This is a genomic window from Moorella thermoacetica (assembly GCF_001267405.1).
GTDB lineage: Bacteria > Bacillota > DSM-521 > Neomoorellales > Neomoorellaceae > Neomoorella > Neomoorella thermoacetica.
Genome location: NZ_CP012369.1, coordinates 1,521,021 through 1,636,363, shown reverse-complemented (window position 1 = coordinate 1,636,363; position 115,343 = coordinate 1,521,021). Strand labels below are relative to the sequence as shown.

Genomic DNA, 115,343 nt, shown 5'->3' with positions numbered 1-115,343 from the left:
GGTGGCCATAACGTTAAATTCATTTTACCATAAAATAAGGGTATAGTTAACATAAAATTGGCAGGCAGAATTTGCTATAACCCATGCTTTAAATAAGCCCGGGCGGTAAATGTTGCTTAAATAAGGCCCTGTATGTTAGAATTTCAATGTTGAGTATATAAGAAAGGGGGTAAGAGAGATGTCCGGACATTCCAAGTGGGCCAATATTAAAAATCGCAAGGCCAAGGTTGATGAAAAACGGGGCCGCCTCTTTACCAAAATCGGGCGGGAAATTATCATCGCCGCCCGGATGGGAGGCGGTGATCCCGAGGGCAATATGCGCTTAAAGGCTGCTATAGCCAAGGCCAAAGCAGCCAATATGCCCAACGAGAACATCCAGCGGGCCATTATGCGCGGTACCGGCGAACTAGAAGGGGCCGCATATGAGGAAATGACCTATGAAGGTTACGGTCCCGGTGGCGTAGCCATGCTTCTGAATATAGCCACCGATAACCGGAACCGTACAGCTTCAGAAATCAGATATATCTTTTCCCGGGGCGGTGGCAACCTGGGCGAAAGCGGTTGCGTAGCCTGGATGTTTAACCCCAAAGGGGTAATTACGGTGGAGGTCCCCGCCGGGGATAAACGGGAAGAAGTAATCCTCCAGGCTATCGAGGCCGGGGCGGAGGATGTCGATGACGAGGACGACGAGGTATTGGAAATCAAGACGGCGCCCGGGGACCTGGAGGCCGTCCGGGAAGCCCTGGAGGCCAGCGGTGTTACCATAACACACGCTGAGGTTGAGATGGTACCGCAAACGACTGTTACCATCGACGACCCGGAGACAGCAGGCAAGGTTATGCGTCTCATTGAACGCCTCGAAGATCATGACGACGTCCAGGCAGTATATACAAACGCTGATATTCCTGCAGCAATTATGGACCAATTAGATATATAGCGAGGTATAAAACTACAGGCCGCCGGCAATGCTAGTTAGTGGCAATTTCTGTTTGGCAGGAGGGGCCACAGTGACAGCAGTCCGGCGCTTGCTTGTTATCGGTATAGTGATCTTTTTCCTTGGGGGACTGGTGGCCTACCAGGAGGCCAGGGTAAATTCCGGCCGGCAGCCGGTTTTTTTAAGGGTGCCAGGTATCATGGAACCCCGGGTCCAGCTTGAACCGCGACTGGAAAAATATTACCGCGGTTGCGGCCATACCTACCCCCTGCCCCTGCCGCCGGGGATCAAGTGGCAGGGATCCGGTAAAGAGGAGATGACCTCCCTTTTTCCGCCGGCCGAAGGGTGGCACCTGAGGCAAGAAGCCGGACGCCTGGTAGCCACCCAGGAAGTTGACGGCCTGTGCCCGGTTTGCGCTCCCAAGCGGCACCTGGCAGTAAAGGACGGCCTGGTGGCCGTTTATCAGGGACCTGCCGGAACCCTGGGGCCGCTGCTTAAGGTTACGGGCCTCAAAATCTCTGCCATCCCGGCCAACTGGCAGTCCAGGATTCAGGCCGGCGAGGCGGAATTTAACTCCGAACAAGAACTCCTGGAAGCCCTGGACAGCCTGGACGAATACCGCTAGTTCCCCGGATATTTTCCGGCCGGGTCAGCGACCCGGTTTTTCTTTTGGTTTGGAAAAAAAGGAACTGCTCTCTTCAACGTCGAATAATTGCCAGGCAGAGGTTTTTTTGAACCGGTACTCCTAAAGAAGATGGAGCATACCCAAACCAATAATAACCATTTTTGATAGAACCATATTTTCGGGGGAATAATTATGCTGATCCTGGGAATAGACCCGGGGACGGCGATTGTCGGTTACGGCCTGGTGGAGGCCCGGGCTGGACAAACCCGCGCCCTGGTATACGATTGTATCCGGACACCGGCGGGGGAGGATCCCTGCCGGCGGCTGGCAACCATTTACGCCGGCATAAGGGAGCTAATCGAGCGCTTGCAGCCAGAAACCATGGCCGTGGAAGAACTCTTCTTTAACAAAAACAGCAAGACAGCCCTAGCCGTTGGCCAGGCCAGGGGCGTGATCCTTCTGGCCGCGGCCCATACCGGTCTGCCGGTGGCCGAGTATACCCCCCTGGAGGTCAAGCAGGCAGTGGCCGGTTTCGGCCGGGCGCCCAAGGAACAGGTCCAGCGTATGGTCCAGGCTTTGCTGGGCCTAGAAGAAAAACCCCGGCCAGATGATGTGGCCGATGCCCTGGCGGTAGCCGTATGTCATGCCAGCTTCGCGCCCTGGCGGCAAAGGGAAAAGGAGGTGGCTGGCCGTTGATCGGGTACCTGCGGGGTAGGTTACATCTGGTAACACCGGAGGGTATCCTCCTGGAGACCGGAGGGATCGGCTGGCTGGTACGTACAGTGACCAATCGTTCCTGGCCGGCCCCCGGTACGGAGATAGCTGTCTACACCCAGCTGGTGGTCAGGGAAGACGCCATGGAATTATATGGTTTTACCCGGCCGGAGGAACTGCACCTTTTCACCCTCCTTAGAGGCGTAAATGGCATCGGGCCCCGGGGCGCCCTCCAGATTTTGGGGGCTGCCAAGCCGGAACAGCTGTCCCGGGCCATTGCCGCCGGCGATAGTGCCTTTCTGACCGCCCTGCCGGGAATCGGGGCCAAGAAGGCCCAGCGGTTACTCCTGGAATTGAAGGACGCGGTTTTAAAATCCGGCCTGGTAGACGGTACGGAGACTGAGGCCATACCGGCAGGAGGCGGGGATAATGATGAAGCCCTGGCCGCCCTGTTGGCGCTGGGCTATAGCCGGGAAGAGATTGGCCCGATCCTGGCCAGGGTACGGCAGGAACTGGGGAATGCTACCCCTACGACAGCCGTCCTCCAGGCGGTACTAAAAACCTTTGGCCGGGGGGGAGGGGATTAATTGGCAACGGAGAGGTTAGTAGCCGGAAACCTGCATAATGAAGACCAGGAACTTGAATTGAGCCTGCGACCGCGCTGCCTGGCAGAGTACATCGGCCAGGAACATGTCAAGGAGACCCTGGGCATCTTTATCCAGGCGGCCCGTGAACGGGGTGAAGCCTTGGACCACGTCCTTCTCTACGGGCCCCCGGGGCTTGGTAAGACCACCCTGGCCGGGATTATCGCCAATGAGCTAGGGGTCCAGCTGCGGGTCACCTCGGGACCGGCCCTGGAACGGGCCGGGGACCTGGCAGCCATCTTGACCAACCTGCAGCCCCGGGACGTCCTCTTTATCGATGAAATCCACCGCCTGCCCCGCCAGGTGGAGGAGATCCTTTACCCGGCCATGGAAGACTTCGTCTTAGATATTATCCTGGGTAAGGGTCCCGGCGCCCGTTCCATTCGCCTGGACCTGCCCCCCTTTACCCTGGTGGGAGCGACTACCAGGGCGGGGTTGCTATCTTCCCCTTTAAGGGATCGCTTCGGCATCAATTCCCGCCTGGAGTTTTACCAGGTGGCCGAGCTGGAAGAGATTATCAGGCGGGCGGCCACCATCCTCCAGGTTGCCATCGAGCCGGAAGGAGCCAGGGAGATCGCCCGGCGCGCCCGGGGGACGCCCAGGGTAGCCAACCGCTTGTTGAAGCGGGTCAGGGATTACGCCGAGATCCGGGCCGGAGGAGTCATTACCAGGGAGGTGGCCCGGGAGGCCCTGGAACTCCTGCAGGTTGATGCCGCCGGCCTGGATAGTTCAGACCGGCGCCTTCTGCTCACCCTTATCCGCAAGTTTAACGGGGGACCCGTCGGTCTCGAGACCCTGGCCGCAGCCATCAGCGAGGAACCGGACACCATTGAGGACGTCTACGAACCCTTTTTACTCCAGATGGGCTACCTCCAGCGTACTCCCAGGGGCCGGGTGGCTACCCCCGGAGCCTATGCACACCTGGGTATTAAGCCGGAAGACCGGTTGTTTTGATAGAACCCTTCATTGGGAACTAACGCCCTGTACAAGCCCGGAAAGTGAACTGTATAGAGGGTAGACCTCTATTTTTTGGAGGGGGAAAGTTTCGTGGGCGACTGGAGTTTTTTCGGCAAAATGCTCTTAGGGATGGGCCTTTTCCTGGCCCTCATGGGCCTGTTGCTCCTGGGTCTGGGAAAACTATTCAGCATCGGCCGCCTGCCGGGTGACATCTATATCCAAAGGGGTAACTTTACCTTTTATTTCCCTCTGGTCACCTCTTTGTTACTCAGCCTGATTCTGACGGTAATATTAAACCTGCTCTTCCGGCGTTAATTCCTGCTGGCCAAAAATCGCTATCCAGGTGCGAAAAAGTATAGTGAGGTGAAGCTCAAATTGCAGCCCGGAGCCGACCCGAACCACCTCCTGGCTCTGGCCAGGAGCGGGGATGCCGTGGCCAGGGAGGAACTGATCCGGCGCTATACCCCCTTTATCCTATCGGTAGTTTCCAGGACGACAGGTCATTTTATCCGCCTGGGCGAAGACGACGAAGCCAGTATCGGGTTAATGGCCTTTAACGAGGCGATAGATAACTACCGCCTGGAAGGCGGTGCCACCTTTTTAACTCTGGCGGAAACAGTTATCCGGCGGCGTTTAATTGACTACTTTCGCCGGGAGGGGCGCCACCGCCAGGTCCTGTCCCTCCAGGCCATGGAGGGAGAAACGGCGGCCGCAGTCGACCCTGTGGCCAGGGACGAGATAAACATGGTGGACGAACTGGCGGACAGGCGGGAAGAGATCGAGCGTTACCAGAAAGAACTCGCCTCTTATGGTATCACCTTGAAGGATCTGGTAAAATGCAGCCCCCAGCACCGGGATGCCCGCGACCGGGCCCTGGCGGCCGCCCGGGTAGTAGTCGCCAACCCCCTTCTCAGAAAGTATCTCCTGGAAAGGAAGGCCCTGCCCTTAAAAGCCCTGGAAAAAGAAGTCGAGACCAGCCGCAAAACCCTTGAACGCCATCGCAAATACATCATTGCCGCAGTAGTTATGCTTATGGGCAATTACGAATACCTGGCAGGTTACATTGGCCAGGACCGGAGGGGTGGTCAGGATGGACGGCGCTGAACGCGGTATAGTCATGTCCAGGGAGGGGCAGAGGGTCATCGTTTTAACGCCCCGGGGCGACTGGCGGGCTTTAAAATTGGCCGGACCCCTGCCGGAAGTGGGGGAAGAAATTATGCTGCCGCCGGTGGTCAAGAGGCCGGCGTGGCCCCTCTTTACTGCCGCCGCAGTAGTTCTTTTACTGGTCCTGACCGGGGCTGTAGTGCGCCGGATAGAAACCCCGGCGCCGGCGGCTGCCCCTATGGTAGCCTATTATGTTAATATAGATATTAACCCCAGCGTAGAGCTGGCCGTGGATGAAAAGGATACCGTCCTCGAGGCCCGCGGCCTGAACAACGACGGGGAAAAATTACTCGCCGGCATTGCCCTGAAGGGGGAAAAGGTTACCGGGGCTATGAAGATTCTGGCCCTGGAGGCCCTGCGCCAGGGTTATTACCTTCCCGAGGGGGAAGGCGCCATGATGGTAACAGTAATCCCTGCCGGGTCCGGCCAGGAGAAACTGGCGGCCGGGGATGAACTGGGCCAGAGGCTCACCCGCGAAGCGCAGGATGTCTTTCAGCAGGCCGGGGTACATGCTGCCGTAGAGGCAGCTACCGTCCAGCCGGAGATCCGCCAGCATGCCGAGGCCGCCGGCCTCTCGGCCGGTAAGTACAGCATTATGCTGGAGGCCCTGGCAGCCGGGGCCCAGGTAAAGGCTGTCGATTTGCAGCGGGAGAGTATTACTAAAGTCCTGCAGGAACTCAATTTTAACTGGGAAGATGTGCTTGCCCGGCTAAAAAGGGATCCTGACCTGTTAAAGAGGGAAGAGCAACTGGGACCGGTCCTGAAGGCGGCCCTGGGTCAGGGCCCACTCCCCGCGGAAAACGGAAATAGCCAGGGTAATGCTCCCGCCAGGGGTCCGGCAGCAGCACCGGCTAATAAGCCCGACCAGGGGGATAATCAGGAAACCCGGCAAGGCAAACAGGAAACCACCGGCCAGGGGAGGGAGATGAACTCGAACCGTGGCCAGTCCTCCAGCCGGGATGGTATGGCAGTAGCCTGGCAGCTACGAGCCCGGCTCAAGGCCGGACTGCAAAACCAGCCGGGGGGACCGGTCCTCAAAGAACTGCCGGTACTAGAACATGTCCCCGGGAAAAACCTGCGGGACGTGCTGGCAAAAATAAAATTGGAAGACGTGGTTTTAAAGAAAATAGAGGAAAAACGGCAGGATATGGCGAAAAGATAGATTGTTAAGGATTTCCCGTGAGCGCCAAGTTTGCCAGTTTAAGCACCCGAAGCCCGGAGTCTGTACTCCAGCGCCGCATGAAGCTGTGCCAGAAGCCTATTTTCGGAGGAGAGGAGAAACTTGAGGAAAACTTACCGCCGGGGGATGGCTGCCCTGCTCCTGGCCTTAATACTAATCCCTGCTGCCTCCGGGGAGGCGGCTTCCCGGCCCATCCGCGTCCTGCTGGACAGTAGCCCCGGCGAGGTGGAATTCCAGGTGGAGCAGGGCGGTTACCAGCTGGTTGACGATCACAGCGGCCAGGAGATCGCCACGGCCACTTCCGGGGTTAAGTGGACGGTCAGGCAGGACGGCAGCACCCTGCAGCTTTTAAAAGATGGTGCCCCTGTAGGCAGCTTCAATGGCCCCATTCAGCTAAAACCTGCCAGGGCAGGTCTCAACCTCTTCAGTTACCGGGGCAACCGCTACCGGGGGAGCCTGAGTATCCTGCGGGGCGAGGGCGGTTTGCTGGTTATCAACATCGTCGACCTGGAACAATACCTTTACGGCGTCGTTGGTAAAGAAATGCCGGCCAGCGCGGCCCTGGAAGCCCTTAAGGCCCAGGCTGTAATCGCCCGTACCTATGCTATCACCAGGATGCAACCGTCCCAGCTCTACGACGTCACCGACGATACCTCGACCCAGGTATACGGCGGTTATGAGGCCGAGGTCAATTACGGCGCCGCCAGGGATAAAGTTCTGCAGGCGGTAGACAGCACCCGGGGAGAGGTGATCTATTATGACGGCAAGGTCATCCAGGCCTACTTCCACGCCAACGCCGGCGGCTACACCGAGGATAGTGAGAACGTCTGGAGCAATCCCCTGCCCTACCTGCGGGGCGTGCCCTCGCCCGATGACGACTGGGCCGTCAAGTATCCCTACCAGACTCCTGGCGGTTACCCGGCCAATACATATAACTGGACGGTGACCCTGACCAGGCAGCAGGTCCAGGACCAGGTTAATAGCTGGCTTGCCGGTCAGGGTAAAGGCGCGGTCGGGGAGGTGGTCGACCTGGTCCTTTCGCGGCTGGGGCGTGACGGCCAAAAGGAGACGGTATCCGGCCGGGTAACCAGGATGGATATCCGCACCACCACCGGAACGGCCCAGGCTTTCCGGGACGGCATTCGCGCCGTCTTTGGCCTGAAAAGTACCCTCTTCACGGTGCAGATGGACTCCACGGTGAATGTCCTGGACGGTTCCGGGCAGCAACGGGCGGTGAATTACGGCGCCGAACTGGTAGCCCTGGGAGCCGGCGGCGTCCTCAACGCCCCTAACGGTGCCGCCGGAGATTATACGGTAGCCGGGCGCGACGGCACACGCCAGGTACCCAAGCTCTTCACCCGGGTAATCTTCCAGGGGAAGGGATACGGCCACGGCCTGGGCCTCAGCCAGTGGGGGGCCATGGGCATGGCCGAAAAAGGGTATACTTACCAGCAAATTATCGAACACTACTACAACCAGGATCATTATGACGGCCACCTGAAGATTGCGACCTATTGATTTTAATAACAGACAGGTGAAGGGTTAAGTTGCGGATAGAAGAATTTGACTACGAGTTGCCGCCAGGACAAATCGCCCAGCAACCGGTGGAGCCGCGGGATGCCTCGCGGCTCCTCGTCCTGCACCGGGAAGGTGGTTTCCTGGAGCACCGTCACTTCTACGACCTGCCACGCTACCTCCACCCCGGCGACGTGCTGGTGGTGAATGAGACGAAGGTAATTCCCGCCCGCCTGTGGGGCTACCGTGCCGGGACGGGCGCTAAAATCGAAGTCCTCTTATTGACCCGGCAGGAAGGTGACACCTGGGAAACCCTGGTGCGGCCGGGACGACGGGTACCGGTGGGCGCGGAGCTAATCTTCGGCCGGGGTGAATTGCAGGCCCGGGTAAAGGGGGTAACCCCGGCCGGAGGACGGATAATGGAGTTCTCTTATCAGGAGGGCCCCTGGGAGGCCTTGCTGGAACGCCTGGGGGAAATGCCCCTGCCCCCTTATATCAAAGAAAAGCCGGCTGATCCCGGCCGTTACCAGACGGTTTACGCCCGGGAGGAGGGCTCGGCTGCCGCCCCTACCGCAGGCCTGCACTTTACCCCCCGCCTCCTTAAGGAACTCCGGGAGCAGGGGATAGAAATAGCCAGCATCCTGCTCCACGTAGGCCTGGGGACCTTCCGGCCGGTAAAGGTGGAGAACATCCAGGAACACGTGATGCACGCCGAATACTACGCCGTGACCCCGGCGGCGGCGGCGACCATCAATGCCGCCCGGGCCCGGGGCCACCGGGTGGTTGCTGTAGGCACAACCGTCGTCCGCACCCTGGAGACGGTAGCTACAGCCGATGGCGTCATCCATGCCGGCAGCGGCTGGACGGACATCTTTATCTATCCCGGTTACCGGTTCAAGGCCATCGACAGCCTGATCACCAACTTTCACCTGCCCCGCTCGACCCTGTTGATGCTGGTCAGTGCCTTTGCCGGCAGGGAGAAGATCCTGGACGCCTACCGGGTCGCCGTCCGGGAAGGCTACCGCTTTTACAGTTTCGGCGACGCTATGTTGATCCTGTAAAGAATTTATATGGTAAGAAAGCTAATTGGAGGAAGACATGCCTGCAGTAACCTTTACCGTACTTAAACGCGACCGGTCTACCGGGGCGCGGCTGGGGCGTCTCACAACCCCCCACGGCACCATCGAGACGCCGGTTTTCATGCCCGTGGGCACCCAGGCCACCGTCAAGACCATGACCCCGGAAGAGGTGGCCGGCCTGGGAGCGGAGATCATCCTGGCCAACACCTATCATCTCTACCTGCGGCCCGGGGCCGACATTATCCGGGAAGCCGGGGGGCTTCATCGTTTCATGCACTGGGAGAGGCCGATTCTTACAGACAGCGGCGGTTTCCAGGTCTTTAGCCTGGCCGACCTGCGCGAGATCAGCGACGAAGGGGTTACTTTTCGCTCCCACCTGGACGGTTCAATCCATTTCCTGGGGCCGGCGGAGTCCATGGCTGTCCAGGAAGCCCTGGGCTCGGACATCGCCATGGCCTTCGACGAGTGTGTCGCCTACCCGGCCAGCCCGGAGGAAGTCGCCGCCGGGGTGGAACGAACCAGCCGCTGGGCCGAGGCCTGCCTCCGGGCCCACCGGCGGGAGGACCAGGCGGTCTTTGGTATAATTCAGGGAGGGACCATACCCGAACTGCGCCGCCGCAGTGCCCGGGAGATTACCGCCCTGGATTTCCCCGGCTACGGCATCGGGGGTTTAAGCGTAGGCGAGCCCAAGGAGTTGATGTACAGCATCCTGGAAGAACTCCAGGGCTATCTGCCGGAGAATAAGCCCCGGTATCTCATGGGGGTCGGTTCCCCTGATTGCCTTATTGAAGGGGTCAAACGAGGGGTGGATATGTTTGACTGCGTCTTACCCACCCGCATTGCCCGCAACGGTACGGTGATGACTACCTACGGCAAGCTGGTTGTTCGCAATGCCGCCTATGCCCGGGACTTCCGGCCTCTGGACCCGGAGTGCGACTGCTATACCTGCCGTAACTACACCCGCGCCTATATTCGCCACCTGCTAAAGGCTGAGGAGATTTTGGGCCTCAGGCTGACGACCATCCATAACCTGCACTTTCTCATTAAACTGATGCAGCGCCTGCGCCAGGCCATCGCCGAAGGCCGGCTGGAAGAAGTGGCCGCCGACTTTTATGAACGCTATAATTCGGGAAAAATTTAAAAGCAGCAGGTATTCCCGCCGGTACCGTCGAATAGTTAACGGGCTGACCAAAATTTAGAAGGAGTGGTGGTTGGTTTCATGCAACAGTGGGCTGGCACTATTTTTTACCTCCTCATCTTTATGGGCATCCTTTACTTTCTGATGATCCGGCCTCAGCAAAAACAGCAGAAGCAGCGCCAGGCGATGCTGGCAGGGCTCAAGGTGGACGACCGGGTGGTCCTGGCCGGCGGCCTTCACGGCCGGATTACCAAGATCAAAGACAATACCCTGATGGTCCGGATAGCCGATAAAGTGGAGGTCGAGGTCGATAAAGCCGGGGTGGCCTATGTCCCGGGGCAGGAGGGTTAACAGCTGTTGTCCCTGGTAACCCTGGAGGAAGTAAAGAAAGACCCGGAGGTGGAGGCCCTGATAACCCGGGGCAATGAGCACCTGGGGGCCATGGGCTTTACCGAACACAGCCACCGCCATCTAAACCTGGTGGCCAGCATCAGCCGCAATGTCCTGGAACGCCTGGGTTATGATAAGCGGACGGCTGAACTGGCGGCGGTGGCCGGATATTTGCATGATATCGGTAATGTGGTCAGCCGGCAGGATCACGGCCAGTCCGGGGCCCTGCTGGCTTACAATATTTTAAGGCGCCTGGGGATGCCGGCAGACGAAGCAGCCACCATCATGGGAGCCATCGGCAACCACGAGGAAGAATACGGGCAGGCCGTCAACCCGGTTGGCGCGGCCCTGATCCTGGCGGACAAATCGGATGTCCACCATTCCCGGGTGCGGAACAACGATATCAGCACCTTCGACATTCACGACCGGGTGAATTATGCCGTCCAGCACTCTTTCTTACGGGTAGACGCCGGGAAGCGGGCCATTACCCTGGAGCTCACCATCGACCTGGCCATCAGCACGCCCATGGAGTATTTCGAGATCTTTTTGACCCGGATGATGATGTGTCGCCGGGCCGCCCGCTTTTTGCACTGTCATTTCGGCCTGGTAGTCAACAATGCCCGCCTCCTGTGAGGTGTCAGAATGTGGCGAAGGTGGCACTCACAGCAATTGACGGTAAACTCAGGCCGGGGTTATAATAGGATGTCCGCTAGTTTTAATTTGTCAAGGGAGGAAAGAGTTTTGGCAGGGGGAAAAGGAGCAGGCGGCTTTTTAAAGCTCGCCGTTGTTTTTCTCGCCATCCTGGCGATTGGTATCGGGGTCTTTAAACCCCTGATTAATGCCCAGCGCCTGGGCCTGGACCTCAAAGGCGGGGTTCACGTCCTCATACAGGCCCAGAGCACACCGGACCACGCGGTCACCCCCGACGATATGGCCGCCCTGGAGCGGGTCATGCGCGACCGGGTGGACCAGCTGGGGATAGCCGAACCGGTAATCCAGCGGGAGGGTAGTGACCGCCTGATTATCGAACTGGCCGGGGTCAGTAACCCGGAGGAAGCCATTAAGATGATCGGCAAGACGGCCCAGCTGGAGTTTAAGACCAGCGACGGCCAGGTGGTAGTCTCGGGAAAGGACTTGAAGGACGCCAAGGCCATCATTGACCAGCAGACCCGCGAACCCCAGATTACCCTGCAGTTCAATGCCGAAGGCACGAAGAAGTTTGCCGATGTCACAAAGAAACTGGCCAGCAGTTACCCCTACGGGGATCCCAAGAGAGCGATCGGTATTTATTTAGACCAGCAGCTGCTCACCAACCCCCAGGTGAAGGAAGCCATACCCAACGGCCAGGCGATCATCAGCGGCGGTTTTGCCAATTTTGAGGAGGCCGCCAACCTGGCGGCCCTCCTGCGGGGCGGTGCCCTGCCGGTACCGGTCCAGATCATCGAGCGCCGGACTGTAGGCCCGACCCTGGGGGCGGATTCTCTGGCCAAGAGCAAGACGGCTATTATTGTGGGCCTGATCGCTATCACCCTTTTCATGCTGCTTATATACCGTTTGCCGGGCGTAGTGGCCGACTTTTCCCTGATTGTGTACGGTTTGATCGTCATGGCTGTCCTCTGGGGGTTGAAGGCCACCCTGACACTACCGGGAATAGCCGGGCTATTACTGTCGGTAGGTATGGCTGTGGACGCCAACATTATTATCTACGAACACATCAAAGAAGAGTTGCGTAACGGTAAGACCCTGAGGGCGGCCATAGACGCCGGCTTTAAGCGGGCCTTTACCACCATCTTTGACTCCAACGCCACTACGGTGCTGGCGGCCATCGTTCTCTACTTCCTGGGGAGCGGTACGGTGCGCGGTTTTGCCATTACCCTGTCCCTGGGCATTGCGGCCAGTATGTTTACCGCCATTACCCTGACCAGGTTCCTGCTGCACCTGGTGGTAGGGGTGCCGGCCTTCCACAACCTCTGGCTCTTTGGCGTTAAAGAAGAGCAAATCCCGGCAGCGGCAAGGGGTGAGATTTAATGAACTTCAACTTCGATTTTGTCAACCGGCGCAAATGGTGGTATGCCCTGTCGCTGCTGGTCATTATCCCGGGGCTCATTGCCATGGCCCTGCACCGGCCTGTCTTGAACTTCGGTATTGATTTTACCGGCGGCAATATTATCCAGGTCCAGTTCCACCAGCCGGTAACCTCCGGCCAGGTGCGGGATGTCCTGGACGGATTAAATCTCGGTAAGAGTTCCATCCAGGAATCGGGCAGCAACCAGTTTTTGATCCGGACGACGGAGTTAAACGAAGAACAGACCAACCAGGTTATCAGCACTTTACAGAGTAAACTGGGGCAGCTGGATCTCAAGCGGAACGAAAAGGTGGGCGGTACCATCGGTCGCGAGCTGACCATCCGGGGCGTAGAGGCCATGGTTATCGCCTGGATCCTGATGATCATCTATATCACCATCCGCTTTGAGTTCCTTTCCGGTCTCGCGGCCATCCTGGCCCTGGTCCACGACGTCCTGGTGACCATCGGCTTTTTCGCCCTCTTCCGCTGGGAAGTCGACAGTACCTTTATCGCGGCCATACTAACCATTATCGGTTATTCCATCAACGATACCATTGTTATCTTTGACCGCATCCGGGAGAACCTGCGGCTACGCAAGAAAGAAACTATCGAAGAAGTGGTCAACCGCAGTATTAACCAGACCCTGACCCGGTCGATTAATACTGTTCTGATGGTTATTTTCGCCCTCCTGGCCCTGATACTCCTGGGAGGCGAGACTACCAGGACCTTTGCCCTGGCCATGCTCATCGGTACCATCAGCGGTTGCTACTCTTCCATCTTTACGGCCAGCCCCCTGTGGATTGATTTCCGGCATCTGAGCCGGGAGCGCCACCGGCAGGCGGCAGTGGCCAAGGCCGATACCAAAGCCAAGACGCGCAAGGCTACTTCCCATTAGAGTTAGGTTATAAGAGGGCGAATCAGGAGATAGCCTGCCCGATAAATGCGGCAGGCTATCTTTTATGCGCGCCCGTCATGGGCACTGAATCGTATGTTACGATGGGCCTGTTCAAAAGCCACCTTATTCTTTCATGAAGAATTAGGCGGCTTTTTTACGTTTTCCAACCAAGTGAAGAAATAATTTACTTTTCCTCACATTATGATAGCGGCTTCAGAACTGTTTTTGTAACTAAAAATGGCGGAGTGGTACAGGTTGACAAGTGACAATCTAAGTTATAATATAGAGTTGGCGGTAAGGAGAGACTAAAAATGGACTATGTAAGCAGCGAAGAACTGGCCCGTTATGAACAAATTGCGCTAATGATTGCCGGTGAGATTCTCCGAGGAACTTACAACGAAGGTGAAAGAGTATCGGGGCGGACTATTTTAGCCGGGCAGTATGGAGTTTCGCCAGAAACAGTAAGAAAGGCCCTGGCGCTTCTGCAGGCGCGACAGGTGGTTGAAGTAGTTCCAGGGAGTGGGGTAATTATCCTCTCCCGTCAGGCCGCCCGGGACTTTATCGAGGATTTTCACGAACATAACTCCCTTGAGGTCTTGGAGCGCCGGCTGGATACCCTTATCAAACAGCGTAACAAGTTAAATGCGGAAATCGATAAACTGGTTAAAGAAATTGTGCACTTTAAAACAGGCATGCTAAAAAACATGCAGAATGCTGAAGAGATCATGGTTTCACCGGGTTCACCCCTTGTGGGAAAGAGCGTGCAGGAGGCCCAATTGAGGACAGTTACGGGAGTTATCGTTACCGCTGTACGGCGCCGGGGTCGCTGGTATGCCTCTCCGGGGACAGAGCTTCGATTAAGCGCAGGGGATTTGCTCCTGGTGGTGGGAAACCAGAAGGCGGTGGACCGGTTGCGCCGGCTGGCTGAAGGTAAACAAGAGCTTAATGACGGTTAATACCAGGCGTTCTTTAGCCTGAAACAACCCTGTTTAAAGGAGGACTCTATGCTTACCTTCGAACACGTCTCGAAAGTATATGACGGCAATCGAATAGCCGTAGCCGATTTCAACCTGGAAGTCGAGGCCGGAGAATTTATTGTGTTAATTGGCCCCAGCGGTTGTGGCAAGACCACCACTTTAAAAATGGTTAACCGTCTTATCGAACCCACCTCCGGGGCCATCTACCTTAACGGCAAGGATATCCGGGAACAAAATCCCGTGGCGTTACGGCGACACATTGGCTACGTTATCCAGCAGATAGCTCTTTTTCCCAACATGACTATTGCTCAAAACGTGGATGTGGTACCCCGCCTGCTGGGATGGCCGGCAGAACGCCGCCGCCAGCGCGTTTGCGAATTATTGGAACTGGTGGGTATGGACCCTGATGACTACGCTGACCGTTACCCTTCAGAGCTAAGCGGGGGGCAGCAACAGCGTATCGGGGTGTTGCGTGCCCTGGCGGCAGAACCACCGCTTATCCTTATGGATGAGCCTTTTGGTGCCCTTGACCCAATTACGCGGGAAAACCTGCAGGAAGAATTGAAGGCCTTGCAGGCCAAGCTGCATAAGACCATTCTCTTTGTTACCCACGATATGGACGAGGCACTGAAAATTGCTGATCGGATTGTGGTAATGAAAGACGGCTACATCGTCCAAGTCGCTGCGCCTGAAGAACTGTTGCGGCACCCCGCCAACGAGTTCGTGGCCTCGTTCATCGGCAAAGAACGGTTGGCTCCTGGACTGGAATTGCGCACCGTAGAACAGGTTATGATTGGTGAACCGGTGACGGTACGGCCCCATACGGGTGTTGCCGAAGGAGTTGCCACCATGCGTCGTAAAAAGGTGGATACGCTGCTGGTTACCGATGAATCTGGCCGGCTGTTAGGCGCCGTTTCTATCGAGGAATTGAATCGCAACTACCAGCGGGCTCACCAGGTGCAAGATTTGATGGCTCGTGACGTTCCTGTAGTGTTCGAGGGAACCCCGGCCCGGGAGGCCTTTGACCTGATCACCCGGGAGCGGCTGGAGTACCTGCCGGTAATCGATAAGGAGGGCCGCTTGAAGGGACTGGTCACCAGGACCAGCATGGTCAATGCCCTGGCATCCGTGGTGTGGGGAGATGAGGCTAGTGCTTAGCTGGACGGAGTTTTTGGCTGCCAAAGGCTCGAGTATCCTATCTGCTACCGGGAAACACCTGCTACTTTCGCTAGGCTCAGTACTGCTGGGAACCATCATCGCCGTGCCCCTAGGTATCCTTCTTGCCCGCCATCAGCGAGTGGCAGCGGTGATGCTCGGTATTTCCAGTACTATTCAAACCATTCCCAGCCTGGCGTTTTTTGGATTTGTTCTGCCTTTTCTTGGCATTGGTATAGTACCGGCCATGACTGTATTGTTCCTCTACTCGATACTCCCAATTCTACGCAACACCTATACCGGCATTCGCGAAGTAAATCCGGCCTACCTGGAAGCCGGTATAGGTATGGGGATGAACCGGAGACAGCTTTTAACCTGGATACAGTTCCCCTTAGCCTTCCCGGTTATCATGTCCGGCATCCGTGTGTCTACTGTTTATATTATCAGCTGGGCCACCCTTTCGGCCTTAATCGGCGCCGGTGGATTGGGCGATCCAATTCTTGCCGGCATCCACACCTATGACGCTAAGCTCATTATGGCCGGTGCATTGCCCGCTGCCCTGCTGGCCCTACTGGCCAGCTGGTCACTAGGTTTTGTAGAGCGTGCGGTAACCCCGCGGGGGCTGCGACAGCGATAACCCACCAGTTCAAAACCAATGAGAGGAGGCGAAAGATGGATAAAGTGCTGGCTCTGAGTTGGCAACATATCAGCTTGTCGATAATGGGAGTTGCGCTGGCCGCTGCGGGCGGCATTCCGTTGGGAATATTGTTGACCAGGTACCGGTGGTTGGCCAAGCTTGTAATGGCAGCCACCGAGGTGATTCAAACTATTCCCAGCCTGGCCATGTTAGCTCTGTTGATGATGCTGTTCGGGCTGGGGGATACTACCCTTGTTGTATCGTTGTTCCTTTATGCCCTGCTGCCCATCGTCCGCAATACCTATACCGGGCTATTAGGGGTAGACCCCGGCCTGCTGGAGGCAGGTAAAGGCATGGGGATGACCAGGAGCCAATTAATATGGCGAGTGCAAGTACCAATTGCGCTACCGGTAATCCTGGCCGGTATGCGTGTGGCTCTTGTCACGGCCATTGGCATTGCGACCATCGGCGTGCTCATTGGGGCAGGCGGCTTGGGGACGCTAATCTGGCGCGGTATTCAAACGAGGAACAACACTATGGTACTTATGGGGGCCGTACCTGCGGCGCTGCTGGCTATTTTGACCGACGCCGGACTGGCCCTGCTGGAACAAGTATTGGTTCCGCGGGGGCTCAAAAAAAAGGCTATCTCAGCATTATAAATTAATTATAAATTAAAGAAAGGATGGGATATCTTGCGCCAGAAATCCAAACGAGTGGGGAAGCTGATCGCGCTATTTACAGGCATCGCTATGTTGCTATTTGTAGCTGCCGGCTGCAGTGGAACCAGGGCTAAAGGCACAGTGGTTGTAGGGTCCAAGGACTTTACCGAAAACATTCTCCTTGGCGAGATAATGGCCCAGCTCATAGAAGCCCATACGGACCTGAAGGTGGAACGCAAATTGAACTTGAGCGGTACATTGGTTAACTTTAACGCCCTTAAAAAAGGCGACCTTGATCTCTACGCTGACTACACCGGTACCGGCCTAGTGGCAATCTTAAAAAGGGATGTTATCAATGACCCCCAGGAGGCTTACGATGCAGTTCAAAAGGCATACAACGAGCAGTTTAAGCTAAAGTGGCTGAAACCCTTTGGCTTTAATAACACCTACGCCCTTGCGGTACCGGAGGAGGTTGCTCGACAGCGTAACTTACAAAAAATATCCGACCTGAAAAGCGTAGCCGGTGAGATGGTACTCGGGGCCGAGCAGGAATTTTTTAACCGCCCGGACGGCTATGACGGCTTAATTGTCACTTACGGGCTAAATTTCAAAAGCACCAAGCAGATGGAAACCGGCTTAAAATACGAAGCCATTCATAACAAGATGGTAGATGTGATCGACGCCTTCGCCACCGACGGCCAGTTGATTACCTATAAGCTAAAGATCCTGGAAGATGATAAACAATTCTTCCCGCCCTACTTTGCTGCACCGTTGGTACGTATGGACACCCTCGAGAAGTATCCCCAGCTGGAAGAAGTCCTGAACAAGCTGGCGGGCCAGCTCAATGATGATGAGATGCGTCAGCTGAATTATCAGGTCGACGAGGAAAAAAAGGAAGTGGCCCAGGTGGCAAGAGATTTCCTGCTGAAAAAAGGCCTGATCAAGTAACATGAGGGTATAAAGCTTACGAAGAGTTTATCTGCACCAATAAAGGGATACTATTGTCGAACTAATATGAATCCGCCAGTACACGGAGTCCGCCGGTTTCCTACCGGTGAGCAAATTATTTTCTCTCGGTATTGACAACTGTGCGACCAGGGAACTGGCGACCATGACTGCTCTCAATCCGAGAGAAGGAGCGGCTGGGCCTTACGCCGGGCAGTATACCTAACCTCAGCCGGGGTATGCTAAACGTAAAAAAACAAACCTGCAGGTAGCTTAACAATGGATATCTATTTAGCCATTTCCTTCCTTGGCGGTTTAACCTTTACCCTGGCCATGGCAGCAGGAGTAGTCCGGCCCGAGCGGGGGCTATTGCTCCTCTGGGCTGCAGGGGTAATTTTGGGCGCCACCGGCCTGGTCCCGGGGTTGTCGGCCCCTTATGTTGCCCTGGCTACGGTCGGGGGAACCGTTGCTCTCATGGCAGCCGAAGGAGTTGCCCGGCGCTGGTACCGGAGGCATAAAGAATCAGTCCTGGCAGGAAAACAGTTGCTAACAGGGAGTCTAGCGGCTCTGGTCATGGCCGGGATTTTTCTCGGCCCCCTGTGGGGATTGTTCCTGGCAGGGAGCACCGGCAGCCTGGGAGCGGCTTATTTCTCGCGCCGGCATTCATTATCTGAATTAGCCGTGGGATTATTTTTACCATGCTTACGAGTGGGCGCTTTATTTTTAACGGCCGTGCTACTGGGCGGGCGCCTGCTTGGACTTTTTTAGGGCGGGCAGCTTGCGGAAGACAAACTAACGTTGTAAAATGAGTAAAAGGCTTGGTGCCAGGGACTTCATCGCTCCCGGATGAAGTCCAATTTTTTACTTATAAGGATGCAGGAGGCCTTAAAAATGGATGTGCGGACCAGAGCTGCCAGGGTATCTATCTTTTCCAACATAATCCTGGTGCTGGGTAAACTGGGGATCGGTTACTGGATGCACTCGGTCAGTGTCATGTCGGAAGCCATCCACTCCGGCCTGGACCTGGTGGCGGCGGCGATAGCCTATTTTTCCGTCCGGGAAGCCAGCAAGCCGGCTGATGCCGAGCACCGCTACGGCCATGGTAAAATTGAAAATATTTCGGGTACCATTGAAGCCCTGCTGATTTTCCTGGCAGCCCTCTGGATTATCTATGAAGCAATCAAAAGGTTTATCAGCGGCAGCCATGCCATTAGCGAACCCCTGACCGGCGTGGCTGTTATGGGCGGGGCCGGCGTAGTCAACTACCTGGTTTCCCGTTATCTCTTCCGGGTTGCGAAAGATACGGACTCCATCGCCCTGGAGGCCGACGCCTGGCACCTGCGTACCGATGTTTATACTTCCGCCGGGGTAATGCTGGGCCTGGCAGCCCTTTATTTTACCGGTTTCCAATGGCTGGATCCCCTGGTGGCCCTGGTGGTAGCCGCCATGATCATCAAGGCGGCCTACCATTTAACCCGGGAGGCCATGCTGCCCCTGATGGATGTCAGCCTGCCGGCTGAAGAAGAAGAGGTAATTAAAGAAATTATCGCCCGCCATGCCCATGAGTATGTTGAATTCCATAAATTACGCACCCGCAAGGCCGGCCGGGACCGCCAGGTAGACCTGCACCTGGTGGTACCGCGTTACAAGCATATCGATTATGTCCATAACCTCTGTGAGCATATTGGCGATGAGATAAGAGCAGCTCTACCTTACACCGATGTTTTAATCCATGCCGAACCCTGCTCTTCAGCGGTGGATTGCCAGGTGTGTACCACCTGCCCGGAGAAGGAAAATCGTTCCTCGAAGGCGAATTGATAGATGCGAACATCGTCTATTTTTCGGGGGTGGCCGTGATGCAGATTTTTTCCCTCCTGGCCATTTTTTTTGCCCTGCTGGTGGCTATCTTTGCCGTCCAGAATGCAGGCCCGGTAGAAATTAATTTTTTAGCCTGGCAATTTAGTAATATTTCCCTGGTCCTGGTTATTCTGGGGTCAGCAGCCTTCGGTGCTCTGGTGGTATTTTTGCTGGGCGCCGTCAGGCAGGTACGCCAGGCCAGGGAAATAAGAGAATTAAAAAGCCAGCATAAAAGACTGCAGGAAACCATAGCCCGCCTCGAACTAGTGGCAGCGGGAAAAGGAGCAGGCCAGCAAGAAAGGAAGCAGGAAGCTTGACAGGAACCCAGTGGGCCATGCCTCCAGTAAACCTGCCGGAGAGGCTGGCCCTGGCCCGGGAGTTACATATCTCACCTATAACAGCGCAAATTCTCATTAACCGGGGCATAACTACAGCGGCAGCGGCCAGGGCTTTTTTCCAGCCGGACCCGGCCAATCTTATCCCGCCGGAGAAAATTCCCGGCCTGCCGGCGGCCCGGGAGCGCCTGGTCCAGGCCATAGAAAAGCGGGAAAAAATTATGGTCCATGGTGACTATGATGTCGACGGTCTGGCGGCCACGGCCATTATGCTGGAAACCCTAGCGCGCCTGGGGGTTGAGGCTGAAGTTTACCTGCCCGACCGTCTAACGGAGGGTTATGGTTTAAAAAAGAAGAGCCTCATTAAAGCCCTGGAGTTAAATTGTCAGCTGGTCATAACGGTAGACTGTGGCATTACTTCCCTGGAGGAGGCCATCTTCGCCCGGGAACAAGGTCTGGACCTGATTATTACCGACCACCACCGACCCGGGACAAGCCTGCCCCAGGCGAGTGCCGTAGTTAATCCCCTGCTGGCACCGGGCCTGCCTCCCCTATGCGGCGCCGGGGTGGCCTTCAAACTAGCCCAGTCCCTGGCGACCCACTTTGGTCTGGCACCCCAGGGAGGTGTGGCCGCCGGCTGGGCCCTGGACCTGGTAGCCCTGGCGACTATCGCTGACGCCGTACCCCTCCTGGGAGAAAACCGCCTCCTGGTCCAGCTGGGTTTAAAGGCCCTGTCCGGTAGCATGCGGCCTGGCTTGAAAGCCCTGGCAGAGGTGGCAGGTCTACCGGCCAGGGAGTGGACGGCCCGGGAAGTGGCCTTTGGCCTTGTTCCCCGTTTGAATGCCTGCGGCCGCCTGGGAAATGCCATGCCGGCCCTGGAAATTTTGCTAACTTCTTCTCCCCAGCGGGCCCTGGAACTGGCCCAGCGCCTGCAGGAGGAAAACCAGGCCCGGAGACACCTGGAGGAGAGCATTGCCGCCGAGGCTGAAGCCATGGCCGTGACGGCTTTAGCTGCAGGAGCAAAAGGCCTGGTCCTGGCGGCCGAGGGCTGGCACCCGGGAGTAACTGGCATTATCGCCGCCCGCTTGGTGGAAAAATATAACTGTCCGGTTGTTTTAATAGCCGTGGTAGGCGATAGGGGCCGGGGTTCGGGACGTAGCCTCCCGGGTATCAATCTCCATGAAATCTTCGCCAGGTGCCGTTCCTACCTCCTGTCCTTTGGCGGTCATGCCCGGGCAGGGGGACTGGAAATCGCCGCCAAAGAAATACCGGCTTTCCAGGCCGCCTTTAATGAAATAGTAAAGTCACTCATGGCTGAGGTTCAAACGCCTCCCGAAGTAGCGCCTGAGGCGGAGGTCCTTGTCAGCCAGCTGGACTGGCAGCTCCTGGAGGAATTAGAGCAGCTGGCCCCCTTTGGCGAAGGGAATCCCCGGCCCGTCCTGGTTACCCGCCGCGCCCTGATTAAGGCCGCCCGCCAGGTGGGCAGGGACGGCGCCCACCTGAAGCTGACTGCCGGCGGGGAAGGTAGGGAAATTGGGGCCATTGGCTTTAACCTCTCCCTGCCGCCGGGGTTGTCTCCCGGGCATCATGTTGACCTGGCCTTTTACCTGGAACGCAACACCTACCGGGACCGGGAGGAACTGCAGCTAAGGCTCGTGGCCCTGAAAGCGGCGGAAACAGGAGCAACACTACCGGAACGGGCGGAAGGAATGGTGGCGGCCACCGGTGAAGACGGCCCGGCACCGACCTGGGGCCGGCAGCTCCAGGAATTGCTTGCTACCTATGGCCCACGGGTACGAGTATGCCTGGCGACGACGGCGGCTGTACGCCAGGCCTATAACGGCTGCAGGCGTTTTTTCCAGGTGCCGGAAACCCTGCAACCCCTGGGCCCCTGGCTGGGCCGGGCCGGGGTGGAACGGGTTTTGAGCCGGGCCCGGGGGTTAATTACCTGCAGCCCCTTCTGGCCGGTAACACCCGCCGGGAAAGAGGCGCTCCTGGCCTCGCCCCTGGCGGCCGCTGATCTGCCGCCGGAGCAATTACTGCGGCCTGCCGGCGACCCGGCGGCCCTGGAGGTATGGCCGGAGCTATTACCCCTATTGACTGCCGGCCTGGAAAGGGGCGAGCGCATCCTCCTCTATGCCGCTACCGGCAGAATTCCCTGGCTGGTAAGCTGGCTTGCCGGCGCCCTGCCCGGCGTACCCCTGGCGGTGGATACTTATAGTGACTACCGGCAGTTTGCCCTGGCCCGGGAAGGAGCCCTGGCCGGCCGGCTCCCCCTGCTGGTGGCCCGGCGGGAGGTTCCGGCGTGGTTTTACCCGGCCGACCTGGTGGTCTTTACCTATCTTCCCGACAGCCTGGAGGAGGTGGAGCTGGCCCTCCCTCCGGGTGAAAAAGTGCCCCGGGTGGCTATTCTCCTGGCGGCTGGGGACAGGCCGGTCCCGGATTTGCGTCAGGAGCTGGCGGTATTTTACCGCCGGTTACAGAAGCTGCTGGGCAACGGCCGCGGTCTTTACATAGTTAATAATAAGGGATATCATCAATTATGTTACCTAGCTATCTTTGAAGAACTCGGGCTGATCCAGGTCACCAGCCGGGATCAGGGTTTATTTATCCAGCCATTGGAAGTAGAAACCAAACGCGACCTGATGGCTTCCAGACGCTACCGGCAGCTCCGGGCCGAAAGGGAACTGGCCCGGCAATTCAGGCGACAACTGCCGGGAGGGGAGGTGCGGTAACCTGGTGGACCTGCAAGAACTGGAACAACAGATTAGAAATTACCAGCCGGATGCCGATTTGAAGCTGGTCCGGGACGCCTATACCCTCGCGGCTACGGCCCATCGAGGCCAGAAACGGCGCTCCGGGGAGGATTACATTACCCATCCCCTGCAGGTGGCTGCTATCCTGGCGGAACTCCAGCTCGACGTAGTCACCATCGCCGCCGCCCTCCTTCATGATGTGGTGGAAGATACTCCTGTCAGCCTGGACACCATCAAAGAACTCTTTGGCGAGGAAGTGGCCCTGCTGGTGGACGGGGTCACCAAGTTGAGCCGCCTGGAGTACAAGACCAAGGAAGAGCAGCAGGCGGAAACCCTGCGTAAGATGTTCCTGGCCATGGCCCAAGACATCCGGGTCATCCTTATCAAGCTGGCCGACCGCCTGCACAACATGCGGACTTTAAAATACCATCCACCGGAAAAGCAGCAGGAGATTGCCCGGGAAACCCTGGAGATCTTTGCTCCCCTGGTCCATCGACTGGGTATCTTCCGCCTGAAGTGGGAACTGGAAGACCAGTCCCTGCGCTACCTGGAACCGGAGCGCTACTACGAACTGGTCAACAGTATCAACATGAAGCGGCGGGAACGGGAAGAGTATATCCGGCAGGTAGTCGACATCCTGCGGCAGAAGCTGGATGAAGCCGGCATCAAAGCCGATATCCAGGGAAGGCCCAAACACTTTTATAGCATCTACAACAAGATGGTAAAGCAGGGCAAGGAACTGAGCGAGATCTACGACCTCATCGCCGTGCGGGTGATTGTCGATACTGTCAAGGAATGTTACGCCGTCCTGGGGGTAGTCCACGCCATCTGGAAGCCCATCCCCGGGCGTTTCAAGGACTACGTGGCCATGCCCAAGCCCAATATGTACCAGTCCCTGCATACCACCGTCATTGGGCCCAACGGGGATCCCTTTGAGATCCAGATCCGCACCTGGGAGATGCACCGTACGGCCGAATACGGTATCGCCGCCCACTGGCGCTATAAAGAAGGGGGCGGTACTTCCGACCGGGAGTTCGAGCAGAAATTGACATGGTTGCGCCAGCTCCTGGACTGGCAGCGGGAGATGCGGGACCCCCGGGAGTTCATGGAATCCCTGCGTATCGACCTCTTTTCCGACCGGGTCTATGTCTTTACCCCTAAAGGGGATGTCGTCGAATTGCCGGCGGGTTCGGTACCCATTGATTTTGCCTACCGGGTGCATACGGACGTCGGGCATCGCTGTACCGGCGCCCGGGTGAACGGCCGCATCGTTCCCCTGGACTACCAGTTAAAGACCGGCGATATAGTAGAGGTACTGACGACCAAGGGTAGCCGGCCCAGCCGGGACTGGCTGCATATCGTCAAGACTTCCCAGGCCAAAAACCGCATTCGCCAGTGGTTTAAGAAAGAGGAACGGGAGAAGAACCTGGCCCGGGGACGGGAACTTCTGGAAAAGGAATGCCAGAAACAGGGGTTCGACCCGGAAGAGGTCCTCAAGCCGTCCTTCCTCCAGGAAGCAGCCCGGAAATTCAACCTGGCCACCGTAGAGGACCTCTACGCAACGGTTGGAGACGGCGTTATCACCCCCTTCCAGGTCCTTGGCCGCCTCAAAGGGGAAGAAGAACCGCCGCCTGAGGAAGTGGTCAAGAACACCCTCAAGCCCTGGAGCGGTTATGGCAAGCCTTCCCACGGCGTACGGGTCAAAGGAGTCGACAACCTGGAGATCCGCCTGGCCCACTGCTGTAATCCCCTGCCCGGCGATGCCATTATCGGCTATATCACCAGGGGCCGGGGAGTAACTGTCCACCGGGCCGATTGTCCCAATATTCTCCATCACCAGGAGACGGAGAAGGAGCGGATTATCGAAGTAGCCTGGGACGACGGAGCCGAAGCAACCTACCAGGTGCAGATTGAAGCCCTGGCCCTGGACAGGCCCAACCTGGCCCTGGACATCATGACCGCGGTGGCGGATACCAAGACTATTATCAACTCCATCCATGCCCGGGCCACCCGCAATGACCAGGCCCTGGTGGATCTGAAAATTGAGATCAGAAGCCTGGAGCACCTGGAGTACATCATGGACAAGGTGCGCCGCATCCGGGATGTGACCGAGGTCAAAAGGGTAGTTCCCGGGTAAAGGAGTTACTATTATCGTGAGATGCTAATAACTATAGAAGTCGGGGTGTATTTGTGTTAAACTGCAGGAGAGGTGGCTACCCATGAGGGCGGTAGTCCAGCGGGTCAAAAAGGCCAGGGTTACGGTAGCCGGGGAAGAGATTGCGACAATCGGTCCCGGTTTGCTCGTCTTCCTGGGGGTGGGGCAGCAGGACGGCCCGGCCGACGTGGAGTACCTGGCCGATAAAATCGCCGGCCTGCGGATCTTTGCCGACGAGGATGGTAAAATGAACCTGTCCGTCAGGGACACCGGCGGGGAAGTCCTGGCAGTTTCCCAGTTTACCCTCTACGGCGACTGTCGCAAGGGCCGGCGGCCCAGTTTCACCGCCGCGGCCCCGCCGGAGCAGGCCCTTAACCTTTACCGCCAGTTCGTTGCCGCCCTGGCCGCCCGGGGCTTGAAGGTGGCCACCGGCCGATTCCAGGCCGACATGCTGGTGGCCCTGGAAAACGATGGCCCGGTAACCATGCTCCTGGACAGCCAGCGGCTTTTTTAAAAGTGTACGGCGGAGCCCCTCATTGGAGCTGACGCCTGTGCAAAGAGATAAAGCCAAGCCACCCCCGCCGCTTGAGCAACTTAAGCGCCAAGTTCGCTAGCTTGAGCACCCGGAGCCCGGCGCCTGTACCTCCAGCTCTAGGGAAGCGGACCAATAATGGCCTAATTTGGTAGAATCATATTACTGGAGGAGGTCGACTTATGTTCCTCAAGACCCTGGTGGTGGGTCCCCTGGGAGCCAATTGCTACCTCATCGGCTGCCCGGAAACGGGCGAAGGGGCCGTCATCGACCCCGGCGCCGAAGGCGAGCGTATCCTGGCGGCGGCCCGGGAGGCCGGCCTGAACATCAAGCAGATCATCAATACCCACGGCCACGGCGATCATATCGGCGCCAATGGGGCCATCAAGGCGGCCACCGGCGCCGCCATCCTGATCCACCGGGCGGATGCCCACTACCTCACCGACCCTGGCCGTAACCTGTCAGTCCTTCTCGGCTCCCGGGAAGCCAGTCCCCCGGCCGACCGCCTCCTGGAGGAAGACGATACCATAGCCATCGGTAAAACCGTTACCCTCAGGGTTATCCATACCCCCGGCCATACCCCGGGCGGGATTTGTCTCCACGGGGAGGGGCTAGTTTTTACCGGTGACACCCTTTTTGCCGGGTCTATCGGCCGGACCGATTTCCCCGGTGGCTCCTACAGCCAGCTCATTAGCTCCATCAAGGAAAAACTTTTCACCCTGGACGACGCCCTGGAGGTTTACCCGGGTCACGGTCCAGCCTCAACTATCGGCGCCGAACGGGTGGATAACCCCTTCTTCACTTAATCCATTATTTTGGGAGGACGGTCATGTTAACCAGTCGCCCGCGGGGCACGGAAGATATCCTGCCGGAAGAGGTCGGCCGCTGGTATCTCCTGGAGAACACGGCCCGGGAGGTCAGCCGCCTCTACGGCTACCGGGAGATCCGGACGCCCATCTTTGAACATACCGAGCTTTTTAACCGCGGCGTGGGGGATACCAGCGATATCGTCGAAAAGGAGATGTACACCTTCATTGATCGCGGTGACCGCAGCCTGACCCTGAGGCCGGAAGGCACGGCCCCGGTGGTACGGGCCTTTGTGGAACACAGCCTGGAGGCCCGCGGCCTGCCGGTAAAGCTGTTCTACCTGGGGCCCATGTTCCGCTACGGCCGGCCCCAGGCCGGACGGCTGCGCCAGTTTCATCAATTCGGCGTCGAGGCCTTTGGTTCCCGGGACCCGGCCCTGGACGCCGAGGTCATCGCCCTGGCCATGGATTTTTATACCCGCCTGGGGCTAAAGGACCTGGAGCTGCATCTAAACAGTGTCGGATGCCCGGCCTGCCGCCCGGCCCACCGGGAGAAACTCAAGGCCTACCTGCGTCCCCGCCTGGAAGAGCTCTGTCCTACCTGTCAGGGCCGCTTCGAGCGCAACCCCCTGCGGATCTTTGACTGCAAGAGCCCGGCTTGCCAGGAGATTGTCAGGGAGGCGCCCACGGTGACCGCTTCCCTGTGCCCCGATTGCGCCGGGCACTTTCACCGGGTCCAGGAGTATTTGAAAGCCCTGGGTATCGAATTTATTCTGGACGAGCATTTGGTCCGGGGGCTGGACTACTATACCAAGACGGCCTTTGAAATTATGGTGAAGGGTATCGGCGCCCAGAGCTCCATTGGCGGCGGCGGCCGCTACGACGGCCTGGTGGCGGCCCTGGGTGGCAAGCAGGTACCGGGGATTGGTTTTGGCTTAGGCCTGGAGCGGGTCCTGCTGGCCCTGGAGATCCAAGGCCAGGAACCGCCGCCGGAGGGGGGAGTGGACGTCCTGGTGGTGACTGCCGGCACCGGCGTGGACCTGGCGGCCTTCCGTTTACTGGCCGGCCTTAGAGCCGCCGGCATCCGGGCCGATAAGGATTACCTGGAACGCAGCCTCAAGGGCCAGATGAAGTATGCCAATCGCTACCCGGCCAGGATGGCGGTAATCCTGGGCGAGGAAGAGCTGGCCCGGGGCCGGGTTTCAGTACGCCGCCTGGACGCCGGCAGCCAGGAAGAGGTCCCCCTGGCAGCGGTAGTAGATTATTGCAGGAAAATGAAGGAGAGTGGATGGTAGTGGTTGAGGGTTTGGCCGGACTCCACCGCAGCCACGGCTGCGGGGAGTTGACGGCGGCTGATGCCGGCAAGGAAGTCACCCTGATGGGCTGGGTCCACCGGCGCCGGGATCACGGCGGCCTGATTTTTATTGACCTCCGGGATCGCTCCGGCCTGGTGCAGGTAGTTTGCGACCCGAAGTCCGGGCCGGCCTTTCAAAAGGCAGAAGAAGTACGCAACGAGTATGTGGTGGCCGTCAGGGGCCTGGTGCGCCGTCGGCCCGAGGGGACTGTCAACCCCAAACTGCCTACCGGCGAAATCGAAGTGGTGGCCGAGGAATTTCGCCTGCTAAACCGGGCCAAGACGCCGCCCTTTTATATCGACGACGGCATTGATGTGGATGAAGCCTTACGCCTGCGTTACCGGTACCTGGACCTGCGCCGGCCGGAGATGCAGCGGCTCCTTTACCTGCGTTACCGGACTACCAGGGCCATCCGCGACTTCCTGGACGCCCGCGGTTTCTGGGAGATTGAAACCCCCATGCTGACCCGCAGCACACCGGAAGGGGCCCGGGACTTCCTGGTGCCCAGCCGGCTGCGACCCGGGGAGTTCTTCGCCCTGCCCCAATCCCCCCAGCTTTTCAAACAGATCCTCATGGTGGCCGGGGTAGAGCGGTACTTTCAGATCGTCCGCTGCTTCCGGGATGAGGACCTGCGGGCCGACCGCCAGCCGGAGTTTACCCAGCTGGATATGGAGATGTCCTTTGTCCAGCGGGAGGATATCCTCAAACTAGTCGAGGAACTCATGGCCTATGTTTTCCGGGAGACCCTGGGAGTGGAGCTGGCCCTGCCCCTGCCACGCCTAACTTACCGGGAGGCCATGGACCGTTACGGCTCCGACAAGCCCGATATCCGTTTCGGTATGGAGATAGTAGACGTATCCGACCTGGTGGCCGGCTGCGGCTTTAAAGTTTTTGCCGAGGCCGTTGCCCGCGGGGGCGTGGTACGCGGTCTCTGCGCCCCGGGCTGCGCCGGGTACTCCCGTCGGGAACTGGATGAGCTGACCAGGCAGGCGGCGGTCTTCGGCGCTAAAGGGCTGGCCTGGATGGCCGTCACCCCCGAGGGCATCCGTTCCCCCATTGCCAAGTTCTTCACCTCCGGCGAGCTGGAGGGCCTGGTCGCCCGCCTGGCAGGCAAGCCCGGCGACCTCCTCCTCTTTGTGGCCGATACGGAAACGACGGCCGCCACGGCCCTGGGAGCCCTGCGCCTGGAAATGGGGCGGCGCCTGCACCTCTATGATCCGGAACAGCTGGCCTTTACTTGGGTGACGGAGTTTCCCCTCCTGGAATACAGTGCAGAAGAGAAGCGTTATGTAGCCGTGCACCATCCCTTTACCATGCCCATGGAAGAAGACTGGCCCCTGCTGGACAGCGACCCCCTGCGGGTCCGGGCCCTGGCCTACGACCTGGTCTTAAACGGCGTCGAGCTGGGCGGGGGCAGTATCCGGATTCACCGCCGGGACATCCAGGAGAAGATGTTTAATCTGCTGGGCTTTACCCCGGAGGCCGCACGGGATAAATTCGGGTTTTTGCTGGATGCCTTTGAATACGGTACCCCGCCCCACGGCGGCATCGCCTTTGGCCTGGACCGGATGCTGATGCTTATGGCCCGGCGGGATACTATCCGCGATTGCATCCCTTTCCCCAAGACCCAGAGCGGCACCTGCCTGATGACGGCGGCCCCCTCGGGCGTATCCCCGGAGCAACTCCAGGAACTCCACCTACGGAGCACGGCACGAAAGAGTACCAATCCTGCCTGAAACGCCTGATCCGGTAACAGGTGGCATGGCCCGGTACTTGCAAAAACTTTAAGTTTATGTTAATATCATTGGTGTCAAGGGAAAACGAAAAGATTTTTACCCTGCGATGTTCGTGAAGAGCCGTGCAGTTTTGAGCCAACACCAAAACTTAGGGAACCTGACATCCGGGCATGGCTTGCAGGCCCCAGTTTCCAGGGGAAGCAAAAAGTGTCCGTGGAGGTACCCACCTGCTGAGAGCAGGTTCAAAAACCACGGCATTCACGGCATTTGTGGGGTTTTATTTTTTGAGGTGCAACTGTGGAGAGTTTCTGGACCCGCACGGAAATGCTCATCGGTGCTGCAGGCCGAAAACGCCTGGCCGCAGCGCGGGTGGCGGTTATCGGTACCGGCGGCGTCGGCTCCTTTGCCGTAGAAGGCCTGGCCCGGGCGGGGGTCGGTTACCTGGAACTGGTAGACCCGGACGTAGTCAAACCCAGCAACCTCAACCGCCAGCTCCCGGCCCTGGGTTCCACCCTGGGACAACCCAAGGTCGCCGTCCTGGCGGCCCGCTGCCGCGATATTAACCCGGAAGCGACCATTATCCCCCGGCAGGAAGCCTACAGCCCGGCCACGAGCTTAAAGTTTGTCCGGCCGGACCTGGACTTCCTGGTGGACGCCATCGACAGCGTGAAGGCCAAGATCGACCTCCTGGCCACGGCCGTCACGGCCGGCCGGCCCATAGTCAGCAGTATGGGCGCTGGTAACCGCCTGGATCCCACCCTGCTGCGGGTAGCCGACATCAGCGCCACCCGGGGTTGTCCTCTGGCCCGGGCTGTCCGGCGGGGCCTCCGGGCCCGGGGGATCGCCGGGGGCCTGACGGTGGTATACTCGGAAGAGCCACCCCTAGAGGTCCGGACGAAACCGCAACTGGCACCGGGGGAGCGACAACCCCCGGGCAGTATGATCTTCGTTCCGGCGGTGGCCGGCCTGATCCTGGCCAACCTGGTGGTGAGGGCCCTCCTGCAGGGTGACAGTTACAGTAAGTAGTTGCCTGTGCCGGGAAAATCCATTATACTGGACAGGGGTACAAACCCCGGGAAAGGGGGTAGAAAAGATTGAGCAGGAGACCCGGCGAAGAAAGCTCCTATGCGCCCCAGCGGGAGGATTTGCTGCTCCGCCTGCGGAAGATTGAGGGTCAGGTCAAGGGTATCCACCGCATGATCGAGGAGGACAAGTACTGCGTCGATATCCTGATCCAGATTGCGGCCGTACGGGCGGCGCTGAAAAAGGTGGGTAGCATGATCTTTGAAGCCCATGTCCGGGGCTGTGTCCGGACGGCGATCGTCAACCAGGCAGATAAAGAGATCATCAGCGAACTCATTGATGTCCTAAACCGCTTCATAAGTTAAAAAATCCTGGGGAGGCAGCGCTATGGCAGCGTCAAATATTATAACCCTGACGGACGCCAATTTTGAAGAAGAAGTGCTCTCGGCAACAACCCCGGTCCTGGTTGATTTCTGGGCCGCTTGGTGCGGTCCCTGCCGGATGATTGCTCCCATTGTGGACGAGCTGGCGCAGGAGTACGCCGGCAAAGTCAAGGTGGCCAAGCTGAACGTAGACGAGTACCCCAAGATCCCCGCCGACTACGGGATCATGAGCATCCCTACCCTGATCCTGTTTAAAAACGGTGAGGTTATCGCCTGGACAGTCGGTTATCAGAGCAAGGAAAAACTGGCCCAGGTTTTGGAGAATAATTTATAGCTTATAGATATATCGCCCCCGGGGACAACGCAGGTAGTACCCCGGGGTTTTTGTTTGGATGGCCTGCCCCCAGGATGCGGTCATTGCATGAGGGGCCTAGCAGGAAAAAACGGGGAGGAAATGTAGAGATAGAAGGATCTGGCGCAGAAAAAAAGAATAATATGGGTAAATTCGTTGTTTGTTAGTAGAAGAAAAATATTAGTCACCCAATATGACAAAAAAAGAAAGAAAAAACAGCGAGTAAAACAGTTGCCTAACTTGATAAAGAAGGTAAGTGGGAATGAACCATATAATTCCCATGTAATAACGGAGGAAAGGCCATGACGGAAAACACCAATATGGATCTTAGCACCCTGGAAAACTGGCTATGGGAGGCAGCCTGTGTAATTCGCGGTGCAGTTGATGCTCCCAAGTATAAGGATTACATATTGCCCCTGATCTTCCTAAAACGCCTGTCAGACGTATTTGAAGATGAAATAGCCAGGCTGGCCGAAGAGATATTTGATAGTATAGAGGAAGCCCTGAAACAGGTTGAGGAAGACCATGCCCTGGTGCGTTTTTATATCCCTCCCCAGGCCCGCTGGGATGCTATTTCCCGGCAGACTACCAACATAGGCGAATACCTTACCAGTGCCGTGCGGGCTGTAGCCCGGGAGAATCCTAAACTGCACGGCATCTTTGAGAACATTGACTTCAACGCCCAGATGGCCGGCCAGCCGGTTATTGATAACGACCGTCTCTATAACCTGATTCAAGTCCTTTCCCGCCATCGTTTAGGGTTAAAAGATGTAGAAGTAGACATCCTGGGCCGGGCTTATGAATACCTGCTGCGCAAATTCGCCGAGGGCCAGGGCCAGAGTGCCGGCGAATTCTATACCCCCCGGGAAGTTACCTGGCTAATGGCTTATCTACTGGAGCCCCGACCAGGAGATGAGATCTATGACCCGGCCTGCGGTTCCGGCGGCCTGTTGATCAAAAGCGTATTAGCTCTTAAGGAAACTTATGGTGATGACCCTAGAATAGCACCGGTTAAGATTTATGGTCAGGAAATCCTTTATACCACCTTCGCTATGGCCAAAATGAACGCCTTTATCCATGACCTGGAGGCTGATATTCGCCTGGGCGATACAATGGCCCGGCCGGCCTTTACCAATCCCGACGGTTCTTTGCGTACCTTTGATAAGGTCACTGCTAATCCCATGTGGAACCAGAAATTCCCCCTTCCCCTATATGAAGAAGACCCCTTTGATCGGTTTAAGTTTGGCGGCATTCCGCCGGCATCAAGCGCTGACTGGGGCTGGATCCAGCATATGTTTGCCTCCCTGAAAGAAGGGGGCAAAATGGCCGTGGTCCTGGATACCGGTTCAGTCTCCCGGGGCAGCGGTAACCAGGGCTCCAACCGGGAGAGGGACATTCGTAAAGTCTTTGTTGAAAACGACCTGGTAGAGTGCGTTATCTTGTTGCCGGAAAATATGTTCTATAATACTACCGCCCCGGGTATAATCATGGTCATAAATAAGGCCAAAAAGCATCCAGCGGAGATTTTATTAATCAACGCCTCTAAACTGTTCACCAAAGGGCGCCCCAAGAATTACATGGAAGATGAGCATATAAAGCAGGTCTATAGCATCTACCGGGAATGGCGGGAAGAAGAGGGATTAAGCAAAATAATTCCAGTAGAAGAAGCAGCCCGCAATGACTACAATCTTAGCCCTTCTCGCTATGTATCTATTAATGGCAAAGAAGAATACCGGCCCATAGAGGAAATATTGGTCGAGCTGGCCGAGGTCGAGGAAGAACGGCAAGCCGTAGATAAGGAACTGAATGATATCCTGGGTAAGTTGGGTTTCGGAGGCTGGCTGAATGGGTAAGGAAGTTAATGAGGTGAAGGAAGGATATAAGGAGACGGAGATTGGGGTGCTGCCGGAGGATTGGGAAGTGGTGAGGCTGGGGAAAGTTTTTGAAGAGGTAGACAGACGTGTTAATAATGTGAAAAACGCTGCCAGCCTTCCAGTCTTGTCTTTAACAAAAAACAATGGCATAATCCCGCAAACAGAACGTTTTAAAAAGCGAATTGCAACAGACGATTTGAGTAACTACAAGGTGGTCTACAAGAAAGAGTTAGTCTACAACCCTTATGTGATTTGGGAAGGAGCTATTCATATTCTCAATAGGTTAGAAGCTGGTCTTGTCAGCCCAGTATACCCAGTACTATCGGTAAATAAGAAGGTAGCTGATGCATATTTCTTTGACTTTTGGCTGAGAACACCCTCTGCGATAAAAGCCTACAGTCGTTATGCCTCTGGGGCCGTAAACCGTAGGCGGGCCATCCGCAAAACGGATTTCAAGAACATAGACGCACCTCTTCCTCCACTGCATGAGCAGCGCAAGATTGCCTATGTACTTTCAACTATCCAAAGGGCTATCCAACTTCAAGATAAGGTTATCGCCGCCACCCGGGAACTGAAAAAGTCGCTCATGCGCCACCTCTTCACCTATGGCCCGGTACCTGTTGACCAGATCGACCGCGTACCCTTGAAGGAAACTGAAATCGGAATGGTGCCGGAGCATTGGGAAGTAGTCAGGTTAAGAGAAGTAGCTGACTTCACAAAAAAGCCCCGAGGCCTTAATTATTCCGGTAACATTCCTTTTATTCCAATGGAGCTAATACCTATTGGAAGAGTCAATATCCAAAAGTATATCATTAAGCCTAGTTCCGAGATTAGTAGTGGCGTTTATTGTGAACAAGGCGATCTTTTACTAGCCAAGATTACGCCATCATTTGAAAACTATAAGCAAGGTATTATTTCACAAATTCCAAAGCCTTTTGCATTTGCTACAACGGAAGTCTATCCAATTAAGGCAAGAAAGGATTTCTTAGAAATCCTATATTTGTTTTACTATCTTTTGATACCACAAGTCAGGCAAGATATAGCGGGTAAAATGGAAGGCACAACAGGAAGACAGAGAATTTCTAAATCAGTAATCCAGAATTACTTAATTCCTATCCCACCCCTTTCTGAGCAACGCCAAATTGCCCGCTTTCTTATTACAGTGGATAAAAAAATCGAAGCCGAGGAATATCGCAAATCCACCCTCCAATCCCTCTTCCAAACCATGCTTCACCTGCTTATGACCGGCAAGGTGCGCGTCAAAGACCTGGAGGTGAAAGAAGATGCCCTTAGGCAGTGAACGGGCCGCAGTACAAAACCCATTTATCCGCTATGCTACTGAAGCAGGCTGGCAGTACATAATCCCGCAGGATTTAGAGCTCAGGCGGGGTGGTGTAGGTGGTTTAATTGATCGCCAGGTATTCATCAGCCAGCTCCAGAAGTTAAACCCCGGTGTGGTCGACCACCTGCGTGCCGAAGAGGTATTAAAGCGGCTGGAGCGGTTACCGCCTACCATCGAAGGCAACCTTCAGGCCTGGGAATACCTGAAGGGCTTGCGGACGGTATACGTTGAGACCGAGAAAAGGGAGCGGAATATCCGCCTGCTGGACCTGGACAACTGGCGGGCCAACATCTTTCAGGTTACCGATGAATTTACCTATACCAATGGCACATATACCATTCGTGCTGATATCGTCTTTTTAATTAATGGCATCCCGGTACTGGTGGTAGAAACGAAATCCACCAGTGAGATAGAAGGCATTGCCAAAGCCCTGGACCAGATGCGCCGCTACCACCGGGAGGCTCCGGAGCTCATGGCCCTGGAACAGGTCTATGCCTTGACCCACCTGGTCCATTTCTATTATGGGACCACCTGGAGCTTAAGCCGGAAAAACCTTTTCAACTGGCGGGACGAAAGTACAGGTCAGGATTACGAAACCATGGTAAAAAGCTTCATCCATCCCCAGCGGATTTTACGGGTCTTAACCGACTTTATCATGTTTACCCGCAGGGATGATGAATTAAGTAAAGTTATCTTACGGCCGCACCAGATGCGGGCCCTTGGCCGCGTCCTTAACCGCGCCCTGGACCCCACCAAAAAGCGGGGCCTGGTCTGGCACACCCAGGGGTCGGGTAAAACTTACACCATGATCACCATTGCCAAAAAGCTGATTGAAGACCCTCGTTTTAATAATCCCACGGTGCTTATGCTGGTTGACCGCAATGAGCTGGAACAGCAACTCTTCAATAACCTGGCCGCCTGTGGCCTGGGTATGGTCGAAGTAGCCCGGAGTAAACGCCACTTGCAAGAACTCCTGGCTTCCGACCGCCGGGGCCTTATTGTTAGCATGATCCATAAATTTGACGACATCCCGGCTAAGCTCAACTGCCGCGACAATATCTTTGTCCTCGTAGATGAGGCCCACCGTACTACCGGGGGCAATTTGGGCAATTACCTCATGGGGGCTCTCCCCAATGCTACCTATATCGGTTTTACCGGTACACCCATTGACCGCACCGCCCACGGTAAGGGTACCTTCAAAGTTTTTGGCTGCGACGACCAACCTCAAGGTTACTTAGATAAATACAGCATTGCGGAATCTATCGCCGACGGTACGACCGTGCCCCTCCATTACTCCCTGGCACCTAACGATCTGCGCGTTGACCGGGAAACCCTGGAAGAAGAATTTCTAAACCTGGCGGCGGCCGAAGGGGTCAGCGATATCGAGGAACTGAATAAGGTCTTAGAGAAGGCCGTTACCCTAAGGAATATGCTCAAAAACCGGGAGCGGGTGGATCGCATCGCTGCTTATGTAGCCCGGCATTACCGGGAATATATCGAACCGATGGGTTATAAGGCTTTCCTGGTGGCTGTGGACCGTGAGGCTTGCACCCTGTATAAAGAGGCCCTGGATAAATACCTGCCGCCGGAGTATTCGCAGGTAGTGATCAGCAGGGGCCACAATGACCAGCCGCATCTGGCGCGTTATTATCTTTCCGAAGAAGAGGAAAAGCGGGTACGCAGGGCCTTCCGCCAACCTGGGGAATTGCCCAAGATACTCATCGTCACAGAGAAACTCCTTACCGGTTATGATGCCCCGGTGCTTTACTGTATGTATTTGGATAAACCCATGCGGGACCATGTCCTCTTGCAGGCCATCGCCCGGGTGAACCGTCCCTATGAAGATGAAAATGGCCACCAAAAACCGGCTGGCTTTGTCCTCGATTTTGTCGGTATCTTTGCAAACCTGGAAAAGGCCCTGGCCTTTGACTCCAAAGACATTGAAGGGACTATCCAGGACCTGGATATCCTTAAAAATCGTTTTCAAGAAATGATAACTGAAGGTAGAAGGAAATACCTGGCTATTATCGAAAACTATAAGCAAGATAAGGCGGCAGAAAAAGCCCTGGAACACTTCCGGGAGCCCCAAGCGCGCCAGGAGTATTATGCTTTCTTCAAAGAGCTGGCCAACCTGTTCGAGATTATATCGCCAGATCCCTTTTTAAGGGAGTACCTGGATGACTACGACCAGTTGGCCCGGCTATATCGGCTCCTGCGTTCTGTTGAGCCGGGGGTCAATCTGGACCATGAGTTAATGCGTAAAACAGCCCGTCTGGTCCAGGAACATACGCTACCTGGTGCTATCCAGGATGCAGTGACAGTTTACCAAATAAATGAAGAAGCTCTGGAAAGAATAGCTGAGACCAGGGCGTCATACACCGTTGAGGTATTTAACCTCTTGAAAAGCCTCGAGAATACTGTTGCCGCGAAAAGACAGGAAGCACCTTACCTTTTATCCATTGGCGAGATGGCGGAAAGTATAGCCCAGGCCTACCAGGAGCGGCAGCTAAGTACCCAGGAAGCATTGCAGCGTTTGCAAAGTTTAATTCAAGAATACCTTGTTTCGGAGCGGGAACGAGCCGAAAAGGATATGGCTCCTGAAACCTATGCTGTTTACTGGTATTTGAAGCGGCAAGGGATAAAGGGTGCTGAAAAGGTAGCCCTAAATATGGCCAGGGCTTTTATAAATTATCCCTACTGGAAGAGCAGCGAAAGCCAGGAGCGGCAAATCGTATGGGAGTTTTATAAAAATCTCAAGAGAGCAGGACTGAAGGCGGGTAATAAATTGGGAGACATTGTAGATCAGATTATGAAACTGATAAAGGGGGCCAGGCGATGAGCTTGGTGTTAGACGATTATCTAATCTGGGAGCATGGAGATATACCCTATGAAGGTGTCTCAGCCCTGGCACCCCTTGATAAACTGGAAGAAGTCATTTCGGAGGCAGTTTTCCGGGCCGAGGTGGCCACCTGGGCCAGGCGGATCGGTGTTGAGCCGAAAGAAGTACACTTACGCGCCATGAAACGAAAATGGGCGAGTTGTTCCAGTAAAGGACGCTTAACCTTTGATCCAGAGTTGTTAAAACAGCCGGCAGCTTTCCGGGCTGAGGTAATTGTGCATGAACTGCTGCATTTAAGGATACCCAATCATGGGCCACTGTTTAAGGCGATGCTTAGGGCTTATCTGACGAAGTATGGTGTTAATAAAATTAAAGTTGAAGGTGATCTACATGCAAACTATTCAACGTAAAATAGGCTTTTTTGGTGTAGAACTAAAAAGAGTTAATGGAGAGATTTTAGCTCCAATTCCTAATTATGAACAGGTATCGAGGCAAATTTTTTTAGATATTGAAAACTTACCCTTTGAGGGTGAGTTTAATAGATATTTAACTTTAGAGAATATGAATAACCTCTTCATGTTTGTTGATGAACATTCTGATACAATATGTGGTCGCTTAATTGTAACAAGAAGAAATTTGCTACCAGATGTAGAAAGGCACGGTAATTTAATTCCCTTAAATATTCCTGACGATAGTGGCCTAGCGGAAATTACTCATTTTGTATTTTTTCCTGATAAAAAAATTATAGGTATTGAATTTAATTACTATGGACCTAGACCTTCTAGTTTGGCATTATATATTCAAAGAAAAGCAAATGGGCTTATCAATGATGTTACCTTTAAGCCGATTTTAAATCATGATATCGATGATTTATTACGACGAATTGGCGAAGTTGCTTTAATAGAGATAGAGGTTCAAAAAAATGGGGTTGATATTTTAAAACAATTAGATGAAAACTTGGCGTCTGCATTTAAAGCTGCAGCTAATGCTAGTGATGCAGAGACAATAGAAATACTGTTAAGACGAAAGAGGTATTCAAGAAAAGGATTTTCTTTTCCGTGGCTTTTAGAAAAAGTTAAAGACCTTTTAAATTCACCTGATCCAGATGTAAGGGGCAATATAGGTAAATTTAAAGTAAGAGGTACAGATAAATTAACAGAAGAGCAAAGGACCTTTGATCTATTACAAGATAAATTTGTCGCCAGTAAGAAAGTGGTAAGGACTGATGATAGACGACGTTCTATAGATAAAAATAGCATGTATAATGCTATAAAAAGTGCTTTCCAAGAACTTTATAGCCAGTTAGTATTGGTAGGAAATAGCGATGGGGAGCTTAAGGGATAAATATGAAAAGAACTTCTTACTATATGATTTAATTGCCTCTGTTATTATTACAGGGCTGATATTTCTTATTGCCATTAGGACCCCTCTAAACAGTAAAATTCTTGAATTATTAGTTGGAATAAGACTTTCATTATATAACACTATTATTAGTGTTGCAGGTGCTTTAATTGGTTTTGTAATTACTGGGCTCTCCATTCTTATCAGCATGAAAGAAACTCCAAGCTTAGAGTTATTAAAGAAAAGTAAATATTACAAACAAATTTATGATGTTTATCTAAGTACGAGCCGTTGTTTAGGAATGCTATTATTTATAGCTTTATTTGCTATAATATTGGATCACGATAATAAGCCAATACCAATAATGCCTTATATTATCTTATGGGGTTTAATGATATCTACCCTGAGGATAGCAAGATGCTTATGGGTCATTAAAAACATAATAGGACTTATAACTAAAAAATGAAGTAAAACCACTTTATCGTGGAAGATCAAGCTAAATGTATAATCCATTTGAATATCGTGGATTTTGGTGGCTTCCTGGTAAATATAATGAAAATGTTGAAGGAGTATTAAAATATAACCCAGGCGAGGAACTCGTTTTGGAATTAACAGGGTCATTAACAGACCTTAAAAAAGTTACAGAAGATATACAGCATGACATTATCTTGGGTTTCTCTTCGAACGGGAAAAAAATCACATTGTATAAATGCTTAAGTATAAGTCTTAATGTCAGTATGCCGGGTTTTCCCACTCAAACGTTTATAGCAAGTGCTGCTTTTATAGGCGAGCATTTTGAGTCTATAGAAGAGGTAAGGTTTAAAGAGGTAAATGTACATTATTTTTACCTTGAAGAGTGGTTAAGAATAAGTGGAATGAATATTAATGTTGAGCAAAATAATAGAGAAAGGTATTTTTGTATACATTATTATCAACCCGATGATATAAAAGTATTAATTGATAATTGGATTCTAGCTATATATTTTACCGTAAATTATTCTAGGGACAGAGCTGATGGCCTCAAAATTAAAGAGACTGCTGTTGTTTCTTTTCAGTTTAAGGAAGGCCTACCTTTCGAAGAAATACTAAATAAAATTATAGGTAGATGGGAAGATTTTTTCACGTTTGCTACGGGGGAAGCTGCCCTTCCTTCGGCTATTAAAGCATTTGTTGAAAAGGACTCAAAGCATAGGGAGACAGAAATTGTTTATCGGAGGATAAATGGTTCTACCACTCCCAAAAAACTCACGTATCATGATATGCTTTTTACCTTTAGAGATATACAAGAAAAGTTTGGAGCCTTCCTAAATAATTGGTTCAGTAAAGCAGAAGTGTTAAGACCGGTTTATAATTTATTTTTTGGTTTGAGATATAACCCCGGGGGTTACTTACAATATCAGTTTTTAACTTTAGCGCAGGCCCTTGAAACCTATCATAGAAGAACTAAATGCAACTATGTACGTTCTCCAGATAAGTATGAGAAAATGATGAATGAAATATTAAATTCTATACCAAATAAGTATGTGGAGTGGTTGAAAGAAAAACTTAAGTATTCAAATGAACCAACACTACGTCATAGAATAAGGGATATATTTAAAGATTTTGGGTTAGTTGTTGATAAATATATTGGAGATGTGAAAGGATTTATCAATGAGGTAGTCGAGGCGAGAAACTATTTGACTCATTATGACAAAAGTAAGGAAACTGAAAAGGGGAAAGACCACTCCGAACTTTACAATCTTGTTAAAAAGTTAGAGGTCATATTAGATGTTTGTCTATTATATGAATTAGGATTTAGTCTTGATAAGGTAGAGGAACTACTAAGTAGAAACCCAAGATACCGTAATCTCTTGGAAAACATTGAATGAGTGGCTAAAAATTAGCACTTTTCAACTACCATGCCTAAGTGAGTTTGCCTAGGGCTATTTCTCTTTATTCCTCTCGTAGCCAGCCCGCCGGCGGCTCACGGCGGCCAACGTCGGCGCGCGCCTGCCGGCCGGGTCCCGCCACGTGCCCTGGGGTGTAGCTGATAGCCACAACCCTCCGGGACGTATGGCAAAGGATGATACAGTGTTGTCATTTCATTCGTTAAAAGTGTCGCCTGCGCCATGAGCCTCCCGTCCGGCAGACGCTAGCCATTGCTCCAGTTCTCCGGCCGTCGTAACCGGCGCCCGGCATGCGAAGTTGCGGCACAGGTATAGGGTGGCTTTACCGTTTACCGGTTTCTGGCCGGCGGTATAGGGAATGAGCCTGGTTACTTCCTCACCCTCCCGGCCGCCGGGACGCAGCACCAGGACGGCTGAGGGCAGGTAGGCCGCCCTTAGCACGCGGAGCAGGGCACGGGTATCTTCTGTTTCCCGTTCCCCGGCCAGGACTATTTCTGTTACCGGCCCCAGGTAGAAGTCCAGGGCACAGAGGTAGAAGGAATAGCCCCGGGGGTATTCGGCCACCGTTCCGGCCAGGGCACGCACCTGGGCTGCGGCTTCTTCTTCCAGCCGGCTGTCCCCGGTGATGCGGGCCAGGCGCAGCAGGTTTAAGGCCGCTACCGAATTGCCGGAGGGAATGGCGCCGTCATAGACTTCCCGGGGGCGGACCGGTAGTTCCCCGGCGCCGTGAGGGGTAAAAAAGTAGCCGCCCCCTTCGTCCCGGAAGAGTTCCTGCATCTGCCGCGTCAAAGCCAGGGCCTCCCGGAGGTAACCTGTCTCAAAGGTGGCCTGGTAGAGTTCGATGAGCCCCCAGGTGAGAAAGGCATAATCGTCAAGGTAGGCCGGGAAAGCAGCCTGGCCTTCCCGGTAACGGGCCTGCAGGCGCCCCTCCGCATCGCGCAAGTGGGTTAGGATAAACCGGGCCGCCCTGGCGGCCGCCGCGGCATAGGCGGGTTCATCGAGCACCCAGGCGCCCCGGGCCAGGGCGGCGATCATCAGCCCGTTCCAGGCAGTGAGGATTTTATCGTCCCGGTGGGGATGGACCCGCTTTTCCCGGGCGGCGAAGAGTTTTTCGCGGGCCGCAGCCAATCGGGCCGCCGTTGCCGGGCCAAAACCGGCCAGGGTGGTTGGCCCCCGGCCGGGCAGCCGGTCCTCCTCCGGACTACCTTTAGCGCAGCCCCCGCCGCCGGAAATGCCGCCTGCTCTCCCGCCTTGCTCCCGGGGCTGCCTCTGATCGCCAGCGGTATCATTGCTCTCATTGCCACTGGTACCGGCGGCAAAGAGGGCTTCTCCCCGGCCAATCAAATTGGGAATACTGCGCCCCTCGAAGTTACCTCCGGCGGTTATATCAAAGTAACGGCAAAAGAACTCCCCCTCTTTAGCACCGAGGACCTCCCGGACCTGGTCGGGTGTCCAGAGGTAAAAACGGCCCTCTTCTCCTTCGGAATCGGCGTCCAGGGCGGAGTAAAATCCTCCCTCCGGGCTGGTCATGTCCCGCAACACCCAGGTGAATATCTCCCGGGCGACATGGCTGTAGACAGCTTTGCCCGTTGCTTGCCGGGTTTCCAGGTAGGCCAGGGCCAGCAGGGCGTTGTCGTAGAGCATTTTCTCAAAGTGAGGCACCAGCCAGCGGCGGTCGGTAGAATAGCGGGCGAAGCCAAAACCGATATGGTCGTAAATGCCACCGCAGTACATAGCCTGCAGGGTTTTTTCCACCATGGCCAGGGCGCCCGCTTCATCATACCTTTTCCAGTAACGCAGTAAAAACAAAAGCTGGTGGGGGCTGGGAAATTTAGGAGCTTCACTGAAACCGCCATAGAGAGGGTCGAAACCGGCCCGGAGTTGTTGCCAGCCCTTTTCCAGGACCTGAGCCCCGGGTTCTCCCGGCGGCGTAGGGGCAAATTGGCCGGCCACGTGTTGTATCAATTCCGCGCCGGATTCTTCCAGCTCCTCGCGGTGGGTCGCCCATTTTTCCCGGATCAACTTTAAAAGCTCCACCAGGCCGGGCCTGCCGTACCGGTTGTGCTTGGGGAAATAGGTGCCGGCATAAAAGGGTCTTTTCTCCGGCGTCAGGAAAACAGTCAGGGGCCAGCCGCCGCTGCCGGTCAGGGCCTGGCAGGCGGCCATATAGACCTGGTCGATGTCCGGCCGTTCTTCCCGGTCGACCTTGATAGCGATAAAGCTATCGTTGAGGAGGGCGGCTACCTCTTCATCGTTAAAGGATTCCCTGGCCATGACGTGGCACCAGTGACAGGTGGAATAGCCGATGGATAAAAATACCGGCTTATCTTCCCGCTTGGCCCGGGCAAAGGCCTCTTCCCCCCAGGGATACCAATCGACGGGGTTGTAGGCGTGCTGCAGCAGATAGGGGCTTTTTTCATGGATTAAACGGTTGGGACGGCGCAGATCGGGCACAGCACCCCCTCCTTTCTATGGAGTTATTTTCCCCTGTCGGGTGGTAGGTCATAACTTTTCTAAAGGGAACTTGACGCCAATCCTCCCCTCTGGTGGGAGAAAATTTATGACCCTGCGGTAGCCAGGGGATATTTAATTCTACTTTATGAGACAATGGTCCATAAAACGGAGAGGAAGCGGCGAGGGTGGGGAGAGGGCCTGGAGGGACGAATTAAGTTATATTAAACCTGAGAAGTAAGGGCAGGGGAGATTGAAGTGCTTAATCTTTTCAGAAAGAAACCCCGGGTAACCATGAAACCGGCCCCGGGGCAATGTCCGAAATGTGGCAGCCATATCTAGAAATTATATAGCTGTTTCTCCAGGCTATCCCACTGCTGCCAGTCTTCGAAAACCGGCTGGTAGCCCTTCTGGATTAGCATTTGTTTTATTTCCGCTACACTACGCGGGTCGGATATTTCAAACTGGGGTGCCATGCCGTCAGGACGGGCATAGCCTCCCACCGTAACGGAAGAACCGGCCGATATTTTCGTGACACCCAGGGGTAGGATGTTGTCCCGGAACTCGGGGCTTTCCCTGGTGGAAATGGTTATGCCGACCCGGGGTAAAAACAGCCTGTGGGCCAGGAGGATCTGGACGAAGCTCTTGTCGTCCACCGGGTAGTCGGGTTGAAAGCCGCCGATACTAGGGCGAAATCTGGGCAAAGAGATACTGACCTGCACATCCCAGAACTTTTGCTGCAAATAATCGGCGTGCAGTCCGGTGAAGAAGGCCTCCTTCCGCCAGTCGGCCAGGCCCAGCAGGGCCCCGACACCCACGGTCCGCATACCCGCCCGGCAGCTCCTTTCCGGGGCGTCCAGCCGGTAATGGTAATTTTTCTTGGGACCGTTATGGTACCTGGCGTAGACTCCGGGGTCATAGACTTCCTGAAACATGGTGAGGCCATCCACCCCGGCTGCTACCAGCTCCCGGTACTCCTCTTCTTCCAGGGGATAGACTTCTATGCAAATACTGCAGAAATACTTCTTTAAAACACCGACGCAGTCCTTTATATACGACACCGGATTGTGCTGGCGCGATTCTCCCGTCAGGATGAGGATATCTTTCATTCCTGTTTGGGCTATGGCCCTGGCTTCTTCTTCGACCTGCTCTAAGGTGAGCTTGGTCCGGGCAAATTTATTCCGGGCATTGAAACTGCAGTAGGCGCACTGGTTCACGCAGTAGTCGGACAGGTATAACGGTGTAAAGAGAAATATGACCCGGCCGAAATTCCTCAGGGTTATACGGTGGGCTTTTTGGGCCATTTCCTCCAGGAAATTTCCTGCCGCGGGCGATAGAAGGGTCAGGTAATCGGTTACCTCGAGGTGCTCCTTTGCCAGGGCCTTCCTGACGTCGTCAGGGGTCCTACTCTGGAAAAAGCCTTCGAAATCAAACCCCTCATACTGCTTGTAGACGTCGTAAAAACCCATCACTCCTGCCTCCCTAAACCAAAAATCCCGTCAATGGCGACGAAGCCTCGGCATACTCCCTGGTAGGAGCAAGTCCTGCCAGGTAGGCCATCCTGCCGGCCTCTACCGCCATACTGAAGGCCCGGGCCATGGCGACGGGGTCCCTGGCGGTGGCAATAGCCGTATTTACCAGCACCGCCGCTGCGCCCATCTCCATAGCCTCCATCGCCTCGGATGGTTTGCCTATGCCGGCGTCTACTATAATCGGCAGGTCGATCTCTTCTATTAAAATCCGGATCATCTCCCTGGTCTTGAGGCCCCGGTTGGAACCTATGGGAGCTCCCAGGGGCATTATGGCCGCCGCGCCGGCTTCCTTTAAGCGTTTGGCTACCATCAAATCGGGGTTCATGTAGGGAAGCACCACAAAGCCTTCCTTGGCGAGGATCTCGGTGGCTTTCACGGTCTCATAGTTGTCCGGCAGAAGGTAGCGCTGATCGGTCACCACTTCTATCTTGACCCAGTTGCCGCAGCCGGCGGCCCTGGCGATCCTGGCTATTTTTACCGCTTCCTCGGCGGTCCTGGCGCCGGAGGTGTTGGGCATCAAGACGCAGCCTGCGGGGATGAATTTGAGCTCGCTTTCCTGGGGATTGTCGAGGTCTACCCTCCTTAAGGCCACGGTGACCACCTGGGCGCCTGATTGACTCACGGCCTGTCCCATTATCTCGTGGCTGGCAAATTTGCCGGTGCCGATAAACAGCCTGCTTGTTAAGGCCTTATCGCCGATAATCAATTCATCCGCCAATTTTATCCTCCTCCAACGATTCTAATTACTTCCACCTGGTCCTGTTCTTTGATCACAAAATCAGGCCATAGCTCCCTCTTTACCACCTCGGAGTTTACGACTACTATGACGGCCCCGGGAGTTATTTTTTTAGAGTTTAGCAATTGCTCTATAGTTACGCTGGTGGGCACGTCTTCCTCCCTTCCGTTTAAAAGGACTTTCATGCACTATCCCCCTTTCTTAACAAAAATCGGAGCTCCCATCTGCCGAACTCGGTGGAAGCTCCGAATTAGTTCGCACCCAATCATCATTACTTCCCTACGGTGGCATTACCCACATCAGGTTCAAAGGGTTAGGCGTTTAGCCCTCTCAGCCTTGCGGCACCCCTGCTTATGTTTAATTTTACTATAATATTACTACCTGATTCCTGTTTTGTAAAGGTATACCCCCTGAAATATAATTGTATTTTGAAAATGCCAGTTAGTTTTTTACTCACCCCGTAGAGGGATAAAGCATAAAAATAGGAGAGCCACTAAAACTACGGGGGACTGGTCCGTTTTGGAAAGGGAGATAGCGATTTTCACCCCCAACCTGTTAGACTGGGAGGGGAAGAAACCGGTAATCGGCGGCCTGGAAAGGTATATCCGCGCCCTGGCCGAACTCCTGACAGATATGGGCTATGCGGTATCCTTTCACCAGAACGCACACCGGGATTTCCAGATTACTTACCTGGGGTGGCCGGTATACGGCTACCAGGCCGATCCCCAGCATTTAAATGTAACCATAGAGCGTATAGAGAAAAGCGTCCCCGGGAGGGTTTTATATTCCTCCATCCTGCAGCAGGTCTATTACCGCCCCGGCTCTATCTGCATCTCCCACGGCGTCTGGTGGGAACTGCCGGGATCCAGCCCTGCTCTGGCCCGGGCTGCCTATGAAAACCACGTAGCCGCCGCCCTTTTCCAGGCCAGCTTGATAATATCCTGCGACTATAATTTCCTGAATGTCGCCCGGGCCATCTATCCCGACCTGGCCGGCCGCAAGATCCAGGTGATCCCTAACTTTGTCGACCTGGAGCGTTTTTACCCTCGGGAGGGTAGCAGCAGGAAAGGGATACGCGTCCTTTACCCGCGCCGTCTGTCCCGCGAAAGGGGTTTTGACCTTTTGCAGGCAGTTATCCCGTCTTTACTGGCTGCCTACCCCGAGCTGGAGTTCCAGTTCGCCATCGACACCAATACCCCCCGCTACCTGGAGGCTTTCCACGCCTGGCGGCAGGGGGAAGCCCACAACGAGCGCCTTCTTTACTGTCATCCCGATTTTGATGCCATGCCCGGCGTTTACGCTGATGCGGACATAGTTGTCATTCCGACTATTTATTCCGAGGGCACCAGCTTCTCCTGCCTGGAGGCCATGGCCATGGGCAAAGCCATCATTGCCACCAATGTCGGCGGCCTGACCAACCTTATTATCGATAATTATAACGGCCTGCTTATCCATCCCACCGCGGAATACCTGGCCCAGGCCCTCCGCTTTTTAATCGAACACCCGCGGGAACGTGCCCGCCTGGGCAAAAACGCCGCGGCCACCGCTCGGGTCTTTGACCGGAAGCTCTGGGAAGCCCGCTGGCGCCAGTTTATCAACAAGGTCTATCCCTTGGGGTAGGGGCGCTCCTGGAGCCTCTGCCCGGCCGTGAATCTACAAAGAGAGGGGGCCGGAGTTATGCCCAAACTCACTGCCATGATGATCGTCCGCAATGAAGCGGACCGTTATTTAGAGCGCTGCCTGAAGTCTTTATCCGCTTATGCTGACGAAATCGTCATCCTGGACGATGCCTCTACCGACGCCACCCCGGAGCTATGCGCGAGTTTCCCGTCGGTGAAGCTCTACCGCCGGGAAACCTCCCTTTTTCTAATCGATGAATCCCGGCTGCGTCAGGAGCTCTGGGATTATACCGCCGCTACCAACCCGGAGTGGATCCTCGCCCTGGATGCCGACGAGTTGCTGGAAGACCGGGCGGCCCGCGAACTACCCTATCTATTGCAACAGGACCTTTTTCCCGCCGTCGGCTTTCGCCTGTTTGACTGCTGGGGTGGAGAAGAGTATTACCGGGTGGACGGCCTATGGAGCCCCTGGCTGCGGGGCTTCTCTATCTATCTGGTTAAATACCAGCCCCACTTACCGGCGGCCTGGCCGGAGCAGGCCTTTCACTGTGGCCGCCTGCCCCTGGCCTACCGCCGCCTGCCCTACCTGGAGAGCGATTTGCGCATCAAACACCTGGGGTGGGCCAACCCGGCGGAGATCCGGTGGAAATATAAGCGCGCCGTCGGCCGGGACCCCACCTTTAAGTATCAACCCCGGGAACACTACGAAAGCATCCTCTGGCCCCCTGAAAAAATTCAGCTCGAAAAATGGCGGTAGCAGGTTACCATTACCTGCCATACAGCATAACTTAGTACCATCCCAGGTAATAAAAGGAGTGATGCTTCTATGCCCCTCACCGCCAGCGCCACTGTTTCCGGCAGCACTGCGGGAACTGCCGACGTCGCGTTGACCCTCAGCCCGGCTACGGCCCTCTTTTCCCCGGCCAACCTGGTGCCGGGCCAGGTTGTAGGCTCGCCCCAGCTGGAGGTTGCCAACACCGGTACCGTAGATGAATACTACTTCATTTTTGCCGATTGGCAGGGGGTAAGCCCTACCACGGCCACGGAGGCCCAGGTTCTGGCCGACCGCCTGAACATTTATATTGAGGCGAGTCCTTCTACCGTCCTCTATAACGGCAACATCTCCGGCCTTTATAATCAACCGGCCAGCGGCCGCCTCTTAATCTCGCCCCAGGCTGATCTGTTAACCTTTGTCGTCAGCCTGCCGGATACCGCCGGCAATATTGTCCAGAACCTGGATTTGAGCGTCGATCTGGTCTTTACTGCCCAGGCTTCGCCCCTGGCGTAGGAGTAAAGCCCGGTCTCCGGCCGGGCTTTACCCTGATAATTTATTTCCGCGCGTGCCGGCTGAGTCCAGAACGGCCTTATGAGTCGCGGGGGTGACCTCGACAATCTATTTTCCGGGTGCCGTTAACCCTCATGCCTCATGAATAGAATACTTGACTTTGGTTGAGCAGTACATTATGTGAGGTTTTCAAGTCGGGATACAAAGGTCTGGCGATAAATAGAATCAGGCCGAGAAAGGTGGGCGGGGAATAAATGAGCGCTAAAAAGGTGGCCCTGTTGACGACCAATTTCTTTCACCCATCCAGTGAGAGAATTATCATGGGCGGTGCCGAGCGTTACCAGGTCGACCTCTGCCGCCTGTTAAAGGAACTTGGCTATTATGTCGAGGTCTGGCAGATCGGTAGCGGCTGGACGCGGGAGTTTGATGGGGTGCGTATTCGCAGCATCCCCGTGACCAAAAGCGAGTATAATACCTTTCCCGACCTGGCTACCGCTTTTTACGAAAACTCCATGGCCTTTGATTATGCCCTTTACTTTATCCTCACCCTGGCCTATCCGATAGCCCGGGAGAAAAGCATTGCCATCAGCCACGGGGTTTTCTGGGATTGGCCGGGGTTTGACCTCATGGCCGGGAAGCCGGAGGACCGCCAGGAATGGCTACGACGCCTGAGTATTGCCCTGGCCGGACCGCAGAAACTGGTATCCGTCGATACCAATACCATTAACTATTTCAACGCTACCCTGGCCGGCTTTTATCATAAATGGGAGTACATCCCCAACTATGTTGATACTGACCTCTTTAGCCCGCCGGCAGAAGAGCCAGCTGGCGACGATACCGTCCGTGTTCTTTTTCCCCGCCGCCTGGTCCCGGTACGGGGCATCAACGAAACCATGAGGGCGGCGGAAAAACTGACCTCCCGCTACCCCTGGATTGAGTTTCACTTCTGCGGCCGCGGTCATGATGATAACGCCGAGAGGCTCATGAACCAATGGGCCGGTAACCGGGAGCGCTGTTTCTATTACTGGAAGCCCCTGGAGATGATGCCAGAGATCTACCGGCAGGCCGATATTGTCCTGATTCCCTCCCGCTCAACAGAAGGTACCAGCCTGGCCGCCCTGGAGGCCATGGCCTGCGGGAAGCCGGTAATTGCCGGCCTGGCGGGCGGTTTGAGCGACATTATCCTGCACGGCTACAACGGTTATCTTATTAAGCCGACAGTAGAAAACCTGGTGGCGGCCATTGAGGAATTGGCCCGGGATGAAGGTAAGAGGAAGCTCATGGGCCGGCGGGCTCGGGAAGTGGCCTTAACCTTTAACCGGAAAATATGGGCTGAGCGCTGGGCCAGGGTTCTGGAGGAGGTATTTCGCTAAGCCCTCGCGCTTTTTACCGAGCAAGCAGGTGGTGGAAGATGCCATTTACGGCACCCAGTGTGGCCAATAAGGGCAACCTGTTCCGGATTGGTCCCCGGATCGATATCCTGGTGGTGGTGCAGGAGCTGGTGACCTTCAATATCCTCCAGGATACCCTGATGCTGATCCCAGCCGTTGGCCTCCAGCAGGCCAGCTCCGGAGCGGGTCCCCTACCAGCCCGGCCCGGCCAGTTATCTGCTTCTCCCGTACCGGAACGGCAAGAGGGTGGCCAGGAAACGTTACCCTACCAGGTGGAGTTGATTGCCGCTAAAAGGGTACTGGATTCGACCTGGCGGTCCGACGACAACCTCCTCGTCCGGCCTTATATACCCCCCGGCCCCGCTGCCGGCGTGCCGGTAAAAATCCTTGCCTGCAGAATAAAAAACCTTGTACCCCAGGGGCGATTGAGCCCTATATCCCCGGACAGCCAGGCCCTGGCCGTGGCTTACTACACTTATGAAGTCGAGGTGATTTTTGCCGATGGCACCGACCGGACAGGCGCGGTTACCCTAGAGTCCGGACCCCGCCGCCAGCGGGCCGTCGTCTACCCTGGGTCCGGTTACCTGGAGGTGGACGTCACGGTCAAGTGCCTGGGCGCGGGGATTACCTCCCCGGTCATTCCCACGCCCGGGACGCCGTCACGGCATAAGCCGGTGCGGTTTTGGCTGGGCGCCCGGCCTTTTTCGCGGCAACGTGCTTAGCCCGGTAAGGGTGACAGGTATCAGGCAAAAACAGGGTAGGCGCCGCAGGCCTCTGCGCCTATCCCCGCCGCCCGGTGCGCTGCTGCCAGGCGGCTTTCATTTGCCCTTCCCGGCCGTAGTCGCTGGGGTGGTAGAAGACCTTGCCCCGGAGGTTGTCCGGGAGGTACTGCTGCTCTACCCAGCCCCCCGGGTAGTCGTGGGGGTATTTATAACCACGGCCGTGTCCCAGGGTGGCCGCGCCCCGGTAATTGGCGTCCCGCAGGTGGACGGGCACCGGGCCGGCCGTTTCCTTTTCCACCGCCGCCAGGGCGGCGTCGATGGCTTTTATCACCGAATTGCTTTTGGGAGCCAGGGCGATGTAGAGGGTGGCTTCGGCCAGGATGATCCGTCCCTCCGGCAGGCCCACCCGTTCCACGGCCTGGGCGGCGGAACTGGCCACCACCAGGGCCTGGGGATCGGCCAGGCCGACATCCTCGGCAGCATGGATCATCAGCCGGCGGGCCAGGAAGGCGGGGTCTTCGCCGGCGTAGATCATCCGTGCCAGCCAGTAGAGGGCGGCGTCGGGATCGGAACCGCGCATGCTCTTTATCCAGGCCGAGACGCAGTCGTAGTGCTGGTCCCCGTCGCGGTCGTAGAGAACGGCCCGTTGCTGGATGGCTTCTTCGGCCACCTCCAGGGTCAGGTGGCGCCGGCCGGATGTATCCGGGGCCGTGGTGAGGACGGCAAATTCCAGGGCGTTTAAAGCCACCCGGGCGTCGCCATTGGCCACCCGGGCCAGGTGCTCCAGGGCCTCCGGGTCGGCCTGGACGTTGAATTTACCCAAACCCCGTTCCGCGTCCGCCAGGGCCCGCCGGAGGAGGGTGAGGATGGCTGCATCTGATAAAGCCTCCAGGCGAAAGATGCGGGAGCGGGAACGGATGGCGGCGTTGACGGTGAACATGGGGTTTTCAATGGTAGCACCGATGAGAATGAGCAATCCTTCTTCAACGCAAGGGAGCAGGGCGTCCTGGATGTTCTTGGCCCAGCGGTGGATCTCGTCGACGAAGATGACTGTCTTTTGCTGGTAGTATTTCTCCCGCTCCCGGGCAGCGGCGATGACCCGGCGGATGTCGTTGATGCCGTCCAGTACCGCATTTAGGGCCTCAAAATGGGCGCGGGTCATGGTGGCGATAATCCGGGCCAGGGTAGTTTTGCCGCTGCCGGGCGGGCCCCAGAGGATAATCGAAGTCAGGCTGTCGCTCTCGATGGCCCGGCGCAGCAGAGTGCCGGGGCCGATTATTTTTTCCTGGCCGACAAACTCGTCCAGGGTGCGCGGCCGCATCCGTACGGCCAGGGGAGCCCCGGCCTGCCGGGCTTCCTGGCCGGCCTGTTCAAAGAGATCCATAAAAGAATGCCACCTCACGGAGAGAGCTGTTTGCTACCATTTTAGCATGTTTTTAACCCCCGGCCCAAGGGGCTGCAGTGCAGACCCGCCGGGAGGATATCCTGGTTGCATAAGTTTACTGGAAAAGCTATGATATAGATAAATTCGCAAAGGAATGGGGGAAAGAAATGCCACGACCGCCCATTTGCCGGCGGGTAGAATTCCTGCCGGGGGTTACCTATTTTAAACCGGCAGCCGTACCGCTGCGGGAACTGGAAGAGGTTGTTTTGGCGGTAGAAGAGCTGGAAGCCATCCGCTTGAAAGATAAAGAGGGTTTGGAACAGGAGGATTGCGCCGCCCGTATGGGAGTATCCCGGCCGACCTTTGTGCGCATCCTGAATTCGGCCCGGGATAAGGTTGCCGACGCCCTGGTTAACGGCAAGGCCATCCGGGTAGAGGGTGGTTACTACCACCTGGTAGGCCCCAAGGTACGCTGCCGCCGCTGCGGTCATGAATGGGAACCGGAGCAGGGTGGAAAGGAAGCCTGCTCCCGCTGCGGCAGTGAGGAACTGGCCGGCCGGGGTCCGGGCCGGGGTCGCTGCCACCGCCATGGCCGGTTCGGAGAAGGGGAACACTGAAAACCCCCTGATGGTGAATCGGAGCGTAATAAGCCGGAGTTCAAGCGGAGCTGGTAGGGGGAGGGTGAAAATTTCCGCTTGTTATTGACACATGACCATAAAAGAGGCATAATAGTAAAGCCATAACATTTTATTGAGGCTATTATTGAGGTGAGAAATTTGGCCAAGGAAGCATGCGAAACCTGCAACCCGGCTGCCTGCAATTCCAGCACTTGTGAAGCTAAAAAACCGGGTCATGTCCCGCCCCATGAGCTGACCCATATCAAGCACGTCATCGGCATCATGAGCGGTAAGGGCGGTGTCGGTAAATCCTCCGTGACGGCCCTGCTGGCGGTAGCCCTGAAGCAGGCCGGCTACCGGGTGGGCATCCTTGATGCCGACATCACCGGACCCAGTATTCCCCGGATGTTTGGCGTGCACCGGCCGCCGGAGGGCACCGGTAATGGTATGATTGCTCCGGAAAGCCCCGGAGGTATCAGGATCATGTCCTTAAACCTCCTCTTGCCCCATGAAGATGACCCGGTCATCTGGCGCGGTCCCCTCATCGGCGGGGCTGTCAAGCAGTTCTGGACCGATGTCATCTGGGGTGATCTGGACTACCTGCTGGTGGATCTGCCCCCGGGGACCGGCGACGCCCCCCTGACGGTGCTCCAGTCCCTGCCCCTGGACGGCCTGGTGATTGTCAGTTCACCCCAGGAACTCGCCCATATGGTGGTCCGCAAGGCGGTAAAGATGGCTACCATCATGAACGTCAAGATCCTGGGCCTGGTGGAAAATATGAGTTACGCCCTCTGCCCGGATTGCGGCCGGGAGATCTACCTCTTTGGTCCCAGCCGGGCCGAGGAGGCAGCCGCCGGAGCCGGTATCCCCCTCCTGGGCACCCTGCCCCTGGACCCGGAACTGACGTCCCTGTGCGACCGCGGCCGGGTGGAGGAATACAGCGGGCCGCTGCTGGCCAGGGCGCGGGAGTTTGTCCGGAAGATAGCCGGCAGGTCTTGAGGAGATCAGGGGCCCCCTGGCCTATTGACACCGCCGGCGGCTCGCAACACATATCACAGGCGCTACCTGTCCCTGGAGCCTAAACTCCGGGGCTTTTTTATTTCAGAGCCTGGTATAAATTCCTCCCTGCCGGGATAATTTATTTTTAAAAGCTGAGTAAAAAAGTCGAGTTTAGCGTTGACAATATCCGAGTCAATTGCTAAGATATTATTGCCTAGGAAACTAGTAGGGATTGGAGGTGGTGGGGTGAAACTCTCGACCCGGGGTGAGTATGGCCTCCGGGCCATGTTCGACCTGGCCCAGCATTATGGCGAAGGCCCCATCCCCATTAAAAGCGTTGCCGAGAGGCAGGACATATCTGAACACTACCTGGAGCAATTGATCGCCGTCTTGCGTAAAGCTGGCCTGGTCAAGAGCATCCGCGGCGCCCAGGGCGGATATGTCCTCAGCCGGGAACCCGAGGAGATTACGGTAGGGGATATTATCCGGGTTTTGGAAGGCCCTATTGCTCCGGTGGAATGCCTGAATACCGCCGAAGGCGAGAGCTGCGAGCGGGCCGAGACTTGCGTCACCAGGGGCATCTGGGAGAAGGTGCGGGATAGCATTAGCGACGTCCTGGATAGCTTTACCCTGGCGGATATGGTCGCCAAGGCCAATCAAATGCGCCAGGACAGCAAATACTATATGTATTATATCTAGAAAAGGGTGGACGAGATGCGCAGGGTTTACCTTGATCATAGCGCCACAACTCCGGTAAGGCCCGAAGTCCTGGAGGCCATGTTACCCTTTTTGAAGGATGAGGCCTTTGGTAATCCTTCCACCGTTTACAGCTACGGCCGGGAAGCGAAAAAGGCCCTGGAGGAAGCCCGGGAAAAGGTGGCCAACCTCATCGGCGCCCGGCCGGAGGAGATCTTCTTTACCAGCGGCGGCACGGAAGCCGACAACCTGGCCCTTATCGGTACGGCTGCGGCCAATGAAAAGAAGGGCCGTCACATTATTACCTCCAGCATCGAACACCATGCCGTCCTGCACACGGCCCAGTACCTCCTGCGCCACGGCTTTAAGGTAACCTTCCTGCCGGTGACCCCGGAGGGCCTGGTGCGGGTGGAGGACGTCGAAAAGGCCATTACCGATGAAACCATCCTCATCAGCGTCATGCATGTTAACAACGAAGTGGGTACCATCCAACCCATCAAAGAAATAGGGAAACTGGCCCGGGAACGGGGGATCATCTTCCATACCGACGCCGTCCAGAGCGTTGGCAAGCTCCCCGTTAATGTCGACGAGCTGGGGGTGGACCTGCTGTCGGCCTCCGGGCACAAGATTTATGGCCCCAAGGGCATCGGCTGCCTTTATATCCGCAAGGGGACGAAGATCAACCCCATCCTTTACGGCGGTGCCCAGGAGCGTAAACGTCGGCCTGGGACGGAGAACATGCCCGGTATTGTCGGCTTTGGCCGGGCAGCCGAACTGGCCGGCCAGGAACTGGAGAGCGAAATGGAGCGCCTGCAGGCCCTGCGGGACAAGCTAATTGACGGTATCTTGACACGTATTGAAGACGTCCAGCTGAACGGTGATCCGCGGCAGCGGGTGGCCACCAATGCCAACTTCAGCTTCCGCTATTGTGAGGGCGAATCCATACTCCTGAGCCTGGACATGAAGGGTATCTGCGCTTCCAGTGGTTCGGCCTGTACCTCCGGTTCCCTGGACCCGTCCCACGTCCTCCTGGCCATGGGTATCCCCCACGAAGTAGCCCATGGTTCGGTACGTATGACCCTGGGCCGCGAAAATACAGAAGAAGATATTGACTACGTCCTGGAAGTCATGCCGGAGATAATAGCCCGGTTGCGTTCCATGTCACCCCTCTATGAGGAGGCCGCAGGGAAGAGGTAGGGGTTACCTGGCAGGAAGCCCCCCGCAAGAGGTCGTGTTTTGGTGCGAGGATATTTTCCCTAGAAGGAGTGAGCAGGGTGTACTCGGAAAAAGTCATGGATCATTTCACCAATCCCCGCAACGTCGGTGAGATTGAGAATGCCGACGGGGTCGGCCAGGTAGGCAATCCCGTCTGTGGCGATATTATGCGCCTATATATCAAAGTCGAAGACGGTATTATCAAGGATGTCAAATTTAAAACCTTCGGCTGCGGGGCTGCCATTGCCACCAGCAGTATGGTCACAGAAATGGTCAAGGGCAAGACCGTGGAAGAGGCCCTCAAAATCAGCAACGCGGCCGTGGCCGAGGCCCTGGACGGGCTTCCGCCCCAGAAGATGCACTGTTCCAACCTGGCCGCCGATGCCCTGCATAAAGCCATCGAGGATTACCAGAATAGAAATAAGAAAGCCTCCTAAGGAGCCCTCCACGCGGCGAACGGTCGTGAGCAGAATAACTTCGGAGGAGCCCTTCATGGAGGCTAGTACCACCCCCAGCGAAAACATGAAACTGCAGGCTGGCAAGGGGCTGGAATGTAACCAAACCAGTAATCACCATTTTCGCCAGAACCCTATTTTCGGAGGAGGTGGCCACAGCGGTCCGGAAGGAGAAGGTAATGGTAGCTATGAGTGGCGGCGTGGACAGTTCCACAGCCGCCGCTTTATTGAAGGAAGCCGGCTATGAGGTAATCGGGGTAACCCTGGCCCTCTGGCCCGAAGATACACCGCCCCCGCCGGGAGAAACCGGGTGTTGCAGCCTCAAGGCTGTAGACGATGCCCGCCGGGTGGCCAACATCCTGGATATACCCTATTACGTCCTCAATTTTCGCGACCTCTTTGAGCGCGAGGTCATCGATTATTTTATAGCTTCCTACCTGGAGGGAGAGACCCCCAACCCATGTATCGCCTGCAACCGGCGGATCAAGTTCGGCGCCCTGCTGGCTAAAGCCCGGGCCCTGGGGATAGACTATATCGCTACCGGCCACTACGCCAGGCGCTGGTACGACAAAGAAAAGGGGCGTTACCTCCTGGCCCGGGGCCGGGATGCCGGCAAGGACCAGAGCTACGCCCTCTACACCTTTACCCAGGAACAGCTCGCCCATACCCTGTTGCCCCTGGGTGACTACACCAAGGTGGAGGTGCGGGAGATTGCCGCCCGTTACGGGCTGCCGGTGGCCCGGAAGGCCGAGTCCCAGGAGATCTGCTTTGTTACTGAGGGAGACTACCGGGATTATATCCAGAGCCGGGCCAGGGAGAAGATTAAACCCGGGCCCATCCTGGATACGAGGGGCCGGGTCCTGGGCCAGCACCGGGGTCTGCCCTTTTATACCATCGGCCAGCGTAAGGGTCTGGGCCTGGCCCTGGGCAAACCCTGCTTTGTAGTCGCCCTGGACCCGGAGCGCAACGCCGTTATCGTCGGCGACAAAGAAGATCTGGAACGGCGGGTCCTCTACGCCCGTGATAACAACTATATTCTCTGGGGTGAACTGCCTGGTAAAGCCCGGGTAACGGCCAGGATTCGCTACCGGGCGCCCGAAGCAGCCGCAACCTGGCATCCCCTGGCGGGTGGCCGGGCCAGGCTGGAGTTTGACGAACCCCAGCGGGCCATCACCCCGGGCCAGGCTGTGGTCTACTACCAGGGCGACCTGGTGGTAGGCGGCGGGACCATTGAAAGCGTAGCGCAAATATAGTATTTAGCGCGCATGTAGTTGACCTTCCCTGGTTATACTAGAGGAAGGTTATCTTTTTTTACGGAGGTTTAATTATGCCCAAGGGGAGGGAGCTGGTTGGCCTGCCGGTCATCAGCCAGGACCGGGGGGAAGAACTGGGCCGGATCCAGGACCTTTTTTACGACGAAACCAGCGGTAGCCTCAGGGCCTGTCTCCTGGCCGACGGCGGCTGGTTGCGGCAGCCACGGGTGGTGGATTTTACCGCGCTCCAGGCCCGGGGGCCCGGTGCCTTTACCGTCAGCGGTGCGGGAGCCGTTAGCCACGAACCACCGCCGGGAACCCGGCGCTGGCAGGAACTTAAAGGGCTGCGCCTTCTGAACCGGGACGGCCGGGAGCTGGGAATCGTTGAGGACCTGGTGGTGGAGCTCCCTTCCGGCCAGGTGAAGGCCCTGGAGATTTCCACCGGTCTGGTAAACGACCTCCTGGAGGGACGCAAGGAGATCACCCTGGAGGGGCAGGTCAACTGGGGTACGGATACGGTAATTATCGGGTAAAGCAAGGGAGTGAATTTGATGCTCAACTGTCCCCACTGCGGGAGCAAATCCATTGGTAAAATTGGCACTGACCAGTATTACTGCTGGGACTGTTTTGTCGAATTTAACAATCGCCGGGAGATCTTCAATGTAGCCGAGGATGGTAGCCTGGTAAGTCTGGAAGGGCAGGGAAGCTGAGGATGGCGTGGGGCTTCTGGCGCGGTTTTCTAGCTGGCGGCGTTGTAGGTGCCATTGTCGGCACTATAACCCGTTACCGGGCGGAACCGGAAGCGCCCCCGCCGGCGGGGGCGCGCGTCCCGGTACGGCCTCTGGGGATAATCAGGCGTCGCCACCCTTAAACCTATGACGGCATCACGGGCATTGCGTATCTGGCGCCTGGCCGGGGCCGGCATCTTCCTGGCCGGGGCCTTGTTTTTTCTCTACCGGGTGCGCCAGGTCCTGACGCCCTTTATCCTGGCAGCCCTATTGGCTTACCTGTTGAAACCGGCCGTGCTGGCCCTGGAAAAGAGGGGTGTTAAACGTCCCCGGGCCATTTTAATCCTCTACCTTTTTATCCTGGCCCTGTCCCTGCCGGTATTCTTCTTCGTCTTACCGCAACTGGTACGCGAATTAAATGAATTCATCGCCCAGCTACCTTCCTTTACGGTGGAAATAGAAGGCCTGGTCCAGGGCTTTTACCAGCGCTACCACCAGGTGGCCCTGCCCGCCGGCCTGCGCCGGCTGGTGGACGACTCGATAACGAACGTCAGCAGTGCCCTCCAGGAGGGTGCCCGCCACGCCGTCCAGGCCCTGATCGATTTGCTGGCAGGGTTGGCCAGTTTTCTCCTGGCACCGGTCCTTGCCTATTATCTGCTGCGGGACAGTGAGCAGATCGGCCGCGCCGCCAGCCACCTGCTACCCATCCAGGTGAAGGAGGACATCCTGGGACTATGGGCGGAGATCGACCAGGTACTGACCAGCTTTATTCGCGGCCACTTGCTGGTATCCCTCATTGTCGGATGCCTCACGGGGGTGGGACTGGCCCTGACTGGTTCCGAGTACGCGGTAATCCTGGGGGTTGTGGTCGGTCTGGCTGACTTAATCCCCTACTTCGGTCCCCTCATCGGCACCGTACCCGTTATAGCCCTTTCCCTGCTGGTATCCAAAAAGGCGGCCATCATGGCCCTGGCTGTAATGCTGGTCGTCCAGCAGATTGAGGGCAGCTTTCTGGCCCCCAGGATCCTGGGGACCAGCGTCGGCCTGCACCCTTTAATTATCATTTTTGCCCTCCTGGCCGGGGGTGAGCTCTGGGGTGCAGCCGGCCTCATCCTGGCCGTACCCCTGACGGCCATCGGCTATATTTTAGTGAAATTCATTTGGGCCCGCCTGGTAAGCAGTTAAATTTTTGGGGAAGTGGCAGGAATTTTACCATCAACGTTGAATTTAAATATAGGTTAAAAAGGGGATTTTGAGTAAAGTAAATTTAACTTAACAAACCAGGTGAGGGGGAAAACTACGGATGAGTGATGTTGTCATTGCCCAGATTAAGTCCGAGGTGGCCAAATATCGGGGAGACATAATCCGGTTCCTGAAGGACATAGTCGCCATCCCCAGCCCCAACGGGGATATCAAGGCCGTAGCCGAGCGCATCGGCCAGGAGATGAGAAAACTGGGTTTCGACGACGTCTTCCTGGACAGCATGGGCAATATCGTCGGCCGCATCGGCAGCGGCCCCAGGGTACTCCTGTATGACAGCCATATTGACACCGTGGATATCGCCGATTCCGATCAGTGGCAGTGGGACCCCTACAAGGGCAAGGAAGAGAATGGTATTTTCTACGGTCTGGGGGCCGGGGATGAGAAGAATTCCACTCCGGGGATGGTTTACGGACTGAAGATCATCAAGGACCTGGGCCTGGCCGATGACTTTACCCTTTACTATTTCGGTAATATCGAGGAGATCTGCGACGGAGTGGCGCCCAACTCCCTGGTGGTCACCGATAAGATCAAACCCGACTTTGTTGTTATCGGTGAGCCTACCAAAATGAACATCTACCGGGGTCACCGCGGCCGGGTGGAGATGAAGGTTACCACCAAAGGCCGGACTTGCCACGCCAGCGCCCCGGAGCGCGGGGTCAACGCCGTTTACAAAATGGCGGAAATTATCAAGGGCATTAGCCAGATGGGCGCCGACTTCGTTGAGGACCCCTTCCTGGGAAAGGGGTCTATAGCCGTCACCGACATCCACTGCAAAACGCCCTCCATCAATGCCTTACCCGACGAGTGCGTGATTTACATTGACCGCCGCCTGACCTTCGGTGAGACCCAGGAGATGGCCGTCGAGCAGGTGCGTAAAGTAGCCGAGCCCCACGGCGGCAAGGTCGAGGTGCTGGAGTTTGACGAGCCCAGCTATACCGGCTTTGTCTTCAAAGTCGACAAATACTTCCCGGCCTGGGTCCTGCCTGAGGATCACCTCCTGGTCAAGGCCGGCCTGGAAACCTATCAACGGGTTTTCGGCCAGCCCACCGGGGTGGGGAAATGGGTCTTCAGCACCAACGGTATTTACTGGATGGGTAAAGCCGGCATTCCCGCCATCGGCTTTGGCCCCGGCGACGAGGTCTACGCCCACAGCGTCCTCGACCAGGTGCCCATCGAAGACGTCGTCCGTTCCACCGAGTTCTACGCCTACTTCCCCACGGTTTTAAGGGAAATGCTGGCCAGATAAACCAAAAACATGGCCCCTCAATTGCGAGGGGCCTGAGTTTTTTAACCCTGCAAAAAAGGGTGAGGCCAGATCCCTACGGAACCGGCAGGTTAACCAACTTCTCTCTAGCAAAATGCTGCTAAAAGGGTAAAATAGGGGCTGAGGTGATGTTTTTATGGAAAACATGGAATTACCCTTGCTTGAACGGGCCGATTTTTGGGAGGAGGCCTGGCGGGAGGAGCACCGTAACTCCCTTTATGGTAGGCGCCGGCCGGAGCGGGATGGCAGCGCCTACTGGAACCGGCGTGCCGGGCACTTTGCCCGCCAGACCGGCAGCGAGGAGGGCAAACAGCGGGTGGCCGGGATCCTTCACTGGCTGGGCCACCATGGCGGCCTGGAAAAGGATTTGGAGGTCCTGGATATCGGCTGCGGTACCGGCAATTACGCCCTGCCCCTGGCCCGCCGGGCGCGGCGGGTGGTGGCCCTGGACCCGGCGGCGGAGATGCTGGCCATCTTGAAGGAAAAAGCGGCCGCCGAAGGAATCAATAATGTGGAACCAATCCAGATGGCCTGGGAGGAGGTGGACCTGGAGAAACAGGGCTGGCGGGAAGCCTTTGACCTGGTCCTGGCCCTGATGAGCCCGGGGATAAAGGATGCGGCTACCCTGCAGAAGATGATGGCGGCTTCTCGAGGGGCCTGCTTTTTGGCCGGCCATGTGCGCCAGGAGATTAGCGGCCGCCGGGAACTCTGGCAGGAGTTGATTGGCGGGGAAATGCCTCCCATACCGGCCGACGTCCTTTACATCTTCCATCTCCTTTACGCCTGGGGCTACAACCCCTCCCTGGAACTGGAGCATAAGGTGAGTACCAGGGAATTGGAACCGGACCAGGCCATCGAAGAGATGGAGATCTTCTTTTATCCCCACCTGGAATTGACCCCGGCCGTACGCCGGGCCATCATCAATCATGTACAGGCCAATACCGTCAACGGCCGTTACCCCTCCCGCCGGGAAATGACGGTAGCTTACCTTTCCTGGAACGTGAACCTTCATTGACAACCTTCACCGCTTCAGGTATAATGTAGAAAAATTCAGCGGGAAAAACCTCGTTCACCGCCCCGAGGCGGGGGCGAGGTTTAGTTTTGACGAGGAGTTGACTTTTTTTGACGGGGAACGAACTCCGGGAGAGATTTCTCAAATTCTTTGCCAGTAAAGGACACACCATCGTTCACAGTTCCTCCCTGGTACCGGCCAACGACCCGACCCTGCTCTTCACCAACGCCGGTATGGTGCAGTTTAAAGACGTCTACCTGGGATTGGACCGGCGGCCTTTTACCCGGGCCACCACCGCCCAGAAGTGCGTTCGGGCCGGAGGCAAGCATAACGACCTGGATACCGTAGGTCGTACAGCCCGCCATCATACCTTTTTTGAAATGCTGGGCAACTTTTCCTTCGGCGACTACTTTAAACGTGAAGCCATTACTTATGCCTGGGAGTTTTTAACCCGAGTCCTTGAACTGCCCCCTGAGCGCCTCTGGGTCACTGTTTACCAGGAAGACGACGAAGCCTACCAGCTCTGGCAGGAGATAGCCGGCATCCCGGCAGAACGGATAGTCCGCATGGGGGAAAAGGATAACTTCTGGGCCATGGGTGACACCGGACCTTGTGGGCCCTGCAGCGAGATTATTTACGACCGCGGGCCGGAGCACGCCTGCAGCTCCACCCCCTGCGCCCTGGGGGCCTGCGATTGTGACCGCTGGCTGGAAATCTGGAACCTGGTTTTTATGCAATACGAACGGGACAGCAACGGCAACCTGTCCCCCCTGCCGCGGCCGAGCATTGACACCGGCATGGGGCTGGAACGGGTGGCCTCGGTGCTCCAGGGGGTCGACAGTAACTTTGATACCGACCTGATCGCTCCCCTGATAAAAGCCGTAGAAAAGATTACAGGCCGGACCTACGATCCGGGGGAAGCCGGTTTTCCCTTCCGGGTGATCGCCGACCACGCCCGGTCCTGCACTTTCCTGATTGCCGATGGCATCCTGCCGGGTAATGAAGGCCGCAGCTACGTCCTGCGCCGAATCTTACGGCGGGCGGCCCGCTTTGGCAAAGCCCTGGGGATCGACGAGCCTTTCCTCTACCGCCTGGTAGACACTGTGGTGGCTATCATGGGCGGGGCCTACCCCGAGGTGGCAGAGCAGCAGGAGCATATTGCCCGGGTCATCGAGCAGGAAGAGATCCGCTTCCACGAAACCCTTAACGATGGCCTGAAGGTCTTGAACGGTATCCTGGAACGGGCCCGACAGGAAGGCCGGGAGGTTGTTAGCGGCCTGGAGGCCTTTACCCTCTATGATACCTACGGCTTTCCTCTGGACTTAACTGAAGAGATCGCCGGTGAAGGTGGCTTCAAGGTCGACCGTGACGGCTTCGAAAAGGCCATGGCGGCCCAGCGGGAACGGGCCCGAGCCGCCCGGGAGGACGTCAAGGCCTACGATTTCGCCCTGGCCTTTGCCGGCGCCCTGGAAGATATCAGCGGTACTGCTTTTACCGGTTACGATCAGCTCGAGGATAAGGGCACGGTCCTGGCCCTTTTCCAGGAAGGCGCGCGGGTAACTTCCCTGGAGGCGAACGCGACCGGTTACGTCGTCCTGGATCGCACCCCCTGTTATCCGGAGGGCGGCGGCCAGGTGGGGGATCGGGGCGAGTTAAAGTGGTCAGGTGGCCAGGCCAGGGTGGAGGATACCCGGCGCCTGCCCGATGGCAAGATCGTCCACCAGATAAACGTAACAGCCGGCACCCTGGTTGTCGGCCAGGAAGTAGAGATAGCGGTTGACCGGGAACGGCGCCAGGCTACCGCCAGGAACCATACGGTGACCCACCTCCTGCATCGGGCTCTGAAGAATATCCTGGGCGAACACGTCAACCAGGCAGGGTCCCTGGTGACCCCGGAGCGCCTGCGTTTTGACTTTACCCATTTTGCCCCCCTGACCGGAGAGGAGTTGCGGGCAGTGGAAGCCGAGGTCAACCAGAAGATCCTGGCCAACCTCCCGGTAACTACCCTGGAGACCTCCTACCAGGAGGCCAAAGCCATGGGGGCAACGGCCCTTTTCGGCGAAAAGTACGGCGAGCGCGTCCGGGTAGTAAAAATTGATGCCTATAGCATGGAGCTCTGCGGCGGTACCCACCTGGGCTCCACCAGTGAGGCCGGGTCTTTCCGCCTGGTAAGCGAGAGCGGTATAGGCGCCGGGGTACGCCGGGTAGAAGCGGTGACCGGGGCGGCTGCCCTGGAAATGGCCCTGCAGGATCGCCAGGAACTAGCCACCATCGCCGGCCTGCTGAAGGTCCCGCCGGACCAGGCTATCCAGAGGGTCCGGCACCTGCTGGAGCAAAATAAAGAAAACGAAAGGGAGCTGGCTCAGCTGCGCAATGAGCTGGCCTCCTATACAATAGACAAGTTGTTGGATCGGGTGCAGGAAGTGGCGGGGGTACCGGTACTGCCGGCCCGGGTCCAGATAACTGATCCCGAAGCCCTGCGGGAAATGGCCGAAAGGCTGCGTTCCCGGCTCGGCTCGGGAGTAGTAATCCTGGGGTCGCAACACAATGGCCGGGTGAATTTTGTGGCCATGGTGAGTAAAGACCTGGTCCAGCGGGGTATCCATGCCGGTAATTTGCTGCGAGAGGTGGCCCGGATCGCCTCCGGGGGCGGTGGCGGCCGGGCGGATATGGCTCAGGCCGGCGGCAAAGATCCCGGCAAACTGGACCAGGCCCTGGCTTACAGCCTCAAGGTTGTGGCCGCCCAGGTGCGTTAGAAAGCCGCAAGGGGGGAAGAAGATGCCAGGGGACATGCAGGAAACCATGATGTTTAAGGTGGAAAAGGAGGAAAAGGTCAGGGTCAGGGACGTTTTAACCGAGGTCCAGGCAGCCCTTACAGAAAAAGGATATGATCCCATCAACCAGTTAATAGGCTACCTCCTGTCCGGGGACCCGGCGTATATCACCAGCCACAAGGGGGCCCGCAATTTAATCCGCCGGGTGGAACGAGATGAGATTCTGGCGGAGCTACTCAAAAGCTACTTAGCCTAAAAGGAGGCCGGTACCTATGGCCCTATCGGATGTCGACCTGACGGTCAACCTCTACACAGAAGGGGATAAATTCTTTGACCTTCTGAAAGCTGCCATCAGGGACTGGCAGGGGGGATGGGGGCATGAACGGGAACGAGCCGGTTATGCCCTGGAACTCTACCGTCGCAGCCTGGAGACCCTGCGCTCCCACCTGGAAGAAGCCCGGGCCAGGGCCGAAGGGGGATTCTTCACCGAACAGGACCAGCGCATCCTGAACCAAACCGAGGAAAAACTGGCTTACTGGGAGAAAAAACTGGCCGAGATCAGAAAGCAGGAAGGTTGAGTGCAGTATACTACCCTGGGAACCAGCGGGATTCGGGTGTCCCGCCTGTGTTTCGGTTCCCTAACCATGGGCCCGCTCCAGGCGGGCCTTACTATCAAGGAAGGAGCCGGGCTTATTCGTCGTGCCCTGGAACTGGGAGTAAACTTTATCGACACGGCCCAGTGTTATAACAACTACCCCTACATCCGGGCCGCCCTAAAAGGTTGGTCCGGGGAGGTGGTAGTAGCGACCAAATCCTACGACTACACGGCGGAAGGCATGGCCTTAAGCCTGGAAGAGGCCCGGCGGGAAATGGACCGGGAGGTTATCGACATCTTTCTCCTCCACGAGCAGGAAACGGCCCTTACCCTGGCCGGGCACCGGCCGGCCCTGGATTATCTTCTGGAGGCCAGGGAGCGGGGGCTGGTCCGGGCGGTGGGGATTTCCTCCCACGCCGTAGAAGCTGTGCGGGTAGCCGCGACTATGCCGGAAATTGATGTCATTCATCCCCTCTACAACCGTGCCGGGTTAGGGATCCTCGACGGGACCAGGGAAGAGATGCTGGCCGCCATTACCCTGGCCCACACCAGGGGTAAGGGAATCTATGCCATGAAGGCCCTGGGGGGCGGCCACCTGGCCGGAGAGGCCCGGGCGGCCCTGGAGTTCGTCCTTAAGACGCCCGGGATTGACGCCGTGGCCGTAGGCATGCAGTCTCCAGCCGAGGTGGAGGCCAATGTAGCCTGGTGCAGCGGGCGGGAACCCGGAGAGGACGTTCTCAGCCGGCTCCAGGCCCGGAAACGATGCCTGCTAATAGAAGAATGGTGCCAGGGGTGCGGCAACTGCGTGCGGCGTTGCCCCCAGGGGGCCCTGGAGGTTATCGAGGGCCGCGCTGTCGTCGACCCGGAGCGCTGCATCCTCTGCGGCTACTGCGCCGGGGCCTGCCGTGATTTCTGTATTAAGGTGATCTAATGCGGATTATGGGCCTGGACGTGGGCACAAAAACCATCGGGGTGGCCCTGAGCGACCCCTTGGGCTGGACGGCCCAGGGCCTGACCACCATCCGCCGGCGCAACCTGGCCGCCGACCTGGCGGCCCTGAAAGAACTGGTACGGCGCTACGGTGTGGAGGAGCTGGTAGTAGGCCTGCCCCGCAATATGAACGGCAGCCTGGGTCCCCAGGCAGAAGCAGTACGCGCCTTCGCCCGGCATTTACAGGCCGAGGTAGGGCTGCCGGTACATTTTTTTGACGAACGACTAACGACGGTAGCCGCTGGCAGGGTGCTCCTGGAGGCCGACCTCTCCCGTCGGCGCCGGCGGCAGGTCATCGACCAGGTGGCGGCCACTTATATTTTGCAGGGATACCTTGACCGTCTGGGGCAAAATGGGGTATGATAACCCCATCCTGGAAAAAAGGGGTGAGGTCATGGCCGATCAGGAAAATACCATTATCCTGACGGATGATGAAGGCCATGAGCACGAGTTTATCGTCGTCGATGTCCTGAACCTTGAGGATGACGAGTATGCCATCCTGCTGCCGGCGGAGAACGCCGACGGCAATGACGAGGCCGTTGTTTTAAAGATTGGCCTGGATGAAGACGGCAACGAAATCCTCTATGAAATCGACGATGAAGAGGAATGGCAGCGGGTAGCCCGGGCCTGGGAAGACGCCGTTGCCGAGGAGGATGGGGAAGAGTAAACAGAGGCCCGCCGGAAAACTGGCGGGCTTTACCTTTATTTGTTTTGTATCTCCGGCTTCCCGGGGGCATATTATACTTTAAAGAATTTTAGCGGGAAGTGAGCCCATGGCCAGGTGGAAGCTGGGGGTTCTGTTATTCTTCTTGTTGGGGTTGGCCCTCCTGGCCCTGGCAAGATTTTATTTTTCCGGCCGGATTTTACCGGGGGTGGCCGTCGCCGGCCGCCCGGTGGGCGGTATGGACCTGGAAAGGGCCAGAAAAGTGATAACAGAACTGGCGGCAGAGGTTGAGAACCGCCAGGTAAGCCTGCGCCTGGGGGAACAGGTGCTGGCTTCCACTCCCGGCGCCCTGGGATTGGAGGTGGACGTAGAAGCTACCCTGGCCCGGGCTTATGCCCTGGGCCGCCAGGGACCCCTGGTTAAACGTTTGGTCCTGCTGTCTGCCCGGAAGCGCCGGGTCGAGCCGGTTACCCACCTGGACCAGCAACGCCTCCAGGCAGGGCTCGAACGCCTGGGCGGAGCCTGGCGCAGGGAACCGGCGGATGCCCGGATAGAGATCGTTGCCGGCGGCCAGCCACGCCTGGTACCGGCCGTGACCGGCTGGCAGGTGGACGCCGCTATTTTAAAGTCACGCCTGGAGGAGGCCACCACAGGGCAAACAATCGACATTCCCCTGAACCGCCTCGAACCCCGGCTCACAACGGCGGAACTGGCGGCCCGCAGGATTACCCGGCAGGTGGCCTCCTTTACCACCCTTTTTGATCCAGCCGAGGCCGACCGTACCCATAATATCCGCCTGGCGGCCGGCACCCTGGACGGGCTGTGGCTACCACCAGGAGGGGAGTTTTCCTTTAACCGGACTGTCGGGCCACGGATGCCCGACCGGGGTTACCGGGATGCCCTGGTCGTCGAAGAGGGCAACTTTGTCCCTGGCACCGGTGGCGGCGTCTGCCAGGTATCTTCGACCCTCTACAATGTGGCCCTGCTGGCGGGACTGACCATTACGGAACGCCAGCCCCACGGCCTGCCCATCACCTATGTTCCCCCGGGCCGGGATGCCACCGTAGCCTATGGCCTGATAGACCTGAAGTTTCGTAATGATACCCCTTACTGGTATTTATTAAAGACTGGCGTTGAAGCCGGGAAGTTGACCATGGCCTTTTATGCCGCTGATGAGGCGCCCCGGGCAGAGGTCACCAGCCAGGTACTAGAAACCATCCCGCCCCTGGAAGAAATCGAATGGGAACCGGATTGGCCCCCGGGGCGGGTGGAGTTAAAAAGGGAAGGAAAACCCGGTTTCCGCACGCAAGTAATCCGGATCATTTACCAGGACGACAAGAAAGGGCAACCCGAAGTAGTTTCGAGGGATCTCTATCCACCCCAACCCCGAATCATCCGCAAGGGAGGCCAGGGGGGGTAGATAGTAGCCACCCGCCTGGAGGGACTTAAAATAACGACCCGGCATTTGTTTATGTAAACTTACAGAGGCGGTAGTAAAGGGGAGAAAAAGAGGGTGTTGCCGTAGTCCCCTACATCTTGATATAATTAAACAAATGATGCAGGGGATAGCTTATGGGGGAAGAACTCGAAACAAGTCATAATTACATCATAGCCTTTGACCGGCCCTGGCGGCACCGGGTCACACTATTACTTGCTTTAACAGCCCTGCTGGTGGGCCTGGGCTGGTACTTTACGACCCTTCTGGCTCCCAGGCACCCCGGGGGAGCGGCAATCGAGGTGTCTATTCCGCCCGGAGCGAGTTCGGCCACCATTGCCGCCACCCTGGCGGAGAAGGGCCTTATCCGCAGCCCCCTGGCCTTCCGGCTGGTGGCCATGGCCCAGGGAGTGGACAGGCAGTTAAAGTCGGGCAGTTATTTAATTTCTCCCGGCCTGCCCCTGCCGGCTATAACCCGCCTGCTGGCCAGCGGCAACACCCTGGAGATCGAGTTTACCGTTCCGGAAGGGTATACCGTCCGCCAGATTGCGTCCCTGTTGCAACAAAAGGGACTGGTTAAGGAAGAGGATTTCTTAAAAGCCGCCGCCGGGGATTATCCTTTTTCTTTTCTCCAGGGCCTGCCTTCGGGGCCGGAACATGTGCAGGGTTTTCTCTTCCCCGATACCTACCAGGTAGCGCCGGGTACGCCAGCCCGGGAAATTATCATGATGATGCTGAACCGCTTTAACCAGGTCTACCAGGAGATTGCCCCGCAAAAGGATAAAGACGTGGAATTCAATATCCGTCAGATTGTAACCCTGGCTTCCATAGTCGAAAGGGAAGCCAAACTCGACAATGAACGCCCCCTTATCGCCGGGGTATTTATCAACCGCCTCCGGCGGGGTATGAGGCTGGAATCCTGTGCCACGGTGGAATATCTCCTGCCGGCGCCCAAACCGGTCCTTTCCTACCAGGACCTGCAAATTGATTCTCCTTACAACACCTACCGGGTAAAGGGCCTGCCTCCAGGCCCCATTGCCAATCCGGGGCGGGCCTCACTCCTGGCAGTCCTAAAGCCGAATCAAACGGATTATCTCTATTTTGTTGCCAAACCGGACGGCTCCCACTACTTCAGCAGCACCCTGGCCGAGCATAACCAGGCTACAGCCCGATACGAGTCAGGTAACGGAAATTAGAAATTAACTTTAGCGTAGAGTAAACTAACACTGGTAAGAGTGAGGTGGGCCACAATACCTTTTCGCATTAAGATACCCCGTTCTACCATTGAACGCCTGCCCCTTTACTACCGCTGCCTTAATTTAATTGAAGACCACGGCGTCGAAGAGATCAATTCCCAGGTCCTCGGGGTCAGGGTGGGAGTAGACCCTTCGGTTATTCGTAAAGACCTGGCCTGGTTTGGTGAACTGGGTAAACGTGGGGTTGGCTATAATGTAACCTACCTGAAGGAAGCTATTGGCCGCATCCTGGGCCTGGATAAAGAATGGCCCATGATCCTGGTGGGGGCCGGTAAGCTGGGATCGGCCCTGGCTGAACACAACCGCAAGTACGGCCAGCACTTTCACATCGTCGGCGTATTCGACCGGGATCCGGAAAAGGTCAGTCGCCTGGTTGGGGGGCAACAGGTCAGCCCCATGCAAGCTATGCCAGGGGTTATTAAAGAACATGATGTCAAACTGGCCATTCTGGCCGTACCGGCAGAAGAGGCCCAGCGGGTGGCCCTGGAGATGGTGAAGTGCGGCATCAGAGGCATTCTCAGCTATGCCCCCATAACCCTAAGTGTACCTGAAGGGGTAATGGTTTATAATGCCGATTACAACCTCGATCTTCAGCGCCTAGCTTATTATATAAGTAATGATGACAAGTTAATCGGGGATAAAGGTTAGAAAACCGCGTTTTTCGTTATTTACTGGCAGCCTTGCAGGAAAGGCTGCTTTTCCTTTTATGGTAAAAAAATTTTTTATCATGAGCCGGGAGTTTGTTATAAAAGTAATAAGAGCTTACTAATAGTTAATAATGGAGAAGAAATGATAAGTTATTGCAAGCTGAAAAAACTCAAAGGCTTATCCTTTACGAAAAGATGAGCTATCCGGAGACCCCTTTGTCCTAAAAAGGCGAGTAGCTAAAATGCCTGAGGCTGGGAATGATCAATGGCTTCAAAAAAAGTGAAATATGCGTTTGCTATTCTTTTAAAAAATTAGCGGAGCAACCGTATGGCCGAAAAACTACAGGCCTGTCAAACCGGCTTGCCAGGATTTCTGTCTTTAATTATAGGAAAAAAATATTTTGCTGAAGCAGGAATTTTCCCCTTAGTAGCGAAATAGAAAGATACAAAGATTTATAATATCTAATAGCAAATTATAAATAGCGTAGCCTTGTTTGTGAAAGTGTCTGCTTGCCATAAAACCCCATCAGAGGAGGTGGTGAGGAAAGAATTTTAAACCCAGGGAAAGGAGGTAATGTCCGGCGAAGAGGCAGGGAAAAAGCTTTCGAAATGAATGGCTGGTCAAAAACATAGTCTGGGGGGAGAGTAAATGCCGAACGGTAATAAGCGCAGTCCCTTTCTTGCCAGTGAAGACTGGTGGTCAGTTTACCTGGGCCTTTTTCTGGTGCTATTAACATACTTCGCTTTTAAAGCCGGTTCTTCCCTGGATTTTTTAAAGGCTGCCATGCCAGTTGAATGGCCGACCAAAAGCCTGGGGGCCCACTTCGCTGCTAATATCGGCGCCTATATTGCCATGTACTTTATTCTGCTGGTACTAACCACCATTGCCGTAGCCGTTATGGGCGGCAAGGTGGGCAATTATATTGCTTCCTTTACAGTTTTATTCATAGCTTCCCTCATTATTTTAATTATTGGGAGCCAGCATACGATCAAGCATTATGGACTGGAGTACCCCTTCTGGTCCCTGGTAATAGGACTCATTATTGGAAACTTTACGACATTACCTGAGTGGTTCCAGGAAGGCGCCAAAAGAACGGAATTCTTTATTAAGACCGGTATTGTCCTGCTGGGTGCCGGCTTGCCCTTTACCGTCATCGTTTCTGGCGGCGTCTGGGGCTTCCTGGAGGCCATATGCATTGTTGCCATTGGCTTCACTGTGGCCTTTACCATTGCCCGCAGGCTGGGTTATGATCCCCGTTTTGCGGCCGTCCTGGGTGCTGGCGGTTCCGTCTGTGGCGTTTCGGCAGCCATTGCCGTCGGGAGTTCGGTTAAAGCTGAAGAGAAGCATGTCGGTTACGTGGTTTCTTTGGTGGTCCTGTATGCGCTAGTTCTCATTTTCCTCTTGCCAGTATTGGGTAGACTTTTCGGCCTCAACGAGTATGTCACCGGGGCCTGGATTGGCGGTTCCGAACTGGCCGATGCTGCCGGCCTGGCTGCAGCAGCCATGGTTTCAGATAATGCCGTCAAAGCCTTTACCCTGGTGAAACTCAACCGCGACGTGATGATCGGTGTCCTGTCCTTTATCTTTGCTACCCTGGCGGTCACTCGCTGGGAGGTTGCAGCCAGCGGCGAGCGGCCCAGCGCCATGGTTATCTGGGAGCGTTTCCCCAAGTTCGTCCTGGCCTTCCTGGTAGCTTCGTTCATCACGACTTCATGGGTCGTGTCCCTGGGGAAACCCGCTGTTGATGCCCATATCTCGGCCAACCTCACTACCATCCGCACCTGGCTCTTCGTCCTGGCTTTCCTGTGCATCGGCCTGAACACCAAGATCCAGGATATCCGGGCCATGGGCCGGAAACCCATCATTGCCTTCACTACGGTGGTCCTGGTTAACGTCATCGTGGGCTTCATTGTTGCCAACCTCTTCTTTGGCGGTATCATTGCCGCACCGCTGCATTAAAGCCCGGCCGGCAAGTTGCTCCCCGTCGGCGGCCCCGGTAAACCGGGGCCGCCGATTTTAGATATACCAAAAAATTTTCGCCGGGTGGCAGGAAAACAGGGCTCGACAGCGAAATATATATAAAGTTTACGAAGCTGATTTTATAAATATCATAGTCGCCCTCGTACCAATAGAATAGGAGGATGCCGGTTTATGGATATCTGGCAGTCATTTATCGGCGGTATCCTGCCGTATGTGTCTATAGTCGTGCTGGTGGTAGGGCTGGTCTATAAAATAACTTACTGGCTCAGGGCCCCTGTCAACCTCCACTGGGAACTCTTTCCCTATCCCCGTACCCTGGGGGGCCAGCTTGGCGAACTGTTGACCGAGGTCTTTACCCTGCGCAGCCTTTTTAACCATAACCGCAAGTTATGGCTACCTTCCCTTCTTATGCACTACGGCATTTACCTGGTGGTTTTCTGGCTATTCTTCTTACTGGTGGGTGCTCCCTTCGCCCTGTACCTGGGTATCGCCGGGGGCATCCTGGCGGTGGTGGGCTCCTGCGCCCTGTTTTTCCTGCGCTTATTTACTGCCGATCTGCGCCAGATATCTGCGCCGGTAGAGTACTTAAACCTGCTCTTTGTCTTCATGATGGCCTTCAGCGCCCTCACCAGCGGCGCCTTGGGGGATCCCGGTTTCAGGATCTATTTAATCAGCTTGTTAACCCTGCGGCCCCACTTGCCCCTGCCGGGAACTTACCTGGTCTTTCTTTTAATATTTGAGCTTTTCTTGGTTTACCTGCCCTTTACCCGAATGGCGCATTTCGCCGTCAAGTATTTTACCTACCACAAGGTCAAGTGGGGTGAAATGGAATAATGCGTAAAGTCTTTGACGATTACCGGGTGCTCTCAGATGAGACCCTGAAACCAGACGCGCCACGGGTGGAAAAATTCCTCCAGGCCATGGGGAAATCCCTCCGGCAGCGGGATAACTGGACCTTTTGGCTCCCCTATACCCTATCCCTGGATACCTGCATGAAGTGCGGTACCTGCGCCGAGGTCTGCCCGGTCTACCTGGCCAGCGGCCGCAAAGACATCTACCATCCGGTCTACCGTTCCGACATGCTGCGTAAGGTTTATAAACGGTATTTTACCCTGGCAGGAAGGTTTTTTCCGGGCCTGGTGGGAGCGGAAGACCTGACGGAAGATAAACTCAATGCCATGGCCGAGAATATTTACCGGTGTACCATTTGCCGCCGCTGTGCCTATGTTTGCCCGGTAGCCATTGATAACGGCTTGATTGCCCGGGAAGCACGGAAAATCTTCGACGCCATCGATATCGCCCCCGACGAGCTGAAGAAAAACGGCACCCGGAAACAGGTCCGGCTGGGTAACGCCACCGGTATGCCGGCCAACGCCTTTTTTGACATGATTGAGTTCCTGGAGGAAGAGATTGAGGATACACGGGGATATAAAATTAAAATACCGGTTGATAAGCAGGGCGCCGAGTACCTCCTCATGCATAACGCCGGCGACTACCTGGCCTTTGCCGAGACGGTAATGGGCGCCGCCGAAGTCATGAACGCCGCCGGTGTCGACTGGACCCTCAATTCCCCGGAAACGGGCCTCAACGATGCCGTCAATTACGGCGTCTTTTACAGCGATACCGAGTTCGCCAGTGTTGCCAGGGCCCATATCGAAACTGCCAAAAAGTTAGGGATTAAGACTTTCGTCGTAGGCGAGTGCGGTCATGCCTTCGAGGCGCTGAAGTACCTGATCTTGCGCCTCGTCCCCCCGGAAGAAAGGCCTTTTGAGGTCAAGAGCATCCTGGAACTGGAGGATCAATGGATCCGGGAAGGGCGGATTAAGGTCGACCCCCAGAAGAACCCTGAACCTGTGACCTACCATGATTCCTGCAAGCTGGGCCGCCTGGGAGGGCTCTATGAGGAGCCGCGGCGCATCCTCAAAGCCTGCTGCACTGATTTTCGCGAAATGACGCCCAACCGGGAAATGAGTATTTGCTGCGGCGGTGGCAGCGGTTTTGCCATTATGGATAAGGGCGACTTCCTTAAATTCCGCATGGAAACCTACGGTAAGCTCAAAGCCGAGCAGCTAAAAGCCACCGGCGCCAGCATTGTAGCCCTGGCCTGCTCCAATTGTAAGGGCCAGTTCCGGGAGATTATCAACTACTATAAGCTGCCGGTACGTTTCATGGGTGTCAGTGAGCTGGTGGCTAATGCCCTGGTGTACAATTAATTGTTAATCATGGTGTTTTTAGCCTGTAGCCTTTAATCGAGGGTACAGGTATAATAAAATCTGGCAGGAGGTGTTTAACATGCCGACGGTAAATCTCGCCGGTATGCAGCTTGAAGTTGATGAAGACGGGTTCATTGCCGACCCCAGCAAGTGGAACGAGGATGTCGCCAGAGCCCTGGCGGAGCAGGAAGGGGTAACCGAAATGACCGAGGACCACTGGAAACTGGTCAATTACCTGCGCCAGTACTACCTCCAGTTCGGCATCGCTCCCATGATCCGCAAGGTCTGCAAGGAAACCGGCTTCAGCCTCAAGCAGATCTACGACCTCTTCCCCAGCGGTCCGGCTAAAGGGGCCTGTAAAGTCGCCGGTCTACCCAAACCCACCGGCTGCGTGTAAAGATAGGATTGGGCATAGAGGCCAGCGCACCAGGTGCTGGCCTCTAACTCAATTCGGGGAGGATTGTGAGATGCTGCCTCCGGTGGAACAACGGGAAGCAATCAAAGCGAAAGCGGAGCAACGGGGTATTAACCTGACCGAGGACCACTGGCGGTTAATTGAAGTAAGCTATGCTTACTACCAGAAGCACCAGACCATCTGTACCCTGCGTAAACTGATTAAACTCAGTGGCCTGGAGAAAAAAAGGATCTACCAACTCTTTCCCGGTAACCCTATTGGCGAGATCAGTCAGATTACCGGCTTGCCTATGCCCAAGGAGTGTTAAATTTTGAAGGAAGCATTCCGGGATTTTCCTCTTTGTCGGCAGCTAATGGTAGGACTGTCACCCAGCCATGTCCGGGAGCTGGTAAAAAGCAACTACCCCCTGGCCATGTATGAAGCAGGGCTGGCAGAGGGAGAATCCGCTTATGGCCACGGCGGCTATATCAGTGTCCCGGAACTGCCTGCCGGGGTGGCTGTGCGCAACAGCCGTCGTCCGGACATCATTCAGGAATCGTCCTATCTCCGCATCCTGGCGCCGGCGGGGGGATGGCTCGCGGCTGCAACCCTGGAGAAACTGGCCGATTGTGCTGAGACCTACGGCCGGGGGCTGGTTCACCTGACCAGCGGCGGCACCATAGAGATCTACACCGGCCGCGAACAGATGCTACCCCTGGTCCGGGAGTTAAACAGCGGGGGTTTGGATGTGGGTTCAACGGGGGATGATCTACGTTGCCTGACGGCCTGCTGCGGACCGGTACGCTGCGAGCATGCCCTGGTGGATGCTCCGGCCCTGGCCACCTACCTGGGGCAGCGCTTTATTGACGACCAGCAGTATCCCGGCTACCCCCAGAAGGTTAAGAGCGCCGTGGCCGGTTGTCCCAATGATTGTATCCGGGCCATGATGCAAAAGGACCATTCCTTTATCGGCGTTTACCGGGACTGGCCCATGGTAGACGGCGAGATGCTGGCCGCCTGGCGGGAGAAGGGCGGCGACCTGAACGGCCTCCTGGCCGCCTGCCCGGCAGGGGCCCTGACCCTGGTGGGGGATACCTTGGAGGTAGACAAGGAACGCTGCTGGCGTTGCATGGCCTGTATCAACTACTGCCCGGCCATCCGTCCCGGCCGCGAGCGGGGGGTCGCCTGGGTTGCCGGGGGCAAATACGGTCACCGGGGCCCCCAGGGCCCCATGGTAGGTTTTGTCCTGGTGCCCTTCATCCCCGTTGCCGATGACGATTACACCGCCGTCGGCGATATCTTCGGCGCTTTCCTGGAGTTCTGGGCGGATAACGCTAAGAAAAAGGAGCGGGTGGGGGACTTTATCGCCCGCGTTGGCCCCCTGAAGATTTTACGGGAACTCGGCCTCGAGGCCCAGCCCCAGATCCTCTTGAGCCCCAAGAGGAATGTGTACTAGCGACTCCGGAACGTTTCGAACCGCACCGTAGTCTTGTCGGCGTATAATTTCTGAGGGCATGGGACATATCTCTATCCATGCAAAAAGCGCCAGTTCTGGTAGAGGGCTTTTTTAGGAGTGAGCCGCGGTGATGAAAAATGATCTGCCGGCCGGGATTATGCCCGACTACCGCCAGCAGATACCACCAGAACTCCTCGCCTGCCGGGGAAAGTGGGTCAGGCATGAAATGGTCCGGCCAGGAGTGATCCGTCATCTGGCCGGCGATGGTACCGCCATCCTGACGGTCCGCATTTTACTGCCACCCAACGGCCTGTTGAGCGCGGCTACCCTGCGTCAGCTGGCCCGCTGGATCCGGGTTTATGCCCTGACTGGCCGGCGCACCAGCCGCCAGGGTTTCGAGTTTGTCGGCGTCCGGCCGGAACTCCTGGATAACTTCCTGGCCGAGCTGGCGGCGAGCGGTTTTCCGGCCGGGGGTACTGGTAATAGTCTGCACCAGATTAAGTGCTGTACCTCCTTCATCCATTGCCAGAATGCCGCCGTCGATGCGCCCAGCATCGCCAAAACCCTGGCGGACTATTTGTACCCGGCGTTTTTCCACCAGGACCTGCCGGCACCGCTGAAGATATCGGTAACCGGCTGCCCCAACCAGTGTGGCGGCGGTGTCGAGGCGGACATCGGCATATCCGGATATTTTGCCACCGTACCCAGGGTGGACGACGCCGGCCTGATGGCAGCCAATATCGACTTCGGCCACCTGATCTCCGGTTGCCCGGTAGGGGCCATTCGTCCCCGGCAGGTCGAGGGCGGGACGACAGTGGTTATTAACGCCGAACGTTGCATCCGCTGCACCTCCTGTATCCAGGTGGCGCCTGAAGGGATAAAGCCCGGCCCGGAGCGCTTTGTCGCCATCGCCGTCGGCGGCCACGGCGGTAATAACCGGCGGGGCCCAGAAATGGCAGCCGTGGTGTTTTCCCGGGTACCGGCCAGGCCCCTGGACTACGCGGCCATTTGCGAACGGGTGCAACGGATTATCGCCTGCTGGCGGGACAGGGGGAAACGCGGGGAAAGGCTCGCCGGCTTCCTGGAACGCCTTGGCTGGCCGGCTTTTCTCAAGGCCGTAGGGGCTAGCCCGGTAGCAGACATTTTTGATAACCATTTCCCCTTTGCTGGCCTACGCCGGGACCTGCACCTGCGGTAGGAGGTGGACCCATGCGCCTGGTAATTGCGGCGCCCCACGGCCGTTCGGGCAAGACAACCATTACTATAGGCTTAATAGCCGCTTTGAGGCAAAAGGGTCTGGTGATCCAGCCCTTCAAAAAGGGGCCTGATTTCATCGACCCGGGGTGGTTGAGCCTGGTGGCCGGTCGCCCCTGCCGCAATCTTGACCTCTATTTCTTATCACCGGAAAAGCTCCGGCTGCACTTTGCCGCCAGTTGCCGGGGAGCCGATGTGGGTTTGGTGGAAGGGGCCATGGGGCTCTTTGACGGCCTGGATCTGGAGGGCAGTGATAGTACTGCTGCCGTAGCCAGGGCCCTCATGGCTCCGGTGGTGCTGGTAATTGACGCTACCCGTATGACCAGGAGCGCTGCCGCCCTGGTGCGAGGCTTCCAGAATTTTGACCCCGGGGTAAGCATCGCCGGGGTAATCCTGAACCAGGTGGCCCGCGCCCGCCACGAGGATATCCTGCGCCGCTCCATTGAACACTATACCGGCCTGCCGGTGCTGGGGGCCCTGCCCAAAAAGAAAGACTTCGGTATACCCGACCGCCACCTGGGCCTGATCCCGGCGGCAGAAAACGAACGCCTCCATGTAGCCCTGGAGGCTACGGGTAAAGCCATCGCAGCGGCAGTCGACCTGGACGCCCTGCTGGCCATTGCCAGCCGGGCCCCGGAGCTTACGGCACCGGAACAGGAAAACCGGCCGGCCCCACGCCGGGTACGCCTGGGCGTCTTCCAGGATCGCGTTTTTACTTTTTATTACCCGGAAAACCTGGAGGCCCTGGCTGCCGCCGGGGCCGAACTGGTAAAGATTGACAGCCTGGCAGATGAGAAATTACCGGACGTCCAGGGGCTCTATCTCGGCGGCGGTTTCCCCGAGGTTTTTGCCCCTCAACTGGAAGCCAACAGGTCTTTGCGGCGGGAGGTTAAGGAAGCCGTGGCTGCCGGCATGCCGGTCTATGCCGAGTGCGGCGGCCTGATGTACCTGGCCCGGAGGCTCAATTACCGGGGACGCTGGTATGAAATGTGCGGTGCCCTGCCATTGGACGTGACAATGTCTTCCTGCCCCCAGGGCCACGGCTATACAGCCATGTACGTCGAGGGCGATAGCCCCTTCCTGACCCGGGGCAGTACTATCCGGGGTCATGAGTTCCACCACTCGCGGGTAATAAACCTGGAACGCCGGGAGGTAAACTTCCTTTACCGGGTATGCCGGGGCTATGGCATCGACGGCCAGGTGGACGGTATTCTTTACCGGCAGGTCCTGGCAGGGTATAATCATTTATACGCCCCGTCCAGCCCCGAGTGGGCGCCCAACCTGGTGGCCCTGGCGGCGGGGAACTAAATACGGTAAGCAGCATTGTAGGGAATTGAGGAGGTCCCGGCATGACCATAGGTGAGAAACTAAAAAAGCTAAGGGAAGATAGGGGAATACCCCTGGAGGAACTGGCCGATCGCCTGGATATCGCCCCCGCCTGTATGGTGGAAGTAGAGCAGGGCACCAGGAGGCTGTCCCTGGCCACCCTGAAGGAGGTGGCTGCCATCCTGGGGGTAGATGTTAGCTATTTTCAAGAGGAAAATGATAACAAGAACGACAACAGCGTAGGCGCCAGGCTACGGCGTTTGCGGGAGCAAAAGGGCATTACCCTGAGTGAATTGAGCCGCCGTTCTGGGGTTTCCCTGGCCCATATCAGTGAGATCGAACGCTCGCGCTCGACGGCCTCCCTTAAGACCCTGGAAAAACTGGCCGCCGTCCTGGAGGTTTCAACCAGTTCCCTGTTGCGCTCCGGCCAGCAGGATTCCCTGGGAGCCAAGCTGAAGCGCCTGCGGGAAAAGATCGGCCTGACCCAGAAGGAGCTGGCCCAGCAGGTCGGAATTTCCCACAGCCTCATCGGCCAGATTGAGACAGATCGCATCCAGCCTTCCCTGTCCACCCTGAGTAGCCTGGCCGAGGCCCTGGGGGTTTCTACTTGTTACTTCCTTATGGAGGATGACGAAGAAGATCTCTACCTGGATTATCGCCTGGAGGCTGATATCCGGGAAGCCCTGCGGCGGCCTTTGCTCCAGCAGGTCGTGCGCGACCTGGCCGGCTGGAGCGACCGGGAGATCAAGGGGTTACTAGATTTTGTAAGTATAATGAATGAGGCCCGCCGCCCGCTAAATGACGACGATGAAGAAGAGTACCAGGAAATAAAGGATTTCATTAGACGCTCTAAGGAAGAAGAGAGGAACCTGGTAGCAAACCTTATCGGGGTACTAAACAAGAAGCACCAGGAGGATGGAGTGTAGTGGACGGGATTATCCTGGATTGCCGGGGGATGACCTGTTCGGGACCCCTGATGGCTACAGCCCAAAAAATGAAGAAATTGAAGGCCGGGCAACTGCTGGAGGTCTGGACCGATGACCTGGCGGCCGAATTCGACCTCCCGGCCTGGTGCCAGGAGGCCGGGCACACCCTGGTAGCCATTGAACCCCGGGAGGATTATTATTCGTTTTTGATCCGGAAAAAGTCTTAAGGCTTCAGGGAGGCCTTTTTTATTATGCCTTTTTGTCATACATGGAGCGGGTGAAAACTGGTAGAATAAGACGGGAAGGGAGGAGGGGGTATACAATGGCAGCTGACAAAAATGCCTGCGGCCTCGGCCCCAGGCTGGAAAATCCCCGGCTGACCCAGCTTTCCTGCAGTTCCGGGTGAGCGGCTAAGATGGGTCCGGGGACCCTTAACCAGGTATTACAGTACCTGCCGGCGATGGCTGATCCCAACCTCCTGGTAGGTATGAACAGCGTTGATGATGCCGGGGTTTATCGCCTGACCGACGATCTGGCCCTCATCCAGACAGTAGACTTTTTCACTCCCATTGTTGATGATCCGTACATTTACGGCCAGATTGCCGCCGCCAACGCCTTGAGCGACGTGTATGCCATGGGCGGGCGGCCGGTGACCGCCATGAACCTGGTGGCCTTCCCCAGCAAGAAAGTAGATACTGCCGTCCTGGGGGAGATCCTGCGGGGCGGGGCTGATAAGATTCTGGAGGCCGGGGCGGTTCTGGTTGGCGGGCACAGCATTGAAGACGACGAGCCGAAGTATGGCTTGGCTGTAACCGGGGTTATCCACCCTGACCGGATAATTACCAACTGCGCCGCCCGCCCCGGAGACAAACTGGTGCTGACCAAACCCCTGGGGACGGGGATTATCACTACAGCGATAAAGGCCGAGATGGCCTCCCCGGACCTGGAAGGGGAAGTCAGCCGCTGGATGGCTACCTTGAACCGGGAAGCGGCTGCAGCCATGGTCGCTGCCGGCGCCCATGCCTGTACTGATATAACCGGTTTCGGCCTCCTGGGCCATGGGTTGGAAATGGCTAGCGGCAGCGGGGTAAACCTGGTCTTCCACGCCGGGTCCATCCCGGTCTTGCCCCGCGCGAGGGAATTTGCCGCCATGGGCCTGGTACCCGGCGGCGCCTATAACAATCGCCATTATGTCGAGGACAGGGTTGATATGGAAGCCGGCGTACCGGAGGACCTCCGGGATGTCCTCTATGACCCCCAGACTTCAGGGGGACTGTTGATCGCCATACCCCAGGACCGGGTCGACGACCTGATGGACGACCTGAACCGGCGCGGGGTAATGGCAGCCCGGGTTGTCGGCGAGGTGGAACAAGGCCCCGGCCGGGTAATTGTCTTGACATGACGATCTTCCAGTATATAATAATATTAGCAAACCATTATGGAGGTACTGGAGGATGGAGCTTAAAGTCCTGGGTGGCGGTTGCGCCAATTGTCACAAACTGGAACAGCTTTGCCGGCAGGTAGTCGATGAACTCGGATTCCAGGCCAGTGTCGAGCTGGTTACCGACATCAAGGAGATAATGAAGTACGGCATAATGAGCACCCCGGCCCTGGTGGTCAACGGCAAGGTAGCCGTAGCCGGCCGGGTCCCGGATAAAGCCCGGTTAACCAGTATACTCACCAGTGCTGCGGCTGAGTAAAAAAGCAGGGTAAAAAGCCCTAGTGTGGGGTTCCCCCACGCTTTATTTTTTTATCCCTCCATTGCCTGATTTTGTCTGGCAAAAGCCGCATTATATCTGGCGTAACCTGCATTATATCCCAAAAGAGGACCGAATTGAGAATGTGATATAAATAACATATGAAAAAAATTTATAACTTACTACAGAATTTTATAAGTGACACGTATTATGTAAAAGCTAAAACGTCTTTTTATGTTAGATGAAAGCTGGTACTCTTCTGGCCCTTGGGTTGACACAGCTTCTACTCAAATGTTTTAGCAATAATTTTATAGTATTTTTTTAGCTATGTTCATAAATAATCGCTGTACGAGAATGATATTTAAAGGCGTAAAATCGATGATACTTAAAATCTCCAGCAAGAAGACCAGCTCATGCAAAAGCAAATGCAATTCCATATATTTTTACTGGCCACCTACTCCGAAAAGGAAAGAGGTGGCTTTTTTGCTGTTAGCAGGAAAAACCAGTATGGACAACGAACAATAACCATTACAAAATATAGCAGAGAAAGTTAAACCGCCGAAAAATCTGGACGTAAGGCGTTTTATCCGTCTAAAACCGCATTGTGTCTGCCGAAAACCGCATTTCGTCCTGACAGAGCAGGAAAGCCCCCCCTGGATCAAGAATACTAAAAGGAGCGCTGGAGCACATGGATAAGATGCCCCTTATTAACCTGGTCCTGCAATCATTCCCGGAAAGTGTGCTTTTGTTGCTTTTTGGCACCAGCTTATTTAAGTGCCAGCCGGATAGATTTAGATTGCTGGCCGGGGCGGCTATTTCAGCGTTATGTTCGGACCTTATCCGCCGGCTCCCCTTTCCCTATGGTATTCACGCTCTCGTCGGCGTTATTGTCCTGACTCTAATTTTTAAATTCTTGCTGGCTATGAGTTTTTACCAGGGCTTTGTGGCCTCCCTGACAACCCTGGCCACCCTGGGCGCTATAGAGATACTCTTGCTGCCCCTCGAAACATCCATCCTGGGGTTAGAGCGTTTTAGCGAAGCCTGGCCCCGGCCTTCGCTCCGTATTTTTATGGCCGTACCGGAGCTGGCCATTTTGGCTCTGATTACCTATAGGATTTATAGAAACAATATCTGTGGTCGTGGACATCGAGGTGATTAGATAATGGGCAGACAAAATACCAATTATTGGATTTTAATTATCCTGCTTGGCCAGACTTTTCTATTAAATATAGCGGTGCAAAACCTCCAGCTTTCCCCGTATGCCGGTATTCAGCCCATCACCCTGGGCGCCAACCTGGTTAGCCTCTCCTTCTACTTTATGACCCTGCTGTTAATCAAAAAATTGTTGGATATAAAGGAGCAACAAAAGCTTTTAGGGCAAAAAGAAAAGGAAATGGACAGCCTGCAAAACCTTCTTCGCACCGTGCGTGCCCAGAGACACGATATTATCAACCACCTGGATACCGTGTATGCCCTGCTCTCCCTTGGAAGAGAGGTGCCGGCTAGAGAATATACCGGCCAGTTGGTCCAGGTGGCGGCCAATACAAGCCATTTGCTGCGGTTGGAGCAACCGGTCGTCGCCGCTTTTTTACAGAATAAAGCCAGCCAGGCTATGGCCAGGGGAATAACCTTCTATATCGATGTGCGTGCAGACTTAAAAGGGCTAAAGGTTAAGCCCTATGCCCTTGTCACCGTCCTGGGCAATATCCTGGAGAACGCCATGGAAGCTGTGGAACCGCTACCTGGGGAACAACGTCTTATCCAACTAGATATATCCAGATCTGAGACGGGATATATCTTTAGTATCAGCAATTCGGGGCCTCCCCTGGACTCGGCCATGAAAGAGGCTATCTTCCGGCCCGGCGTATCCACCAAAGGGCTGGACCGGGGGTTAGGCCTGGCAACAGTGTGGGAGATGGTAATAAGTCATGGTGGCACTATCGAAGTAGAGACTGATCCGGTAACTTTCCGGGTGAAGTTCCCGGTATGAAGTTGCTTATCTAAGGGGTGGCATTATGCTAACGGGCATTATTGCTGATGACAATGAAATTGAAAGGTTGTATTTCTGCAAGCTACTGGAAGAAACTAATGAGGTTAAAATTTTGGCTGAAGCTCAGGACGGCTTGACGGTTTTAGATCTGGTTACCAGGTTGCGGCCGGACATTGCCTTTCTGGATATCGAAATGCCGGGGCCCAACGGCCTAGAAGTAGCCCGGGAAATTCTTACCTTAGCGCCCGAAACCTTAATTGTCTTTTTCACTGCCTATCGGGACTTTGCCGTGGAAGCCTTTGCCCTAAACAGTGTTGATTATTTGTTGAAACCCTTTGACGCTTTCCGGGTCAGGAAAACCGTGGCCAAAGTCCAGGAGAAGCTGGCAGCCCGGGAAGTTATAAAGAAACCTGGTGGCGGGAGGCTAGACAAACTGGCAATCAGAAACAAGGGCAGGATATTCTTAATTAATCTCGACGAGATCATTTTCATAGAAAAGAGCGGGAAAAACACCACCATAATCCATACAGATCGAAAGGACTTCCATACGCCTCAAACCATCGCCGAACTGGAACAGCAACTGGCGAGGCATAGTTTTTTCCAAAGGGTTCATAAATCATATTTAATCAATTTAAACATGGTTGAAAGTATTAGCCCTTTTGGCGGTAACTCCTTTATCGTTAAGTTTAGCGGTTGTAAAAAAGATGCTATTATTAGCAGGGGCAATATAGATTTAGTCAAAAAGCATCTAAAAATAAGCTAATAGGTTGGATACGTAGGTTGGATACTTACTTTGTTATAGCAAAGGATCTGGACAAAGAGTGATCCATAACCTCTCCCTGCGGCTGGCAAAATTTTTCGCTTTTAACGGTGGCATGGATGCCAGCCGGGTCCCGGTAATCGCCTATGGCCTGGAACTAATCCTGGGACTATTTATCAAACTACTCTTTTTCCTGATTGTTCCTTCCCTCCTGGGCGTTTTACCCCAGACCCTGGCGGCCCTGTCTGCTTCCGCCTTATTTCGTCTGCCTGCCGGCGGCGCCCATTGCACCTCCTTCGGGCGCTGCTTGATAGGGAGTCTGTTAGCCTTTACAACAATTGGCCTTCTGACCAAACTAACAGGGGGATTGGGTCAAGGGACAATGCCGGTGTTTTATATCATAGTGGGTTTGGCCGTTGTGACAACCATTTATCTGGTCCCGCTGGACAACTCATCCCGACCGGTAAAAAAACCAGAAGAACGGCTGAAGATGAAAAAGTGGGCTTTAGGAGTCCTGGCCGGATATGCAATAGTGGCGGCAGTGTTACCATTAGGCCAGGATATCATTTTGGCCGCTTCCCTAGGATTAACAGTCCAGTTGCTTACATTGCTACCCTTGGGACATAAAGCGATGTACTATTTAGACTACCTGTTAATCAAACTTTCTCCTCATATTACACGCGCAGGGAGGTGAAAGTAATATGAAGCGACTGTTCTTTGCCCTGGCTGCCAATCTGGCCGTTTTTGTCGCCCTTTTAGGTGTCCGGCCCACCAGTTGGCTAGCTTGGTACCAGCCGGAAACGCCGCCGGAGTTGCTGAAATAGGTAATTCTCGAGGGGGTAGGGGTCACCTTACCCCTTCAAAACATATAAAAAGCATCACCCCCATATCCCTACATTGCCGGATTTCGTCTGGCAAAAGCCGCATTTTATCCGCAAAAACCTATATTATATCCCAAAGGAGGATCGATTTGGGGAAAGTGGTGGTATAATGGGATCAGAAAAAGAAGGGGGGTGATTTTTATGACTTGAATATTTAAACGTCGTATCAAAAAAATAGATCGGGCTAGCATATAAAACAAAAAAGAAGGGAAGGGTTTCTTTGAACGACTAAATTTATCAATATTGATCTGAACACTAAAAACTTTAGAAGGGTGATATATTATTAATGAATAAACGATTTTTAGTTATTATTTTGATTTTGACTTATCTTTTTTCCGCAACACTTCCAGCTCAAGCTAATGATAATTTCATCAAACAGCCGAAAAATTTTAGTGAAGAATTGAAACAAAAAATATCTGCATGTAAAAATAACAAAGAAAAAGAGCTGCTTAAGCGAACGTTAAAAATGCACGAAATCACGGACGCCGAAGTTAAAGAAAGCATAAGACAATATATGGCTAATAAGCCAAAACCTGATATTACTTTAGAAGGTGACGTAGATGTTTACTTAGGTAGAGATTGTAATTTTTATGCTGCTAGCGCAGGAAACCATGGTGGTAGCGGAAATTATTATGCAAATTTTAATACGTCCAATAACCGCAATCTGGTAGGCTGTTGGTCTATAGGAACAAGCTCATCAGCTTGGGCTTGGGTAGGCAAAAGTTTTAGGGTTAATGGTACAGGTTCGCAAGTAGCTTTCTTTTCTATAGAAGGATATTACGGTGCATTTCTTCAAAGTGCAGACTATGGGGCTTCAACTGGAGGAATAGATTTTAAACTATATGATTATACTGCCGACACTTGGGTTGATAGTGCTCAAGTGGCCTTCCTATATGCTCCTGCTAGCGGTGATGCAAATGTATACAATGTAAATTATTCTAAACCGAATGCTTTCCAGGCTACCCTTCAAGCCGGCCATGAGTACCTTGTTCTACTTCAAACTGAAGGTTATACTCATTTAACAGGAACCTTTGATTCTTATCATGAGACAAGTGGAGAATATAGTGATTGGTATCGTATAAAAGTGGATTTTTAAACTTAAATACACATAACATATAGAGGGATTTTTATCCCTCTATATGTTATGTGTGCGCCCGGCATGGGCGCTAATTTGGTGGTGAAAGTTCACTGCAGGCGAGGCGGCACCAATCTTTTAGCCCAAAGGAAAGGATGTCCATCGCGAGATAGGACCCGAAGGAAGCTAAAGGCAAAGGCCTGTGGAACAAGAACCTCATACTAAGCTAAAGCGTCCGGATGAGCTGGCACAACACAGCGAAATCCAAGATTGCAAAGGAACGGTGGAGCATAGGGGGCGGGCGGCGAAGATTAGCGCTGTTACCCGGGCGGAGACCCATCAGATGTAGGTGTTGCCGGATAAGCTATGAAAGCTGGTAACCTGGCCGGGGGGCCCGGCTGAACCGGTAGAGATTAACAAAGGTTTATAGTACCTTGAAGACCATGAACCGTAGGGGAAGGCCCCAATATAAAGTTAGCAAGAAAATAGCCCTAATCAAGTGATCTTTACCAAGTAAATGTGCCTGCCAGGCAGGGCGTAAAAAGGCAATAACAAGTTAGCAGATGCATGAACTTGCATCAGCCGGGTTAATCCTTCTTCCTTCTGGAGGGTGTAACTGTTAAACGACCGAATTAACTTCCCTTATCTCAAGCCCCAGCTTCCGGGCCTCTGCAATAATTTTTTTGATCCGAAACCTTTCTTGCTTTTGTTTGGCTTTCTCAAATGAAGTCTCGTCGTAGTCTGTACCGTTTTTTAGTAAGTTGTAAATGATCACCAGGAGCTTTCTGGCTAGAGCGATAAGGGCTTTCTTGGCCCCGCGGCGTTGCTTGACCTTCCAGTACCAGGACGATAAATAGCTGTTGCGTACTCGGGTGATGCACCAAGCAACTTCGCAGAGGATTCGCTTTAGATAGGTGTTACCGTGGGTGGTGCGAGTGGACTTTTTTTCCTGCACTTTCATTATTGCCGGGACTTAAGCCCGCCCAGGAACAGATATGTTCCGCAGTTTTAAAGCGGCTCATATCAATGCCGATTTCCGCCAGAATAGCGGCGGCAGCGGTTTTGTCAATCCCCGGGATGCCGTCTAGTTGCTCCAGTTGTCTTTGGTATTGGCCCAATTTTTCCTCCAGCTTTTGCTCTACCTGGTGAAGATGCTTGTAGTGCTGATCCAGCCAGCCCAGCAAAAGCTTGAGGAACTCCCTTTGGTGAACATCCATTTTGCCATTGACAGCCTGCTTGATTTCCTGGAGCTTGCACTTGGCACGACCCTTTACTAAAGTCTCTACTTCCCGGGCGGATATCTTCCCATGACGGCAAAGGTGATCCATAATCGCCCGGCCCGATACCCCGAAGATATCGGTGAGGAAAGTGGAGAGCTTGAAACCGCAGCTTTGTAAGTGCTTTTCGATGCGGTTCTTTTGCGACGCAATCTCTTCGATAATACTTTTGCGGTACCGGGTTAGATTACGGAGTTCCCGGATAGGTTTGGAGGGAATAAAACTTCCTTCCAACAATCCGGCGCGCAAGAGGGTGGCTATCCATTCGGCGTCTTTCATGTCAGTCTTTTTACCGGGAACGTTTTTCATGTGCCGTGCGTTGGCAACAATCAAAACTATACTGCCGTCAAAGGCTTCTTCCAGGACGTTATATACAGGCTGCCAATAAACCCCGGTGCTTTCCATGGCCACATGCCGGCAGTCCTCCGCTTCCAGCCAGGCTTTCAGTTCTTCCAGTCCGGCCAGAAGGGTGGAAAAGGTGCGGATAATTTTTGTCGGTTCCTCGCCAACATTGCCTTTTAATAGGCAGGCGACGACAGTTTCTTTGTGGACATCGAGACCGCAACAGATTTCCAGGATGTCTTGCATGAGCTTCCTCCTGCCTCATTGGATTTCAGGGATGATTGCCCGAGAAAGTAAGAAGTTTAGCACCCGTGCTGTTCCCAAGTCCTTAAGAACAAGGGGCGACAATTGGCTGTGCTCAAAGGCAATCAGGTTAGGTTAGAGTCCGAGGTTATACCATCAAAATATACTCAACCTTTGTCCCTGATAAGTCCAATGTAGCAGAAAATCAGGCCGTTGTAATCACTTCTTCCTATTTTCATGATTGGTTGTGCCCCACTGGGCATGGCCGGTTAGAGGGGAAAACGATAGGTTCGCAAGAAGGATAGAAACAGCACGGGGGAAGGGGTTATGGGAAGTATCAGCAACTTCCTACAGGAGCGGTTGAAGCTCAAAATTAATGAGGAGAAGAGAGCGGTAGACCGGCCATGGAAGCTGAAATTTGGACCTACATGTTCGGTGGTGTGAGGGGACGTAGGCTAGCCACCCCATCCTCCTCGATTAAGTTTAAGGAGTGAATATAGTGGATATCTTTATTTTGCCTATTATATTTATAGGTATTTTAATTTGTTACAAACACATGCACTATAATAACCTCTACCGTTATGGAATGAGTTTTTTTATCTTACTTGCTATTTCACAAGTATTTATGTCAATTCCACAGTTAGTATATAATCTTAACAAATCATTGAACCCCCAATTATTTATTATGAATACCTCTCTATTAGTAAGTAATATATTAATTATTACTGCTTATACGATACTTGTTTTAGGTTTTTTGTTCTTTAAAGACAACAGGGGTGATTAATCCATGGGCTTAGTTTCAAATATTGTAATTTTGATTTTAACATCTTGGGGAATATATGTTTGTTATACTCGCATTAAAAATAATATCATTTATCGATATGGCATAAGGTTTTTTATGCTGGTGACAGTTTCTTATATCATAAAGCTAATTATTTACTTTAGTATCCCTAAATTAGGCTTATTTCTTAGAGGAATAGATGTTTCCTATTCCAATATCGCTATGATAATCTTTTTAATAAAGCTGCCAAGTATTTTATTTCTACTTGTTGCTTTTATAGTTCTTATTGTTGGTTTTTATCGTTACATGAAAGCTTAAGTTTCTACTTCGCCAGCGGTCAGATGACGGGCACTTCCTCATCTATGCGACTGTACATCTTCTGCAGTCAGGCTTATTCGAGGTTGCTGAAGAACTGCAAAAGGATATCCTCTTCTCCGTGGTCCCCCTCTTCAACCTGGAAGTCGATCTTCTCTACTACGAGGACCGATATTATTTCTTAAATAGTTTATTAATAAGTGAGGGCCTTTAGTATGAAAAGCAAAAAGTGGTTTATTTTGTTAGGATTTACCCTAATAGCGTTATTATCTTTTTATGGCTGTACTCCATGCAAATGAGGATGCTAAAATGAAAAAAGCAGAAGATATAGGGTTAGCTTATAAAAATGCAGAAAAAGCAGACGAAGTAGTGGCCTACGTTAATAATATACCTATTACGGCTGGAGAATATTTAGCTACTTATGCAAGCGTCCAAAATAATTTTGCTTTATTGCAGCAAGACGCCAATAAATTGGGGCTCAAAGGCAAAACGATGGTAGATAACACAAGTAAATTATTAAATAAATATTCACCTGGTACAATAGCTTTAGCACAACAATTAGCAGATACCGCTGCTTATAGCGAAGCAATCAAAAAAGGTCTATTAAAGAGTGATCAAGAGGTACAAGATTACATTCAATCCATACGCAAAATGGAAGAATCGAATCCCGAGGCACAAAAAACAATTCAAATAGTTGGTGAGTCTCGTTATTTTGATCAGGTACAGCCGAAATTACTTAAAAAAGGATTGACTATTGGAGCTCTTAAAGCTCAAGTGATATCGGAGCAAAAAGACTGGACCCAATATAAATATAATCTAGCAAAAAACGCTGAATTAAAGGTTGTGAATAACGAATTGATAACCTCAACTAAAGAAGAGGCTTTGAAATACCTAAAAGAAATGCAAGATGTTTTTAAGCCTTAAAGTTCGTTGACTTATATATACAAGTTTCGGTAATATCAAAGAGGTTACTTAACAACGAAAAGGTGGGATAAAACCTATCTTTTCCTATCAAAGTCATTGGCCCGGACAACTCATCGGCTGGTAAAAAACAGAAAAACGGCTGAAGATGAAAAAGTGGACTCTAGGAGTCCTGGCCGGATATGCAATAGCGGCGGCAGTATTACCGTAGGCCAGGATGTCATTTTTGCCGCTTCACTGGGATTATCCCTCAAGTTGCTTACATTGCTACCCCAGGGACATAAAGCGATGCACTGTTTAGATTGCATTATATTACCCGCGAAGGGGGGTCAAAACAAGATGAAGCGCCTATTCTTTGCCCTGGTTGCCAACCTGGCCGTCCTTGTCGCTCTTTTAGGTGTCCGGCCCACCAGCTGGTTGGCCTGGTACCAGCCGGAAACGTCGTCGGAGTTGCTGAAATAGGTAATTCCTGAGGGGGTAGGGGTAGCCTTACCCCTTCAAACTATAAAAGGTATCACCCCTATATCCCAACGTTGCCGGATTTCGTCTGGCAAAAGCTGCATTTTATCCGCCGAAACCTACATCATATCCCAAAGGAGGATTGATTTGGGGAAAACGGTGGTATAATGGAATCAGAAAATAAGGGGAGTGATGCTGTTGGGTGCACTACAACGAGCTAGAAAAGCTAAAAGGAGGTAACAATTTTGGTAATTCGACAAGCACAATCAGGTGTATGGTTCTAAAATCTATGTCAACCTCCAAGTTTTTTAGCACTCAGCGTGTGTGAGCTTCTTTGAAGAGACAGATAGGGAAAACCATGCTTTTGGTTGTTATGAAGAGTAAGGATAACATATTTCCTATTTTTGAAGAATAAGGAGGGAATCAATATGTCTAATCGACAAAGGTTCTTAACTCTAATGATGTTTCTGGTTTTGTTTTTTACATTTTTAACTATTGCTAACGCATTTCCAAACGAACAATTAACGATTAATGAGCCTATTAAACCCGTGTTAGAAATTGATAATAAAAACATAAAGATCGATCTAATAAAGACATATATTATAAAACAAAGAGATGAAGAAGGCAGAGAATGGACAGATAGAGTTGCTCGATATAAAGTAACTATCTTACAAGATGATAATAGTGTACAGAATAAGGCGACAACTCTACCTCTAGATGCATATGTAGAATCTGTAATAGGGACTGACGCTTTCTACAATTATATAAGGTATTACGGGACGTGCTATTCTAATATTCCAGTGACTATAAATATGACCGAGGCTTTATTATGGTGGTCAGGCAGCGGCTGGCTAACAGAGCAACAACAACCTACTTATACTGGGTCAGGAACTGCAATTGCAACTCCAATTTATCTCTTTAGATGGCCTACTCTGGGAATATGGAGGAGTAGGAATGTATTTTATCTGATGTCTCCAGGTTACCCCCCTCAAAGTGGTTCGGCTTATTCTCCTGATTTATCTGTTGCACCAGAGGCATAAGTAAAATGGATGAACTGAAGCCGCCAACGATATCGTTTATAAAGAAAGAAAAGATAAGTGAGTTACTAAATTATTTCACGCAAGAAGAAGCTGATATACTAAGGATGCGCTACGGCATAGGTCAGCCAGCAATGCCAATTTATAAGATAGCCAAGGTTAAAAATATGAGTGTCACACAAACCAAATTGCTGATAAGAGATATTGAAAAAAAATTAATTAAACAATTACGAACCAGTAGGTAGGGCCCTATTTCAATCTGACCGGCCATGCCCAGTGGGGCACAACCAATCATGAAAATAGGAAGAAGTGATTACAACGGCCTGATTTTCTGCTACATTGGACTTATCAGGGACAAAGGTTGAGTATATTTTGATGGTATAACCTCGGACTCTAACCTAACCTGATTGCCTTTGAGCACAGCCAATTGTCGCCCCTTGTTCTTAAGGACTTGGGAACAGCACGGGTGCTAAACTTCTTACTTTCTCGGGCAATCATCCCTGAAATCCAATGAGGCAGGAGGAAGCTCATGCAAGACATCCTGGAAATCTGTTGCGGTCTCGATGTCCACAAAGAAACTGTCGTCGCCTGCCTATTAAAAGGCAATGTTGGCGAGGAACCGACAAAAATTATCCGCACCTTTTCCACCCTTCTGGCCGGACTGGAAGAACTGAAAGCCTGGCTGGAAGCGGAGGACTGCCGGCATGTGGCCATGGAAAGCACCGGGGTTTATTGGCAGCCTGTATATAACGTCCTGGAAGAAGCCTTTGACGGCAGTATAGTTTTGATTGTTGCCAACGCACGGCACATGAAAAACGTTCCCGGTAAAAAGACTGACATGAAAGACGCCGAATGGATAGCCACCCTCTTGCGCGCCGGATTGTTGGAAGGAAGTTTTATTCCCTCCAAACCTATCCGGGAACTCCGTAATCTAACCCGGTACCGCAAAAGTATTATCGAAGAGATTGCGTCGCAAAAGAACCGCATCGAAAAGCACTTACAAAGCTGCGGTTTCAAGCTCTCCACTTTCCTCACCGATATCTTCGGGGTATCGGGCCGGGCGATTATGGATCACCTTTGCCGTCATGGGAAGATATCCGCCCGGGAAGTAGAGACTTTAGTAAAGGGTCGTGCCAAGTGCAAGCTCCAGGAAATCAAGCAGGCTGTCAATGGCAAAATGGATGTTCACCAAAGGGAGTTCCTCAAGCTTTTGCTGGGCTGGCTGGATCAGCACTACAAGCATCTTCACCAGGTAGAGCAAAAGCTGGAGGAAAAATTGGGCCAATACCAAAGACAACTGGAGCAACTAGACGGCATCCCGGGGATTGACAAAACCGCTGCCGCCGCTATTCTGGCGGAAATCGGCATTGATATGAGCCGCTTTAAAACTGCGGAACATATCTGTTCCTGGGCGGGCTTAAGTCCCGGCAATAATGAAAGTGCAGGAAAAAAAGTCCACTCGCACCACCCACGGTAACACCTATCTAAAGCGAATCCTCTGCGAAGTTGCTTGGTGCATCACCCGAGTACGCAACAGCTATTTATCGTCCTGGTACTGGAAGGTTAAGCAACGCCGCGGGGCCAAGAAAGCCCTTATCGCTCTAGCCAGAAAGCTCCTGGTGATCATTTACAACTTACTAAAAAACGGTACAGACTACGACGAGACTTCATTTGAGAAAGCCAAACAAAAGCAAGAAAGGTTTCGGATCAAAAAAATTATTGCAGAGGCCCGGAAGCTGGGGCTTGAGATAAGGGAAGTTAATTCGGTCGTTTAACAGTTACACCCTCCAGAAGGAAGAAGGATTAACCCGGCTGATGCAAGTTCATGCATCTGCTAACTTGTTATTGCCTTTTTACGCCCTGCCTGGCAGGCACATTTACTTGGTAAAGATCACTTGATTAGGGCTATTTTCTTGCTAATCATTTTGTTCCTCTTGGTAGGCCTTTGCCCTAAACAGCGTTGACTATTTGCTGAAAGTGAAAACAGGATGGAGCACCTGTTTTTTGCCCTGGCTGCCAACCATGCCGTCTTTGTGGCTCTTTTAGGTGTCCGGCCCACCAGCTGGATGGCCTGGTATCAGCCGGAAACACCACTGGAGTTGCTGAAATAGGTAATTTGAGGGGGGTAAGGGTAGCCTTACCCCTTCAAAACATATAAAAAGCATCACCCCATATCCCTATATTGCCGGATTTAGTCCGGCAAAAGCCGCATTTTATCCGCTGAAAACCACTTTATATCCCAAGAGAGCCTCGAACTGGCGAAACTGGTGTTATAATGAGATTCGGATAAAGAAAGGGGCTGATTTTTATAACCTGAATATTTAAACGTCGTACTAAAAAATAAACCAGCCATATAAACCAGTATCATAGATAGAAAGGTTAGGTGTTGATTATGAGTATCTCAAAAAGGATTATTGGTCTTTCTGGTATGGGGTTACTTCTTATAGCTTTATTAATTGGGATTGCCCAGCAGTCTTTTGCTTCGCAAAAAGTTGAAGATGCTGCCAGGGATACTGTTACTAAAGTTTTTGATGCAGCTATATCAGGCAATTATGAAACCGTACTAGAGTATACAATTGATGAACGTCATCCTCAAATGACGAAGGAGCAAAGGCGGCAAAATATTATTGATGAACAAAAACAGTCAAGCCAGCTCAGGGTCAATAGATATGATATTCTTTCTGTGGAAAAAGTTAATGATAAAAAAGCCTATGTAACCGTAAAGGTATATAGTCCTAAAAATGAACTTACAGTAAAATATCCCGTTTTTTATAATGGAATAAAATGGGTTATAGATATAACAAACTCAATTAGCATTAAAGATAATGGGATGTAAGGTCTTTATATAAATCAAATATAGCAAGAGTTATAGTGGCCCTTTTTATATGTATGATAATTGCTACCCCCATAGCTTTTGCAGGCTACTTAGTGACTCAATACTCTTTTACATGGAAAGGCGATGATTATGCATCTAATCCATATAGATATAGTAGTAATTTCTATATAAATAGTAGTGTGGCTTCAGTTACAGGATGGCAGTATAGTATGAATATGCCTGGAGCAATTATTAGTTATGCGATTGGAGAAGATAGATGGTTTACAGTAAATCCGATCACGCCATATCAGCAAGTTTCAGGCGACTACCTCACTAATAATTGGTTCTCGCCATTACATTTTATAAATATTCCGCAAAATACCAAGTTAGCTCTCATAGCACAACAAGATACTAGTAAAGAATTAGCTGCTGGTGGGAATGTTTATGATGGATATTAAGAAGTTTATCAAAATGGTATAGTCTTAATTATAGTATCAAGAGAGATTTGTCCACTTGATAACTGAAAAGGAGTGAATTTAATGCCAGCAAAAGTTTACGGTTTAATTGGTTACCCTAGTACGTGGCAGATTATAGGTTTTGCCTTTTTAAATGTCTTGGTAGGATTTGTTATAGGATTTTTCCTAGGTAGGAAATCAAAACCGGGGAATCATTCAGGTGATAAAAGGGACTAAATATTCATCGGGTCGGATGCAGGGACTGGACTTCCCCCGATAAATAGGACACCAACTTAAGCCACTTTTATGAGGTTCTCATAGTTTTTCTCGAATTCTTCCGGTGTCTCATACCCGAGAGCTGAATGTAACCTGAACCGGTTATAAAAAACCTCGATGTACTCAAAGATTTCCAACTTGACTTCTGCCCGGGTTTTAAAACGGCGATGATATACGAGTTCCCTCTTCAATGTTTTGAAGAAACTTTCCATAGGGAGTTGTCCCAACAATCTCCCTTGCGGCTCATGGAACAGATAAAACCATATTGCCGCAGCAGTTGCTGATAATCGGAGCTCGCATACTGGCTGCCGCGGTCGGAATGGATGACCAATCCACGGCCGGGACGACGGTTGGTGACGGCCTTCTGCAGGGCCTCAATCACCAGTTCCCGGGTTAGATATTTCTGGATTGAATAACCTGCAATCCTTTTAGAATAGAGGTCCATGACCGCCGCCAGGTACAGCCAGCCTTCTTCGGTAGGGATATACGTTATATCCGTTACCCATCTCTTATTAGGGCTGCTGGCGGTAAACTCCCTGTTTAAGATATTTTCGGCCACCGGCAGATTGTGCCTGGAGTCGGTGGTAACCTTGAATTTGCGTTTTTGGATGGCCTGGACCCCCGCTTCTCGCATCAGTCGTTCGACCCTCTTTTTGCTGCAGTGGATACCCTCCCTGCCCAGCTGCTTTTGTATACGGGGACTGCCATACGTTTTACGGCTCTTGTTGTAGATATTCAAAATCTTTTCTTTGATAATTTCATCCTGGCTCCGGCGTTGGCTTACAGGCCTTTTTAGCCAGCGGTAATATCCTGTCCGGGACACCTTTAAAACTCGGCACATCGTCTCGACACGGAAAGTTCCCGTGTGCTCCCGGATAAACCGATACTTCATTTCGGCATTTTGGAGAAGATGGCCACAGCTTTTTTTAAGATATCCCGTTCCTCCTGGGCTATCGCCAGCTCTTTTTTCAGGCGGCGGTTTTCCTCTTCAAGATCGGTACCGCGCATCTGCTTTCCTATACCGGGAAAGGCGCGTTCTCCATACTTTACCTGCTCTCTTCGCCACCTGTTGAGAATGCTACTGTTGATCCCCAGGTCCCGGGCAATCTGGCTGGTAGTTTTGCCGCTGGTGCGGCATAGTTCGACGGCATTTCGCTTGAATTCTTCATCATATTTTCGTCTGGAATCCCCCATGGACACAACGCCTCCTTGCTCTGATTATACACTCTTAACTCTGTGTCCTACAAATCGGGGGAGGGTCAGACTAATCAAAAAGCTTCATAAACGTTCTATAGGTGGCATATGTACGTCGTTGAAATAACGGGCTTCGCCAGTCAGAACCTGCCTTACGCCCTTGACAAGTTAATATTTTCGCTATGCAATGCTAGTGAGACACACGCCCTCGAGGAAGCCGAAGCCATGGCAGAGCTGTTACTGCCACTATATACCCCATCTTCCGCACCCTGTGAGCAACCCCAAAATAATTTTATAGGAGTTTTACAGGGTACAGGAAGAAATAAAAGTAGAGGGAAACTTCTAACCAGGAATTTCAAACTACGTGTCGAATCGCCAGGTTATGTGACGTCCTGAAGATAGCAGAAATCATTGATGCCGTAGTCGAATGGGACCCGGCCCAGTGCCATCTTTCCCCGGGAAATCGGGTTAAGGCGCTGATCATTAATCTTCTGGTAGACCGGGAGGCCCTCTATCATGTGGAGCGCTTTTATGAGAACCAGGACCTGGAGGTTTTGTTTGGAGCTGAGCAACAGGTCCGGCCTGAAGATTTAAACGATGATGCCCTGGGCCGGGCCCTGGATAAACTCTTCACCAGCGGCCAGCTGAAGAAGTTGTTCTCCAGCATTGCTTTAACTGCCGCCGCCACCCACAACGTGCCCATTGAAGGCATCCATGTGGATACCACCTCTATATCCGTGCATGGCGCCTATGAGGGCGAAAGAGATTTAGACATCACCTTCGGTTTTAGCAAAGATCATCGCCCCAACCTCAAACAATTTCTCATCGGCTTGACCGTAAATAGAGATGGGTTGCCCATTTTGGCTCAGAGCTTGGACGGCAATAGCAGTGATAAGTCCTGGTACCCCAGGTTATCGAGGAAGCAAAAAGACTGGACACAATATAAATATGATCTAGCAAAAAACGCTGAATTAAAGGTTGTTAATAACGAATTGATAACCTCAACTAAAGAAGAGGCTTTGAAATACCTAAAAGAAATGCAAGATGTTTGTAATCCTTAAAGTTCGTTGGCTTATATATACAAATTTCGGTAATATCAAAGAGGTTACTTAACAACGAAAAGGTGGGATAAAACCTACCTTTTCCTATCAAAGTCTTGGCCCGCACCGCGTTCAGCTATATTATGGCTTACCATATTAGACAATAAAATATAAAGAATAAAAAGGGGTATGGATGAAGTGCCTGTTTTTTCAGTTCTGATAGGTTGGCCAAGTATTTTAGGGTCGCTACTATTATCATTACTTGGGATTATTCGTCGCCATCACTTATTTGCCTTTTCTGGAGGGATAGTTAGCCTTGGATTTGCATGGTTTTTAACTGGTTCGCCAGATATATCTTTTAAATTTGTAGGATACTTTTTACCCCTATGCCATTTTGGTATAGCCTTGGCAATTAAGCAATGTTTAACATCATGCTTTCCATGGCTCCTCCTTATACCTCAAACGATCTTTATATTATATTTGCTTTTAATATTACATTAACCCTACCTAGTTCCCCCAGAAAAACTCAGGACTAAAAGATTTAGCATTTCAGTAATGACATTTTCAGTCTGCTTACAGGGTGACAATATCACAGTCCGGTAACAGGCTTTAAGGCCTGCTTTTTTATGACCGGATACTAGTTCAAACAGCCGTAGAGATGGCGATTATGATATAATAAACTGAAGAAAGGGGAGAAAGTGTTATGAATATCGAAACCCTGGCACCGGTAATAGCTGCCTGGGCGAAAATGCAGGCAACTTCTGCCAGCTTGGCTAACGAGAGCAAGCAAAGCTTCAATACCATTTTTCTCCTGGCTCTCCTGGCCCAAATGGAACCTGACCGGGGCCTAACCCCCGCCGGGCCAACTACTGCTGCCGGTCGCCTGGCGGACGGGTCTCAGGTGGATAGAACCGGAGCTCCCGCACCTTCTAATACGAGCCTTGAGACTTTAATCAGCGAAGTGGCTGCCAGGTACGGTTTACCAGCGTCGCTTCTCAAAGGAGTAGTCACGGCGGAATCCGGCTTTAATCCCCGGGCCGTTTCTCCGGCCGGGGCCATAGGCCTCATGCAACTCATGCCGGCTACAGCCAGGGCCCTGGGGGTAAATGACCCCTTTGACCCGGCGGCCAATCTGGACGGCGGCGCCCGTTACCTGAAACAAATGCTGGACCGCTTCCAGGGAGATATCCGTATGGCCCTGGCGGCGTATAATGCCGGTCCCGGAGCCGTCGAGCACTACCGCGGTGTACCTCCTTACCGGGAGACCCGGGCATATATTGATAAGGTCCTGACCGCGGCCCGCAAATTTGAGAGTTTAGTTTGAGAAAAAAAATTATGCCGGCAGCAGGATTTTTGAGATAAATAGCGAACTAAATTTATAAATACCAAAAATGTACCTACGGCGACGAAAGGTTATGACTCTATTTGTGAAAAAGGGGCTAATGGCATACATAGTACATAGGAGTAAACAACATGACTACCCCGGAAAGATTTTTTAAAAGTTAAAAAGGCGTGGTCGGCGTGAAATTGGAGGAGTTTTTGGCGAATAAAAAGACCGCCGTGGTAAACAGGTGGTTTCAGCTCCTGGCGGAGGAGTATCCCCCGGAAACGGCCCGCTTTTTACTGCGGGAAAAGGACCAGTTTGCTAATCCGGTGGGCCATACCATCCAGGAGGCCGTTACGGGCTTGTTTGATATCCTCCTGGAGGGAGGAGAAGCCGGCAGTGCCTCGAGGTACCTGGACAGCCTGCTCCGTATTCAGGCGGTCCAGGATTTTCCCCCTTCCCGGGCTATCGGCGGTATTTTGCACATAAAGAAAATCATCGGCGAGGAGCTGGCAGGCGAAATCAGGGCGGCCGGAATCCACCCGGAAGAGATACGCCTCTTTGCCTCCCGGGTTGACCGGCTGGCCCTAGCCGCCTTTGACATCTATATGGCCTGCCGGGAGAAGCTTTATGAGATCCGGGTTCAAGAAGTAAAAAACCGGATCGCCAGATTACTGCAAAAAGCCAATCTCCTTGAGAAGGTGTGAAAATGGCAGCTATTCCTAAACCTGAGGAATTAGTAAAGATAAATTACCGGCCTCCCCGGACGGGGTGGATGGATACTCCGGTGCAATTCCGGCGGGGCAACTACCTATACGCCGCTAAACCCAAGAGCCTGGAAGTCGTCGGCCTGCCCAATCCCAGGGAATGGTCGCCGGAAGACGAGGATTGGAAACTACCGGAAAACTGGCAGGAGATTATCCTGGAAGGTCTGCGGGAACGCCTGGGACGCTTCCGCTCGCTGCAGGTTTTCATGGATATCTGCGTCCGCTGTGGCGCCTGTGCCGATAAATGCCATTTCTTCATCGGCACCGGCGATCCCAAGAATATGCCTGTCCTGCGGGCCGAGCTCCTGCGCTCGGTATACCGTCGCGACTTTACTACCGCCGGTAAGCTCCTGGGAAGACTCGTCGGCGCCAGGGATTTAACGGTCGATGTCCTGAAGGAATGGTTCTACTACTTTTTTCAGTGCACCGAGTGCCGCCGCTGCTCCCTCTTCTGCCCCTACGGCATTGATACGGCGGAAATCACCATGATCGGCCGGGAACTCCTCAACCTGGTCGGGTGCAATATCGACTGGATTGCTTCTCCGGTGGCCAACTGCTACCGCACCGGGAACCACGTCGGCATCGAACCCCACGCCTTCAAGGATATGGTGGAGTTCTGTGTCGACGAAATCGAAAACATAACCGGCATCAGGGTGGAACCTACCTTCAACCGCAAGGGGGCGGAGGTGCTCTTTATCGCCCCTTCCGGCGACGTTTTCGCTGACCCCGGGACCTACACCCTCATGGGCTATCTTATGCTCTTCCACGAGATCGGCCTGGATTACACCTGGAGTACCTACGCTTCCGAGGGCGGCAACTTTGGTATGTTCACCTCCCACGAAATGATGAAGAGGCTCAACGCCAAGATGTACGCCGAGGCCAAACGCCTGGGGGTGAAGTGGATCCTTGGGGGCGAGTGCGGCCACATGTGGCGGGTCATTAACCAGTATATGGATACCATGAACGGCCCGGCCGATTTCCTGGAAGTGCCCGTTTCCCCCATCACCGGCACGAGGTTTGAGAACGCCAAATCAACCAAGATGGTCCATATCACCGAATTTACGGCGGACTTGATCAAGCACAATAAGCTAAAACTGGACCCCAGCCGCAACGATAACCTGCGGGTTACCTTCCATGACTCCTGCAACCCGGCGCGATCCATGGGGCTTTTTGAGGAACCGCGTTACATCATCAAGCATGTCTGCAATAATTTCTTCGAGATGCCCGAGAACACCATCAGGGAAAAGACTTTTTGCTGTGGCAGCGGTGCCGGCCTTAACGCTGATGAATATATGGAGATGCGGATGCGGGGCGGCCTGCCCCGGGCCAATGCAGTAAAGTATGTTCACGAAAAATACGGCGTTAATATGCTGGCCTGCATCTGTGCCGTGGACCGGGCCGTCTTCCCGGCCTTGATGGAGTACTGGGTACCCGGGGTTGGAGTCACCGGCGTCCATGAGCTGGTGGGCAATGCCCTGGTAATGAAGGGTGAAAAAGAGAGAACGACTAACCTGCGGGGTGAACCCTTGCCCGGCAAAGAAGGGGCGGTAGATGGCGATGTATCGTGATGCCCGTTATATCATAACCGGCCTGGTGATCTTTGTGGGTTTGATGACCTTCCCCTTTTGGTCCAATGCCGGCCGGGCCGCCCCGGCGCCGGCACCAAACCTGGATACCCCAGCTATCCGCCAGTTACCCGCAAAGCAGTGTATCGAGGCTACCCAGTATATGCGCGCTTACCATATGCAGTTGTTGAATGATTGGCGGACCCAGGTGGTCAGGGACGGCAAGGAGATCTATGTCGCCAGCGATGGGAAACAGTATACCATGAGCCTGGAAAATACCTGTTTCCAGTGTCATAGCAATAAGGCCGAGTTTTGTGACCAGTGCCATACTTATGCCGGGGTAGAGCCGGACTGCTGGTCCTGTCATATCGAGCCAAAGGAGAATAAGTAATGGAAACTAGCAGGAGGAACTTCTTAAAACTGGGTGGCGCCTGGGCCCTGGGGCTCGCCATCCTGCCGGCGGTTAAGGGGTTCGCGGCCAACAATCCGGAACACCTGGTTAATCCGAAGGCCATGGCCGGTAAAAGGTGGGGCCTGGTCATCGATATGCAGAAGTGCTGGCCCCGATATCAGGCAGGTTGCCGCAGGTGTTTCGATACCTGCAGGCGGGAGCACAACATTCCTGATATCGGTAACAAGAAAGAAGAGATAAAGTGGATCTGGACGGAACCCTACGGGGATGCCTTCCCCGACCAGCAACACGAGTTGATGGCAGAGGACATCAAGAATAACCCCTTTATAGTTCTCTGCAACCACTGTGACAAACCGCCATGCGTGCGGGTCTGCCCCACCAGGGCAACCTTTAAACGCCAGGATGGTATTGTTATGATTGATTATCATCGCTGTATCGGTTGCCGTTATTGTATGGCCGCCTGCCCATACGGGGCCAGGAGTTTCAATTTCCGGGACCCCAGGCCCTATATTAAGGAATTGAATCCTGCCTATCCCACCCGGGAAAAGGGCGTAGTCGAAAAGTGTACCCTCTGTGTCGAGCGGATTGATACCGGGTTGCCGCCGGCCTGCGTCGAGGTCTGCCCGGCAAAGGCCATAACCTTTGGCGATCTGGAAGATCCCAGTTCGGAGGCAAGACAGCTTCTGAAAAACCGGTATACCATCCAGCGTAAACCCGAACTGGGCACCCATCCCAGTATTTACTATATAGTCTAGTCATTTGCGAGGGAGGGGGAGAAATGATTGCCAGGGCTTTTAACGGCAGCAAAAGGTACTGGAGCTGGGTAGTATTCCTGCTAGTCCTGGCCGGCATAGGGTTCGCCTGTTACCTGGTCCAGTTCAACCGGGGCCTGACAGTTACCGGTATGAGCCGGGACGTTTCCTGGGGCCTGTATATTGGCCAGCTAACCTTCCTGGTAGGGGTGGCCGCTTCGGCAGTAATGCTGGTGCTGCCCTACTATCTTCATAATGTCAAAGCCTTTGGGCGTATTACTATCCTGGGGGAGTTCCTGGCGGTGGCCGCCATCATCATGTGCTTACTCTTTGTTTTCGTCGACCTTGGGAAACCCATGCGCCTGCTGAACATGATCCTCTACCCGACCCCCAACTCCATCCTCTTCTGGGATATGGTTGTGTTAACTGGTTACCTCCTTCTCAATATTGTCATCGGCTGGACCATGCTGGAAGCGGAATATAAGACGGTAGCCCCGCCAAAATGGGTTAAGATTTTGATCTATATATCCATCCCCTGGGCCATCAGCATCCATACGGTTACGGCTTTTCTTTACGCCGGCCTGCCGGGGCGCCATTACTGGCTGACAGCCATTATGGCCGCCCGCTTCCTGGCCTCGGCCTTTGCCTCGGGTCCGGCCCTGCTGATTGTCCTGTGCTTCATTATCAGGAAGGTCAGCAAGTTTGACCCCGGCCGTGAGGCTATCGACAAGCTGGCAGCCATCGTTACCTATGCCACCATTATCAGCGTCTTCTTTGTGGGCCTGGAATTCTTCACTGCCTTTTATAGCCAGGTTCCGGCCCATGGTATGGATAGCCTTATCTATCTCTTTGCCGGCCTGGATGGCCATGCTAAATTAGTTCCTTTGATGTGGCTGTTTGCCGTCCTGGCTGTAATAGCCCTTGTTTTGCTAATCAATCCCCGCACCCGGAACAGGGAGGCTACCCTGATAGCCGCCTGCGGCGCGGTATTTATCTCCATGTGGTTGGAAAAGGGTATTGGTTTGGTAATCGGCGGCTTTATTCCCAACGCCTTCAACCGGGTGACGGAATACAGCCCTACTCCCCTGGAGATGTTGATCACCCTGGGTATCTGGGCCGTCGGGGCCCTCATCCTGACTTTTCTTTATAAAATTGCTATTGCGGTTAAAGAAGATTTGCTTTAAGGGCAACCGATATCATCGGGAGCATTACACAAAACGAGGGATCGGTAAATGGGCATTACCATTTCTTTGCTAGTTATTGCCGCGCTCCTTTTTATCGTTATCCTGGGTGCAGGGGTTTTCCACCTGTATTTTCTCTTCGGGGTGGTAGTCCCCTACCTGGCCATTGCTACTTTTTTATTGGGGATCATTTATCGCGTCATCAAGTGGGCCCGGGTGCCGGTACCCTTTCATATTCCGACAACGGCCGGGCAGCAGAAATCCCTGCCCTGGATTAAAGCCAGCACCTTCGATAACCCGGCCACTGCGGCAGGCGTTGTCGGCAGGATGGCCCTGGAAATCCTTTTCTTCCGTTCCCTTTTCCGCAATACCAAGTTTGAGCTGCACGAAGGGCCCAAACTCACCTACCACTGGGAAAAATGGCTCTGGCTGGCGGCCCTGGTTTTTCACTGGTCCTTTTTCATCATTTTTTTTAGGCACCTGCGGTTTTTCACCGAACCGGTTCCCGGTTTCGTACCCTTCCTGGAGAGTCTGGATGGTTTTTTACGGGTAGGTGTCCGGGCCCTCTACTTGACGGATATCGGTATCCTGGTAGCCGTTACCTATCTCTTCCTACGGCGGGTTTTTATCCCCCAGGTACGTTATATCTCCCTGCCGGCCGACTATTTCCCTCTCATGTTAATCTTCGGCCTGGCATTTTCGGGGATATTAATGCGCTACTTTTACCGGGTGGACGTTACTGCGGTGAAGGAACTGACCATGGGGTTAGTTACTTTGAAACCCAGCGTGCCGGCAGGGGCGGGGTTGCTGTTTTATATCCACCTCTTCCTAGCCAGTGTCCTGGGGGCCTATTTCCCCTTCAGCAAGCTTATGCATATGGGCGGCGTCTTTCTCAGCCCGACCCGCAACCTGGCCAATAACAGCCGGGCTTACCGGCACATCAACCCGTGGAATTATCCGGTCCCGGTCCACACCTATGCCGAATACGAGGATGAGTTCCGGGACAAGATGAAGCTCGCCGGTTTGCCGTTAGAGAAAGAATAGGTATATCACGGATCGTTCGAGATTTATAATAACATTTTCACTGTATATAAAAAACGACTTGACACCAGGGAGAAGGAGGTGTTAAGTTTAACCTGAGTTCTAAAAAGAGCTTTCACAAATATAAACTTAACGTAAATTACCCTGCTAGGTTTCCAGTGCCCTGGCAACCAGAGGCTTTGCAATAACCCATCCCCTGGTAAAGGAGGCGAAGGGGCGGCTGTACATTAAAGTTGATTTTGGGGTTGGCCTTATACTCAACATATCAAGGGGGTATTGCTAATGGAGTTTAAGCCCAAGCGGCCGCAGAAGGACTTAAAGTACGACGAATTGCGCATTTATACCGACGAAGAATTGCATAACTACTCGGAAGAAGAACTAAAAAACTTTAAGCTCAAACACGACATTCCCGACCTGGACGAACTGGAAAAGGGACCGTGGCCCAGCTTTGTCGCCGATGCCAAGCGGGAAGCCCTGCATCGCAAGAAGCTCGCCGATGACCGGCTTATGATCGACAAGGACGTAGTTGACGATTTACTCGGACAGCTGCAATTATCCTTTGACGACGGAGAAACCCACTGGAAGCACGGCGGTATCGTCGGCGTCTTCGGTTACGGCGGCGGCGTCATCGGCCGGTACTCGGACGTTCCCGAAAAATTCCCTTCGGTGGCCCAATTCCATACCCTGCGGGTCAACCAACCGGCCAGCAAGTTCTATAAGACTGATTTCTTGCGGGCCCTGGCCGACCTGTGGGAGTACCGCGGCAGCGGTATGTTCAATCTGCATGGCTCCACCGGGGACATCATTCTCCTGGGAACCTCTACCGAACAGCTGGAACCTATCTTTTATGATCTGACCCACGAGCTGGATCAGGACCTTGGCGGGTCCGGTTCCAACCTGCGGACACCTTCCTGCTGCATCGGCAAGGCCAGGTGCGAGTTTGCCTGCATCGACACCCAGGATTTATGTTATGAGATAACCACCCACTACCAGGATGAGCTGCACCGCCCGGCCTTCCCCTACAAGTTTAAGATTAAGGTCGACGGTTGCCCCAACGGTTGCGTAGCTTCCATTGCCCGTTCTGACATGTCCCTCATTGGCACCTGGCGGGACGATATCCGCATTGACCAGGAGGCTGTACGGGCCTACATGGCCGGCGATATTGAACCCAACGGGGGCGCCCATAAGGGCCGCGATTGGGGCAAATTTGATATCCAGAAAGAGGTTATTGATCTCTGCCCGACTGGCTGTATGGCCCTGGAAGACGGCCAGCTGAAAATCAATAATAAAGAATGCAACCGCTGCATGCACTGCATCAACGTCATGCCGCGAGCCCTGAAACCGGGAAGGGATACCGGCGTCAGCGTCCTCTTCGGGGCCAAGGCACCCATCCTGGAGGGCGCCCAGCTGGCGGTATTAACAATACCCTTCATGAAGGCCGAAGCGCCCTACGATAATATTAAAGAGCTGGTTGAAAAGGTCTGGGATTGGTGGATGGAAGAGGGCAAAAACCGTGAGCGCCTGGGCGAACTGATCCAGCGCAAGGGTTTACCCAAGTTCCTGGAGGTTATCGGCGTACCGGCCGCACCCCAAATGGTTCGCCATCCCCGGACCAATCCTTATATCTTCTGGAAGGAAGAAGACGTACCCGGCGGCTGGAAACGCGATATCAACGAATACCGGCAGCGGCACAAGAGATAGGGGGTTATATATATGGCATTATCACAAGGGAGACTGGGTAAATACAACCCGGAGAAACCGACGGAAAACAGGATTACGGATATCGGTCCCAGGCACTTTTGGGATTTCTTCCCACCGGTTATCCAGAAAAACTACGGCAAGTGGGCTTATCATGACATCCTGGAACCCGGTATCATGGTCCATGTCTCCGAGACCGGGGACAAGGTCTTTACCGTGCGTTGCGGCGGCTCACGACTTATGACGGCGGAAAATATCCGGGAGATCTGCGACATTGCCGATAAATACTGCGATGGTTATGTGCGCTTTACCACCCGGAATAATATTGAATTCATGGTAACAAGTTATGAAAAAGTCCAGGAGTTGAAGAAAGACCTCCTGAGCCGGAAATACATCTCCGGGAGCTACAAATTTCCCATCGGCGGCACCGGCGCCGGGGTTACCAACATCGTTCATACCCAGGGCTATATCCATTGCCATACCCCGGCAACCGACGCTTCCTCCATGGTCAAGGCAGTCATGGATGAACTCATGGACTACTTCACCGGCATGACCCTGCCGGCCCACGTCCGGATTTCCATGGCCTGCTGCCTGAATATGTGCGGCGCCGTTCACTGCTCGGATATTGCCCTCCTGGGCATCCACAGGAAACCGCCGATTGTAGACGATAATATTGATTCCATTTGTGAAATACCCCTGGCCATTGCCGCCTGTCCCGTGGGTGCCATCTCGCCGGCCAAGACGGAAGACGGCCGGAAGTCGGTGAAGATCAAAGAAGATCGGTGCATGTTCTGCGGCAATTGCTATACCATGTGCCCGGCCCTGCCTCTGGCCGACAAGGAGGGCGACGGCGTGACCATCCTGGCCGGCGGCAAGATCTCCAACCGGATCAGCGAGCCCAAGTTCTCCAAGGTCATTGTTCCCTGGTTGCCCAACAACTTCCCCCGCTTCCCGGAAGTGGTGGCCACAGTTAAGAAGATCATCGAAGTCTATGCCGCCAATGCCCGCAAGTACGAGCGCATTGGTGACTGGGCGGAGAGAATCGGCTGGGAGAAGTTCTTCGAGCTGTGTGATTTGCCCTTTACCGAGCACCTCATTGATGATTACCGCCTGGCCTATGATACCTACCGGACCAGCACCCAGTTTAAATTCACCGGAAAAGCCTGGGAAGTTTCCAGGGCGGCAGGGGGTATCGACGACTAGACCTGCCTGAGATAAGGGGGTAACAATTATGATGGAAGATATCAAAGCAGCAATCCTGGATTTTGCCGCCAACAGCAAGAAGAGCAAGTTTTACTTCAAAGATCTGGAGAAGGCTGTCCAGGCCAAAATACCCGATGCCAAGGCACGGGAGATTAAGAAAGCCGCGACCGAGCTGGTCAATGAAGAGAAACTCATCTATTTCTCCACCGGCAGCACAACCATGTACGGTTTGAAGGGCCGGGGGATAACTGAAGACGAGTAAGCCGGTCCCTTTTAACCGTAAAAAGCCGGTATGAACAACAGGGAGGCAGCCAACTATAGCGAGGCGGCCTCCCTTTATCTTCAGCCCTGAACAGAAGGGTGGTTGGAATGCTGAAACCGCAGGACTTTGAGGATTTTATTGCCGAACAAAGAAAAATACTGGCGGGAAATCCGGGTTGCGCCAGCGCCCAGTATAACCTGGGGGTTTTCTATATGCAGCAGGGGAAATATCCCGAGGCCATCGCTGCCTTTGAAGAAGCCATCGCCAATGGCGGCCGTATGTTTGAAGCTTATGTCAACCTGGGATATATCTACTTCCAGCTGGGGGAGCTGGAGAAGGTAGTCGAGGCCAATAAACAGGCCGTTGCCATTGAACCCCGCTATGCCCGGGGCTACGCCAATCTGGGTTTTGCCTACGCCCAGATGGGAAAATCCGAGGAAGCCATCGCCGCCCTGGAGAAGGCCATTGAATTAAACCCCCGGATAGTTCAGGCCTGGAATAATTTAGCAAACGTCTATCTCCAGAAGGGCGACATAGAGAGGGCCGTTGCCACCGGCCGGAAGCTCCTGGAGATAGCCCCGGATTTTGCCCTGGGGCATAATAACCTGGCTTATGCTTATTATTTAAAGGGCGATTATGCCAGGGCCATTGAACATGTGGATCGGGCCAGGGAACTGGGTTTTACCCCCCACCCGGAATTTCTCAAGGAACTGGAACCCTATCGCCAGGCTTAAGCTCCCGCCAGCCGGTCCAGGGCTGCGGCGGCCAGTTCCCCCACCGTCTTTTCATCAATGGCGCCGTTATGATAGACGGCGACGACCTGCCGATCATCGAGAAGCCCTTTTAGATCCTCCCGGGCGGCCTCCGTTCTCAGGATGCCCAGGAGCCAGGCGGCATAACCCCTGGTTTCCGGGTCGGGGTCCCTGAGGAAGGTTAAAAAATGCAGGGCTGCCCGCTGTAAAAGCCCCGGTTTAACCCCGGCGATCCTGCCTAAGGCCCGCAGTACCCTGGGCCGGAGGATTTTATCTTCCAGGAAGGGATAGAGCTGAGGGATGTACCCGGCAAAGGTAGCTGGAGCGTTGGCGATAATTTCGCCCATGGCATCAACGGCGCCCCAGCTGGCGGCACCGGGATCGGAGACGGAGGCCAGGAGGCGCTGGAGTAGATTGGCAATGATCTCCGGCGCGCCGGTAGCATAGACGGCAGCAGCCCGGCCGAGAATGTCTGCCGCCTGCAGGCGTAGGAGGGCGTCACCCGAGCAGAGGAGGCGCTGGAGATCGCCGAGGACCCGCCTGTCCTGCCGGGCTATATCCACCAGAGTTTCAAGGTGATATCCCTTTACCAGTTGGGTAATCTCTTTTTTACTATATTTCCTGGCACCGGCAGGGTGGCAGTAGCCTGGCCTATCTGCCCCAGGGGTAGCGGCCTCCCTTAATTTCCTCTGCACTCCAGGCCCGGTTACTTCCCGGATATCTGCTTGCAACCGTACAAAATAGAGGGCCCCGGTCACCCTGCGGCCCTCATAAACTCCCTCCGGAACAATGAGGTGGCTATCATAATCGTAATGTTCCACCAGTCTTTCCAGGTAATCTTCTTCCGGTAACAATCCCCAGGCCAGGTCCCAATCCTGGTTACAACCGAAAACCAGGGCTTCAATAAAGGCGGCCCCCAGGTTATGGCCGGTGACGTCGCAGGCATAAACAGCACCGCAGGAACAGGAACCGACGGGCATCTCCCCCGGGCGGTGGGTCGCCAGTTCCCGCGGTTTAGCAATGGGCAAGCCGCAGAAAGGGCAAAGGGGTTTACTGACCGGTTCCCTGACTGGAGTTTGTTTTATGGGGTGGTGTTCCCTTAATTTTTTTTCATTTTCCATGGGGAATTGCTTTCGGCTCCTTTTTTTATTCATCCGGGCCTGGAATGTCCAGGGTCATGCAGTTACTCCCCGGACTGCAGGACTTGCTGATGAGTTTTGGCTTTGCCTCACTTTTACTCCCATGGGCGATAAAGTTAACCTTACTGATGACCCGTTCCAGGGAGGGGGATTGACATTCCGGGCAACTAAGTTCAACCTTTTCGTCCATAGTGGTAAATCGTTTTTCGAAAAGCTTACCGCAGTGGAGGCAACGAAATTCGTAGATGGGCATCGAGGTTTTTTCCTTTCTTTATTTTTACTTTACAGATTTATTGTAACAACAGGCGGGAATTGTGTCAAACAGTTATAGCGAAAAGTAGGTTGCAGGCATTTCACCCCTTGTAATTTGGTTAAAAATGTGCTAATTTTATGTTAAGGTATCCCATGTTACCCGGGCGACGGCTTTCTTTACAGCAATAGACGCGGGAGGGATCATACTATGGAAAGCCTGCTTGAACCTATCAACCTGGATAGCTATCAACCGGTGCGCCAGGAAGCCTACCAGGCCTTGCGGGAAGCCATCCTCACGGGTCGCTTGGAGCCCGGTACGCGCCTGGTGGAGCGCAAAATAGCCAGGCAGCTGGGTGTCAGCCGGACACCGGTGCGCGAGGCCATTCGCAAGCTGGAACTGGAAGGTCTGGTTGAGCACCATCCCCGGCGGGGGGTGGTGGTCGCCCGGATGTCTACCCGGGAAGCCTTTGAAGTCTACAGCATTCGGGCCGTTCTGGAGGGCCTGGCCGCCCGCCTGGCGGCAGAGCATATCAACCCCGTCCAGTTGCTCAGGTTAAACGAGATTGTCAGGGCGATGGAACAGGCCTGCGAGGAAGAGAACGAGGAACGGTTACAGGAATTGCACCAGGAGTTTAATGAAACAGTATGGACGGCAGCCGAGAGCCCGCGCCTGCACCAGATGATCAATAATCTGGCGGATTATATTGTCGGTTTTACCAGGGTGGGGTACAGTGTACCCGGCCGGGTACGGGCGGCAACCAGGGAGCACCGGGAACTCGTTGAGGCCCTGGCGCGTGGAGATGGCGAAAAAGCCGAGAAGCTAGCCCGGCAACATATTGAAAATTCCCGCCATGCCTATTTTGTCCAGGTGGCATTAAGGGATCAAAAAAATACCAACATTTAACGAAAAAGTTGCGTCCAACCAGCAGGAATTTTGATAGATACGTCGAACAATTTATAACAAGTTAACAAGGTATACCAAAAATCCGTTTGTGGAGCAAAATAAAAACAAGGTGCTAGAGCGAGGAAGATATTAAAGTTGCTATGCTAAGATGGGCTAAAGAGTATTAGAAAAAATCGTTTTTTTAATCTACGGATATGGTATACCGTATACCTGGCTTTGCTAATGAGAGGGGTTGTACCTGATGCCTGGGGATTTGGGTGTAAAACTCCGCGTGTGCGAGGGAATGGTTGAGGATGCCCGTAAAGGTATAGTACGGGTACTGACCCCGGTTATGGATGAATTGGGTTTAAAACCCAACGACGTCGTTGCTATTACCGGCAAGCGGACTACGGTAGCCAGGATAATGCCGGCTTTTCAAGACGGTTGTCCCCCGGGCAACATCCAGATGGACGGCCTCCAGCGCCAGAATGCCCAAGTCGGCATCGGCGAAGGAGTTACTCTATCTCCCGTGGAATGGGAAACAGCCAGGACGGTGGTTTTGGCGCCGGTCCTGCCCGGCTGGACCCTCGGCGGCGAGCATGAGATTGTACATTTAAAGAAGCACCTCATCGGCCGGGCGGTGGTACCGGGTGATCAGGTAACCATCCCTCAGTTTAGCGGTGGTGATGAGGCCTTTACCGTTGAAGGGGCTGCACCCCGGGGAGCGGTGGTAATCACTCGTGATACAGCTGTACGCTTTAAAGGCGGGGAAGCCACCGAAGGCCGGGGCCAGCGGGTCACCTATGAGGATATCGGCGGTCTGGCCAGGGAAGTCCAACGGGTCAGGGAAATTATCGAATTGCCCTTAAAATACCCACAACTCTTTCAAAGGTTGGGAGTAGAGGCTCCCAAGGGCATCTTGATGCACGGGGCACCCGGAACGGGTAAAACCCTTATTGCCCGGGCCGTAGCCTCGGAAACGGAAGCCCACTTTATCCACGTCAACGGCCCGGAGATAATGCATAAATACTACGGTGAAAGCGAGGCCCGCCTGCGCCAGGTTTTTGATGAGGCCCGCAGGAAGGCACCGAGTATTATCTTCCTGGATGAGATTGACGCCCTGGCTCCGCGCCGGGCCGACGTTCACGGCGACGTGGAAAAACGTGTTGTCGCCCAGTTGCTGGCCTTGATGGACGGGCTGGAATCCCGCGGCAACGTAATTGTGATAGCGGCCACTAATATACCCGACCTTGTCGATCCGGCCCTGCGCCGCCCGGGCCGTTTTGACCGGGAGATAGCCATCAACGTCCCGGATCAAAGGGGCCGGCGGGAGATCCTGCAGATCCATACCCGGGGCATGTCCCTGGCGGAGGACGTTTCCCTGGATCGCCTGGCAGCCATCACCCACGGCTTTGTCAGTGCTGATTTGGCCGCCCTCTGCCGGGAAGCCGGCATGTATGCCCTGCGACGGGCCCTTAAAAGCTTCCAGCTGGGCAACGAGCGTACGGAAGACCTGCAACTCCAGGTTACTATGCGAGACTTTCTCGATGCCCTGACGGAGGTCGAGCCTTCGGCCACCAGGGAGTTCGCCATGGAGATTCCTACGGCAACCTGGGAGGATATCGGTGGCCTGGAGAAGATTAAAGAACGACTGCAGGCTATGGTCGAGTGGCCCCTACGCTATCCAGAACTTTTCCAACAGTTTGGCCTGCAAACTCCCAAGGGCATTCTGCTCTCCGGTCCCCCCGGGACAGGTAAGACCCTGGTAGCTAAAGCCCTGGCCCGGGAGAGCGGGATTAATTTCATACCGGTTAACAGTTCCCTCCTCTTTTCCCACTGGTGGGGAGAGGCGGAGAAAACCCTACATGAGGTTTTTCGCAAGGCCCGCCAGGCCTCTCCCTGCCTGCTGTTTTTTGACGAACTGGACGCCCTGGTACCGGCCCGCAAAGCTGGCGAAGGTAGTAGCATTGGCAGCCGCCTGGTATCCCAGTTCCTGATGGAGTTAGATGGCCTGGAAGAATTGCGGGAGGTAATCGTCCTGGGAGCTACCAACCGTATTGATATGATTGACCCGGCCGTCCTGCGGCCCGGTCGCTTTGACCAGATTCTGGAGTTCCCGTATCCGGACCAGGCAGCCAGGAAAGAGATTTTCCAGATTTACCTGCGCAACCGGCCGGTTGACCCGGGCATTAACCTGGATAGTCTGGCCGGTGCGGCTGAAGGGCTGGTGGGGTCGGAGATTGAAGCCCTGTGCAAGCGAGCGGCCCTGCTGGCCGTATCTGAAGTGATTAACCATAAAGGTGCCGGAGCTTACATTAAAACGTGTCACCTGGAACAGGCCCTGGCCGAGATCCAGGCCGAAAAACAACAGGCACGGACCGGGGCGGAGAACCATACCCTGCGCCCCGTCTGGAATAATGTTGTCCCCGGAGCAATATCACAGGTGGGGAGGTGAGGCGACCGCAGGCGGATTAGAAATTGTGGCAGCACGCAGGTTAAAGTGACTGTCCCACAGCAACAGCGGGCCCTGCTAGCAGCGGTGGCCCGGAGGCTTCCGAAGAGTGGGAGCCGCGCAGATGGCAATCCTGGCTGGTAAGAAAGGAGGAAGGCTAATTGTCCACCAAAGATCTCTTTGCTGAACCCAATCTCAAGCAGATTACTGTGTGGGCCCGGGGCGTTGTCATGAACAAGGACGCCCGTGATATCGTGGTGGCCCTGACAGAAGCGGCTGCCAAAGAGGGTAAATATGTTTAGGCCTGGGAGAACTATGTTGACCTCCCCGACCGGATCTACGTCCCGGTAAGGGCCTATGCCCGCATCAGCAGCGATCCCATTGAAAGCAAATACATTTACGAGAATGAGACTCCCGACATTGTTGTTTTAGTTGAAGAATCCCTGATCAAAGGAGTGCCCATACTGAAGGGCATCCGTCCGGGTAGTACCCTGGTTGTAAATACCAAACGTTCCATAGATACTATCCTTGAGTTCCTGGGTGATACCGGCAATCTGGCCCAAATCGTAACGGTGGATGCCAACAGTATGGCCGAGGCTGTCATGACTTTGTCTGGCGCTGAAGGCGCTACTGACGCTACGGGTATTGGCGCCGGCATAGCGGCTCCCATTGCGGGTGCTGTTGTCAAGGCTACAGGTATAGTTGATGTTGAAAACCTCGCCGCTGTGGTCAAGAATCCCGCCGCCATGCGCCGGGGCTATGCGGAAGCCCAGGTGCGCCAGCTGCCGCCCCATGAAGCAGTTGAGGAAGCGGCCGTATCAGCGACTGAATTGTTGAGGCAAATGCCCTTTGCCGGGACGGTTCCCTCACCGGTAACGGAGAATGAGGGCATGGTAACCGGCAACTGGCGCATCCAAAGGCCCATTATCGACCGGGAAGCCTGTACCGAATGTTATACCTGCTGGATCTACTGCCCCGATTCCTGCATCACCAGGACCGAAGAAGGACCGGTATTTAATATGAAGTACTGCAAGGGCTGCGGCCTCTGTACGGCGGTCTGCCCCAGCGGCGCCCTGACTAATGTACCGGAACTTGACTTCAAAGATTAATTTAGCCAGGAGGTGAAAAACATGGGTAAAGTAAGGAATATCTCTGGATGTGTGGCGGTAGCACATGGTGTGCGGTTAGCCGATGTCGACGTTATCTGTTCCTATCCCATCCGGCCTTATACCGGTATCATGTCCGAGCTGGCACGGATGGTTGCCGACGGCGAGTTGGATGCCGAATTTGTCCATGGCGAAGGTGAACACGCCCAGTTGAGTGTCGTTTACGGCGCTTCGGCTGCCGGAGCACGGGTATTCACCGGTAGTTCCGGTGTCGGCGTAACCTATGCCATAGAAGTCTATTCACCTATCTCTGGTGAACGTTTACCGGTACAGATGGCCATTGCCGACCGGACCCTGGACCCGCCCGGTGACTTTGGTGAGGAACATACCGATGCCGAGTGTTGCCGGGACCAGGGCTGGATCCAGGGTTGGGCCTCCACTCCCCAGGAAGCCCTGGATAACACCTTGATTTACTACCGGGTAGGTGAAGACCAGCGGGTCTTGTTGCCCCAGTATGCCTACCTGGACGGGTACTTCGTCAGCCATATCCTAGGCCCGGTGGATATTCCCGACGAGGCCCAGGTGAAAGAGTTCCTGCCGCCTTACAAGAATCACCATGTCCTCGATCCCAGGAAGCTCCAGATTATCGGCCCTCAAATTGAGCCGGCCATGGGACCTCCCCTCCAATACCAGCGTTACCAGGCCGTTAAAGGCGTGCACAAGGTTCTAGAAGAGGCCTGTGACGAATTCGCCCGGATTTTCGGCCGCAAGTACGATCCCTACCTTGATGAATACCTGACTGACGATGCCGAGGTTATAATCTTCGGCCAGGGCGCCCACATGGAGACGGCTAAAGCGGTAGCCCGGCGCCTGCGCAACCTTGGTGAAAAGGTAGGAGTAGCGCGGCTACGTACCTTCCGGCCCTTCCCGACGGAACAAATTAAAGAGCGACTTTCTAAATTCAAGGCTATTGGTGTCCTCGATGTTTCGGCCAACTTCGGCATTTCCTGCAGCGGCGGCGTCCTCCTGTCCGAACTGCGGGCCGCCCTCTATGACTACGGCGACAAAGTAAAGACCGTAGGCTTTGTAGCCGGCCTAGGCGGCGAAGTCGTCACCCACGATGAGTTCTACCGCATGTTCCAGAAACTAAAGGAGATCGCCAAGACAGGTAAAGTCGAGCAGACCTCTTATTGGATCCCCTTTGAATTATAATGTTTTGCCTGGAAGGAGGGAAAGTACTAATGCTGGATCGGATTGCATCTATTAAAAAGGCACCTGATGAGGAATACTATGTTCCCGGGCATCGTACCTGTGCCGGCTGCGGCCCGGCCCTGACCTATCGCCTGGTGGCCAAAGCCGCCGGTCCCAACACCATCTTCATTGGTCCCACCGGCTGCATGTACGTGGCCAATACCAGCTACGGCTGCGGTCCCTGGCGGGTACCCTGGATCCATGCCCAGATCACCAATGGCGGCGCCGTGGCCTCCGGTATTGAGGCCGCCTATAAGGCTATGATCCGCAAGAAGAAGACCGACGCCGAGTTCCCGAACATTATCGTTATGGCCGGTGATGGCGGCGCCGTCGATATCGGCCTCCAGGCACTGTCGGCCATGCTCTATCGCGGTCATGACGTCCTCTTTATCTGCTACGATAACGAGTCCTATGCCAATACCGGTATTCAGACCTCCCCGACGACGCCCTACGGGGCTAATACGACTTTTACCCCGCCTGGTGAGGTGGTACCGGAGGGCAAGAAGCTCTTCCCGAAGGATAACCCCAAGGTTATCGCCCACGGTCACCCGGAACTGAAGTATGTCGCCACGGCCTCCATCGGCTGGCCGGTAGACCTGATGAACAAGGTCCGTAAGGGCTTAAACCAGGAAGGTCCGGCCTATATCCACATCCACGCTCCTTGCCCCAAGGGCTGGCAGTTCCCGGCCGACAAGACCATTGAAATGGCCAAATTGGCCGTCCAGACGGGCATGTTCCAGCTCTACGAATATGAGAATGGTGAGTATAAACTGTCGGTTAAAGTCGATAAACGGAAACCGGTCAGCGAGTACATGAAACTCCAGAAGCGGTTTGCTCACCTGAAGCCCGAGCATATCGCCAAGATGCAGGCCTTTGTCGACGCCCGCTGCGCTGAAGTAGGTATCACCGTGCCGGTAGTCGCTTCCAACGCTTAATTGAAATTCCCCTGCCCCCGGTTTGTTAAAAC

At 54.2% G+C, this 115,343-nt stretch carries 115 protein-coding genes, 1 other RNA gene, 4 pseudogenes and 2 riboswitches (1 of these 122 only partly in view); of the genes and pseudogenes, 111 read left to right on the top strand and 9 right to left on the bottom strand.

Features of this window, described 5'->3' with window-relative positions:
- Positions 1-4: riboswitch (cyclic di-AMP (ydaO/yuaA leader) on the bottom strand; it reaches 187 nt to the left of the window's first position.
- A 174-nt stretch (positions 5-178) separates the two neighbouring features.
- The 40 genes from MOTHE_RS08270 to MOTHE_RS08080 all read left to right on the top strand — a co-directional run bounded on the left by MOTHE_RS08270 (position 179) and on the right by MOTHE_RS08080 (position 40,227).
- Positions 179-937, top strand: a complete 759-nt coding sequence (locus tag MOTHE_RS08270; protein WP_011393206.1) for a YebC/PmpR family DNA-binding transcriptional regulator — start codon at positions 179-181, stop codon at positions 935-937.
- 70 nt (positions 938-1,007) lie between these two features.
- On the top strand, positions 1,008-1,559 hold the full coding sequence (locus MOTHE_RS08265) for a hypothetical protein (protein WP_011393205.1): 552 nt from the start codon (positions 1,008-1,010) through the stop codon (positions 1,557-1,559).
- 192 nt (positions 1,560-1,751) lie between these two features.
- Positions 1,752-2,255: a crossover junction endodeoxyribonuclease RuvC gene (ruvC, locus tag MOTHE_RS08260; RefSeq protein WP_011393204.1), complete on the top strand. Its 504-nt coding sequence runs from the start codon at positions 1,752-1,754 to the stop codon at positions 2,253-2,255.
- The gene (ruvA, locus tag MOTHE_RS08255) at positions 2,252-2,860 is read left to right on the top strand and encodes a Holliday junction branch migration protein RuvA (protein ID WP_053094897.1); all 609 of its coding nucleotides are present in this window, start codon (positions 2,252-2,254) and stop codon (positions 2,858-2,860) included. The genes ruvC and ruvA overlap by 4 nt, the downstream gene beginning before the upstream one ends.
- Entirely contained in the window at positions 2,861-3,871 is a 1,011-nt protein-coding gene (gene ruvB, locus MOTHE_RS08250; protein ID WP_011393202.1) for a Holliday junction branch migration DNA helicase RuvB, read from the top strand.
- 93 nt (positions 3,872-3,964) lie between these two features.
- Positions 3,965-4,189, top strand: a complete 225-nt coding sequence (locus MOTHE_RS08245) for a DUF2905 domain-containing protein (protein WP_011393201.1) — start codon at positions 3,965-3,967, stop codon at positions 4,187-4,189.
- 48 nt (positions 4,190-4,237) lie between these two features.
- A complete protein-coding gene (gene sigI / locus MOTHE_RS08240; RefSeq protein ID WP_051498572.1) occupies positions 4,238-4,978 on the top strand; it encodes an RNA polymerase sigma factor SigI in 741 nt (246 codons plus the stop codon).
- Complete coding sequence (locus tag MOTHE_RS08235) at positions 4,965-6,200, top strand: anti-sigma factor domain-containing protein (protein WP_053094896.1); 1,236 nt, start codon at positions 4,965-4,967, stop codon at positions 6,198-6,200. Before sigI ends, MOTHE_RS08235 begins: the two co-directional genes overlap by 14 nt.
- 120 nt (positions 6,201-6,320) lie before the next feature.
- Positions 6,321-7,736 (top strand): SpoIID/LytB domain-containing protein, encoded by a 1,416-nt coding sequence (locus MOTHE_RS08230; RefSeq protein WP_011393198.1) that lies wholly within the window; start codon positions 6,321-6,323, stop codon positions 7,734-7,736.
- A gap of 29 nt (positions 7,737-7,765) precedes the next feature.
- Positions 7,766-8,794: a tRNA preQ1(34) S-adenosylmethionine ribosyltransferase-isomerase QueA gene (gene queA / locus MOTHE_RS08225; RefSeq protein ID WP_011393197.1), complete on the top strand. Its 1,029-nt coding sequence runs from the start codon at positions 7,766-7,768 to the stop codon at positions 8,792-8,794.
- A 37-nt stretch (positions 8,795-8,831) separates the two neighbouring features.
- A complete protein-coding gene (gene tgt / locus MOTHE_RS08220) occupies positions 8,832-9,953 on the top strand; it encodes a tRNA guanosine(34) transglycosylase Tgt (RefSeq protein ID WP_011393196.1) in 1,122 nt (373 codons plus the stop codon).
- Between the two features lie 78 nt (positions 9,954-10,031).
- Positions 10,032-10,301 (top strand): preprotein translocase subunit YajC, encoded by a 270-nt coding sequence (yajC, locus tag MOTHE_RS08215; RefSeq protein ID WP_011393195.1) that lies wholly within the window; start codon positions 10,032-10,034, stop codon positions 10,299-10,301.
- A 12-nt stretch (positions 10,302-10,313) separates the two neighbouring features.
- Complete coding sequence (locus MOTHE_RS08210; RefSeq protein ID WP_053095249.1) at positions 10,314-10,973, top strand: HD domain-containing protein; 660 nt, start codon at positions 10,314-10,316, stop codon at positions 10,971-10,973.
- 108 nt (positions 10,974-11,081) lie between these two features.
- Entirely contained in the window at positions 11,082-12,368 is a 1,287-nt protein-coding gene (secD, locus tag MOTHE_RS08205) for a protein translocase subunit SecD (RefSeq protein ID WP_053094895.1), read from the top strand.
- Positions 12,368-13,300 (top strand): protein translocase subunit SecF, encoded by a 933-nt coding sequence (gene secF / locus MOTHE_RS08200; RefSeq protein ID WP_053094894.1) that lies wholly within the window; start codon positions 12,368-12,370, stop codon positions 13,298-13,300. The genes secD and secF overlap by 1 nt, the downstream gene beginning before the upstream one ends.
- A gap of 311 nt (positions 13,301-13,611) precedes the next feature.
- Positions 13,612-14,256: a GntR family transcriptional regulator gene (locus tag MOTHE_RS08195; RefSeq protein WP_011393191.1), complete on the top strand. Its 645-nt coding sequence runs from the start codon at positions 13,612-13,614 to the stop codon at positions 14,254-14,256.
- A gap of 48 nt (positions 14,257-14,304) precedes the next feature.
- Positions 14,305-15,435: a betaine/proline/choline family ABC transporter ATP-binding protein gene (locus tag MOTHE_RS08190; RefSeq protein ID WP_011393190.1), complete on the top strand. Its 1,131-nt coding sequence runs from the start codon at positions 14,305-14,307 to the stop codon at positions 15,433-15,435.
- 13 nt (positions 15,436-15,448) lie between these two features.
- Positions 15,449-16,069 (top strand): ABC transporter permease, encoded by a 621-nt coding sequence (locus MOTHE_RS08185; protein ID WP_201776952.1) that lies wholly within the window; start codon positions 15,449-15,451, stop codon positions 16,067-16,069.
- 35 nt (positions 16,070-16,104) lie between these two features.
- Complete coding sequence (locus tag MOTHE_RS08180; protein WP_011393188.1) at positions 16,105-16,728, top strand: ABC transporter permease; 624 nt, start codon at positions 16,105-16,107, stop codon at positions 16,726-16,728.
- Positions 16,729-16,761: 33 nt separating this feature from the next.
- Positions 16,762-17,676, top strand: coding sequence for a glycine betaine ABC transporter substrate-binding protein (locus tag MOTHE_RS08175; protein ID WP_080997187.1), 915 nt, complete (start codon positions 16,762-16,764; stop codon positions 17,674-17,676).
- Between the two features lie 276 nt (positions 17,677-17,952).
- Positions 17,953-18,441, top strand: coding sequence for a hypothetical protein (locus tag MOTHE_RS08170; RefSeq protein WP_011393186.1), 489 nt, complete (start codon positions 17,953-17,955; stop codon positions 18,439-18,441).
- Between the two features lie 123 nt (positions 18,442-18,564).
- On the top strand, positions 18,565-19,491 hold the full coding sequence (locus MOTHE_RS08165; protein ID WP_011393185.1) for a cation diffusion facilitator family transporter: 927 nt from the start codon (positions 18,565-18,567) through the stop codon (positions 19,489-19,491).
- Positions 19,488-19,847 carry a LapA family protein gene (locus tag MOTHE_RS08160; protein ID WP_011393184.1) on the top strand — a complete coding sequence of 120 codons (360 nt, stop codon included), beginning with the start codon at positions 19,488-19,490 and terminating at the stop codon, positions 19,845-19,847. The genes MOTHE_RS08165 and MOTHE_RS08160 overlap by 4 nt, the downstream gene beginning before the upstream one ends.
- Complete coding sequence (gene recJ / locus MOTHE_RS08155; RefSeq protein ID WP_053094893.1) at positions 19,844-22,600, top strand: single-stranded-DNA-specific exonuclease RecJ; 2,757 nt, start codon at positions 19,844-19,846, stop codon at positions 22,598-22,600. Before MOTHE_RS08160 ends, recJ begins: the two co-directional genes overlap by 4 nt.
- A gap of 4 nt (positions 22,601-22,604) precedes the next feature.
- Positions 22,605-24,758, top strand: a complete 2,154-nt coding sequence (locus MOTHE_RS08150) for a RelA/SpoT family protein (RefSeq protein WP_053094892.1) — start codon at positions 22,605-22,607, stop codon at positions 24,756-24,758.
- Positions 24,759-24,840: 82 nt separating this feature from the next.
- Positions 24,841-25,290 carry a D-aminoacyl-tRNA deacylase gene (gene dtd, locus MOTHE_RS08145; RefSeq protein ID WP_011393181.1) on the top strand — a complete coding sequence of 150 codons (450 nt, stop codon included), beginning with the start codon at positions 24,841-24,843 and terminating at the stop codon, positions 25,288-25,290.
- Positions 25,291-25,490: 200 nt separating this feature from the next.
- Entirely contained in the window at positions 25,491-26,114 is a 624-nt protein-coding gene (locus MOTHE_RS08140) for an MBL fold metallo-hydrolase (RefSeq protein WP_011393180.1), read from the top strand.
- 23 nt (positions 26,115-26,137) lie between these two features.
- Positions 26,138-27,409 carry a histidine--tRNA ligase gene (hisS, locus tag MOTHE_RS08135; protein WP_011393179.1) on the top strand — a complete coding sequence of 424 codons (1,272 nt, stop codon included), beginning with the start codon at positions 26,138-26,140 and terminating at the stop codon, positions 27,407-27,409.
- A complete protein-coding gene (gene aspS, locus MOTHE_RS08130; RefSeq protein ID WP_011393178.1) occupies positions 27,403-29,205 on the top strand; it encodes an aspartate--tRNA ligase in 1,803 nt (600 codons plus the stop codon). Before hisS ends, aspS begins: the two co-directional genes overlap by 7 nt.
- Before the next feature lie 95 nt (positions 29,206-29,300).
- Positions 29,301-29,485: non-coding RNA, 6S RNA (gene ssrS, locus MOTHE_RS12880), on the top strand.
- 44 nt (positions 29,486-29,529) lie between these two features.
- Positions 29,530-30,231 carry a tRNA threonylcarbamoyladenosine dehydratase gene (locus MOTHE_RS08125; protein WP_200901656.1) on the top strand — a complete coding sequence of 234 codons (702 nt, stop codon included), beginning with the start codon at positions 29,530-29,532 and terminating at the stop codon, positions 30,229-30,231.
- A gap of 68 nt (positions 30,232-30,299) precedes the next feature.
- On the top strand, positions 30,300-30,593 hold the full coding sequence (locus tag MOTHE_RS08120) for a metal-sensitive transcriptional regulator (RefSeq protein WP_011393176.1): 294 nt from the start codon (positions 30,300-30,302) through the stop codon (positions 30,591-30,593).
- A gap of 22 nt (positions 30,594-30,615) precedes the next feature.
- A complete protein-coding gene (gene trxA / locus MOTHE_RS08115) occupies positions 30,616-30,945 on the top strand; it encodes a thioredoxin (RefSeq protein WP_053094891.1) in 330 nt (109 codons plus the stop codon).
- Positions 30,946-31,265: 320 nt separating this feature from the next.
- Positions 31,266-32,816 (top strand): type I restriction-modification system subunit M, encoded by a 1,551-nt coding sequence (locus MOTHE_RS08110; RefSeq protein ID WP_011393174.1) that lies wholly within the window; start codon positions 31,266-31,268, stop codon positions 32,814-32,816.
- A gap of 13 nt (positions 32,817-32,829) precedes the next feature.
- A complete protein-coding gene (locus tag MOTHE_RS08105) occupies positions 32,830-34,137 on the top strand; it encodes a restriction endonuclease subunit S (protein WP_428846499.1) in 1,308 nt (435 codons plus the stop codon).
- Entirely contained in the window at positions 34,121-37,018 is a 2,898-nt protein-coding gene (locus MOTHE_RS08100; protein ID WP_011393172.1) for a type I restriction endonuclease subunit R, read from the top strand. Before MOTHE_RS08105 ends, MOTHE_RS08100 begins: the two co-directional genes overlap by 17 nt.
- Positions 37,019-37,083: 65 nt before the next feature.
- Entirely contained in the window at positions 37,084-37,428 is a 345-nt protein-coding gene (locus MOTHE_RS08095; RefSeq protein ID WP_053095247.1) for a M48 metallopeptidase family protein, read from the top strand.
- Positions 37,409-38,362 (top strand): hypothetical protein, encoded by a 954-nt coding sequence (locus tag MOTHE_RS08090; RefSeq protein ID WP_011393170.1) that lies wholly within the window; start codon positions 37,409-37,411, stop codon positions 38,360-38,362. Before MOTHE_RS08095 ends, MOTHE_RS08090 begins: the two co-directional genes overlap by 20 nt.
- On the top strand, positions 38,343-38,825 hold the full coding sequence (locus MOTHE_RS12875) for a hypothetical protein (RefSeq protein WP_011393169.1): 483 nt from the start codon (positions 38,343-38,345) through the stop codon (positions 38,823-38,825). Before MOTHE_RS08090 ends, MOTHE_RS12875 begins: the two co-directional genes overlap by 20 nt.
- Positions 38,826-38,859: 34 nt before the next feature.
- Positions 38,860-40,227 carry an ApeA N-terminal domain 1-containing protein gene (locus MOTHE_RS08080; protein ID WP_158499109.1) on the top strand — a complete coding sequence of 456 codons (1,368 nt, stop codon included), beginning with the start codon at positions 38,860-38,862 and terminating at the stop codon, positions 40,225-40,227.
- Positions 40,228-40,440: 213 nt separating this feature from the next.
- Here the strand turns inward: MOTHE_RS08080 and MOTHE_RS13705 are convergent, their stop codons facing one another.
- The 4 genes from MOTHE_RS13705 to thiS all read right to left on the bottom strand — a co-directional run bounded on the left by MOTHE_RS13705 (position 40,441) and on the right by thiS (position 45,149).
- Positions 40,441-42,699 (bottom strand): thioredoxin domain-containing protein, encoded by a 2,259-nt coding sequence (locus tag MOTHE_RS13705; RefSeq protein WP_011393167.1) that lies wholly within the window; start codon positions 42,697-42,699, stop codon positions 40,441-40,443.
- 335 nt (positions 42,700-43,034) lie between these two features.
- The gene (gene thiH / locus MOTHE_RS08070) at positions 43,035-44,165 is read right to left on the bottom strand and encodes a 2-iminoacetate synthase ThiH (protein WP_011393166.1); all 1,131 of its coding nucleotides are present in this window, start codon (positions 44,163-44,165) and stop codon (positions 43,035-43,037) included.
- Between the two features lie 13 nt (positions 44,166-44,178).
- On the bottom strand, positions 44,179-44,946 hold the full coding sequence (locus tag MOTHE_RS08065; RefSeq protein ID WP_011393165.1) for a thiazole synthase: 768 nt from the start codon (positions 44,944-44,946) through the stop codon (positions 44,179-44,181).
- Positions 44,947-44,948: 2 nt separating this feature from the next.
- A complete protein-coding gene (gene thiS / locus MOTHE_RS08060; protein WP_011393164.1) occupies positions 44,949-45,149 on the bottom strand; it encodes a sulfur carrier protein ThiS in 201 nt (66 codons plus the stop codon).
- A 74-nt stretch (positions 45,150-45,223) separates the two neighbouring features.
- A riboswitch (TPP riboswitch) is annotated at positions 45,224-45,323 on the bottom strand.
- 160 nt (positions 45,324-45,483) lie between these two features.
- Here thiS and MOTHE_RS08055 point away from each other — a divergent pair.
- From MOTHE_RS08055 to MOTHE_RS08035, 5 genes are all read left to right on the top strand, one after another.
- Positions 45,484-46,584, top strand: a complete 1,101-nt coding sequence (locus MOTHE_RS08055; protein ID WP_011393163.1) for a glycosyltransferase family 4 protein — start codon at positions 45,484-45,486, stop codon at positions 46,582-46,584.
- A gap of 57 nt (positions 46,585-46,641) precedes the next feature.
- On the top strand, positions 46,642-47,340 hold the full coding sequence (locus MOTHE_RS08050) for a glycosyltransferase (protein ID WP_011393162.1): 699 nt from the start codon (positions 46,642-46,644) through the stop codon (positions 47,338-47,340).
- Positions 47,341-47,409: 69 nt separating this feature from the next.
- Complete coding sequence (locus MOTHE_RS08045; RefSeq protein ID WP_011393161.1) at positions 47,410-47,871, top strand: hypothetical protein; 462 nt, start codon at positions 47,410-47,412, stop codon at positions 47,869-47,871.
- 251 nt (positions 47,872-48,122) lie between these two features.
- Positions 48,123-49,241 carry a glycosyltransferase family 4 protein gene (locus MOTHE_RS08040; RefSeq protein ID WP_011393160.1) on the top strand — a complete coding sequence of 373 codons (1,119 nt, stop codon included), beginning with the start codon at positions 48,123-48,125 and terminating at the stop codon, positions 49,239-49,241.
- A gap of 38 nt (positions 49,242-49,279) precedes the next feature.
- On the top strand, positions 49,280-49,981 hold the full coding sequence (locus tag MOTHE_RS08035) for a hypothetical protein (protein WP_011393159.1): 702 nt from the start codon (positions 49,280-49,282) through the stop codon (positions 49,979-49,981).
- A gap of 58 nt (positions 49,982-50,039) precedes the next feature.
- Here MOTHE_RS08035 and MOTHE_RS08030 read toward each other — a convergent pair whose 3' ends face one another.
- Entirely contained in the window at positions 50,040-51,365 is a 1,326-nt protein-coding gene (locus tag MOTHE_RS08030) for an AAA family ATPase (protein WP_011393158.1), read from the bottom strand.
- A gap of 167 nt (positions 51,366-51,532) precedes the next feature.
- Here MOTHE_RS08030 and MOTHE_RS08025 point away from each other — a divergent pair, with 167 nt between their 5' ends.
- The 39 genes from MOTHE_RS08025 to MOTHE_RS12865 all read left to right on the top strand — a co-directional run bounded on the left by MOTHE_RS08025 (position 51,533) and on the right by MOTHE_RS12865 (position 85,202).
- The gene (locus MOTHE_RS08025) at positions 51,533-51,982 is read left to right on the top strand and encodes a DUF134 domain-containing protein (RefSeq protein ID WP_053094888.1); all 450 of its coding nucleotides are present in this window, start codon (positions 51,533-51,535) and stop codon (positions 51,980-51,982) included.
- Positions 51,983-52,141: 159 nt separating this feature from the next.
- Positions 52,142-52,981: an Mrp/NBP35 family ATP-binding protein gene (locus tag MOTHE_RS08020; RefSeq protein WP_011393156.1), complete on the top strand. Its 840-nt coding sequence runs from the start codon at positions 52,142-52,144 to the stop codon at positions 52,979-52,981.
- Positions 52,982-53,227: 246 nt separating this feature from the next.
- Positions 53,228-53,680: an RrF2 family transcriptional regulator gene (locus tag MOTHE_RS08015; protein ID WP_011393155.1), complete on the top strand. Its 453-nt coding sequence runs from the start codon at positions 53,228-53,230 to the stop codon at positions 53,678-53,680.
- Positions 53,681-53,695: 15 nt separating this feature from the next.
- A complete protein-coding gene (nifS, locus tag MOTHE_RS08010; protein WP_011393154.1) occupies positions 53,696-54,874 on the top strand; it encodes a cysteine desulfurase NifS in 1,179 nt (392 codons plus the stop codon).
- Between the two features lie 77 nt (positions 54,875-54,951).
- A complete protein-coding gene (gene nifU / locus MOTHE_RS08005) occupies positions 54,952-55,329 on the top strand; it encodes a Fe-S cluster assembly scaffold protein NifU (RefSeq protein WP_011393153.1) in 378 nt (125 codons plus the stop codon).
- A gap of 197 nt (positions 55,330-55,526) precedes the next feature.
- Positions 55,527-56,600, top strand: a complete 1,074-nt coding sequence (mnmA, locus tag MOTHE_RS08000) for a tRNA 2-thiouridine(34) synthase MnmA (RefSeq protein ID WP_011393152.1) — start codon at positions 55,527-55,529, stop codon at positions 56,598-56,600.
- A 74-nt stretch (positions 56,601-56,674) separates the two neighbouring features.
- Positions 56,675-57,133: a PRC-barrel domain-containing protein gene (locus MOTHE_RS07995; protein ID WP_011393151.1), complete on the top strand. Its 459-nt coding sequence runs from the start codon at positions 56,675-56,677 to the stop codon at positions 57,131-57,133.
- An 18-nt stretch (positions 57,134-57,151) separates the two neighbouring features.
- Positions 57,152-57,310 (top strand): hypothetical protein, encoded by a 159-nt coding sequence (locus tag MOTHE_RS13580; protein ID WP_036371006.1) that lies wholly within the window; start codon positions 57,152-57,154, stop codon positions 57,308-57,310.
- Positions 57,311-57,312: 2 nt separating this feature from the next.
- Positions 57,313-57,471, top strand: coding sequence for a hypothetical protein (locus MOTHE_RS13310; RefSeq protein ID WP_155768209.1), 159 nt, complete (start codon positions 57,313-57,315; stop codon positions 57,469-57,471).
- Between the two features lie 4 nt (positions 57,472-57,475).
- Positions 57,476-58,513: an AI-2E family transporter gene (locus tag MOTHE_RS07980; RefSeq protein WP_011393149.1), complete on the top strand. Its 1,038-nt coding sequence runs from the start codon at positions 57,476-57,478 to the stop codon at positions 58,511-58,513.
- A 118-nt stretch (positions 58,514-58,631) separates the two neighbouring features.
- Positions 58,632-59,837: a YgeY family selenium metabolism-linked hydrolase gene (locus MOTHE_RS07975; RefSeq protein WP_053094886.1), complete on the top strand. Its 1,206-nt coding sequence runs from the start codon at positions 58,632-58,634 to the stop codon at positions 59,835-59,837.
- Positions 59,838-59,991: 154 nt separating this feature from the next.
- Positions 59,992-60,870: a class I SAM-dependent methyltransferase gene (locus tag MOTHE_RS07970; RefSeq protein ID WP_011393147.1), complete on the top strand. Its 879-nt coding sequence runs from the start codon at positions 59,992-59,994 to the stop codon at positions 60,868-60,870.
- Between the two features lie 107 nt (positions 60,871-60,977).
- Positions 60,978-63,623, top strand: coding sequence for an alanine--tRNA ligase (gene alaS, locus MOTHE_RS07965; RefSeq protein ID WP_011393146.1), 2,646 nt, complete (start codon positions 60,978-60,980; stop codon positions 63,621-63,623).
- Between the two features lie 22 nt (positions 63,624-63,645).
- Positions 63,646-63,897 (top strand): IreB family regulatory phosphoprotein, encoded by a 252-nt coding sequence (locus MOTHE_RS07960; protein ID WP_025772973.1) that lies wholly within the window; start codon positions 63,646-63,648, stop codon positions 63,895-63,897.
- A gap of 16 nt (positions 63,898-63,913) precedes the next feature.
- Positions 63,914-64,219 (top strand): hypothetical protein, encoded by a 306-nt coding sequence (locus tag MOTHE_RS07955; RefSeq protein WP_011393144.1) that lies wholly within the window; start codon positions 63,914-63,916, stop codon positions 64,217-64,219.
- The gene (locus tag MOTHE_RS07950; protein ID WP_011393143.1) at positions 64,220-65,167 is read left to right on the top strand and encodes an aldo/keto reductase; all 948 of its coding nucleotides are present in this window, start codon (positions 64,220-64,222) and stop codon (positions 65,165-65,167) included.
- Positions 65,167-65,589 carry a Holliday junction resolvase RuvX gene (gene ruvX / locus MOTHE_RS07945; protein WP_011393142.1) on the top strand — a complete coding sequence of 141 codons (423 nt, stop codon included), beginning with the start codon at positions 65,167-65,169 and terminating at the stop codon, positions 65,587-65,589. The genes MOTHE_RS07950 and ruvX overlap by 1 nt, the downstream gene beginning before the upstream one ends.
- On the top strand, positions 65,579-65,893 hold the full coding sequence (locus tag MOTHE_RS07940; RefSeq protein WP_011393141.1) for a DUF1292 domain-containing protein: 315 nt from the start codon (positions 65,579-65,581) through the stop codon (positions 65,891-65,893). Before ruvX ends, MOTHE_RS07940 begins: the two co-directional genes overlap by 11 nt.
- 106 nt (positions 65,894-65,999) lie before the next feature.
- On the top strand, positions 66,000-67,310 hold the full coding sequence (locus tag MOTHE_RS07935) for a VanW family protein (RefSeq protein WP_053094885.1): 1,311 nt from the start codon (positions 66,000-66,002) through the stop codon (positions 67,308-67,310).
- A 152-nt stretch (positions 67,311-67,462) separates the two neighbouring features.
- Positions 67,463-68,521: an endolytic transglycosylase MltG gene (gene mltG, locus MOTHE_RS07930; RefSeq protein WP_011393139.1), complete on the top strand. Its 1,059-nt coding sequence runs from the start codon at positions 67,463-67,465 to the stop codon at positions 68,519-68,521.
- Between the two features lie 39 nt (positions 68,522-68,560).
- Positions 68,561-69,229, top strand: a complete 669-nt coding sequence (locus tag MOTHE_RS07925; RefSeq protein WP_053094884.1) for a redox-sensing transcriptional repressor Rex — start codon at positions 68,561-68,563, stop codon at positions 69,227-69,229.
- Between the two features lie 648 nt (positions 69,230-69,877).
- The gene (locus tag MOTHE_RS07920) at positions 69,878-71,188 is read left to right on the top strand and encodes a YeiH family protein (RefSeq protein WP_011393137.1); all 1,311 of its coding nucleotides are present in this window, start codon (positions 69,878-69,880) and stop codon (positions 71,186-71,188) included.
- A 192-nt stretch (positions 71,189-71,380) separates the two neighbouring features.
- On the top strand, positions 71,381-72,043 hold the full coding sequence (locus MOTHE_RS07915) for a respiratory nitrate reductase subunit gamma (RefSeq protein ID WP_011393136.1): 663 nt from the start codon (positions 71,381-71,383) through the stop codon (positions 72,041-72,043).
- Positions 72,043-73,422 (top strand): (Fe-S)-binding protein, encoded by a 1,380-nt coding sequence (locus tag MOTHE_RS07910; RefSeq protein ID WP_011393135.1) that lies wholly within the window; start codon positions 72,043-72,045, stop codon positions 73,420-73,422. Before MOTHE_RS07915 ends, MOTHE_RS07910 begins: the two co-directional genes overlap by 1 nt.
- A 79-nt stretch (positions 73,423-73,501) precedes the next feature.
- Positions 73,502-73,819 (top strand): TusE/DsrC/DsvC family sulfur relay protein, encoded by a 318-nt coding sequence (locus MOTHE_RS07905; RefSeq protein ID WP_011393134.1) that lies wholly within the window; start codon positions 73,502-73,504, stop codon positions 73,817-73,819.
- A gap of 70 nt (positions 73,820-73,889) precedes the next feature.
- Positions 73,890-74,144 (top strand): TusE/DsrC/DsvC family sulfur relay protein, encoded by a 255-nt coding sequence (locus tag MOTHE_RS07900; RefSeq protein WP_011393133.1) that lies wholly within the window; start codon positions 73,890-73,892, stop codon positions 74,142-74,144.
- A 45-nt stretch (positions 74,145-74,189) separates the two neighbouring features.
- Positions 74,190-75,272 (top strand): 4Fe-4S binding protein, encoded by a 1,083-nt coding sequence (locus tag MOTHE_RS07895; RefSeq protein WP_162490069.1) that lies wholly within the window; start codon positions 74,190-74,192, stop codon positions 75,270-75,272.
- Between the two features lie 130 nt (positions 75,273-75,402).
- On the top strand, positions 75,403-76,470 hold the full coding sequence (locus MOTHE_RS07890) for a hydrogensulfite reductase (protein WP_011393131.1): 1,068 nt from the start codon (positions 75,403-75,405) through the stop codon (positions 76,468-76,470).
- A gap of 11 nt (positions 76,471-76,481) precedes the next feature.
- Positions 76,482-77,834 (top strand): cobyrinic acid a,c-diamide synthase CobB, encoded by a 1,353-nt coding sequence (locus MOTHE_RS07885; RefSeq protein ID WP_053094882.1) that lies wholly within the window; start codon positions 76,482-76,484, stop codon positions 77,832-77,834.
- Between the two features lie 41 nt (positions 77,835-77,875).
- Positions 77,876-78,778: a helix-turn-helix domain-containing protein gene (locus MOTHE_RS07880; protein WP_011393129.1), complete on the top strand. Its 903-nt coding sequence runs from the start codon at positions 77,876-77,878 to the stop codon at positions 78,776-78,778.
- On the top strand, positions 78,778-79,005 hold the full coding sequence (locus MOTHE_RS07875) for a sulfurtransferase TusA family protein (RefSeq protein ID WP_011393128.1): 228 nt from the start codon (positions 78,778-78,780) through the stop codon (positions 79,003-79,005). The genes MOTHE_RS07880 and MOTHE_RS07875 overlap by 1 nt, the downstream gene beginning before the upstream one ends.
- A 95-nt stretch (positions 79,006-79,100) precedes the next feature.
- Positions 79,101-80,180: a selenide, water dikinase SelD gene (gene selD, locus MOTHE_RS07870; protein WP_373878631.1), complete on the top strand. Its 1,080-nt coding sequence runs from the start codon at positions 79,101-79,103 to the stop codon at positions 80,178-80,180.
- A 52-nt stretch (positions 80,181-80,232) separates the two neighbouring features.
- Positions 80,233-80,478, top strand: a complete 246-nt coding sequence (locus tag MOTHE_RS07865) for a thioredoxin family protein (RefSeq protein ID WP_011393126.1) — start codon at positions 80,233-80,235, stop codon at positions 80,476-80,478.
- A gap of 685 nt (positions 80,479-81,163) precedes the next feature.
- A complete protein-coding gene (locus MOTHE_RS07860; RefSeq protein ID WP_011393125.1) occupies positions 81,164-81,634 on the top strand; it encodes a hypothetical protein in 471 nt (156 codons plus the stop codon).
- Positions 81,635-81,637: 3 nt separating this feature from the next.
- The gene (locus MOTHE_RS07855; protein ID WP_011393124.1) at positions 81,638-82,465 is read left to right on the top strand and encodes a sensor histidine kinase; all 828 of its coding nucleotides are present in this window, start codon (positions 81,638-81,640) and stop codon (positions 82,463-82,465) included.
- A 25-nt stretch (positions 82,466-82,490) separates the two neighbouring features.
- The gene (locus MOTHE_RS07850) at positions 82,491-83,228 is read left to right on the top strand and encodes a LytR/AlgR family response regulator transcription factor (RefSeq protein WP_011393123.1); all 738 of its coding nucleotides are present in this window, start codon (positions 82,491-82,493) and stop codon (positions 83,226-83,228) included.
- Between the two features lie 58 nt (positions 83,229-83,286).
- Positions 83,287-83,919 carry an accessory gene regulator ArgB-like protein gene (locus MOTHE_RS07845; protein ID WP_011393122.1) on the top strand — a complete coding sequence of 211 codons (633 nt, stop codon included), beginning with the start codon at positions 83,287-83,289 and terminating at the stop codon, positions 83,917-83,919.
- A gap of 7 nt (positions 83,920-83,926) precedes the next feature.
- Positions 83,927-84,049, top strand: a complete 123-nt coding sequence (locus tag MOTHE_RS12870; protein WP_080996780.1) for a cyclic lactone autoinducer peptide — start codon at positions 83,927-83,929, stop codon at positions 84,047-84,049.
- Positions 84,050-84,392: 343 nt separating this feature from the next.
- A complete protein-coding gene (locus tag MOTHE_RS12865) occupies positions 84,393-85,202 on the top strand; it encodes a hypothetical protein (protein WP_011393121.1) in 810 nt (269 codons plus the stop codon).
- A 598-nt stretch (positions 85,203-85,800) separates the two neighbouring features.
- On the opposite strand, the pseudogene MOTHE_RS07840 reads toward MOTHE_RS12865, so the two are convergent.
- Positions 85,801-87,046: pseudogene (locus MOTHE_RS07840) on the bottom strand (IS110 family RNA-guided transposase).
- 1,402 nt (positions 87,047-88,448) lie between these two features.
- Between MOTHE_RS07840 and MOTHE_RS07825 the strand changes: the two are divergent.
- The 9 genes and pseudogenes from MOTHE_RS07825 (at position 88,449) to MOTHE_RS13305 (ending at position 94,063) form a co-directional block, all read left to right on the top strand.
- Positions 88,449-89,063 carry a SurA N-terminal domain-containing protein gene (locus MOTHE_RS07825; RefSeq protein ID WP_053094880.1) on the top strand — a complete coding sequence of 205 codons (615 nt, stop codon included), beginning with the start codon at positions 88,449-88,451 and terminating at the stop codon, positions 89,061-89,063.
- Positions 89,064-89,399: 336 nt separating this feature from the next.
- On the top strand, positions 89,400-89,522 hold the full coding sequence (locus MOTHE_RS13480; protein WP_162490067.1) for a cyclic lactone autoinducer peptide: 123 nt from the start codon (positions 89,400-89,402) through the stop codon (positions 89,520-89,522).
- 425 nt (positions 89,523-89,947) lie between these two features.
- On the top strand, positions 89,948-90,559 hold the full coding sequence (locus tag MOTHE_RS13140; protein ID WP_069590025.1) for a hypothetical protein: 612 nt from the start codon (positions 89,948-89,950) through the stop codon (positions 90,557-90,559).
- A gap of 5 nt (positions 90,560-90,564) precedes the next feature.
- The gene (locus MOTHE_RS07820; protein WP_025772953.1) at positions 90,565-90,801 is read left to right on the top strand and encodes a hypothetical protein; all 237 of its coding nucleotides are present in this window, start codon (positions 90,565-90,567) and stop codon (positions 90,799-90,801) included.
- 284 nt (positions 90,802-91,085) lie between these two features.
- A pseudogene (locus MOTHE_RS07815) lies at positions 91,086-92,331 on the top strand (IS110 family RNA-guided transposase).
- Positions 92,332-92,544: 213 nt separating this feature from the next.
- The gene (locus tag MOTHE_RS12855; RefSeq protein ID WP_080996779.1) at positions 92,545-92,667 is read left to right on the top strand and encodes a cyclic lactone autoinducer peptide; all 123 of its coding nucleotides are present in this window, start codon (positions 92,545-92,547) and stop codon (positions 92,665-92,667) included.
- Positions 92,668-92,948: 281 nt separating this feature from the next.
- Positions 92,949-93,392 (top strand): DUF4878 domain-containing protein, encoded by a 444-nt coding sequence (locus MOTHE_RS07810; protein WP_162490066.1) that lies wholly within the window; start codon positions 92,949-92,951, stop codon positions 93,390-93,392.
- 53 nt (positions 93,393-93,445) lie between these two features.
- Positions 93,446-93,829: a hypothetical protein gene (locus MOTHE_RS13135; RefSeq protein ID WP_158499108.1), complete on the top strand. Its 384-nt coding sequence runs from the start codon at positions 93,446-93,448 to the stop codon at positions 93,827-93,829.
- Between the two features lie 81 nt (positions 93,830-93,910).
- Complete coding sequence (locus tag MOTHE_RS13305; protein WP_158499107.1) at positions 93,911-94,063, top strand: hypothetical protein; 153 nt, start codon at positions 93,911-93,913, stop codon at positions 94,061-94,063.
- Between the two features lie 56 nt (positions 94,064-94,119).
- On the opposite strand, the pseudogene MOTHE_RS07805 reads toward MOTHE_RS13305, so the two are convergent.
- Positions 94,120-95,296, bottom strand: a pseudogene (locus MOTHE_RS07805) (IS3 family transposase).
- A gap of 371 nt (positions 95,297-95,667) precedes the next feature.
- Between MOTHE_RS07805 and MOTHE_RS07795 the strand changes: the two are divergent.
- From MOTHE_RS07795 to MOTHE_RS07740, 12 genes are all read left to right on the top strand, one after another.
- The gene (locus MOTHE_RS07795) at positions 95,668-96,357 is read left to right on the top strand and encodes an IS1634 family transposase (RefSeq protein ID WP_081354232.1); all 690 of its coding nucleotides are present in this window, start codon (positions 95,668-95,670) and stop codon (positions 96,355-96,357) included.
- Positions 96,358-97,039: 682 nt separating this feature from the next.
- The gene (locus tag MOTHE_RS07790; RefSeq protein ID WP_053094877.1) at positions 97,040-97,660 is read left to right on the top strand and encodes a lytic transglycosylase domain-containing protein; all 621 of its coding nucleotides are present in this window, start codon (positions 97,040-97,042) and stop codon (positions 97,658-97,660) included.
- Between the two features lie 215 nt (positions 97,661-97,875).
- Positions 97,876-98,367, top strand: coding sequence for an RsbRD N-terminal domain-containing protein (locus tag MOTHE_RS07785; RefSeq protein ID WP_011393113.1), 492 nt, complete (start codon positions 97,876-97,878; stop codon positions 98,365-98,367).
- A 2-nt stretch (positions 98,368-98,369) separates the two neighbouring features.
- Positions 98,370-99,995, top strand: coding sequence for a sulfate reduction electron transfer complex DsrMKJOP subunit DsrK (gene dsrK / locus MOTHE_RS07780; protein ID WP_011393112.1), 1,626 nt, complete (start codon positions 98,370-98,372; stop codon positions 99,993-99,995).
- Entirely contained in the window at positions 99,985-100,383 is a 399-nt protein-coding gene (gene dsrJ / locus MOTHE_RS07775) for a sulfate reduction electron transfer complex DsrMKJOP subunit DsrJ (RefSeq protein WP_025772948.1), read from the top strand. Before dsrK ends, dsrJ begins: the two co-directional genes overlap by 11 nt.
- Positions 100,383-101,159 (top strand): sulfate reduction electron transfer complex DsrMKJOP subunit DsrO, encoded by a 777-nt coding sequence (gene dsrO / locus MOTHE_RS13905; RefSeq protein WP_011393110.1) that lies wholly within the window; start codon positions 100,383-100,385, stop codon positions 101,157-101,159. The genes dsrJ and dsrO overlap by 1 nt, the downstream gene beginning before the upstream one ends.
- Before the next feature lie 23 nt (positions 101,160-101,182).
- On the top strand, positions 101,183-102,340 hold the full coding sequence (gene dsrP, locus MOTHE_RS07765) for a sulfate reduction electron transfer complex DsrMKJOP subunit DsrP (protein ID WP_053094876.1): 1,158 nt from the start codon (positions 101,183-101,185) through the stop codon (positions 102,338-102,340).
- A gap of 48 nt (positions 102,341-102,388) precedes the next feature.
- Positions 102,389-103,381, top strand: coding sequence for a sulfate reduction electron transfer complex DsrMKJOP subunit DsrM (gene dsrM, locus MOTHE_RS07760; RefSeq protein WP_011393108.1), 993 nt, complete (start codon positions 102,389-102,391; stop codon positions 103,379-103,381).
- Positions 103,382-103,660: 279 nt separating this feature from the next.
- The gene (dsrA, locus tag MOTHE_RS07755; RefSeq protein ID WP_011393107.1) at positions 103,661-105,079 is read left to right on the top strand and encodes a dissimilatory-type sulfite reductase subunit alpha; all 1,419 of its coding nucleotides are present in this window, start codon (positions 103,661-103,663) and stop codon (positions 105,077-105,079) included.
- A gap of 12 nt (positions 105,080-105,091) precedes the next feature.
- Positions 105,092-106,279 carry a dissimilatory-type sulfite reductase subunit beta gene (gene dsrB, locus MOTHE_RS07750; RefSeq protein WP_011393106.1) on the top strand — a complete coding sequence of 396 codons (1,188 nt, stop codon included), beginning with the start codon at positions 105,092-105,094 and terminating at the stop codon, positions 106,277-106,279.
- 31 nt (positions 106,280-106,310) lie between these two features.
- Positions 106,311-106,541 carry a dissimilatory sulfite reductase D family protein gene (locus MOTHE_RS07745; protein ID WP_025772944.1) on the top strand — a complete coding sequence of 77 codons (231 nt, stop codon included), beginning with the start codon at positions 106,311-106,313 and terminating at the stop codon, positions 106,539-106,541.
- Between the two features lie 107 nt (positions 106,542-106,648).
- Complete coding sequence (locus MOTHE_RS07740) at positions 106,649-107,275, top strand: tetratricopeptide repeat protein (RefSeq protein ID WP_011393104.1); 627 nt, start codon at positions 106,649-106,651, stop codon at positions 107,273-107,275.
- Here MOTHE_RS07740 and MOTHE_RS07735 read toward each other — a convergent pair.
- Positions 107,272-108,414, bottom strand: coding sequence for a DVU0298 family protein (locus MOTHE_RS07735; protein WP_162490065.1), 1,143 nt, complete (start codon positions 108,412-108,414; stop codon positions 107,272-107,274). The genes MOTHE_RS07740 and MOTHE_RS07735 overlap by 4 nt on opposite strands.
- Before the next feature lie 25 nt (positions 108,415-108,439).
- Positions 108,440-108,685, bottom strand: a complete 246-nt coding sequence (locus MOTHE_RS07730) for an FmdB family zinc ribbon protein (protein ID WP_011393102.1) — start codon at positions 108,683-108,685, stop codon at positions 108,440-108,442.
- Between the two features lie 207 nt (positions 108,686-108,892).
- Here MOTHE_RS07730 and MOTHE_RS07725 point away from each other — a divergent pair, with 207 nt between their 5' ends.
- The 6 genes and pseudogenes from MOTHE_RS07725 (at position 108,893) to MOTHE_RS07700 (ending at position 115,311) form a co-directional block, all read left to right on the top strand.
- Complete coding sequence (locus MOTHE_RS07725) at positions 108,893-109,588, top strand: GntR family transcriptional regulator (protein WP_011393101.1); 696 nt, start codon at positions 108,893-108,895, stop codon at positions 109,586-109,588.
- A 241-nt stretch (positions 109,589-109,829) separates the two neighbouring features.
- Positions 109,830-112,022: a CDC48 family AAA ATPase gene (locus MOTHE_RS07720; protein ID WP_053094875.1), complete on the top strand. Its 2,193-nt coding sequence runs from the start codon at positions 109,830-109,832 to the stop codon at positions 112,020-112,022.
- A 158-nt stretch (positions 112,023-112,180) separates the two neighbouring features.
- Positions 112,181-112,321: a hypothetical protein gene (locus MOTHE_RS13695; protein ID WP_201776951.1), complete on the top strand. Its 141-nt coding sequence runs from the start codon at positions 112,181-112,183 to the stop codon at positions 112,319-112,321.
- Positions 112,322-112,333: 12 nt separating this feature from the next.
- A pseudogene (locus MOTHE_RS13900) lies at positions 112,334-113,128 on the top strand (oxalate oxidoreductase subunit delta); the annotation flags it as partial.
- A gap of 21 nt (positions 113,129-113,149) precedes the next feature.
- The gene (locus MOTHE_RS07705) at positions 113,150-114,337 is read left to right on the top strand and encodes an oxalate oxidoreductase subunit alpha (protein ID WP_053094874.1); all 1,188 of its coding nucleotides are present in this window, start codon (positions 113,150-113,152) and stop codon (positions 114,335-114,337) included.
- A 29-nt stretch (positions 114,338-114,366) separates the two neighbouring features.
- Positions 114,367-115,311, top strand: a complete 945-nt coding sequence (locus MOTHE_RS07700; RefSeq protein WP_011393097.1) for an oxalate oxidoreductase subunit beta — start codon at positions 114,367-114,369, stop codon at positions 115,309-115,311.
- Positions 115,312-115,343: the final 32 nt, after the last annotated feature.

What these genes read in the sequence shown, in the direction of transcription:
- MOTHE_RS08025 (WP_053094888.1), top strand. Translation starts at nt 51,533, where the DNA reads ATGCCACGACCGCCCATTTGCCGGCGGGTAGAATTCCTGCCGGGGGTT.
- dsrM (WP_011393108.1), top strand. Translation starts at nt 102,389, where the DNA reads ATGGGCATTACCATTTCTTTGCTAGTTATTGCCGCGCTCCTTTTTATC.
- hisS (WP_011393179.1), top strand. Translation starts at nt 26,138, where the DNA reads ATGTTAACCAGTCGCCCGCGGGGCACGGAAGATATCCTGCCGGAAGAG.
- MOTHE_RS08100 (WP_011393172.1), top strand. Translation starts at nt 34,121, where the DNA reads ATGCCCTTAGGCAGTGAACGGGCCGCAGTACAAAACCCATTTATCCGC.
- MOTHE_RS08045 (WP_011393161.1), top strand. Translation starts at nt 47,410, where the DNA reads ATGCCCCTCACCGCCAGCGCCACTGTTTCCGGCAGCACTGCGGGAACT.
- MOTHE_RS07825 (WP_053094880.1), top strand. Translation starts at nt 88,449, where the DNA reads ATGAAAAAAGCAGAAGATATAGGGTTAGCTTATAAAAATGCAGAAAAA.
- MOTHE_RS08080 (WP_158499109.1), top strand. Translation starts at nt 38,860, where the DNA reads ATGTATAATCCATTTGAATATCGTGGATTTTGGTGGCTTCCTGGTAAA.
- MOTHE_RS07735 (WP_162490065.1), bottom strand. Translation starts at nt 108,414, where the DNA reads ATGGAAAATGAAAAAAAATTAAGGGAACACCACCCCATAAAACAAACT.
- mltG (WP_011393139.1), top strand. Translation starts at nt 67,463, where the DNA reads ATGGGGGAAGAACTCGAAACAAGTCATAATTACATCATAGCCTTTGAC.
- nifS (WP_011393154.1), top strand. Translation starts at nt 53,696, where the DNA reads ATGCGCAGGGTTTACCTTGATCATAGCGCCACAACTCCGGTAAGGCCC.
- MOTHE_RS07720 (WP_053094875.1), top strand. Translation starts at nt 109,830, where the DNA reads ATGCCTGGGGATTTGGGTGTAAAACTCCGCGTGTGCGAGGGAATGGTT.
- MOTHE_RS07855 (WP_011393124.1), top strand. Translation starts at nt 81,638, where the DNA reads ATGGGCAGACAAAATACCAATTATTGGATTTTAATTATCCTGCTTGGC.
- MOTHE_RS08170 (WP_011393186.1), top strand. Translation starts at nt 17,953, where the DNA reads ATGGATATCTATTTAGCCATTTCCTTCCTTGGCGGTTTAACCTTTACC.
- MOTHE_RS13140 (WP_069590025.1), top strand. Translation starts at nt 89,948, where the DNA reads ATGTCTAATCGACAAAGGTTCTTAACTCTAATGATGTTTCTGGTTTTG.
- dsrJ (WP_025772948.1), top strand. Translation starts at nt 99,985, where the DNA reads ATGTATCGTGATGCCCGTTATATCATAACCGGCCTGGTGATCTTTGTG.
- MOTHE_RS07960 (WP_025772973.1), top strand. Translation starts at nt 63,646, where the DNA reads ATGCCAGGGGACATGCAGGAAACCATGATGTTTAAGGTGGAAAAGGAG.
- MOTHE_RS07890 (WP_011393131.1), top strand. Translation starts at nt 75,403, where the DNA reads ATGAAAAATGATCTGCCGGCCGGGATTATGCCCGACTACCGCCAGCAG.
- trxA (WP_053094891.1), top strand. Translation starts at nt 30,616, where the DNA reads ATGGCAGCGTCAAATATTATAACCCTGACGGACGCCAATTTTGAAGAA.
- MOTHE_RS13135 (WP_158499108.1), top strand. Translation starts at nt 93,446, where the DNA reads ATGATAATTGCTACCCCCATAGCTTTTGCAGGCTACTTAGTGACTCAA.
- MOTHE_RS07725 (WP_011393101.1), top strand. Translation starts at nt 108,893, where the DNA reads ATGGAAAGCCTGCTTGAACCTATCAACCTGGATAGCTATCAACCGGTG.
- MOTHE_RS07995 (WP_011393151.1), top strand. Translation starts at nt 56,675, where the DNA reads ATGCCCAAGGGGAGGGAGCTGGTTGGCCTGCCGGTCATCAGCCAGGAC.
- MOTHE_RS08140 (WP_011393180.1), top strand. Translation starts at nt 25,491, where the DNA reads ATGTTCCTCAAGACCCTGGTGGTGGGTCCCCTGGGAGCCAATTGCTAC.
- MOTHE_RS12870 (WP_080996780.1), top strand. Translation starts at nt 83,927, where the DNA reads ATGAAGCGACTGTTCTTTGCCCTGGCTGCCAATCTGGCCGTTTTTGTC.
- MOTHE_RS07860 (WP_011393125.1), top strand. Translation starts at nt 81,164, where the DNA reads ATGGATAAGATGCCCCTTATTAACCTGGTCCTGCAATCATTCCCGGAA.
- MOTHE_RS07935 (WP_053094885.1), top strand. Translation starts at nt 66,000, where the DNA reads ATGGCCAGGTGGAAGCTGGGGGTTCTGTTATTCTTCTTGTTGGGGTTG.
- MOTHE_RS12875 (WP_011393169.1), top strand. Translation starts at nt 38,343, where the DNA reads ATGGGGAGCTTAAGGGATAAATATGAAAAGAACTTCTTACTATATGAT.
- dtd (WP_011393181.1), top strand. Translation starts at nt 24,841, where the DNA reads ATGAGGGCGGTAGTCCAGCGGGTCAAAAAGGCCAGGGTTACGGTAGCC.
- MOTHE_RS08030 (WP_011393158.1), bottom strand. Translation starts at nt 51,365, where the DNA reads ATGGATCTCTTTGAACAGGCCGGCCAGGAAGCCCGGCAGGCCGGGGCT.
- MOTHE_RS07790 (WP_053094877.1), top strand. Translation starts at nt 97,040, where the DNA reads ATGAATATCGAAACCCTGGCACCGGTAATAGCTGCCTGGGCGAAAATG.
- MOTHE_RS07740 (WP_011393104.1), top strand. Translation starts at nt 106,649, where the DNA reads ATGCTGAAACCGCAGGACTTTGAGGATTTTATTGCCGAACAAAGAAAA.
- MOTHE_RS07885 (WP_053094882.1), top strand. Translation starts at nt 76,482, where the DNA reads ATGCGCCTGGTAATTGCGGCGCCCCACGGCCGTTCGGGCAAGACAACC.
- MOTHE_RS08090 (WP_011393170.1), top strand. Translation starts at nt 37,409, where the DNA reads ATGCAAACTATTCAACGTAAAATAGGCTTTTTTGGTGTAGAACTAAAA.
- dsrP (WP_053094876.1), top strand. Translation starts at nt 101,183, where the DNA reads ATGATTGCCAGGGCTTTTAACGGCAGCAAAAGGTACTGGAGCTGGGTA.
- MOTHE_RS07745 (WP_025772944.1), top strand. Translation starts at nt 106,311, where the DNA reads ATGGAAGATATCAAAGCAGCAATCCTGGATTTTGCCGCCAACAGCAAG.
- MOTHE_RS07955 (WP_011393144.1), top strand. Translation starts at nt 63,914, where the DNA reads ATGGCCCTATCGGATGTCGACCTGACGGTCAACCTCTACACAGAAGGG.
- MOTHE_RS13310 (WP_155768209.1), top strand. Translation starts at nt 57,313, where the DNA reads ATGGCGTGGGGCTTCTGGCGCGGTTTTCTAGCTGGCGGCGTTGTAGGT.
- MOTHE_RS08050 (WP_011393162.1), top strand. Translation starts at nt 46,642, where the DNA reads ATGCCCAAACTCACTGCCATGATGATCGTCCGCAATGAAGCGGACCGT.
- MOTHE_RS07975 (WP_053094886.1), top strand. Translation starts at nt 58,632, where the DNA reads ATGAGTGATGTTGTCATTGCCCAGATTAAGTCCGAGGTGGCCAAATAT.
- MOTHE_RS07820 (WP_025772953.1), top strand. Translation starts at nt 90,565, where the DNA reads ATGGATGAACTGAAGCCGCCAACGATATCGTTTATAAAGAAAGAAAAG.
- MOTHE_RS13480 (WP_162490067.1), top strand. Translation starts at nt 89,400, where the DNA reads ATGAAGCGCCTATTCTTTGCCCTGGTTGCCAACCTGGCCGTCCTTGTC.
- dsrO (WP_011393110.1), top strand. Translation starts at nt 100,383, where the DNA reads ATGGAAACTAGCAGGAGGAACTTCTTAAAACTGGGTGGCGCCTGGGCC.
- yajC (WP_011393195.1), top strand. Translation starts at nt 10,032, where the DNA reads ATGCAACAGTGGGCTGGCACTATTTTTTACCTCCTCATCTTTATGGGC.
- MOTHE_RS12855 (WP_080996779.1), top strand. Translation starts at nt 92,545, where the DNA reads ATGGAGCACCTGTTTTTTGCCCTGGCTGCCAACCATGCCGTCTTTGTG.
- MOTHE_RS07700 (WP_011393097.1), top strand. Translation starts at nt 114,367, where the DNA reads ATGCTGGATCGGATTGCATCTATTAAAAAGGCACCTGATGAGGAATAC.
- dsrB (WP_011393106.1), top strand. Translation starts at nt 105,092, where the DNA reads ATGGCATTATCACAAGGGAGACTGGGTAAATACAACCCGGAGAAACCG.
- MOTHE_RS07980 (WP_011393149.1), top strand. Translation starts at nt 57,476, where the DNA reads ATGACGGCATCACGGGCATTGCGTATCTGGCGCCTGGCCGGGGCCGGC.
- tgt (WP_011393196.1), top strand. Translation starts at nt 8,832, where the DNA reads ATGCCTGCAGTAACCTTTACCGTACTTAAACGCGACCGGTCTACCGGG.
- mnmA (WP_011393152.1), top strand. Translation starts at nt 55,527, where the DNA reads ATGGTAGCTATGAGTGGCGGCGTGGACAGTTCCACAGCCGCCGCTTTA.
- MOTHE_RS08110 (WP_011393174.1), top strand. Translation starts at nt 31,266, where the DNA reads ATGACGGAAAACACCAATATGGATCTTAGCACCCTGGAAAACTGGCTA.
- MOTHE_RS08190 (WP_011393190.1), top strand. Translation starts at nt 14,305, where the DNA reads ATGCTTACCTTCGAACACGTCTCGAAAGTATATGACGGCAATCGAATA.
- MOTHE_RS07810 (WP_162490066.1), top strand. Translation starts at nt 92,949, where the DNA reads ATGAGTATCTCAAAAAGGATTATTGGTCTTTCTGGTATGGGGTTACTT.
- MOTHE_RS07900 (WP_011393133.1), top strand. Translation starts at nt 73,890, where the DNA reads ATGCTGCCTCCGGTGGAACAACGGGAAGCAATCAAAGCGAAAGCGGAG.
- MOTHE_RS08125 (WP_200901656.1), top strand. Translation starts at nt 29,530, where the DNA reads ATGCTCATCGGTGCTGCAGGCCGAAAACGCCTGGCCGCAGCGCGGGTG.
- ruvX (WP_011393142.1), top strand. Translation starts at nt 65,167, where the DNA reads ATGCGGATTATGGGCCTGGACGTGGGCACAAAAACCATCGGGGTGGCC.
- MOTHE_RS07865 (WP_011393126.1), top strand. Translation starts at nt 80,233, where the DNA reads ATGGAGCTTAAAGTCCTGGGTGGCGGTTGCGCCAATTGTCACAAACTG.
- MOTHE_RS07730 (WP_011393102.1), bottom strand. Translation starts at nt 108,685, where the DNA reads ATGCCCATCTACGAATTTCGTTGCCTCCACTGCGGTAAGCTTTTCGAA.
- MOTHE_RS07705 (WP_053094874.1), top strand. Translation starts at nt 113,150, where the DNA reads ATGGGTAAAGTAAGGAATATCTCTGGATGTGTGGCGGTAGCACATGGT.
- MOTHE_RS07910 (WP_011393135.1), top strand. Translation starts at nt 72,043, where the DNA reads ATGCGTAAAGTCTTTGACGATTACCGGGTGCTCTCAGATGAGACCCTG.
- MOTHE_RS08195 (WP_011393191.1), top strand. Translation starts at nt 13,612, where the DNA reads ATGGACTATGTAAGCAGCGAAGAACTGGCCCGTTATGAACAAATTGCG.
- thiH (WP_011393166.1), bottom strand. Translation starts at nt 44,165, where the DNA reads ATGGGTTTTTACGACGTCTACAAGCAGTATGAGGGGTTTGATTTCGAA.
- MOTHE_RS12865 (WP_011393121.1), top strand. Translation starts at nt 84,393, where the DNA reads ATGAATAAACGATTTTTAGTTATTATTTTGATTTTGACTTATCTTTTT.
- MOTHE_RS07920 (WP_011393137.1), top strand. Translation starts at nt 69,878, where the DNA reads ATGCCGAACGGTAATAAGCGCAGTCCCTTTCTTGCCAGTGAAGACTGG.
- dsrK (WP_011393112.1), top strand. Translation starts at nt 98,370, where the DNA reads ATGGCAGCTATTCCTAAACCTGAGGAATTAGTAAAGATAAATTACCGG.
- MOTHE_RS07940 (WP_011393141.1), top strand. Translation starts at nt 65,579, where the DNA reads ATGGGGTATGATAACCCCATCCTGGAAAAAAGGGGTGAGGTCATGGCC.
- thiS (WP_011393164.1), bottom strand. Translation starts at nt 45,149, where the DNA reads ATGAAAGTCCTTTTAAACGGAAGGGAGGAAGACGTGCCCACCAGCGTA.
- MOTHE_RS07850 (WP_011393123.1), top strand. Translation starts at nt 82,491, where the DNA reads ATGCTAACGGGCATTATTGCTGATGACAATGAAATTGAAAGGTTGTAT.
- MOTHE_RS07905 (WP_011393134.1), top strand. Translation starts at nt 73,502, where the DNA reads ATGCCGACGGTAAATCTCGCCGGTATGCAGCTTGAAGTTGATGAAGAC.
- MOTHE_RS13580 (WP_036371006.1), top strand. Translation starts at nt 57,152, where the DNA reads ATGCTCAACTGTCCCCACTGCGGGAGCAAATCCATTGGTAAAATTGGC.
- MOTHE_RS08180 (WP_011393188.1), top strand. Translation starts at nt 16,105, where the DNA reads ATGGATAAAGTGCTGGCTCTGAGTTGGCAACATATCAGCTTGTCGATA.
- MOTHE_RS07915 (WP_011393136.1), top strand. Translation starts at nt 71,381, where the DNA reads ATGGATATCTGGCAGTCATTTATCGGCGGTATCCTGCCGTATGTGTCT.
- dsrA (WP_011393107.1), top strand. Translation starts at nt 103,661, where the DNA reads ATGGAGTTTAAGCCCAAGCGGCCGCAGAAGGACTTAAAGTACGACGAA.
- MOTHE_RS08035 (WP_011393159.1), top strand. Translation starts at nt 49,280, where the DNA reads ATGCCATTTACGGCACCCAGTGTGGCCAATAAGGGCAACCTGTTCCGG.
- MOTHE_RS07895 (WP_162490069.1), top strand. Translation starts at nt 74,190, where the DNA reads ATGGTAGGACTGTCACCCAGCCATGTCCGGGAGCTGGTAAAAAGCAAC.
- MOTHE_RS08165 (WP_011393185.1), top strand. Translation starts at nt 18,565, where the DNA reads ATGGATGTGCGGACCAGAGCTGCCAGGGTATCTATCTTTTCCAACATA.
- MOTHE_RS08270 (WP_011393206.1), top strand. Translation starts at nt 179, where the DNA reads ATGTCCGGACATTCCAAGTGGGCCAATATTAAAAATCGCAAGGCCAAG.
- MOTHE_RS07970 (WP_011393147.1), top strand. Translation starts at nt 59,992, where the DNA reads ATGGAAAACATGGAATTACCCTTGCTTGAACGGGCCGATTTTTGGGAG.
- MOTHE_RS08040 (WP_011393160.1), top strand. Translation starts at nt 48,123, where the DNA reads ATGAGCGCTAAAAAGGTGGCCCTGTTGACGACCAATTTCTTTCACCCA.
- ruvC (WP_011393204.1), top strand. Translation starts at nt 1,752, where the DNA reads ATGCTGATCCTGGGAATAGACCCGGGGACGGCGATTGTCGGTTACGGC.
- MOTHE_RS13305 (WP_158499107.1), top strand. Translation starts at nt 93,911, where the DNA reads ATGCCAGCAAAAGTTTACGGTTTAATTGGTTACCCTAGTACGTGGCAG.
- MOTHE_RS07880 (WP_011393129.1), top strand. Translation starts at nt 77,876, where the DNA reads ATGACCATAGGTGAGAAACTAAAAAAGCTAAGGGAAGATAGGGGAATA.
- aspS (WP_011393178.1), top strand. Translation starts at nt 27,403, where the DNA reads ATGGTAGTGGTTGAGGGTTTGGCCGGACTCCACCGCAGCCACGGCTGC.
- secF (WP_053094894.1), top strand. Translation starts at nt 12,368, where the DNA reads ATGAACTTCAACTTCGATTTTGTCAACCGGCGCAAATGGTGGTATGCC.
- MOTHE_RS08235 (WP_053094896.1), top strand. Translation starts at nt 4,965, where the DNA reads ATGGACGGCGCTGAACGCGGTATAGTCATGTCCAGGGAGGGGCAGAGG.